The organism is Alloalcanivorax dieselolei B5, assembly GCF_000300005.1.
GTDB classification, from domain to species: domain Bacteria; phylum Pseudomonadota; class Gammaproteobacteria; order Pseudomonadales; family Alcanivoracaceae; genus Alloalcanivorax; species Alloalcanivorax dieselolei.
The window spans coordinates 2350457-2465799 of record NC_018691.1 but is presented as its reverse complement, the minus strand read 5'-3'; the positions used below and the strand labels follow the sequence as shown (position 1 = coordinate 2465799).

The 115343-nt window shown below is 61.2% G+C and carries 92 protein-coding genes and 1 tRNA gene (2 of these 93 running past the window's edge); 35 read left to right on the top strand and 58 right to left on the bottom strand.

Annotated elements, in window-relative coordinates; all coding sequences use genetic code 11:
* The 4 genes from B5T_RS11075 to B5T_RS11060 form a co-directional block, all read left to right on the top strand.
* Window positions 1-975 carry the 3' portion of an MATE family efflux transporter gene (locus tag B5T_RS11075; protein WP_014994590.1) on the top strand. It extends 387 nt beyond the left edge of the window, so only the last 975 of its 1362 coding nucleotides appear in the window; the start codon falls outside the window, past its left edge; it ends in the stop codon at window positions 973-975.
* A gap of 10 nt (window positions 976-985) precedes the next feature.
* The gene (locus B5T_RS11070) at window positions 986-1210 is read left to right on the top strand and encodes a DUF2970 domain-containing protein (protein ID WP_014994589.1); all 225 of its coding nucleotides are present in this window, start codon (window positions 986-988) and stop codon (window positions 1208-1210) included.
* Between the two features lie 131 nt (window positions 1211-1341).
* Window positions 1342-2991: a nitrite/sulfite reductase gene (locus tag B5T_RS11065; RefSeq protein ID WP_014994588.1), complete on the top strand. Its 1650-nt coding sequence runs from the start codon at window positions 1342-1344 to the stop codon at window positions 2989-2991.
* Window positions 2984-3487, top strand: a complete 504-nt coding sequence (locus B5T_RS11060) for a DUF934 domain-containing protein (RefSeq protein WP_014994587.1) — start codon at window positions 2984-2986, stop codon at window positions 3485-3487. Before B5T_RS11065 ends, B5T_RS11060 begins: the two co-directional genes overlap by 8 nt.
* A gap of 84 nt (window positions 3488-3571) precedes the next feature.
* Here the strand turns inward: B5T_RS11060 and B5T_RS11055 are convergent, their stop codons facing one another.
* The 9 genes from B5T_RS11055 to B5T_RS11015 form a co-directional block, all read right to left on the bottom strand.
* Window positions 3572-4534: a zinc transporter ZntB gene (locus B5T_RS11055; RefSeq protein ID WP_014994586.1), complete on the bottom strand. Its 963-nt coding sequence runs from the start codon at window positions 4532-4534 to the stop codon at window positions 3572-3574.
* Between the two features lie 39 nt (window positions 4535-4573).
* Window positions 4574-5566, bottom strand: coding sequence for a YhdH/YhfP family quinone oxidoreductase (locus B5T_RS11050; protein WP_014994585.1), 993 nt, complete (start codon window positions 5564-5566; stop codon window positions 4574-4576).
* 72 nt (window positions 5567-5638) lie between these two features.
* On the bottom strand, window positions 5639-6694 hold the full coding sequence (sohB, locus tag B5T_RS11045; protein ID WP_014994584.1) for a protease SohB: 1056 nt from the start codon (window positions 6692-6694) through the stop codon (window positions 5639-5641).
* A gap of 64 nt (window positions 6695-6758) precedes the next feature.
* Window positions 6759-7406, bottom strand: coding sequence for a hypothetical protein (locus B5T_RS11040; protein WP_014994583.1), 648 nt, complete (start codon window positions 7404-7406; stop codon window positions 6759-6761).
* Between the two features lie 36 nt (window positions 7407-7442).
* The gene (gene nudC / locus B5T_RS11035; RefSeq protein WP_014994582.1) at window positions 7443-8267 is read right to left on the bottom strand and encodes an NAD(+) diphosphatase; all 825 of its coding nucleotides are present in this window, start codon (window positions 8265-8267) and stop codon (window positions 7443-7445) included.
* Window positions 8264-9928 (bottom strand): hypothetical protein, encoded by a 1665-nt coding sequence (locus B5T_RS11030; protein WP_014994581.1) that lies wholly within the window; start codon window positions 9926-9928, stop codon window positions 8264-8266. The genes nudC and B5T_RS11030 overlap by 4 nt, the downstream gene beginning before the upstream one ends.
* Before the next feature lie 425 nt (window positions 9929-10353).
* Window positions 10354-10974 (bottom strand): bifunctional phosphoserine phosphatase/homoserine phosphotransferase ThrH, encoded by a 621-nt coding sequence (gene thrH, locus B5T_RS11025; protein WP_014994580.1) that lies wholly within the window; start codon window positions 10972-10974, stop codon window positions 10354-10356.
* 192 nt (window positions 10975-11166) lie between these two features.
* Window positions 11167-12141, bottom strand: coding sequence for an HTH-type transcriptional regulator CysB (cysB, locus tag B5T_RS11020; RefSeq protein ID WP_014994579.1), 975 nt, complete (start codon window positions 12139-12141; stop codon window positions 11167-11169).
* A gap of 119 nt (window positions 12142-12260) precedes the next feature.
* Entirely contained in the window at window positions 12261-13175 is a 915-nt protein-coding gene (locus B5T_RS11015) for a 5'-nucleotidase (RefSeq protein WP_014994578.1), read from the bottom strand.
* Between the two features lie 205 nt (window positions 13176-13380).
* Here B5T_RS11015 and B5T_RS11005 point away from each other — a divergent pair, with 205 nt between their 5' ends.
* On the top strand, window positions 13381-14016 hold the full coding sequence (locus tag B5T_RS11005) for a hypothetical protein (protein WP_014994577.1): 636 nt from the start codon (window positions 13381-13383) through the stop codon (window positions 14014-14016).
* A 51-nt stretch (window positions 14017-14067) separates the two neighbouring features.
* Here B5T_RS11005 and B5T_RS11000 read toward each other — a convergent pair whose 3' ends face one another.
* Both B5T_RS11000 and B5T_RS10995 read right to left on the bottom strand, forming a co-directional pair.
* Window positions 14068-14736: a hypothetical protein gene (locus B5T_RS11000; protein WP_014994576.1), complete on the bottom strand. Its 669-nt coding sequence runs from the start codon at window positions 14734-14736 to the stop codon at window positions 14068-14070.
* 116 nt (window positions 14737-14852) lie between these two features.
* On the bottom strand, window positions 14853-15326 hold the full coding sequence (locus B5T_RS10995; RefSeq protein ID WP_014994575.1) for a DUF2489 domain-containing protein: 474 nt from the start codon (window positions 15324-15326) through the stop codon (window positions 14853-14855).
* Between the two features lie 360 nt (window positions 15327-15686).
* Between B5T_RS10995 and B5T_RS10990 the strand changes: the two genes are divergently transcribed.
* From B5T_RS10990 to mtnC, 5 genes are all read left to right on the top strand, one after another.
* Window positions 15687-16112, top strand: coding sequence for a hypothetical protein (locus B5T_RS10990; protein ID WP_014994574.1), 426 nt, complete (start codon window positions 15687-15689; stop codon window positions 16110-16112).
* A gap of 163 nt (window positions 16113-16275) precedes the next feature.
* The gene (mtnA, locus tag B5T_RS10985; protein WP_014994573.1) at window positions 16276-17313 is read left to right on the top strand and encodes an S-methyl-5-thioribose-1-phosphate isomerase; all 1038 of its coding nucleotides are present in this window, start codon (window positions 16276-16278) and stop codon (window positions 17311-17313) included.
* Entirely contained in the window at window positions 17310-17939 is a 630-nt protein-coding gene (locus B5T_RS10980; protein ID WP_014994572.1) for a methylthioribulose 1-phosphate dehydratase, read from the top strand. Before mtnA ends, B5T_RS10980 begins: the two co-directional genes overlap by 4 nt.
* Window positions 17940-17980: 41 nt before the next feature.
* A complete protein-coding gene (locus tag B5T_RS10975; protein WP_014994571.1) occupies window positions 17981-18526 on the top strand; it encodes a 1,2-dihydroxy-3-keto-5-methylthiopentene dioxygenase in 546 nt (181 codons plus the stop codon).
* Window positions 18527-18530: 4 nt separating this feature from the next.
* Window positions 18531-19208 carry an acireductone synthase gene (mtnC, locus tag B5T_RS10970; protein ID WP_014994570.1) on the top strand — a complete coding sequence of 226 codons (678 nt, stop codon included), beginning with the start codon at window positions 18531-18533 and terminating at the stop codon, window positions 19206-19208.
* Here mtnC and B5T_RS10965 read toward each other — a convergent pair.
* On the bottom strand, window positions 19190-20317 hold the full coding sequence (locus tag B5T_RS10965) for a methyltransferase (RefSeq protein WP_041716987.1): 1128 nt from the start codon (window positions 20315-20317) through the stop codon (window positions 19190-19192). The two genes, mtnC and B5T_RS10965, sit on opposite strands and share 19 nt — an antisense overlap.
* 132 nt (window positions 20318-20449) lie before the next feature.
* Between B5T_RS10965 and B5T_RS10960 the strand changes: the two genes are divergently transcribed.
* Window positions 20450-20526: transfer RNA gene (locus B5T_RS10960), tRNA-Pro, on the top strand.
* Window positions 20527-20568: 42 nt separating this feature from the next.
* On the opposite strand, the gene B5T_RS10955 is transcribed toward B5T_RS10960, so the two are convergent.
* Complete coding sequence (locus B5T_RS10955) at window positions 20569-21345, bottom strand: DUF481 domain-containing protein (protein WP_014994568.1); 777 nt, start codon at window positions 21343-21345, stop codon at window positions 20569-20571.
* Window positions 21346-21624: 279 nt separating this feature from the next.
* Here B5T_RS10955 and metH point away from each other — a divergent pair, with 279 nt between their 5' ends.
* Window positions 21625-25326 (top strand): methionine synthase, encoded by a 3702-nt coding sequence (gene metH, locus B5T_RS10950; protein WP_014994567.1) that lies wholly within the window; start codon window positions 21625-21627, stop codon window positions 25324-25326.
* On the opposite strand, the gene B5T_RS10945 is transcribed toward metH, so the two are convergent.
* The 30 genes from B5T_RS10945 to B5T_RS10800 all read right to left on the bottom strand — a co-directional run bounded on the left by B5T_RS10945 (window position 25323) and on the right by B5T_RS10800 (window position 61808).
* Complete coding sequence (locus tag B5T_RS10945) at window positions 25323-27377, bottom strand: PEP-utilizing enzyme (RefSeq protein WP_014994566.1); 2055 nt, start codon at window positions 27375-27377, stop codon at window positions 25323-25325. The genes metH and B5T_RS10945 overlap by 4 nt on opposite strands.
* Entirely contained in the window at window positions 27374-28114 is a 741-nt protein-coding gene (locus B5T_RS10940; protein ID WP_014994565.1) for a lipoprotein intramolecular transacylase Lit, read from the bottom strand. Before B5T_RS10940 ends, B5T_RS10945 begins: the two co-directional genes overlap by 4 nt.
* A gap of 3 nt (window positions 28115-28117) precedes the next feature.
* A complete protein-coding gene (gspM, locus tag B5T_RS10935) occupies window positions 28118-28648 on the bottom strand; it encodes a type II secretion system protein GspM (RefSeq protein ID WP_014994564.1) in 531 nt (176 codons plus the stop codon).
* On the bottom strand, window positions 28645-29847 hold the full coding sequence (gene gspL / locus B5T_RS10930) for a type II secretion system protein GspL (RefSeq protein ID WP_014994563.1): 1203 nt from the start codon (window positions 29845-29847) through the stop codon (window positions 28645-28647). The genes gspM and gspL overlap by 4 nt, the downstream gene beginning before the upstream one ends.
* A gap of 41 nt (window positions 29848-29888) precedes the next feature.
* Window positions 29889-30980, bottom strand: coding sequence for a type II secretion system minor pseudopilin GspK (gene gspK / locus B5T_RS10925; protein WP_014994562.1), 1092 nt, complete (start codon window positions 30978-30980; stop codon window positions 29889-29891).
* Entirely contained in the window at window positions 30971-31594 is a 624-nt protein-coding gene (gene gspJ / locus B5T_RS10920) for a type II secretion system minor pseudopilin GspJ (RefSeq protein ID WP_014994561.1), read from the bottom strand. Before gspJ ends, gspK begins: the two co-directional genes overlap by 10 nt.
* Window positions 31594-32001: a type II secretion system minor pseudopilin GspI gene (gene gspI / locus B5T_RS10915; RefSeq protein ID WP_014994560.1), complete on the bottom strand. Its 408-nt coding sequence runs from the start codon at window positions 31999-32001 to the stop codon at window positions 31594-31596. The genes gspJ and gspI overlap by 1 nt, the downstream gene beginning before the upstream one ends.
* Window positions 31998-32717, bottom strand: a complete 720-nt coding sequence (locus tag B5T_RS10910) for a prepilin-type N-terminal cleavage/methylation domain-containing protein (RefSeq protein WP_051015471.1) — start codon at window positions 32715-32717, stop codon at window positions 31998-32000. The genes gspI and B5T_RS10910 overlap by 4 nt, the downstream gene beginning before the upstream one ends.
* 31 nt (window positions 32718-32748) lie before the next feature.
* Window positions 32749-33180 (bottom strand): type II secretion system major pseudopilin GspG, encoded by a 432-nt coding sequence (gene gspG / locus B5T_RS10905; protein WP_014994558.1) that lies wholly within the window; start codon window positions 33178-33180, stop codon window positions 32749-32751.
* Between the two features lie 44 nt (window positions 33181-33224).
* Window positions 33225-34445: a type II secretion system inner membrane protein GspF gene (gspF, locus tag B5T_RS10900; RefSeq protein WP_014994557.1), complete on the bottom strand. Its 1221-nt coding sequence runs from the start codon at window positions 34443-34445 to the stop codon at window positions 33225-33227.
* A gap of 167 nt (window positions 34446-34612) precedes the next feature.
* The gene (gspE, locus tag B5T_RS10895; protein ID WP_041717507.1) at window positions 34613-36094 is read right to left on the bottom strand and encodes a type II secretion system ATPase GspE; all 1482 of its coding nucleotides are present in this window, start codon (window positions 36092-36094) and stop codon (window positions 34613-34615) included.
* 50 nt (window positions 36095-36144) lie between these two features.
* Window positions 36145-37278, bottom strand: a complete 1134-nt coding sequence (locus B5T_RS10890; protein WP_041716986.1) for a response regulator — start codon at window positions 37276-37278, stop codon at window positions 36145-36147.
* 1 nt (window position 37279) lies between these two features.
* Window positions 37280-37855 carry a chemotaxis protein CheB gene (locus B5T_RS10885; protein WP_014994554.1) on the bottom strand — a complete coding sequence of 192 codons (576 nt, stop codon included), beginning with the start codon at window positions 37853-37855 and terminating at the stop codon, window positions 37280-37282.
* Window positions 37856-37945: 90 nt separating this feature from the next.
* Complete coding sequence (locus B5T_RS10880) at window positions 37946-38437, bottom strand: response regulator (RefSeq protein WP_041716985.1); 492 nt, start codon at window positions 38435-38437, stop codon at window positions 37946-37948.
* Between the two features lie 13 nt (window positions 38438-38450).
* Entirely contained in the window at window positions 38451-39305 is an 855-nt protein-coding gene (locus B5T_RS10875; RefSeq protein ID WP_041717506.1) for a CheR family methyltransferase, read from the bottom strand.
* A gap of 23 nt (window positions 39306-39328) precedes the next feature.
* A complete protein-coding gene (locus tag B5T_RS10870; RefSeq protein WP_014994551.1) occupies window positions 39329-42997 on the bottom strand; it encodes a response regulator in 3669 nt (1222 codons plus the stop codon).
* 277 nt (window positions 42998-43274) lie between these two features.
* Window positions 43275-43976, bottom strand: coding sequence for a hypothetical protein (locus B5T_RS23195; RefSeq protein ID WP_014994550.1), 702 nt, complete (start codon window positions 43974-43976; stop codon window positions 43275-43277).
* 94 nt (window positions 43977-44070) lie between these two features.
* Window positions 44071-45126, bottom strand: coding sequence for a DUF6708 domain-containing protein (locus B5T_RS10865; protein ID WP_148279252.1), 1056 nt, complete (start codon window positions 45124-45126; stop codon window positions 44071-44073).
* A gap of 1 nt (window position 45127) precedes the next feature.
* Entirely contained in the window at window positions 45128-47965 is a 2838-nt protein-coding gene (locus B5T_RS10860) for a T6SS effector BTH_I2691 family protein (protein WP_014994548.1), read from the bottom strand.
* On the bottom strand, window positions 47962-48849 hold the full coding sequence (locus B5T_RS10850; RefSeq protein WP_148279251.1) for a DUF4123 domain-containing protein: 888 nt from the start codon (window positions 48847-48849) through the stop codon (window positions 47962-47964). The genes B5T_RS10860 and B5T_RS10850 overlap by 4 nt, the downstream gene beginning before the upstream one ends.
* An 88-nt stretch (window positions 48850-48937) precedes the next feature.
* Window positions 48938-51904, bottom strand: coding sequence for a type VI secretion system Vgr family protein (locus tag B5T_RS10845; protein ID WP_014994546.1), 2967 nt, complete (start codon window positions 51902-51904; stop codon window positions 48938-48940).
* A gap of 67 nt (window positions 51905-51971) precedes the next feature.
* Entirely contained in the window at window positions 51972-52322 is a 351-nt protein-coding gene (locus B5T_RS10840) for a hypothetical protein (RefSeq protein WP_014994545.1), read from the bottom strand.
* Entirely contained in the window at window positions 52319-55021 is a 2703-nt protein-coding gene (tssH, locus tag B5T_RS10835) for a type VI secretion system ATPase TssH (RefSeq protein WP_014994544.1), read from the bottom strand. The genes B5T_RS10840 and tssH overlap by 4 nt, the downstream gene beginning before the upstream one ends.
* A 39-nt stretch (window positions 55022-55060) precedes the next feature.
* Complete coding sequence (gene tssG / locus B5T_RS10830; protein ID WP_014994543.1) at window positions 55061-56155, bottom strand: type VI secretion system baseplate subunit TssG; 1095 nt, start codon at window positions 56153-56155, stop codon at window positions 55061-55063.
* Window positions 56119-57954 carry a type VI secretion system baseplate subunit TssF gene (tssF, locus tag B5T_RS10825; protein ID WP_014994542.1) on the bottom strand — a complete coding sequence of 612 codons (1836 nt, stop codon included), beginning with the start codon at window positions 57952-57954 and terminating at the stop codon, window positions 56119-56121. The genes tssG and tssF overlap by 37 nt, the downstream gene beginning before the upstream one ends.
* Before the next feature lie 2 nt (window positions 57955-57956).
* The gene (gene tssE / locus B5T_RS10820; protein ID WP_014994541.1) at window positions 57957-58466 is read right to left on the bottom strand and encodes a type VI secretion system baseplate subunit TssE; all 510 of its coding nucleotides are present in this window, start codon (window positions 58464-58466) and stop codon (window positions 57957-57959) included.
* Between the two features lie 116 nt (window positions 58467-58582).
* Window positions 58583-59074 carry an Hcp family type VI secretion system effector gene (locus B5T_RS10815; protein ID WP_014994540.1) on the bottom strand — a complete coding sequence of 164 codons (492 nt, stop codon included), beginning with the start codon at window positions 59072-59074 and terminating at the stop codon, window positions 58583-58585.
* Between the two features lie 123 nt (window positions 59075-59197).
* Window positions 59198-60688: a type VI secretion system contractile sheath large subunit gene (gene tssC, locus B5T_RS10810; RefSeq protein ID WP_014994539.1), complete on the bottom strand. Its 1491-nt coding sequence runs from the start codon at window positions 60686-60688 to the stop codon at window positions 59198-59200.
* A 5-nt stretch (window positions 60689-60693) separates the two neighbouring features.
* A complete protein-coding gene (gene tssB / locus B5T_RS10805) occupies window positions 60694-61209 on the bottom strand; it encodes a type VI secretion system contractile sheath small subunit (RefSeq protein ID WP_014994538.1) in 516 nt (171 codons plus the stop codon).
* 35 nt (window positions 61210-61244) lie between these two features.
* Entirely contained in the window at window positions 61245-61808 is a 564-nt protein-coding gene (locus B5T_RS10800; RefSeq protein WP_085942839.1) for a tetratricopeptide repeat protein, read from the bottom strand.
* 594 nt (window positions 61809-62402) lie between these two features.
* On the opposite strand from B5T_RS10800, the gene tssJ reads away from it, so the two are divergent.
* The 4 genes from tssJ to tssA all read left to right on the top strand — a co-directional run bounded on the left by tssJ (window position 62403) and on the right by tssA (window position 66297).
* Entirely contained in the window at window positions 62403-62954 is a 552-nt protein-coding gene (gene tssJ / locus B5T_RS10795; RefSeq protein WP_041717501.1) for a type VI secretion system lipoprotein TssJ, read from the top strand.
* A 151-nt stretch (window positions 62955-63105) separates the two neighbouring features.
* Window positions 63106-64434, top strand: coding sequence for a type VI secretion system baseplate subunit TssK (gene tssK, locus B5T_RS10790; protein ID WP_041716981.1), 1329 nt, complete (start codon window positions 63106-63108; stop codon window positions 64432-64434).
* Complete coding sequence (gene icmH / locus B5T_RS10785; RefSeq protein WP_014994534.1) at window positions 64431-65222, top strand: type IVB secretion system protein IcmH/DotU; 792 nt, start codon at window positions 64431-64433, stop codon at window positions 65220-65222. The genes tssK and icmH overlap by 4 nt, the downstream gene beginning before the upstream one ends.
* A 31-nt stretch (window positions 65223-65253) precedes the next feature.
* The gene (gene tssA, locus B5T_RS10780; RefSeq protein ID WP_014994533.1) at window positions 65254-66297 is read left to right on the top strand and encodes a type VI secretion system protein TssA; all 1044 of its coding nucleotides are present in this window, start codon (window positions 65254-65256) and stop codon (window positions 66295-66297) included.
* 19 nt (window positions 66298-66316) lie between these two features.
* Here tssA and B5T_RS10775 read toward each other — a convergent pair whose 3' ends face one another.
* From B5T_RS10775 to B5T_RS10745, 7 genes are all read right to left on the bottom strand, one after another.
* A complete protein-coding gene (locus B5T_RS10775; RefSeq protein WP_014994532.1) occupies window positions 66317-67102 on the bottom strand; it encodes an OmpA family protein in 786 nt (261 codons plus the stop codon).
* Window positions 67099-68097, bottom strand: a complete 999-nt coding sequence (tagF, locus tag B5T_RS10770) for a type VI secretion system-associated protein TagF (RefSeq protein WP_014994531.1) — start codon at window positions 68095-68097, stop codon at window positions 67099-67101. Before tagF ends, B5T_RS10775 begins: the two co-directional genes overlap by 4 nt.
* Entirely contained in the window at window positions 68090-71842 is a 3753-nt protein-coding gene (tssM, locus tag B5T_RS10765) for a type VI secretion system membrane subunit TssM (protein WP_014994530.1), read from the bottom strand. Before tssM ends, tagF begins: the two co-directional genes overlap by 8 nt.
* An 8-nt stretch (window positions 71843-71850) precedes the next feature.
* Entirely contained in the window at window positions 71851-73239 is a 1389-nt protein-coding gene (locus tag B5T_RS10760) for a hypothetical protein (RefSeq protein WP_148279250.1), read from the bottom strand.
* Between the two features lie 63 nt (window positions 73240-73302).
* Window positions 73303-73782 carry a hypothetical protein gene (locus tag B5T_RS10755; protein WP_014994528.1) on the bottom strand — a complete coding sequence of 160 codons (480 nt, stop codon included), beginning with the start codon at window positions 73780-73782 and terminating at the stop codon, window positions 73303-73305.
* Entirely contained in the window at window positions 73779-75071 is a 1293-nt protein-coding gene (locus tag B5T_RS22290; RefSeq protein WP_014994527.1) for a PAAR domain-containing protein, read from the bottom strand. The genes B5T_RS10755 and B5T_RS22290 overlap by 4 nt, the downstream gene beginning before the upstream one ends.
* Window positions 75072-75251: 180 nt before the next feature.
* Complete coding sequence (locus B5T_RS10745; RefSeq protein WP_014994526.1) at window positions 75252-76043, bottom strand: M15 family metallopeptidase; 792 nt, start codon at window positions 76041-76043, stop codon at window positions 75252-75254.
* A gap of 177 nt (window positions 76044-76220) precedes the next feature.
* Here B5T_RS10745 and B5T_RS10740 point away from each other — a divergent pair, with 177 nt between their 5' ends.
* From B5T_RS10740 to B5T_RS10730, 3 genes are all read left to right on the top strand, one after another.
* The gene (locus tag B5T_RS10740) at window positions 76221-77063 is read left to right on the top strand and encodes a hypothetical protein (protein ID WP_041716979.1); all 843 of its coding nucleotides are present in this window, start codon (window positions 76221-76223) and stop codon (window positions 77061-77063) included.
* Between the two features lie 69 nt (window positions 77064-77132).
* Window positions 77133-78080: a pirin family protein gene (locus B5T_RS10735; protein ID WP_014994524.1), complete on the top strand. Its 948-nt coding sequence runs from the start codon at window positions 77133-77135 to the stop codon at window positions 78078-78080.
* A gap of 177 nt (window positions 78081-78257) precedes the next feature.
* On the top strand, window positions 78258-79517 hold the full coding sequence (locus B5T_RS10730) for an MFS transporter (RefSeq protein ID WP_014994523.1): 1260 nt from the start codon (window positions 78258-78260) through the stop codon (window positions 79515-79517).
* A gap of 50 nt (window positions 79518-79567) precedes the next feature.
* Here B5T_RS10730 and B5T_RS10725 read toward each other — a convergent pair whose 3' ends face one another.
* From B5T_RS10725 to B5T_RS10715, 3 genes are all read right to left on the bottom strand, one after another.
* Window positions 79568-80968 carry an amidase gene (locus tag B5T_RS10725; protein ID WP_014994522.1) on the bottom strand — a complete coding sequence of 467 codons (1401 nt, stop codon included), beginning with the start codon at window positions 80966-80968 and terminating at the stop codon, window positions 79568-79570.
* Between the two features lie 103 nt (window positions 80969-81071).
* Entirely contained in the window at window positions 81072-82019 is a 948-nt protein-coding gene (locus tag B5T_RS10720) for an AraC family transcriptional regulator (RefSeq protein WP_014994521.1), read from the bottom strand.
* Between the two features lie 68 nt (window positions 82020-82087).
* The gene (locus B5T_RS10715; protein WP_014994520.1) at window positions 82088-82378 is read right to left on the bottom strand and encodes a DUF1330 domain-containing protein; all 291 of its coding nucleotides are present in this window, start codon (window positions 82376-82378) and stop codon (window positions 82088-82090) included.
* A gap of 206 nt (window positions 82379-82584) precedes the next feature.
* Here B5T_RS10715 and B5T_RS10710 point away from each other — a divergent pair, with 206 nt between their 5' ends.
* Window positions 82585-84141, top strand: a complete 1557-nt coding sequence (locus B5T_RS10710; RefSeq protein ID WP_014994519.1) for a long-chain-fatty-acid--CoA ligase — start codon at window positions 82585-82587, stop codon at window positions 84139-84141.
* A 37-nt stretch (window positions 84142-84178) separates the two neighbouring features.
* On the opposite strand, the gene B5T_RS10705 is transcribed toward B5T_RS10710, so the two are convergent.
* The 3 genes from B5T_RS10705 to B5T_RS10695 form a co-directional block, all read right to left on the bottom strand.
* A complete protein-coding gene (locus tag B5T_RS10705) occupies window positions 84179-84823 on the bottom strand; it encodes a TetR/AcrR family transcriptional regulator (RefSeq protein WP_014994518.1) in 645 nt (214 codons plus the stop codon).
* Window positions 84823-86547 (bottom strand): class I adenylate-forming enzyme family protein, encoded by a 1725-nt coding sequence (locus B5T_RS10700; protein ID WP_014994517.1) that lies wholly within the window; start codon window positions 86545-86547, stop codon window positions 84823-84825. Before B5T_RS10700 ends, B5T_RS10705 begins: the two co-directional genes overlap by 1 nt.
* A 73-nt stretch (window positions 86548-86620) precedes the next feature.
* Window positions 86621-89869, bottom strand: a complete 3249-nt coding sequence (locus B5T_RS10695) for a carboxyl transferase domain-containing protein (RefSeq protein WP_014994516.1) — start codon at window positions 89867-89869, stop codon at window positions 86621-86623.
* 246 nt (window positions 89870-90115) lie between these two features.
* Here B5T_RS10695 and B5T_RS10690 point away from each other — a divergent pair, with 246 nt between their 5' ends.
* From B5T_RS10690 to B5T_RS10620, 15 genes are all read left to right on the top strand, one after another.
* Window positions 90116-91111, top strand: a complete 996-nt coding sequence (locus B5T_RS10690; protein ID WP_014994515.1) for an NADPH:quinone oxidoreductase family protein — start codon at window positions 90116-90118, stop codon at window positions 91109-91111.
* Between the two features lie 230 nt (window positions 91112-91341).
* The gene (locus B5T_RS10685) at window positions 91342-92937 is read left to right on the top strand and encodes a benzoate-CoA ligase family protein (RefSeq protein ID WP_014994514.1); all 1596 of its coding nucleotides are present in this window, start codon (window positions 91342-91344) and stop codon (window positions 92935-92937) included.
* Window positions 92934-93176, top strand: coding sequence for a hypothetical protein (locus B5T_RS23510; RefSeq protein ID WP_014994513.1), 243 nt, complete (start codon window positions 92934-92936; stop codon window positions 93174-93176). Before B5T_RS10685 ends, B5T_RS23510 begins: the two co-directional genes overlap by 4 nt.
* A gap of 147 nt (window positions 93177-93323) precedes the next feature.
* Window positions 93324-94967: a 2,3-epoxybenzoyl-CoA dihydrolase gene (gene boxC, locus B5T_RS10675; RefSeq protein ID WP_014994512.1), complete on the top strand. Its 1644-nt coding sequence runs from the start codon at window positions 93324-93326 to the stop codon at window positions 94965-94967.
* Between the two features lie 3 nt (window positions 94968-94970).
* Window positions 94971-96422 (top strand): benzoyl-CoA 2,3-epoxidase subunit BoxB, encoded by a 1452-nt coding sequence (gene boxB, locus B5T_RS10670; protein ID WP_014994511.1) that lies wholly within the window; start codon window positions 94971-94973, stop codon window positions 96420-96422.
* A 55-nt stretch (window positions 96423-96477) separates the two neighbouring features.
* Window positions 96478-97653 carry a benzoyl-CoA 2,3-epoxidase subunit BoxA gene (gene boxA / locus B5T_RS10665; RefSeq protein WP_014994510.1) on the top strand — a complete coding sequence of 392 codons (1176 nt, stop codon included), beginning with the start codon at window positions 96478-96480 and terminating at the stop codon, window positions 97651-97653.
* 76 nt (window positions 97654-97729) lie between these two features.
* Window positions 97730-98932 carry an ABC transporter substrate-binding protein gene (locus B5T_RS10660; RefSeq protein WP_014994509.1) on the top strand — a complete coding sequence of 401 codons (1203 nt, stop codon included), beginning with the start codon at window positions 97730-97732 and terminating at the stop codon, window positions 98930-98932.
* Between the two features lie 66 nt (window positions 98933-98998).
* The gene (locus B5T_RS10655; RefSeq protein ID WP_014994508.1) at window positions 98999-99859 is read left to right on the top strand and encodes a branched-chain amino acid ABC transporter permease; all 861 of its coding nucleotides are present in this window, start codon (window positions 98999-99001) and stop codon (window positions 99857-99859) included.
* A gap of 10 nt (window positions 99860-99869) precedes the next feature.
* The gene (locus tag B5T_RS10650; protein WP_014994507.1) at window positions 99870-100946 is read left to right on the top strand and encodes a branched-chain amino acid ABC transporter permease; all 1077 of its coding nucleotides are present in this window, start codon (window positions 99870-99872) and stop codon (window positions 100944-100946) included.
* A 4-nt stretch (window positions 100947-100950) separates the two neighbouring features.
* Window positions 100951-101715, top strand: coding sequence for an ABC transporter ATP-binding protein (locus B5T_RS10645; protein ID WP_014994506.1), 765 nt, complete (start codon window positions 100951-100953; stop codon window positions 101713-101715).
* On the top strand, window positions 101712-102464 hold the full coding sequence (locus B5T_RS10640) for an ABC transporter ATP-binding protein (protein ID WP_014994505.1): 753 nt from the start codon (window positions 101712-101714) through the stop codon (window positions 102462-102464). The genes B5T_RS10645 and B5T_RS10640 overlap by 4 nt, the downstream gene beginning before the upstream one ends.
* A 54-nt stretch (window positions 102465-102518) precedes the next feature.
* Window positions 102519-103421 carry a helix-turn-helix transcriptional regulator gene (locus B5T_RS10635; protein ID WP_051015470.1) on the top strand — a complete coding sequence of 301 codons (903 nt, stop codon included), beginning with the start codon at window positions 102519-102521 and terminating at the stop codon, window positions 103419-103421.
* 93 nt (window positions 103422-103514) lie between these two features.
* Window positions 103515-104474: an IclR family transcriptional regulator domain-containing protein gene (locus B5T_RS10630; protein ID WP_014994503.1), complete on the top strand. Its 960-nt coding sequence runs from the start codon at window positions 103515-103517 to the stop codon at window positions 104472-104474.
* Window positions 104475-104771: 297 nt separating this feature from the next.
* Complete coding sequence (locus B5T_RS10625; protein ID WP_014994502.1) at window positions 104772-105209, top strand: hypothetical protein; 438 nt, start codon at window positions 104772-104774, stop codon at window positions 105207-105209.
* 77 nt (window positions 105210-105286) lie between these two features.
* The gene (locus B5T_RS10620; protein ID WP_014994501.1) at window positions 105287-106201 is read left to right on the top strand and encodes an SH3 domain-containing protein; all 915 of its coding nucleotides are present in this window, start codon (window positions 105287-105289) and stop codon (window positions 106199-106201) included.
* 112 nt (window positions 106202-106313) lie between these two features.
* Here B5T_RS10620 and B5T_RS10615 read toward each other — a convergent pair whose 3' ends face one another.
* Together B5T_RS10615 and B5T_RS23395 are read right to left on the bottom strand one after the other, a co-directional pair.
* Window positions 106314-107126: an OmpA family protein gene (locus tag B5T_RS10615; RefSeq protein ID WP_014994500.1), complete on the bottom strand. Its 813-nt coding sequence runs from the start codon at window positions 107124-107126 to the stop codon at window positions 106314-106316.
* 17 nt (window positions 107127-107143) lie between these two features.
* Window positions 107144-115343: the 3' portion of a YadA-like family protein gene (locus tag B5T_RS23395; protein ID WP_014994499.1), read on the bottom strand. 3866 nt of this gene lie beyond the right edge of the window; 8200 of the gene's 12066 nt are visible here — the last part of the coding sequence; its start codon lies beyond the right edge, outside the window; its stop codon occupies window positions 107144-107146.

The following is a 115343-nucleotide window of genomic DNA, read 5'->3' as shown; positions in this document are numbered from 1 at the left end:
CCCAATGCGCCGGTGGCCGGACTGGCGGAAGGCTACTTTGACATGCGCCTGCTGGGCATCTGGGCGGTGGCGATGAATTTTTGCTATCGCGGCTATTGGAATGGTATCAGCCGCCCCGCAGTGTACATGCGCACCCTGATCACCACCCATGTGGCCAATGTGGTACTCAGCTACGGGCTGATCTTCGGCCGTCTCGGCCTGCCGGAAATGGGCGCCGCCGGCGCCGGCCTGGGCACCACCCTGTCCCTGTATCTCGGCAGCCTGCTTTACTTGCTGCAAACCTGGAAGCTGGGGCGCGAGCACGGCTTCATGGCCGCCTGGCCCTCCGCCACCACCCTGCGCAGCATCGCCAGGGTCAGTATTCCCAACTCGGTGCAGCAGTTCTTCTTCTCCGCCGGCCTCACCGTGCTGTTCTGGATCATCGGCATGGTCGGCGCCGACGAAGTGGCGGTGGCCCACGTACTGATCACCTTGATTCTGCTGCTGATTCTGCCGGCCATCGGGCTCGGACTGGCCGCCGCGTCGCTGGTGGGGCAGGCGCTGGGACGCCGGGATGCCGCCGACGCTTACCGCTGGGGTTGGGACGTCACCTGGCTGGCGGTGCTGATGCTGTTCGTCACCGCGCTGCCGATGTGGCTGGTGCCGGAGTGGATTCTGGGTTTGTTCCTGCACCAGCCAGATCTGGTGGCACTCGGACGGGTGCCGCTGATGATCACCGGGCTGGCGATTTGCCTGGACGGCGCGGCCATCATTTTCACCCAGGCTTTGCTGGGGGCCGGCGCATCCCGGTCGGTAATGATGGTCACGCTTGTTGTACAATGGTGCCTGTTCCTGCCGTTGGCCTATATCATTGGCCCCTGGCTGGGATTCGGCTTGCTTGGCATCTGGCTGGCCCAGGCTCTGCAACGGCTGGTGACCTCCTCCCTGCTGGGAGGGCTGTGGGTGCGCCGAAGTTGGGCTCACATTCAATTATGACGAGGTCTTCATGAGTGATCAGAACAATTCCGGCTCGGACCGCCCCAACTTCCTGCAAGTGTTGAAAAGCATCCTTGCCGGACTGTTTGGCGTGCAGAGCCACGCCAACCGCGAACGGGATTTTAACAAGGGCAATCCCGGCGATTATATCGGCGTTTATGTGATCCTGGTGCTGGGCCTGGTGATCGGTGTTTTTGTGGTAGTGAAAATGGTTCTCAGTGCCGCGGGATCATAGCGGAACACACTAGGGATATAGCGATATATTTCTTTTAAGTATAAAAACCCTTTGCTAAAGTTCGCGCCACTCGGAGTTGCAAGCCGCCAAACGGTTTGCAAATCAACGAATTAACACGGCGCGACACAGCAATGTACGTATATCAGGACTATGACCAACGTCTTCTGGAAGAGCGGGTGGCGCAGTACCGCGACCAGACCCGGCGTTACCTGGCGGGCCAACTGAGCGAGGACGAATTCCTCGTCCTGCGGCTGCAGAACGGGCTCTACATCCAGCGCTATGCGCCGATGATGCGTATCTCCGTACCTTACGGCATGCTCAATAGCACTCAGGTACGCAAGCTGGCGTCCATTACCCGCGATTACGACAAGGGCTTCTGCCACGTCAGTACCCGTCAGAATATTCAGTTGAACTGGCCGGAACTGGCCGACACTCCCGACATTCTCGCCGAACTGGCCAGTGTGCAGATGCACGCCATTCAAACCAGCGGCAACTGCATTCGCAACATCACCACCGACGAATACGCCGGCGTTAATCCGCGTGAAATCGAGGACCCGCGCCCCTGGTGTGAAGTGATCCGCCAGTGGGCCACCTTCAACCCGGAATTCGCCTATCTGCCGCGCAAATTCAAGATCGCCGTGAACGCGGTGCCGGACGCGGATCCGGCCTTGATCGGCGTGCACGATATCGGCGTGCAGATCGTTCACGACCACAACGGCGAAACCGGCTTCCAGGTTTGGGCCGGCGGTGGTCTCGGCCGTACCCCGATGACCGGCGAAGTCATCGGCGAGTTTGTCGCCTGGCCGGATCTGCTTGCCTATCTGGAAGCGATTCTGCGGGTGTACAACAAGTACGGTAATCGTGACAACAAGTACAAAGCCCGTATCAAGATTCTGGTGAAAGCCCTGGGCGCGGATAAATTCCGTGAGCTGGCGGAAGCGGAATTCGCCGAGCTGAAAGGCGGTGCGATGACACTGACCCGGGAAGAAGTGGCTCGCATCAAGGCCTGCTTCGTGGATCCGGATTACCGCACCGATGTGGATACCACCGCACTGCACAATGCGCTGGATCAGCACCGCGCTTTCAACCGCTGGTACCACACCAATACCCGTGCCCATAAAAAGGACGGCTACCGGTCGGTGACTCTGACGTTGAAGAAGACCGGCCGCATCCCCGGTGACATTACCGACGAGCAGCTGGAAGATGTGGCCGATCTGGCGGACCGTTACGCGTTCTCCGAAGTACGCACCACGCACCAGCAAAACATGGTGTTGGCCGATGTCGCCGAGGACGAGCTGTATGATCTCTGGCAGCAGTTGGACGCGCTTGGCTTCGCCACGCCGAACCTGGGTTTGATCACGGACATCGTGGCCTGCCCCGGCGGCGACCTCTGTGCCCTGGCCAATGCCAAGTCGGTACCGATCGCCGAGGGCATCCAGCGCCAGTTCGACGACCTGGACTTCGTTCACGATCTGGGCCCCCTGGACGTGAATATCTCCGGCTGTATGAACGCCTGCGGTCATCACCATATCGGCCACATCGGTATTCTCGGCGTGGACAAGAAAGGCAAGGAGTTCTACCAGATCACCCTGGGTGGTCGCGGTGACCGCCAATCCCGCATTGGCGAAAAAATGGGGCCGTCCTTCGAGTCCCACGAAGTCACCGGCGTGATCGGCAAGATCATTAGCGTGTACCTGGACAATCGTCTGGAAAACGAGCCTTTCATCAGCACGTACGAGCGCATCGGCATGGACCCGTTCAAGGAGGTGGTATATGGCTAAGGTGATCGTCAACGGCGAAATCGTCGAGAACACCTGGCAACGGCTGACCTCCGAGGAACTCGATCAGCAAGACGTTCCGGCGGAAGGAGCGGTGATCGTGCCGCTGGCCTACTGGCTGGCTCATCGTGATGCCCTGCTGGAGCGCGCCGCGCCGGTGGGGGTGTGTCTGGAACCCGGCGAGGAACCGACGGACCTGGCCGCGGATCTGGCCGCCCTGCCCCTGGTGGCGGTGAACTTCCCGGCTTTCAAGGATGGCCGCGGCTATTCCTACGCCCGTGAGTTGCGCACCCGCTATGGCTTTGAAGGTGAGGTCCGGGCGGTGGGCGATGTGCTGCAGGATCAGCTGTTCTACATGCACCGCGTCGGCTTCAATGCCTTCGAGGTCCGTGCCGACCGCGATATCGAGGAAGCCCTGAACGGGCTGCGTCCGTTCTCGGTGACCTACCAGGGCGATGTTCATGACGAGCGCCCGATCTATCGCCGTCAATCAGCCTGATCTCTGTGCTGTAAGAGCTTGCCCCGTGCGATTTCTGATATTCGCTTGCAGGGCAAGCTCCTACAGTAGCCGTCTTATCCCGATTCACACCCAGCGTCGCCGGATCATCCACAACAGAATGCCGGTGCCGGTGATAACGAGCATGCCGGTAAACCACCAAAAGCCTTTGGGATCTTCCAGCCAGGGCAGCCCGCCCACATTGATACCGAACAGACCGGTCAAAAAACCCAGCGGCAGAAAGGTGGCGCTGATGATGGCCAGCAGGTACATGCGGTCGTTGATGGTCTCGTTCTGGGCGGAAAAGACCTCTTCCTGCAGCAGGGTGGCGTGCTCGCGGGCCGCGTCGAGATCTTCCAGCAGGCGTTGCAGGCGATCGGTGGCTTCACGAATAATTTCCGCGTCCCCGCTGCGAATGCGGCTGTCGCCATGGAGCCTGGTCAGCGCATCCCGTTGCGGGGCCATGTAGCGCCGCAGGGTGATCGCCCGGCGGCGCAAGGCGCCGATACGGCGGGTCTGATCGCGGTTGCCTGATTCGCCTTCCAGTCGTTCGGAAAAGTCCGCCACCTGATCCTCGATGTGCTCGATCACCTCTTCCATGCGCCAGACAAGCCCGTCCACCAGGCCGGCCAGCAGTTCCGACGGGGTCGCCGGCCCTTCTCCGGCATGCAGGGCGTCCACCAGCTCGGTAAGCGACTTCAGGGTGCGCTTCTGCGTGCTGATCACCAGGCCATCCCGGACCCACAGCCGCACCGCGATCATATCCTCGGGCCGGGCATCCGGGGACAGATTGACGCCCCTGAGGTAGACCAGCAGTCCTCCGCCCACGTCGCTGACTCGCGGGCGGGTCTCCGGGGTCAACAGCGCCTCGCTGACCACCATCGGGATGTCCGCCCGCGCTTCCAGCCAGTCCCGGCTTTCCGGGCAGGTGTAATCCAGATGAATCCAGCGGGTGGTGTGGTCGCCGGCGGACAGCTGCGGCTCGAAGGGCGCCGCGCCGCCCTTGCCGTCCAGCCGCAGTGCGAATTTCAGCCATCCCGTGCCAGTCATGGCGCCTCCCTTATCAGCGATCTTCCGGAGAGCCGGCGATCAGCCGCCCACCTTGACCACCACACGGCCGCGCACGCCGCCGGCGAGGATCCGTTCGAACCATTCCGGCAGTTGTTCCCGGGTGATTTCCGCCGCTTCCAGCGCGGCCAGATCCGGAGTCCAGTCCGAGGCCAGCAGTTGCCAGATCTGCTGTTTCACTTCACGTGGCAGTTCCACGCTGTCCACGCCGAGCAGATTGACGCCACGCAGGATGAACGGAAGCACCGTGGCATTATTGAGTTGCGGAGAGCCCACCAGACCGCAGCAGGCGGCACTGGCGCCGTATTGCAGGGTTTTCAGCGCGTTCACCAGCATGTCGCCGCCGACACAGTCCACCACCCCGGCCCAGCGCGGCTTCAACATCGGCTTATTGGCATCCGCCAGGGCGTCCTCGCGGGAAATAATGTCCGCCGCTCCCAGATTTTTCAGCCAGTCATGGGCATCGCTTTTACCGGTTACGGCCACCACCCGGAATCCCAACCGGGACAGGATCGAGACCGCCACGCAGCCGACACCGCCGGTGGCGCCGGTAACCAGAACATCGCCCTGGTCCTCTTGCAGGCCGGTATCCAACAACGCCTCCACGCACAGGGCGGCGGTGAGCCCGGCGGTGCCCAGCACCATGGCGGAGCGCGGGTCCATGCCGTCCGGCAAAGGCACCAGCCAGTCCGCCGGCACGCGAATGTAGTCGCCATAGCCGCCGGCGGTGTTCATGCCCAGGTCATAGCCGGTGCAGATTACCGCGTCACCGGGGCTGAAAGGGCCCTGCTCCGCTTCTTCCACCACACCAACGGCATCGATGCCCGGCGTGTGCGGATACTGTCGGGTGACGCCCTTGTTACCGCTGGCGCTGAGCGCATCCTTGTAGTTCAGAGAGGACCAGGCCACCTTCACCAGGACCTCGCCTTCCGGCAGGTCACTCAGCTCGCGCTCCCCTACCCGGCTTTGGTAACCGTTGTCGGTGTTTTCGGTGATCAGGGCCTTGAATGTCATGGCGAGCTCCGTTTGCTGTTGTCCGTTGGGTATTGCCATTTTTTATTGGAATGAGCTTTATTGGAATGAGCGCTATTGGAATGGCCGCTGCGAACCGCGCTGCCAGAAGCGGTCCGCCACACGCTGGACGGCGGCGGTCAGGGACAGGCTCAGCCGGTCGGCGAGCTTGCGCTTCTCTTCCCAGGTGATCTGGTAGATATCCACCTGGCCCTTGCGCCCCTGCAAGTATTCATCACTGGTCATGATGTCGTCCACCAGCCCCAGTTCCTTGGCCCGGCTGCCGAACCAGTGTTCACCGGTGGCCACGGCATCGATATCCAGGCCGCGGCGATGCTCGCGGACAAAACTCTTGAACAGCTGGTGGGTTTCCTCCAGCTCCTCCTGGAACTTGGCGCGGGCCTTGTCGGTGTTTTCACCAAGCATGGTCAGGGTGCGTTTGTATTCGCCGGCGGTCATCAATTCCACATCCACATCGTGTTTTTTCAGCAGACGATGAACATTGGGAATTTGCGCCACCACCCCAATGGAACCGATCACCGCGAAAGGGGCGCTGAGAATGCGGTCGCCAATACAGGCCATCATATAGCCGCCGCTGGCGGCCACCTGATCCACCGCCACGGTGAGTTTCAAACCGCGCCCGCGCAGGCGTTTCAGTTGCGAGGCGGCCAACCCGTAGCTGTGCACCAGCCCGCCCGGGCTTTCCAGCCGCAGCAGGACTTCGTCATCCGCCTCCGCCACCTCCAGGATGGCGCTGATTTCACGGCGCAGGGTTTCCACATCGCTGGCTTGAAGGTCGCCATCGAAATCCAGCACGAACAGGCGCGGTGGTGATTTGTCCTCGCCGCCCGCTTTTTTGCGCTGTTTGGCCCGCGCCTTTTCTTCCTTGCGCTTCTTCTTGGCCTCGGCCTTGCGGCGCTGCTCCGGCCATACTTCATCAATAATGCTCTCGCGCAGATCGTCGAATTCCTCATTGAGGTATTTGACGCGCAGTTCGCCATCATGGCCGCTGCGCTGGCGATTACGTGCCGCCGCCGTGGCGATCCCGCCAATCACAAACAAAATCGCCACCACGAGGGTGGCGACTTTGGCGAGAAACATGCCGTACTCTGAAATTAAATCGATGATCACCGTGTCTTGCTCACCTGTATGTATGGGTTGAATCGCCCGCCCCGCTCACTGCGCAGAATCCCGCTTATTGCCAGCCGGAAACCGCTTGCTGCGCGCTGCCGTTGAGAGGCCGCCCCACCAGGCCAGTGGGGGAAACCGTCACTTCAAAAATCGCCCCGTCGGCCATCGGCAGATAGGCGGCGCTACCATAGCGCGCATCGACGAGAAAACTCCAGCCCTCCCGGGCCTGGCGCCAGACATCCAGCACCGGCGGCTCATCATGGAGACTATACACGGTGCGTTCCCGTGAACGCTCATCTTCCAGAGCGAAGTAGCGCCCCTGGATGCGATCCAATTGATAGGCCGGCTTCAGTCCCAACAAGGCGAAGGGCGTCTTCCATTTGATGATTCTGGCGTCCAGTTGCCATTGGTCACCGGCCAGCCGGAAATCCCGGGTGCGGCCATCGCGGCCGGTGACCGTGGCGATGTAGGCCTGGTCATCGGTGGCACGGAAGCTGATGGTGGCCACCGGTGATTCGGCGCTCAGTTCGTGGTAGCTGTACAGGCTGACCGCCACCAGCACCAGATAGAGAGCACCAGCCACCAACAGCAATCCGACCGTGCCCTTGAGCCATTGCCACAGCCACTTCTGACGTAACAGGATCCAGGCTCCGATCAGCACCAGAACCAAGCCAATGACCATAATCAAAAGCGGGGCGAACGAAAAGCTCATCGGGACTCCATCATCATGGAAGGCTGTGTCAGGGCGCTACTGGTAAGGCGCGCGCCATTGCTCGATCAGGGTGTGGGCGATGCTGCCCGGTGGTGGTGTACGCGGCAATTGGTCATGGCGGTACCAGCCGGCATCAACGATTTCATCGTCATCGATGACGATGTCGCCACCGGCATAATCGCCATGAAAACCGAGCATCAGGGAGTGCGGGAAGGGCCAGGACTGGCTGCGCGCGTAGCGCAGATCGCCGACCTGGATGCCGGTTTCCTCCATGACTTCGCGGCGTACCGCCTGCTCGGCGGTCTCTCCGGCCTCCATGAACCCGGCCAGGCAGGAATAGAATCCCGCCGGAAAGCGCGCGGAACGGCCCAGCAAAGCGTATTCGCCATCACTGATCAGGGCGATCACGCAGGGCGTGATACGGGGATACTGGCGATAGTCGCAGGCCGGGCAGGTCATTGCCAGCTCACGTTCATGGGGAGAGGTGGGAGAGCCACAGCGGCTGCAGAAACGGTGGTTGTGTCTCCAGCTCATTACCTGCAGGGCCCGCGCCACCATGGTGAACGTATCGTCATCCAACTGGCCGATGATTTGCCGCAACGGGGTCGGGTGCAGACGCTGGTCGGCCAGTTCATGCTCACCTTCATCGCACACGTAACAGGGCTGGCCGTGCAGCACGCCAATGTAGCGGTAATTCGGGTGCTGGCGCAGCAGGAAGGCCGGCAGCCTGGGAATGCCCAGATCGCCGGGCTGCTGGGCGAAATCGATGTACAGGTTTTGTTCTTGGACCACGAAACACCAGGCTTCGTCCGCGTCTCTCGGCTCCGCCGAAGACAGGTCCAGGGAAAAGAAATGATTCACGATGTCGCTCCGCCTGTGGGATAGCCAAGGGCACCCACCGCCTGCTCCGCCACATCCAGAACGCCTTCTCCGATCGGTTTCTGTTCTTCCATGCTCTCAAGATAGTAATCGATGGCGGTCAGGGCATCCGCCAGGGTCTCCATGGCGGTGACCGTGGGTGCCTCGCTGCCACCGATCAACTCCTTCTCGATATAACACCGACAGGCGTTGGTTACGGCGCAGGCCCGCTCCAGATCGAGGAAGGTCAGCCCTCCCACCACCGAAGCGAAAGTGCCCGGAAGATTACTGAGATGCATGGTATCCCACTGTTGCTCCATATAGGAGGCCAACGACCGTTTTGCCAGCGCCAGGCCGGCCCGGCACTCGCCCACCACCGTCATGCGCGCTTCATCCAGTTGATAGCGGGAGATGCGATCGTTGTTGACCTCACGGCGAACATCGTCCGCCGGCGCCAGACTGCGCTCCAGGGTGGCGATGGTGTTCTCCGCGGCGAGCAGATCGTCCACCAGAGCGTGGAACGCATCGCTGTCCACCTCGCCGCCGGGGCGCCAGCCGGCGACATCCTCGGCACGTCGGCGCAGCTCCTGGGCGCCTTCGTTCTCGCCAATCATGTCCAGGGTGCTGGCGATGCGTCCGAGCCCTTCGGCGACGGCGCCGTAATCGGTATCGGCCACGCCCTGGGCGGCCATGTCCAAGGTGTCCTTGATCTGGTTGATTTCCTCTTTCAAAGCGCCGGCCACGGAGCGGATCACGGATCCCTTGGAGCCGGTCATCAGTGCCATTTCACGCTGCAGATCGGCGTCGGCGGGGCGTTCCCGCAGCCCGAATACGGAACGCACCTCGGTGGCGGCGTCCCCTTTTCCACTGCCCAAGGCGGTGAGATACAGGCATTCGCGCAGCAACTCCGCCGGCGGCGCCTGCTCAAGGGCACCGGCCCCCTTGTACACCAGAGCTTTCAATTGCCGGTCATAGCGCGCCAACAAGGCGCGCCGGGCCGCGGTCAGCGCCATGTCGTCGTGCAGCAGGGACTCCAGCGCCGCCCGTGCCAGCCACCACCGTTTGCCGCCGGCAAGCCGGTCAATCCGTTCCATGGCCCGCAACATAAGACGCAGATGGGTCTGCCGGTCCTGCCCCTGCAGCAGGCCCAGCAGCCCCACTTGGTACATGTGGCGCAGGCGGCGACTTTGCCGTGCCAGACCGTCGACATCCGCCGGCGGCCCCGGCGGCGTGCGCGGCAGGCTCTCGTCCACCTGGAAAAAGCGGCTTTCCGGCAGTGGCGCGCGACCGCCGGCCTGGCGCAATTCATTGATGCCGGCCACCAGGACTTCCGGTAGCGGACTGCCGCTGAGCTGAACGTATTCCAGGTAGTGGCCGAGTAACACGATGGCGTTGCCCAGAGCCTGGATCAGGGGCGTCTCAGGGCGCCGCTGAACCTCCCTTGCAGTGAGCACCATGTCCTCCGCCATCACCGTGGCGGCCTCCAGTTCCAGCATCTGGCAGATGCCGCGTAATTGCTGGAAGGCATCGATGCACCGCTCCAGAGCCGCCCCCTCGGCCTGGTTCTCGGCGAAGGCTTCCAGACTGGATTCCGATTCGCCAAGGGTGGTGTCGATGGCTTCCTTGAGAAACGTCAAGGAGGTGGTGTTGGTAATCGCGACCATGGGTAGCCCACCCGCATTTTCTGTTTTGGTTTGAATCCGTGGTCACCCCGGGCAGCCCGCCCCCCATTCCCGGCGACACGGCAAGAGCGAAAGAATTTGCACTCTCTCATGAGCTTAAACAGTGCGTCAACTTTCATTCCTAAACAACTGATTTCTCTGTAAATTGTTAACCAAGACACAGCCATGGAGGCGAGGTGCGGCGAGCCTTTTCCCGGTTCAGTGCGGGTTGGCGGGAGAGGGAGGGCGTTTCGAGGGGAGGTATCCGCCCAGCGGGGGGAGTGACGGAGGGTCTTGACGTATTCACGGCGGGCCATGGGCACCTCGGGGGGTGCCCGTAAGACCCGGCTACAAAGCACAAGAGTCTTCATTCGAGAAGAAAGGTTTCCCGCTAATCCGCGAGAACCCATTCATCACTGACTCGCCGCTCAAGACAGCGGAATATCCCGCTCACTGGCCTTGACGATTTCCTTCTTCAGGTCCTCGTAGCTGTGCACCGCCGGGAACTGAGGGAATTCCGCGATCACATTATCCGGAGCGTGAAACAGAATGCCCTGCTCCGCTTCCGACAACATGGTGGTGTCGTTATAGGAATCACCGGCGGCGATCACCCGGTAATTAAGGCTGTGCAGTGCCTTCACCGAGGCCCGCTTGGGGTCCTGCTGGCGCAGTACGTAATCGGTGATGCGGCCGTTGTCGTCCACTTCCAGGCGATGGCAGAACAAGGTCGGATTACCCAGCTTGCGCATCAGCGGCAAGGCGAACTCGTAGAAGGTGTCGGAAAGGATGATCAGTTGGAAATGCTCCCGCGCCCAATCGACGAAGGCGCGGGCGCCATCCAGCGGTTCCAGGGTGTCGATCACCGCCTGGATATCCGGCAGACCGTAGCCATGCTGGTCTAGCAGCCCCAGCCGCATTCGCATCAATTCGTCGTAATCGGGGATGTCCCGGGTGGTGGCCCGCAGTTCCTCGATTCCGGTGCGCTCGGCGAAGTTGATCCAGATCTCGGGGATCAGCACCCCTTCCAGATCAAGACATAACAATTCCACGTTGATCCCCCTTGGGGTTGAATGAAGATGGACGGTGTCGTTGGCCGCGAACGGCGGTCCCGGCGGCTCCGGGCCGGCACCACCCGGCGGCTCCGGGCCGGCACCACCCGGCGTCTCCGGGCCGGCACAATGTAGCCGCGCCCTGGTCGCTTTGCAACGCGCTCACCGGGATAGGCGCCCCTGAGCCGGCGCTCACAGCATCGGCAGTTCGATGTTCTGAAACAGCGCCTCGCGCTCCTCGCGGGTGCTGGCCCGGACCGCCGCGTCAATGACATCACGGGTCAGGTGCGGTGCGAACAGCTGGATGAATTCGTACATGAAACCGCGCAGGAAGGTGCCTTTGCGGAAGCCGATCCGGGTGGTGCTGGGCTCGAACAGATGGCCGGCTTCCAGATTGACCAGCCCTTTGTCCTGAACCGGGTCCACCGCCATGTGGGCGACGATCCCCACCCCCATGCCAAGGCGCACATAGGTTTTGATCACGTCCGCGTCGGCGGCGGTGAACACCACTTTCGGTTCCAGGCCCTGCCGGGCGAAGGCATCGTCCAGCTTGCTGCGGCCGGTAAAACCGAACACATAGGTGACGATGGGGTACTCGGCCAGGGCGTCCAGAGTCAGTGGCTTGATCTTGGTGAGTGGGTGCCCTTCCGGCACCACCACGGTCCGGTTCCAGCGGTAGCACGGCATCATCACCAGGTCGGAAAACAGATCCAGGGCTTCGGTGGCGATGGCGAAGTCGACACTGCCATCCGCCGCCATCTCCGAAATCTGCATGGGCGTGCCTTGATTCATATGCAGGGAGACATCCGGGAAGCGCTGGGTGAACTTCTGAATTACCGGGGGCAGCGCGTAACGGGCCTGGGTATGCGTGGTGGCGATGCTCAGGTCGCCCTTGGTCTCGTCGCGGAACTCCTGGGCCACCCTCTTGATCGCTTCGGTCTGCTGGAGGATGTCCCCGGCGATACGCAGGATCGCCTCCCCCGCGGGGGTCACATGGGTCAGGTGCTTGCCACTGCGGGCGAACACCTCCACCCCCAATTCGTCCTCCAGCATGCGGATCTGCTTACTGATGCCGGGCTGCGAGGTATACAGGGCCTGGGCCGTGGCGGACACATTCAGATCGTGGCGGGCCACTTCCCAGATATAACGAAGCTGCTGGAGTTTCATGGGCGCTCCCGGCCTATGCTGAACAGGTTATAAAAATATAAAGAACTATTCAGAGAAAGCATAGGGGCGGCGTTTTTTCCACCCCTTGCCTGAACCGGCGCCAAGACCATGAACGGGCGTCACGGGTCCGCCGGCGGCGCATTGGCGATACCATGCGGCACATGGCCGGCGGCCACATGCTCACGGGCGGATTCGCAGTGGCCCTGTTGATCATCGAAAAACACATCGGCGCCGAAGGCGCGCAAAAACGGCCCCTTCGGCAGTCCTCCCAGGAACAGGCTTTCGTCCAGGCGAATCCCCCAGGCCCGCAGAGTACGCACGACCCTTTCATGGGCCGGCGCCGAGCGCGCGGTGACCAGAGCGGTGCGAATCGGGCATTGCTCCACCGGGAAGGTCTTCTGGATCTGGTGCAGCGCCTCCAGAAAAGGCTTGAACGGCCCGTCATTGAGTGGTTGCCAGGCGGCAGCCTTTTCGCTCTCGGCAAACGCCTCCAGGCCGGCGCTCTGGAAGACCCGCTCGGATTCGTCGGAAAACAACACCGCGTCACCATCGAAGGCGATGCGAAGGAGATCGTCCTGCTGTTCCAGCGGTCCGCCGGAGAGGATATTGGCGGCCGCGAACCCGGCGTCCAGCACCTGACGCACGTCATCCGGGCTGGTCGACAGGAACAAGTGGGCGCCGAATGCCGAGACATAACGGTGCGGGCTTTGTCCGCCGGCAAAAGCCGCCCGGGTGATCGGGAGACCGTAATGCTCTATGGAATTGAATACGCGCAAGCCGGTATCGGAGCTGTTGCGAGACAGCAAAATCACTTCCACCCGGTCGCGGCCCTGCTCCAGCTGGTTTATCGCCAGCAACTTGGTCACCAGCGGAAAGGCGTCGCCAGGCTTGAGGATGTCGTCCTCATGGGCAGTCTGATACTCCTGAAACGCATCCAGCCCTTCTTCTTCATACACGTTGTGACTGTCACTGAGATCGAACAACGCCCGCGAACTGATCGCCACCACCAGCTTGCCGTCAAAGGAAATCGCCATATCCGTTTATCCCGTTACGCTGCGGGCAGTATCTCCGCTGGCCCGGCAAAGCTCAATGGCATTGCCGGAATGACGTGAATCGGCGGCGCTGCGCTGTTGTCCAGCCTCAGGATGTGACATAAAGTTTCAATGGCACCGCGGAGGATTCCAACCCGGTGCTGATCAAGGCCCTCACACACATCCATCCGGGGAAAGGGAGTCATCCATGGCCGCGAATACAGTACGAAGCCGCCTTGACGATCTGCAGGCACAGATCCGCAAGTTGGCGGAACGTTTCGATAACGAAAGGGATAAACAGATCGCGCAACTGGAAAAACAGCTGGAAAAGGCTCGCCAGCGGCTTAATCAGGAGGTTGAGCGGCGCCGTGACACGCTCAATCGGTTGGAGAAGCTGCAGGCGGAATACCGGAAGAAAGCAAATGCCACGGTCAAGCGGCAGCTGGATCGCGCCCGCAAGGCGGTGGACGAGGCGCGCTCCCGGGTGGACGAATCGGAAGCCCGCAAGCGTTTCCTGGAAACCGAGGTGAAGGTGCTCAAGGCCACCGCCAAGCAGGCCAACAGCCTGGCCAAAGTGATCGGTCAGTACCAGAAGGATCTGGAAAAGCGCGCCAAGGATATTGAAAAGCGGGTTGGCGGCGATGCACCGAAAGCGGCACCGAAACGCAAAACGGCCGCGGTGAAGAAGCAAACCGCCGCGCCTCGGAAAAAGGCGGCCGCCAAGAAAAAAGCCGCGGTGAAAAAGACGCCGGCAAAGAAAAAGGCAGCCACTCGTAAGAAAACCGCCACCCGGGCCAAGAGCGCTGCAGCTCCATCCACCCCGACCCAGGGCGACGCCTCCTGAGCCGCGCCGCGCCGGCGGTAGTGCCGTCGGCGCGGTCTTACATATCCGTGGTTAGCCGAATCGGTGCAACAGGCTCTGATAGTACGCCACCACCGGTTTACGGTGACTGCGCTCCATGGCCGGCAATCCCTTGTCCACGGCGGATGTGGAAGCCTTGTTGATGGTGGCGCGAGCGGTGGACACCAGTCCACGGTTGATGGCGCCGAGTTTCAGACTGCCCAGGGTCTTATCCAGATAGTTTTCGATGGCCCCGTCGGTGATACCGTGCATCACTTCCACCAGATGCGCCATCTCCCCTTCCCCATTGGCGAATGACTCGAAAACCCGATTGGCACGCTCCGCCAGATCCGCTGGCAATGGATAGCCGACGAAGACGCCGCCGTCCTTTTCCAGTCGCAGTGAACTGAAATGTTGAGCCAGGGCCTGTTGCTCCTCGACGCTGGCTTTGCGCATCAGGCGTCCGGCCAGTCCGTGGGCGGCCTTACGGATCACCTTCATGGCACCCATGATCATATTCACCGCGGTGCCGCGCGCATTGACCGCTTCGATCGGGCCGGTGAAGTAAGTATGCAGGACCTCGTCGATGAAAGGATCGGTGATGCCATCCAGATCCGCGGCATGGTTGCCAGACGGGTTTTCCCGCATCTTGGCAAGAAAGGCATCGATACGCTGGCACAGTGTTTCGCTGGCGGGAAAGGCCACGTACAAGGTGTCACTCATAATCTGAACTCGGCTTCCAATAACTGGTAAAGGTAATTGCAAACAATGGAAAGCGCCGATCATACCCAATGGTATACAGGGCGCCCGCAGCCGTGACGCCTGAGTCGAGTGTCTTTTCAGTCAGTCCGCCGGCGCGGACAAAGTTGTTGCCGCCATTGCACCAGCACGCCCGCAAGCCGTTCGGTGGCCTGCATGAACGCCTCCGCTTGCTCGTCTTCCAGACGCAGGCGGTCAAGATCCTCCCGGTTGCGTTGAGCCGGAGGCAGCGCTTTGCGGGCATCGCCCCGATGAAAGTTCTCGCAGTCGCTGGCCAGTTGATGAATCGCCGACAGATCCACTTTTGGCGCGATCCGCGCCGGCAAACAGTCCAGCAGCACCGCCATTCGCAGGCTCGCCTCGCCGGCATCCACCTGCCCTTGCATATAAGCACGACTGAGCACTTCCAGGCTCTCCAGCACCTGGGCATGGCGATGCCGCTCAAGGGCGGCTTCACGGCGCCGTGACATCCAGCGCCAGATCAGTAACCCCAGCAGTACACCGATCAGCAGACCGATCCCGATTGCCAGAGCCAATTGCGCCGCCATCCCCATAAAGGTTCTCCTGCTTCACCATGTCTTCGTTGATTGGTCTCGACTCACCAGACGGTCGCCGTGGCACGGTTGGCCGCTCCGACGGTCCCATGTTATACGGCGGTACATGGGCTGTACGACGATGCATTGAAAATCATCATCGCTGGTCTCATATTTGCGCGGGAGGGTCGCCGGTCTTGTCCCATGGCCGGCGACTCACGCGTCATGCGCCGGCCATTGCGACGGCACGGCACCAACCATGCGAAGCGGAACATACCGGTTTAACTGGCCAGACGTCCAACCCGCTCCGTTTGTTGGTGCGCAGGCAACGAGGCCAGACGCCAAAGGCTGTGTAAGGAAAATTGTGAGGAGAGCCGAGCAGTGACGCTGAGCCTGCCCCCCTGGCTGCACCAACTGGGACAAACCCTGGAACCGTGGTTTCCCACTCTCACCTTGATTGGGCTGCTGATGGCGGTGATTTCCACCCTGGCCATTCCCTGGCTGGTGATTCGCATGCCGGCGGATTATTTCACCGCCGAGCGGCGCCCCACTCACTACCGACACCCGGGCCATTGGCTGTTGTTGGCGTTGCGCAATGCCCTTGCCGTGGTGTTATTGGTGGCCGGTCTGTTGATGTTGATTCTGCCCGGGCAAGGCCTGCTGACCATGCTGATCGCCGTCATGGTCAGCACCTTTCCAGGCAAGTACCGGCTGGAGCGGGCCATCATTCGTCAACACAGTGTGTTCCGGGCGGTGAACTGGATTCGCCGCCGGCGGCGACGGGAACCGCTGCTCTATCCTCCCTAAAAGATACCTCCCTAAAAGATACCTCCCTAAAAGATACCTCCCTAAAAGATGCCTCCGCAAAAGAGGATTCCCGAAGAGATGCCTTCGTGGTGGATGGCTGTTGTAGAATAACCGCCCCGGCCCGGTGCCGGGTGACGCTTTCGCTACTTTCACGGAGACATTGATGGCCCTGGCGAGTCTCGCGATCCGCTGGCACGACACCGCGCTTGATCTGCTCGATCAGCGCGCCCTGCCCGCCGACACTACCTGGCTGCGCATCACCAACGCGCGCGACGCCGCCCACGCCATTCGCGAGATGGTGGTGCGCGGCGCGCCCGCTATCGGCATCACCGCCGGCTATGGCCTGGCACTGGAAGCCCAACGGCTTGGCGACCAGGCGTCCCTGGCGGCGCTGGCGCCGGCCTTCGAGGTGCTTGCCGCGAGCCGCCCCACCGCGGTGAATTTGTTCTGGGCGCTGGACCGGCTGCGCCAGGCCGCCGGCGATCTCAGTGGCGCTGCCCTCGCCCGGCACCTGAGTGAGCAGGCCGAGCGCCTGCATCGGGACGATCTGGCCGCCAATCGGCGTCTCGGCGAGGCGGGTCTGGCCCTTCTGCCTGAAGGGGCCCGCGTTTATACCCACTGCAACACCGGCGCTCTGGCCACCGGCGGCCACGGCACCGCCCTCGGCATCATCCGTTCCGCCTGGGAGGCAGGCCGCTTGCGGTCAGTGTATGCCGGGGAGACGCGGCCCTGGCAGCAGGGGGCTCGCCTGACCAGTTGGGAGCTGATGCAGGACGGCATTCCCGTCACCCTGGTGGTGGACAGTTGCGCCGCCATGCTGATGGCCCAGGGCGAGGTGGATGTGGTGATCGTTGGTGCCGACCGCATCGCCGCCAACGGCGATACCGCCAACAAGATCGGCACCTATTCCCTGGCCGTGCTGGCTCGCCATCATGGCATTCCGTTCATTGTCGCGGCACCGGATTCGACCCTGGACGCGGCGATGCAGGACGGTTCCGGCATCGTCATCGAGCAACGTCCGGCGGAGGAAGTCCGGCAGGTGGCGGGCCAGCCCTGCGCCCCGGCGGACTGCCCGGTCCATAATCCCGCCTTCGATGTGACGCCGGCCGCCTTGATCAGCGCCATTGTTACTGAAAACGGGGTTATCCCGTCCCCCGACCCGACCGCCATGGCGGCGTATTTCGCCCGGAGTGCCTCATGAGCCAGCGCCCCTATTCCATCGCCGCCTTCCGTGAAGCCGCCCGCACCCTGGCGGCCACCGGCCATCGTCTGTATCAGCAGGGCTGGTCCCCCGCCACCAGCAGTAATTACTCAATACGCTTGAACGCCGGGCACGCCGCCATTACCTGCTCCGGCAAGGACAAGGGGCTGCTGGAAGAAACCGATATCATGGTGGTGGATTTGCAGGGCCAGCCGGTGGGGGATGGCAAGCCCTCGGCGGAAACCCTGTTGCACACCCAGCTCTACCGGCGTTTTGACAAGGTCGGCGCGGTGCTGCATACCCACAGCCATGCCTCCACCGTGTTGACCATGCACTGGCCGGCGGATCACCTTACCCTGGAAGGGTATGAGCTGCTGAAAGCGCTGGAGGGCATTACCACCCACGACACCCGGGTCACCCTGCCCGTATTCGACAATACTCAGGACATCGCCGAGTTGTCGGCACGGGTGGATCAGGCCATGGACCAGGGCCTGGCCAACCACGCTTACCTGATCCGTGGCCATGGTCTGTACACCTGGGCCGCGGATATGGCCACCTGTTACCGCCAGTTGGAGGCGTTGGAGACGCTGCTGGCCATTGAACTGGATCGTCGCCGGCTGGGTTGACCCCACCCCGCAGGCGTAGAGATCGTAACGAGGATCATCCCATGAGCAATCTGAAAATTTTCCACGACGGTGAACCGGAGAATCCGCAACTGGTGGTGGAAAGCAAAGCCGCCATGGCGGTGGAACTGGCCAAGGCCGGGATCCGCTATGAACAATGGCAGGCGACCAAGCCGTTGACGGCCAGTCCATCCCAGGAAGAAGTGCTGGAAGCCTACGCCCAGGACATCGACCGCCTGAAGCGCGAGGAAGGCTACCAGACCGTGGACGTGGTCAGCATGCAACCGGATCATCCGGACAAAGCGGTGTTCCGGGAAAAGTTTCTGGACGAGCACCGCCACTCGGAAGACGAGGTTCGTTTCTTCGTCGAGGGTCAGGGACTGTTTACGTTGCACATCGAGGGCCAGGTTTATGAAGTGTTGTGCACCAAGGGCGACCTGATCTCGGTGCCGGCTAATACCGCGCACTGGTTCGATATGGGCCCGAACCCGCACTTCGTGGCCATCCGTTTGTTCAATAATCCGGAAGGCTGGGTGGCCAACTTCACCGGCAGTGATATCGCCGGCCGGTTCAGCCGCCTGGAGAACTGATTCGATGACGATCGAGGCCATTCTCACCGACATCGAAGGCACCACCAGCAGTATTTCCTTCGTCAAGGAAGTGCTGTTCCCCTATGCCGACCGGGAAATGGAAGCTTTCCTGCGCACGCACTGGGAACGGCCCGCCGTGGCGGAATGCGTGGCCCAGGCCCGTGCCGAGAGCGGCCAGCCGCTGGCGTCACCGGAGCAGGCCGCGGCCTTGTTCCGCGGCTGGATCGCCGAGGACCGCAAGATCACGCCTCTGAAAACGCTGCAGGGCATGATCTGGCAAGCGGGTTATGAGAGTGGCGACTACCAGGCTCACATGTATTCCGACGCGGTGGAACAGCTGCGGGAATGGCAGGCTCGGGGGCTGAAGCTGTACGTGTATTCGTCCGGCTCCATCGCCGCCCAGAAGCTGTTCTTCGGCTACAGTGAGGCCGGTGACCTGACGCCGTTGTTCAGCGGCTATTACGACACCACCAGCGGCGGCAAGAAAGAAGCCGACAGCTACCGGCGTATCACCGCCGACATCGGCGTGGCTCCCGAGCGGGTGTTGTTTCTCTCCGACGTGGAAGCGGAATTGGACGCGGCGCGGGAGGCCGGCCTGCGCACCACCCTGCTGGACCGCGAAAAGGTTTTGCTGAACACATCACATGCCCGCGCTGAAACCTTTTACGACGTCGCTCTCTGACTGCACCGATAAATGACGAACTTGGTGTTGGCCGCCACCACGTCCACCTGAGCGAACGCCCGCCGCAACGGCGGGCGATAGGGTAAATGCCGATTCGCCACCACCCACAACGCGCCTTCTTCCGCCAAATGCCGTCGGGCATGACGAAACAGCGTCAACGCGACCCGGTCGTCGACGGCATGGCCCCGGTGGAACGGCGGGTTCAGCACGATCAGGTCGAACCGCTGCTCCAGGCCATCCAGACCATTGCCCAGATGGAACCGGCAGCGCTCGGGTTCGGGAATATAAAGGCCCGCGTTACGGCGTGCGCTTTCCACCGCCAGAAAGGACTCATCGCAGAACGTCACCCGCGCCCGGGGATTGTCCGTCGCCAGCGTCAGGCCCAGCACGCCATTGCCGCACCCCAGGTCTGCGATCTCCCCTTCCACCTGCCGGGGCAGATGCTCCAGCAGGAAGCGCGCGCCGATATCCAGATGCTGGCGCCCGAAGACGCCGGCGCCGGTATGCAGTTCCCAACCACGCTCCGGCACGCTGACCAGAGCCTCTTCCGGCACCGGCCCAAGGGTCTTGCCAGGGGCAAGGGCCGAGAACCGTCGCGCCTTTTTCCAACCCAATCCGGCCTGGCCATTGCCCAGATAAGCCTCCATCAAAGGCACCAGGTTCGGCGGCAGGTGCTTGTCCATCCCGGCCAGCCAGATCGGTGTGCCTTCCGGAACAATGCGCGCCAGCCAGTCCAGTTGCGCCTCCAGCAGCGACAACTCCTTGGGAACCCGCATCAGTACCTGGTCAGGGCGGATCGAAGGTGCTTGCCAAGGCCACGACCAGCCGGCTTGCGGTAATGTCATGGCATTGTCGGCGGCGTTGGCCGCCGCCGCGCGCCAGGCCAGCCAGGAGTCGCCGTGGCTGCATGCCGGGCCACGCCGCAGCGCCGTCAGCCACAGGGCCCCGCATTGGTCGTTTAGCACCAGAGTGGCCGACCCCGCCCCCTGCTCTTGCAATGTCTTGAGCAAATACCGGTCCGCCGCATCCCAGGCTTGCAGGCGCTCATCGCGCCGACGGGGCCAGCGCCGCAGACGCAGATCGTCCAGTTGTTCAGGTAATTCGGGCATCAAACCGGCTATCAGGCAGGCCAAAGAAGGCGCATTGTACGGGTAATTGAGCAGAATATGGACAACCGGATAAATTCCCGTTGCAAAACAGTAGCATTCTGAAAATTCGCTGCTAGAATACGCCACCACATTCGGAGTATAGCTCAGCCTGGTAGAGCACTACGTTCGGGACGTAGGGGTCGCAGGTTCGAATCCTGCTACTCCGACCAATTAAAAAAAGCCGGCCCTCGGGCCGGCTTTTTTTATGTCGGTCAGAAAGTGTAGACCACGGAGACCCGGGTTTCCTGGTCGCTGCGGTGGCTGCCGTCATCCGGCACCTTGGAGTTGCGCTTCAGCAGATGGCTGAGCCGCAGTGAGAAATGATCGTTGATCTTGGACGTCAGCGAGGTTTCCGCCCGTACCACGGTGTTCTCATCACCCACTTCGGTGGTGAAATCTTCCTTGAAGGTAGCGGTTTCGGAAATCTTCCACTCGTATTTGGCGGCGAAGCGGCCGATCAGACTTTCCTCGGTATCCTGACAGCTGGTGTAGGAATCAGAGGGATCCAGGCAGTCCACGCGGTAACCGGGGCCGGCTTCCAGGTCCAGAGTGTGGGTTTCCGTATCCAGGAAACGACGGCCAAGACCAATGGCATAACTGGCCTGATAGTGATAGCCAGAGAAGTTGTCTTTGTCGTAGGTGACGATATTGAAAATGTAGTTCCGGCCGAGATCGCCGAACTTGCGATCCAGCTTGTAAGAGCCGTAATAGCGTTCGGCGGTGCGCTCGTCCTCGCGGGTGTCATCGTTGCGGGACATCTCATTGACCGCTTCCAGTTTACCAGTATGACGCCATAGCCGGCCATCGTGGGTCAGATTGGCCGCGGCGGCCGCGTTCTGGGAGCGGGTGTTGCCGGACTTCAGAAGGTAAGAGCCTTCCAGTTCGATGTCCCAGCCACGCGGTTCAGCCGCTTTTTCCGCTTCCTGGGCGTAACTCAGGGCTGGCCCCGCTGCCAGGGCGCATGCCAGGACCAAGCATTGTTTGCGCATCATGCCTCCTACGCTATGTTGATGATTCAAGGCCCGTTCCGGGACCATTAACAGTAAAAGGGCGCATTATGCGCAAACGCGCGCGCCTGCCCCACCGTATACAGTGCATTGGCGGTTTTTTTTACAATACGACTATCAACCGGTCACAATCCGGCCCTCGATGAGGGCGCCATGAGCATGATCCCGGCAAAGGCGCTCAGTATAGCGGGCACTCGGGTGCGTTGGGCAACACCGTCCCAGCCGCTATAATGCGCCCCCGGTCACCCAACGGAGCAGTTCATGTCGAACCAACGCCGCGCGCAGCTCACCTCTCTCATGCAGGATCGCATCGTCATCCTGGACGGGGGCATGGGCACCATGATTCAGCGCCTCAAGCTCAACGAAGACGACTACCGGGGCGCTCGGTACGCGGACTGGCACTGCGATCTGAAGGGCAACAATGACCTTCTGTCCATTACTCAGCCGGAAAAAATCGAAGCGTTGCATCGCGCCTACCTGGAAGCGGGCGCCGATATCATCGAGACCAACTCTTTCAACAGTACCGCCATCGCCATGGCGGACTACGACATGCAGGCGCTGGCCCATGAATTGAACAAGGCCTCCGCCGAGGTGGCCCGTCGCGCCGCCGACGCGCTGGCCACGCCGGAGCGGCCGCGTTTTGTCGCCGGGGTTCTGGGCCCCACCAACCGCACCGCCAGTATCAGTCCGGATGTGAACGATCCCAGCTACCGCAACGTCAACTTCGACGCTTTGGTGGAAGCGTATCTGGAAGCCGTGGACGGTCTGGTCCAGGGTGGTTCGGATCTGATTCTGATCGAAACCATCTTTGACACCTTGAACGCCAAGGCGGCGGTATTCGCGGTGGATCAGTATTGTTACGAGCGTGGGCTCGATCTACCGGTAATGATTTCCGGCACCATTACCGATGCCTCCGGCCGGACTCTTACCGGGCAGACCACCGAGGCTTTTTATAATTCGCTGCGCCATGCCAGACCCATTTCCATGGGCCTGAACTGTGCTCTGGGCCCGATGGAACTGCGCCCTTATATCGAAGAGCTGTCGCGCATCTCCGAATTCCACGTCTCCGCCCACCCCAATGCCGGACTGCCCAACGAAATGGGCGAGTACGACCTGGATCCGGACACCATGGCGAAGGAAATCCGTGGTTGGGCGCAAAAAGGCTTTCTCAACATCATTGGCGGCTGCTGTGGTACCACCCCGGAACACATCGCCGCCATGGCGGAGGCGGTGCGGGACTGTGCACCACGTGCTCTGCCCGCGATCCCGGTGCAATGCCGCCTGTCCGGCCTTGAACCCTGCAGCATCGCGCCCGACTCCCTGTTCGTGAACGTGGGCGAGCGCACCAATGTCACCGGTTCCAAGCGCTTTTTACGTCTGATCAAGGAAGGCGATTACGACACCGCGCTGGATGTGGCCCGGGACCAGGTGGAAAACGGCGCCCAGATCATCGATATCAATATGGACGAGGGCATGCTGGACTCCCTCGAGTGCATGGTCCGGTTCCTCAATCTGGTGGCTTCGGAACCGGAAATTTCCAAAGTGCCGATCATGATCGACTCTTCCAAGTGGGAAGTGATCGAAGCTGGCCTGAAATGCATTCAGGGCAAGGGCGTGGTGAACTCCATCTCCCTCAAGGAAGGGGAAGAGGCGTTCCTGAATCAGGCGCGCCTGATCCGCCGCTACGGTGCCGCCACCGTGGTGATGGCGTTCGATGAGAACGGCCAGGCGGAAACCCGTGAGCAGAAAGTGGCGATCTGCAGCCGCGCCTACAAGCTGCTGACCGAAGAGGTGGGCTTCCCGCCGGAAGACATTATCTTTGACCCGAACATCTTCGCCATCGCCACCGGTATCGAGGAGCACAACAATTACGCGGTGGACTTCATCGAAGCCGTGGCGGAGATCAAACGCACCCTGCCCCACGCGTTGATTTCCGGCGGTGTCTCCAACGTGAGCTTCTCATTCCGGGGCAACAACCCGGTGCGCGAGGCGATTCACGCGGTGTTTTTATACCACGCCATCCAGAGTGGTATGGACATGGGTATCGTCAACCCATCGCAGCTGGCGATCTACGCGGACATTCCGGCGGAACTGCGCGACGCGGTGGAAGACGTGGTAATGAATCGCCGCGAGGATGGCACCGAACGTCTACTCGATCTGGCCGAAAAGTACCGCGACAGCGGCGACAAGGAAGTCAAGAAGGAAGACCAGGAGTGGCGCTCCTGGCCGGTGGAGAAGCGGCTCGAGCACGCCCTGGTCAAAGGTATTGCCGATCATGTGGAAAGCGACACCGAGGAAGCCCGGCTGCGGGCGGAGCGCCCTCTGCACGTGATCGAAGGCCCGTTGATGGATGGCATGAACGTGGTCGGCGATCTGTTCGGCGCCGGCAAGATGTTCCTGCCCCAGGTGGTGAAATCCGCCCGGGTAATGAAAAAGGCGGTGGCCTATCTGCTGCCGTTCATGGAAAAGGAAAAAGAGGAAATGGGCACCCAGGATGAGTCCAACGGGCGCATCCTGATGGCCACGGTGAAAGGGGATGTTCACGATATCGGCAAGAACATCGTCGGCGTGGTGCTGCAGTGTAACGGCTATGAGGTCATCGACCTTGGCGTCATGGTGCCCTGCGATAAAATCCTTGAAACCGCCCGTGCGGAAAAGGTGGATATCATCGGTCTGTCCGGCCTGATCACCCCTTCCCTGGACGAAATGGTCCATGTGGCCAGCGAGATGGAACGGCTGGAGATGGATCTGCCGCTGATGATTGGCGGCGCCACCACCAGCCGCATCCACACCGCGGTGAAGATCGATCCGAACTACCACCATGCCGTGATCCATGTGGCGGACGCCTCCCGCGCCGTCGGCGTGGTTTCCCGGCTACTGTCCGATACCCAGAAAGACGGCTATGTGGAGGAGACCAAGGCCACCTACCAGAGCCTGCGCGAACGGCGCAAACAACAGCAGGTGGACCGCTCCCTGGTCAGTATCGAGAAGGCCCGGAAACACCGGTTCCAGCCGGACTGGAGCAGCTACACGCCGCCGGAGCCGAAGGTCAAGGGCCTCAAGGTGTTTGACGACTATCCTTTGGAAGAGCTGGTGGAGCGCATTGACTGGACCCCGTTTTTCCGCTCCTGGGAACTGGCCGGCCGCTTCCCCCGTATTCTCGAGGACGACGTGGTGGGCGAGGAAGCCACCCGGCTTTACCAGGACGCGCGCGACATGCTGGATCGTCTGCTCAAGGAGAAATGGCTCACCGCGCGGGGTGTGATCGGCTTCTGGCCGGCGCAATCGGACATGGATGACATTCAGTTGTTCCGGCAGCCCGGCGACACCGAACCGTTCATGACACTGCATCATCTGCGCCAGCAATTGGACCGGACAAAGAACGATAAACCGGATTATTGCCTGAGTGATTTCATCGCGCCGAAAGACAGCGGCAAACAGGACTGGCTGGGCGGCTTCGCGGTCACCACCGGCATCGGTATCGACGAGCACGTGGCGCGCTTCGAGGCGGACCATGACGATTATTCCGCGATCATGCTAAAGGCTTTGGCGGACCGGCTTGCCGAGGCCTTCGCCGAACGTCTGCATGAGCGGGTGCGCAAGGAGTTCTGGGGATACGCCGCGGATGAGACCCTGGATAATAACGCTCTGATTTCCGAGCAGTACCGGGGCATTCGCCCCGCTCCGGGTTATCCGGCCTGCCCGGATCACACCGAAAAAGCCCTGCTGTGGGAGCTGCTGGAGCCGGAAACAAACGCCGGCATGACGCTCACCGAACACTACGCCATGTTCCCGGCGGCGGCGGTATCCGGTTGGTACTTCTCTCACCCGGAAGCCAAGTATTTCGGTACCGGAAAGCTCGGCAAGGATCAAATGGACGACTACGCCGCCCGTAAGGGAATGACCCGCAAAGAGATCGAAAAGATGGTCCCTCACCTGCTCGGCTATATCGACGAGGACTAGCCGCCCGGCGCCGGCGACGTGTTCCTGGCCACGGTGCCCGCCGCGCCGTCCAGCACCACCCATTCCTCGTCGCGCACACCGTGCAGGGCATCGGCCAGCCCCCATACCGCCGGGATGCCGCAGGCCCGGGCCAGGCTGGCGGCGGGATTGGCCGGGTCCCGGCGGCTCAGGATCAAGGCGCCGGCGCGCGCCAGCCAGGGAGTCCAGGCGGCGTCCACTTCATCCACCACCAGCACATCGCCGGGCCGGATATTGTTCAGTGCCCAGGCACTGCAGAGCCGGCGGACCGGCCCTTCCACTCGCCCCGCCACCAGAGGCAGTCCGAGCAATAAGGGCTCGGAGGTGTTGCCGCCGAAACCGTAGCCGATGCGGTCCATTTTCCAATCCGGCGCGCCGACCAAAGCGTCTTCCAGATAGCGGACCTTACGCTGGGCGATGATGCGCCCGGCGGCGGATTTGGGAATGCGGCGCTGCATCCACAAGGTCCACAGCTCATCGAAATACAGAAAATGGATATCGTCCGGATGAGCCAGCAACTCTTGCGATACCAACTCACCGGCGGCACGGACCAACCATTCCCGCAGTTGTTGTGCCAACGCCTGCCGCAACGCCCGCGCCCGCTTTGCCAACGACAACCAGGCGGCCACCTCCGTATCCAATCGGTCGCTGGGATCATGACGCCGGCGCCGTTCGCCGGCGGCCTCCAATACCGCCGTCAAGGAAGGGCTGTCCCGCACCGGCGCATGCACCGGATCATCACCCGGGCGCAGCGTCGCCAACTCCGCCCCCTGCCCCGCGTCCCCCACATCCCTCTTTCCCACATCCCTCTTTTTCAAATCAAGGGCCTGATCCAGCGCTCGCAGTTCAGAGGCCGTCAGCAGCGATGTGAGCGGAAAGGGCTGGTCATGGAAATCCGCCAATTCCGGCAGCCACAGATAACACAACCGGCCTTCCAGACGGGCCAGTCGTTCGCCGATGCGATCCAGCGCGATCAGTTGGTGCCAGAGGGCATCCCGGTCATTGTTTCCAGCCCATTCTTGTTTCCGGTGGCACTGTTTCAAGCGACGCTCGAGTACCGCCAGTGTCCACAGCCAGCGTCGGCGTGGCGGTGGCAACCGCCGACGGGAGGTCGGATCGTCCAGGGACTCCGGCGGCTGCCAGGCCGGCGGCACCTGTGACCAGGCCGCCGGCCAGGTTTCCGCCAGGCGGCGAAAGTAAAGCGCATTACTGTACAGATGGCTGTGTTGGCGCCGGTAGGGCTCGACGTTCTCCAGTTCCTTCCAGCCGTGACGGCGAGCCAGTGGCCACCAAAAGGCGGTTTTCAGCCAGCGCCCTTCCAGCGTATACCACAGCGGGGTCAGGGCCTGATTGAACAGGGCACCGCCGGCCCGCCGGTTCCAGGCTTCCTCGGGCACTGGCAGTGAACCCACCGGCAGGCTCTGCAGCAGCCAGATCCGCTCACCGTCATATACCCACTCCCCGGCCTGCGGATGGTCAAACTGATTGCGCAGCAAATGCCCCAGAGTCACCAGGGCCCCGGTGGGAACGATCCGGTCCAGGGCCGGAGAGCCGTCACCATGATGTACCAGCCGCCCATCGGTATCGAACACCAGCCGCTGTCGCTCCCCAGCCCCGGCGGGAACGCCCTCCACCACCATATGGGGCAGGTCCTGACGCAGCGGATGGCGAGTGAACAGCACTCCGGCGGCCTGCAAATCCGGCAATGCCTGGATGATCGCGTGGTCCGGTCCGGGGCGGTGTTCGAACAACTGATGGAGGGCGTGGGCCAGGGCCTGATCACTGTCCAGCTTCAGCAGGCTTTCCCGTCGGGAACGGGGATTCATCACGCCATGATGCAGTACCCAGCGGCGTTGCCGGCCGAACATACGCGGTAAAGCACGTAAACGACGGGCGAGATCGTCCACCTGCAGTGCCAGCACCGCCTCCCGGCTGACCTGCCAGCTCGGCGGTATCGGCAACCCGGATGCCGCCCAGCGCTGAACGTTCTCGGCCCCGCTGGCGTCCGGACCCAGTACTTCGATACCACTCATGCGCTGGCAGGACTCCCCCGCCCCGCCAGCCGCAGACCGGTGAAATAAATCAGGGGCGTCAGTATGGCAACCCCGGCGGACAGCACCAGCGCGATACCGCCGAACAGCACCGGCGCTTTCATCAATGTGCTCATGAGTGAGTCCTGCCAGTAGAAAAACCATTCATGTTCGGGCGGAAAGAGCCAGATATGAAACTGGTAAAACACCGCCTCCGGACCGGCCACCAGCAGCCAACCCGCCAGTCCCAGCAACGGCACCGCCAGAGCGATAAGACGAGTGCCGGCGGCCGGCCGGCGCTGATGCCGTACCCATAAGGCCAATGGCCACCAGAGACAGGTGGCAATCAGCGTGATCACCGTTCCCAGGCGGATCAGATGGGCCACATCCCTGAGGTGCAGGATTTCCGCCTCCCGCAGCAGCGGGACCGGTTGCTCCAGGCGATTGGGATAGTGAATGTTTTCCAACCCTTCGCCGTTGTTGTGGACGGCCTCGCGGATTTCGTGAAACAGCGCTTGATACTGCTCCGCTTCGAGCCGCTCGAAGTCCCTACGGTACCGGTTCTGAGGGCCGTATTCCCGGATGTGCTCCTCAATATCAAGGGTTGGATACCAGAACGAGTAGCCATAATCGCACAGGCTGTAGAGCCCCCAGCTAACGCCGAGCGCCAGGACCATGGCGTTGAGGGTATACAGCCACCAGGCCGCCAGGGCGGCGGCGCCACCAGCGTGCCCCGTCATCGCCTAGCGGCTCAGGGACGCACGTAGCGTGGCGGTGCCGGACTCGTTACCCGGCCCCAGCTCCAGGGTGCCCAGGTTGAGGCCCTGCTCTTCGAGGAAATGCAGCCAGATCAGCACGGCATTGGCGGGCTGGTCTTCCAGTTGAATCCTCACCGAACGATCACCGTCGGGGGTGAACCCCTGCAGGGTAAGGCCGTGGTTCTGTGCCGAGCGGCTGATCTCGCTGACCCAGTTGTCACCGAAGGCGCTGGCCTTGTTGCGAGTGTCGCTTTGGCCACGGGCTTCGCGCACCGCCGGCGCGTTCAGCTCGATCCACTGCCGTGTTTGTTCGTTGGCGACGTAACGCTGACGGGCGGATTCCCGCGCGTTCCAGACTGGCTGCCAGATCAATGCGTAAATCAGGAACAGCACCAGGACAGCGGCGAGCAACTGCAGAATGATTTGCTCCCGGGGCTCCCTGGAGGCATACCATTCAAAGGCGGGTTGCAGCCGCTTGTTCAATTGGCTTCGGGCTTGCTCTATTTGTTGTTTCATCCGGCCTGCTCCACCCGAATACGCGCGGTGACCCCATTGGGGCCGTTGCGATAGTTGGCGATGGACGCATTGACGCCCTTTTCCCGTAACGCGGTTTGCAGTTTCTCCAGGTCGGCGTATTCCTTGGCGCCCAGATCCAGCAACAGATTGCCCTGGCGCTCATCGAACTGCAGCCGTTTGGGCTCCACTTCGCTGGCGGAAAGCACCGCCGCCACCGAAGGCAGCACCTGGAACAACCTGGCACTGCCGGTGGCGCCACCGCCACTGGAAAGGCGGGCCAGGCGGGCCTCGAATTGCCGCCGCAAACCGGCGGTGGCCCGATCCCCCGGGAACAGACTTTGGTAGAGTTTGCCGGCGTCGGCGAGAGCCTGGTCCGCGGCCCGTTCGTAGCGCCAGGTCTGGACACCCAACGCCACCAGGGACAGCACGAACACCGCCGCGGCCAAGCCCAGCACCGGTTTCCACGGCGTCCATGGAGAGGGACCGCCCCGACGGTTCTGGCGCGGGGCCAGAGCCCCCTGCAGGATCTCCACGGTGCCGGCGTCATTGATGCCGTCGCGGAGCTGTTGAAACAGAGCGGTCGGGGAGTCCACGCGAGCCAGCGGCTGTTCCGGATCGTTCGACACGGGCTCCCCGGCGACCGCGAATTCCTCTTCATCCGGGGCCATGCACAGGGCCATCAGCGAGCTGAGCTGGGCTTCATCGGCATAGCTCAAGGCCCGCTCGCGATCCAGTACCAGTGTCTGGCAACCCGGCACGGCCACGGCCACCGGCGCACTGCGGGCCAGTACATCCCCCAAAGATTTGATGCTGGTGATGTGCACATGCACGTCCCTGGCCAAGGCCAGCAGGGCATCCACGGCTTCCCGGTCCACCACGGTGACCGGGTAGCGGCCGTGATCGCCTTTACCGGCGGCGAACCAAAGCCGCTCGGGGGCGTCCAGCAGCTGCTCCTCGAGCAGAAAGGGCAACACCCTTTGCAGATGACGCGCTTGCTTCCGTGACAGGTTGACGTGGGTGCACAGGGCATCCGCGCCGCCGATGACGATCCGCGCACTGCCCCCATGCAGCGCCTCCAGCGCCTGCGACAGACTGCCCTCGCTCACCGGGTCCGCCGGCGATTCCTGGTACAGCGCCGGGCTTGCGGCGAGTCCATTACGGAATGCCCCCGGGGCCAGATAAATCAGTGCTGTGGCCACAAATATCGTCCTTTTCCGTTTATTTAACCGCCGCTACGGGCCTAGCCGTTCGGGTTCAGTTCCACGGTATTATTGCTTTCGTTTTCCGCATTGTAGAAGGGATTGCAGGCCGGTTCGAGGGGGCTCAGCAGCGGCGTCACCTGACGACTGAACACCCGGGTGCCGTCCGGCCCGCCCTGGGAAGAGCGGCGCAACCGGCTGACCAGACGGCTGACCTGCCCGTCCACTTCCACATCCACCATAATCTGAAAATATTCGCTACCCACCGACAGCATGCCTGACAGGTTCTGTTTTTGCTCGTCATCGAGGGACGTAAACGGAGCCAGTGCCATGACGTCGTCGACGGCGGCGATCGGCCCCTCTTCCCTCAGGGCCATCACCGCCTTGGCGGCATCGTTGCCCGCCATGGTCCCCAGCACCGCGTCCAGCACCGGCTGCGGCGCCGTGTTGACGTTCAGTTTGCTGCCCGATGGCAGCGCGGTGAACAGCCCCCACATCATCATGTCCGGAAACAGATCCTCGACGGTGAAGCTGCGCAGCGCGCGCAATTCGGTTTCGTGAGCCACCGCCATGTTCGGCGTACGGCGGGAGCGATATTCGCTGTCCTCCGCCCCTTCCACGTTGTCGACGATGTTGTTGGTATCAATCCAGTCCGCCATCTCATTGGACAACAGGGAAGCCTTGTTGGGCTCCGGCAGCACTTGCTCCAGCAGTCTCCGCAGGCGCTCCCGGTTTTCCTCATTGCGTTCAAATCCGGGGCCACTGGCGGTGCCCAGCCAGTTGAGGTTGAAGCGGCCCTGCAGATCCTGCACTGAGGCACTGAGGATGGCGTCTTCATAAGGCGTGGCGGGCAATTCCACCGCCCATTGCTCTTCCACGCAATCGTCCACCATGGCGTTATTGCCCTTGTCGTCTTCCAGATCGTCGATCAGCCCCTGCGTGGCCACCACTTCCACCGCCATGGCGTACTGATAGCGCTTGTCCCATTGCAGCAGATTGTCGGCGCGGGTGCGGAAACGGTCCTGGCGGAACATCACCTCCGTGGCCACCGCCGCAAGGATGGCGAACAGCATCAAAACGATAATCAGGGCCATGCCGCGCTGGCGGCGCGGGCTCATCGCGGTCACGCCCATGGGTTCACCACCGTGCGGAAGAAGCGGTGCAGCACATCGCCGCTTTCCAGTTCAACGCTGATCTCGACGCTGCGCGGCAACCGCTGCAGCCACACCGGCTGGGTCGCCACATTCGGCTCGGGCCAGAATTCCAGCCACTGCCACTCACCCTGATCGTTCTGGTCCAGGTAGCGCACGGTGAAGCGTTTGACGTTGTCGATCAGAACGTCTTCCTGATATTCCGTGGCCACGGTGGTATCGAGCACCGGCCAGTAGCGCCGGTACAAAGTGCCGTTCTCGAAAACGTAGATGACCCTCTGCATCTCGCTGCGGCGGCGCAGTTGAAAGGGATTGGACCAGCCCAGGCGAGTGAACTCCACGTATTGCTCGGTGCCGATCATGGCCGGCTGGTAGTCGCCATAGCCATCCCGCACGGGACGGGAAATAAGCTGCTCGAAATCGAGGGTGAGATAGGTCACCGCGCGCTGGCTGTTTTCCATCTCGGTGGCGCCTTCGGCCAGCTGCTCCCGGCTATCCAGCGCGTTGCTGAGAAACTCCACCGCCACTATGTACATCATGGCGAAGATGCCGATCACCACCAGCATTTCCAGCAAGGTAAAGCCACGCTGGCGCATTATCCCCCCGGGTTATTCTGATTGTTCATGGCGGCGGCGGGTTTGCCGATCAGACTGGCGAGGCTGTATGCCAGCCCCCTTTCCTCATCGTCGATCAGAGGCCCCACATCGATATCCACACGGCGGGTATCCGGGTACGGGCCATCGCTGATTTTGGTTTGCACCCACCATTCGCGCTCGCCATATTTGACGCGGTCATCCTGTTCCCCGTTTTCCGGCCACAGCTGGAAGGTCTGCATCTCCACCAGCTTGTCCGCCGCCACCATATAGGCCAGCCGGGTGTCGTCGATGTTGCGGTAGGCCACGGCGCTGGCGCCCAGAGTCTGTCCAAGCGCGATCATCGCCAGGGACAGAACGGCCAGGGCCAGCAGCACTTCCACCAGGGTGAACCCGCTCTGCGTTTTCATTGCTCGTCCCGTTTCAGGTTGAACAGACTACCGGGGTCTTCGCTGGTCCGGGTGCGCATCTCACGGATGGTCTGGCTGCGCTCTTCTTCTTCGCGAATGGCCTCCGCATCATCCGGGTCGCGAATCTGGCCAAGCGCGGTGAGGCGACGGCGGATTTCCAGGTCCGGTTCGTTGATGGCACGGAGCGTGAGCAACACCGGCGTGGTTTCACCACTGGGAAAGAAAAACACCTGGGGCAACGGCTCGGAGCGGGCTTGTTCGTCTTTCTCCGACTGCTCCTTGTCCAGCAGCCCGATGCCACCGGAAAACTTGCTGTCGTCCACCAGCCGTTTGGCCACATCACCGAGATTCACCGGCGTCACCCGGTCATCCTCATCGCGCTCCAGTTCCTCCACTTCCCACAGCAACTCGATGCCTTCCGGCAAGGATTCGGCGCTGAGGCCGTTGCCCTCCGCTGGACGGAACACCCGCGCTCCCACATCGTATTCCACCGGGGTCCAGCCGCGCTCGGTGAAACGCATCGCCATCAGCCGGCCGGAAAACAGGCTTTGCTCATTGAGCAACACCAGTTGGTCCGTGAGCTTGGCGATACTGGTGTCCAACTGACGGCCATCATCGGTCCACACCGGCACCACCAGCACGGCCAACGACAGCATCGCCATCAGCCCGATAACCACCAGAATTTCCAGCAGGGTGAAGCCGCGCTGCATCCGCATGGCAGATCCTTCCGGTCGTCAGTCGCCAGCCTCAGTTGCTGCTGTCGCGCCAGCTGATGTCGGCGTCCACACCGGTGCCGCCTTCAGCACCGTCCGCTCCCAGGGAGTAAAGGTCGAAAGGACCGTCCACGCCCGGGCTCAGATAGACGTAATCATTACCCCAGGGATCCTGGGGGATCTGCGGCAAATAGCCACCCTCGGGCCATTTTTTCGCCGACGCCGGACGCTCCACCAGAGCCCGGATACCTTCCTCGGTGCTCGGATAGCGGCCATTGTTGAACTTGTACATATCCAGTTGCTGGACAATGCGGGACATGTTGGTCTTGGCGATATCGACCTTCGCCTGTTCGCCCTGACCGATCACGTTGGGCACGATCATCGCCGCCAGCAGGCCGAGAATCGCCACTACCACCATGATTTCCAGGAGGGTAAAACCGCGCTGGTTCCGTCGCTTGGTTTTCATCTGTTCACCTTCTTTACGTTATCGAGCACCTGAGAAAAAGGGGATTATCCCGCCATGAAATTGTTCATCTGCATGATCGGCAGCATCACCGCCAGGACAATCATAATCACGAATCCCGCCATCACCAGCAGCATGATCGGCCCCAGCAGTCCCACAAGAGTACTGACCGTACTATTGAGCTCCCGTTCCTGGTAATCCGCCGCCCGGGTGAGCATATGATCCAGCTCGCCGGAGGTCTCGCCGCTGGCGATCATCTGCACCAGCATGGGCGGGAAGAAACCACTCTTGTCCAGCGCACGGCTGAGGTTGCCGCCCTCGCGAACCCGCGCCGCCGCATTCTTGACCGCCTCGCGGATGGCCAGATTGCCGACCACTTGGGCGGCAATGAACAGAGCGTCCACCAACGGTACGCCGGAGCGGCCGAGAATGCCCAGGGTGCTGGCCAGGCGGGCGGCGTCCGAAGCGCGCAGCATGGTACCCACCAAAGGAATATTGACCAAACGCCGATGCACGCGCAGGCGAAACCCGGGTTCGCGCAGGGCCCGGGCAAACAACGTGATGGCGCCGATTACAACCAGTACCACCAGCCAGCCCCAGTCGCGGGAAAAATCACTGAGCCAGATCACCACCTCGGTAATGGCGGGCAGTTTCTGATCGCGGTTTTCAAACACCGCCACCATTTTGGGCACCACGAAAGTCATCAAAAAGCCGATCAACACCATGGAGAAGACCATGATGAAAGCCGGGTAAATCATCGCCTGCGACACCGAACGGCCAGTGTCATGGCGGGTCTCCAGGTAATCGGCCAGTTGCTCGAGCACTTGCTCCAGGTGGCCGCTCTGCTCGCCGGCCGCCACCGTGGCCCGATACATTTCCGGGAAGGCACGCGGGAACTCCGCCAGGGCGCGGGCCAGACTGAAGCCTTCCAGAACCTTGGCGCGAACCGCCATCATGATCCGTTCGACACGCGGGTTGGCGGCCTGCTTGGCCACCGCGGACAGCGCCTGCTCCACCGGCAGGCCGGATTTGAGCAGCGTCGCCAGTTGGCGCGTCACCAGTGCCTGCTCAGCACCCTTGAGTTTGTTGGAACCGCCGGACAGACGCAGTCCGCCCTGCCCGCCCCGGTCGCGGGTTTCCACCACTTCCAGCGGCACCCAGCCTTTGTCCCGCAGCTGTTGGCGGACCTGGCGGGCGCTGTCGGCCTCGGCGGTGCCTTTTTTGACTTTGCCCCGGTGATCCAGGGAACGGTATTCAAACGCGGGCATGATGGCGGCCTGTTACTGCGTGCCCAGAGGCGCAAAGTGGGGGCACTGTCGCCGCAAACCATGACCATGGCATGACAGGCGCTTGCGGGGCGTCTCCGATTGCTCGAATTCCATACTTCACGACATTTCTCCATGCGCCTTTCCGGCGTCTTATTGAAGGTGGCGAATCAGTCTTCCCGAGTGACCCGCAACACTTCCTCGATGGTGGTTTCTCCTGCCAGCACCTTGCGCCAGCCGTCATCACGGATACTCGGCGTCAGGGTGCGGGCATGGCGGGCCAGTTTCAGTTCACCGGCGCGGTCATGAATCAACTGACGCATGGGCTCATCGATGATCACCAGCTCATAGATGCCGGTACGCCCGCGATAACCTTGATGATTGCATTTTTCACAGCCCACCGGACGATACAGGATGGCGTCCTGGTCCGGTGCCAGCCCCATTAACTCGCGCTCGCTTTCGGTCGGCTCATGGCCTTCCTTGCAGTCGTCGCACAACACTCTCACCAGCCGTTGGGCCAGGGCTCCGAGCAGGGAGCTGGAGAGCAGGAAGGGTTCGATACCCATGTCCTGCAGACGGGTCACCGCGCCCACCGCGGTATTGGTGTGCAGGGTGGAAAGCACCAGGTGCCCGGTCAGTGATGCCTGCACCGCAATTTCGGCGGTTTCCAGGTCGCGAATCTCCCCCACCATCACTACGTCCGGATCCTGGCGGAGAATCGCCCGCAAACCACGGGCGAAGGTCATGTCCACCTTGGAATTGACCTGGGTCTGGCCGATCCCTTCGAGCTGATATTCGATCGGGTCTTCCACGGTAAGAATATTACGGGTGGATTCGTTCAGTTCGGTCAGGGACGCGTACAGCGTGGTGGTTTTACCGGAACCGGTGGGCCCGGTAACCAGAATGATGCCGTGGGGTTTGTGGATCAGTTCGCGCATGCGCGAATCACACTCTTTGCCCATGCCCAAATGGGAGACTTGCAGCCGCCCGGCCTGTTTGTCCAGCAGACGCAGCACTACCCGTTCGCCATTGCTGGAGGGCATGGTCGATACCCGCACATCCACATCGCGGCCGCCGAGCCGCAGGGAAATACGACCGTCCTGGGGAACCCGTTTTTCGGCGATGTCCATGCGCGCCATAACCTTGATCCGGGATACCAGCAGCGGTGCCAGTTCCCGTTTCGGCGTCAGCACTTCGCGCAGCACGCCGTCCACGCGCATGCGCACCACCAGGCGGCGTTCAAAGGTTTCGATATGGATATCGGAGGCGTTCTCGCGGATCGCTTCCTGAAACAGGGCATTGATCAGGCGAATGATCGGCGCGTCGTCTTCCTGTTCCAGCAGATCGGAGGTTTCCGGCAGAGAATCCGCCAGGCTGGCCAGGTCCAGGCCTTCCAGGTTGTCGGCGGCTTCCGCCGCGGCGCCGCGCTGTTGTTCATAGGTCAGCGCCATGGCGGTATTGAAAGCGCCGTCATCCAACGTCACCACCGGGGGCAAGGCGCCCAGCCAGCGTTGCACTTCGGACAGCGCGGACAGATTCGCGCCACGGCGGCAGCATAACTCCTGGCGCCCTTCTTTTTCCCTCAGCAGCACACCGAAGCGGCGCGCGAAACCGTAGGGCAACAGCAAGGGGCCATCCTGCATTTCTTCCATATCGGCCAGTTGCCGTTCTTCGGTGCCTTCCAGGACTGCTTCGCTCATGGTCAATACCTGTTCATTAACGTCTCCACAATCTCCCGATTCGCCTCCGAGAGATCCAGGAACTGGAACCCCCCGTGATATTCCGAAGGACCGGTTCCCTGCTCACTCCACACCACCCGGGCATCGAAGCTCATGGTGTTCACGTCTCCGATTCGATCCGGAAGCACCATGCCCAGTTCCCAGTGCTCGCCGGGCGCCGCATCACGGCGCATGGCCAGCCGGAACCCGCCCAGGCTCAGATTGGTCAGCCTGCCCACATTACCACCGGTGCCCCGATCAAACACCACCAATTCCCGAAACATCTGTTTACGGGGATGCTTGCGGCGCTCCGGCCCGCGCATCGGTTCCTCGCCATGGCGTGGCCGCAGCACGAAGACCGTCCCGGTGAACGGATCGTCCTGACGACACACCGGATTGGCGTGAACCCGCAGGTATTGAGGCGCATCCTCGCTGTCGCTTTCCAGGGTCAAATCGCCTTCCCAGGCTTCCCCTTGCGAGCAGCGGGCGAATATGGGGCTATCCTGCCAGCTTGCGCTGCTGTCGTCACCTGCGACGATAGGCAGTACTTGCGTGATCGGCCGGCTCAGCAGCGAATCCCGTTCGCGGTCCAGCAAGGCACAGGCGGAAGCGTTACAGAAACTGACCACGCCGTCCGCGTCGGTGCCGATGACCGCGTCTCCCAGCGCCTGCAGCAAACGCTCGTTCTCGTCCTTGAGCCGTTTCATCTGCACCACGGCTTGCCGCAAGCGCCAGCGCTGACGATCCAGCTCCAGGAAGACATTGACCTTGGCTTCCAGGATTTGTTCATCCACCGGCTTGAACAGGTAGTCCACCGCGCCGTGCTGATAACCCTTGAAGACGTAGCTCTGATCCTTGGAAATGGCGGTGACGAAAATGATGGGAATGTGCCGGGTACGGCGGTTCTGTCGCAACAGCGTGGCGACCTCAAAGCCATCCATGTCCGGCATTTGCACGTCGAGCAGAATCAGCGCGAGATCATATTTGAGCGCCCGCGCCAGGGCCTCATCACCGGATTTCGCCATGATCAGGTTACGATCCTCCCCTTCCAGCACCGCCTCCATGGCGACCAGATTCTCCTGACGGTCGTCCACGACCAGAATATTCTGTTTTTTCATGTCACAGCCCAACCAAATAGTCCGCCAGGTACGGCCCGATCCGTTCCAGATCGAGCACCTCCCGCGCCGCGCCTTTTATTATCGCCGCCTCGGGCATCACCGGCGCCTCGCTGCTTTGCGGTGACTGCACCAGAGTGTGGCCGCCGCGCCGACGGATATAATCGAGACCGTCGGAGCCGTCGTCGTTGGCGCCAGTCAACAATACGCCAACCAGCGCCGCGCCATAGGCATGACCCGCGGAGAAGAACAGCTCATCAATGGACGGCCGGGAAAAATGCACCGGCCGATAGGTGGAAAGTGCCACGGTGTCGTCCTCGTTGACCAGCATGTGGTACCCCGGCGGCGCCACATAAACGTGACCAGGCAGAATCTCTTCCTTATCCTCCGGAGCCCGTACCGGCAAGGTGCTGTAGCGGGACAACAACCACGCCAGCCGGTTGTCGGCGCTGGCGTGTTGATGCTGGACCAGCAGCACGGCGGCCGGAAACCGCGCCGGCAAACCGGCCAGAATCGTGGAGAAGGCGTTCAATCCCCCCCAGGACGCCCCCATTACCACCGCTTTCACCGCCCGGCGCATGGCGCCCGGCCGGCACCACGCCCACTGGCTTGCCGGTGTCGTATCATTGCCATCCGCTCCCTTTCGCTCCTGCTCCCCGCCTTATCGTCTTCAGGACGTACCGGAGCCGCCTCCACGTTCCCGTTGCATGCGGGCCTTCTCCGCCTCATAGGCAGCGCGGTGGGCCTGGGCTTCCTTCAGCTTGGCAAGCAGGTCCCGGCGTTGCCGGTCCAGTTCCAGGAAGAAGTTGACTTTACTTTTCAGAATCAGCGGATCCAGCGGCTTGAACAAGTAATCCACGGCGCCGGCCTGATAGCCCTTGAACACGTACTTTTTCTCTTTGGAGATAGCCGTCACGAAAATAATCGGAATGGTCTGGGTATCCTTGCGCTGACGCATCAGCTCCGCCACTTCGAAACCGTCCATGCCCGGCATCTGCACATCCAGCAGCACCAGCGAAATGTCCTCCCTGAGCATGATCCTCAAGGCGGCCTGACCGGACTCGGCCTTGAGCAACACGCGTCCTTCCTCCTCCAGAATGGCTTCCAGGGATACCAGATTGGCGGGTTGGTCATCGACCAAAAGCAGCTTCTGCTCGATCATCATTCTTCTCGGTTTAGGCGTTATGTGGGATCTGTCGCTTACGGAAGATGCGCAGCGACTTGTTGATCACGTCGAAGGCGTCCTCGTTCCCACTGAAACGCAGGCTTTCCTTGGTCCCCAGGCAAAGGAAACCGCCCAGATCCAGGCTGTCGTCGAACAGGCGGATTACCCGTTCCTGTAACGGCCGGTCAAAGTAGATCAGTACATTGCGGCACAAGATCACATGCATCTCGCCGAACACCTGGTCCGTCGCCAGATCATGATCGGCAAAAACGATGTTGCGCTTTAACCGTTGCTCCATGATCACACTGTCGTAACGCGCCGTGGCGTACTCGGACAGCGACTTGCGGCCGCCGGCCCGGCGGTAGTTCTCGGTGTACTGCTTGAAGGCATCGATGGGATAGATCCCTTTCTTTGCCGCCATCAGCACGTTCTTGTCGATGTCGGTGGCGTACAACATGGCCCGGTCGTACAGCCCCTCCTCCTCCAGCAGAATGGCCATGGAATAAATTTCCTCGCCGGTGGAGCAGCCAGCGTGCCAGATCTTGATGAAGGGAAACGTCTTCAATACCGGAACCACCTCCTCGCGGAAGGCGCGATAAAATTCCGGGTCCCGGTACATTTCCGTCACGTTGACGGTCAGGTCATTGAGCAGAGTGACGAAAAACTGGCGATCCCGCAGCACCCGTTCCGTCATTTGCGTCACCGAGGGAAAGCCGGACATGGTCAGCCGATGCATCACCCGGCGCCGCATGGAAGCCCGGCTGTAGGCGCGAAAGTCATAGCCGTAGAGCTGGTAGATCGCCTCCAGCAACAAGCGGATCTCGATATCCTCGATTTGAATCTGATCGTCGTCGATCACGTCCATGGACTGCTGCACGGGATGCCCTCCTAGCGGTGCAGCCAGACCCGCATCAGCGAGGTCAGCTTGCTCATGTCGATGGGTTTGGAGCAGTAGTCATTGGCTCCCGCCTCCAGGCACTTGGCCCGGTCATCCTTCATCGCCTTGGCGGTGAGGGCCAGGATCGGCAGTGCAGCGAACTCGGGTTGCTTCCGGATATGCCCCATCGCCTGATAACCGTCCATCTCCGGCATCATGATGTCCATCAGTACGATATCCGTTTGCGGTGACGCCTCCAGGGCTTCAATGGCTTCACGGCCGTTATTGGCAATCTCGATATCAAAGCCCAGTTCTTCCAGTTGAGCGGACAGTGCATAGATGTTGCGCATATCGTCGTCCACCAACAGCAGCCGCTTGCCCTCGAAGATGTCATCGCGGTGCTCGATCAGCTCCGGATTGCCGCGCCGATGGCTCGGCAAAGTGGATTCCAGCCAGTGCAGGAACAGCGAGGCCTCGTTAAGCAATCGCTCGTGGGAACGCTCCGTCTTGAGAATGATGCGGTCCGCGTACTTGCGCAGCCTGGCCTCTTCTTCCCGGGTCAGATCCTTGCCGGTGTAGATCACCACCGGCAGGGCCTCGTTCTCGTCACCTTCGTGCAGGCGCTCCAGCAGTTCGAAGCCGGTCATATCCGGCAGGGTCAGGTCCAGAATCATGCAGTCGTAGACCCGTTCGCCCAATGCCGCCAATGCGTCCTCGCCGCTGGTTACCGCGGTAATTTCAACGCCCTTCTGATCGAACAGCTCACGGATGCTGGCGTGCTGTGCCTCGCTGTCCTCCACCACCAACAGGCGGCGGACATTCTTTTCGATGGCCTGCTCGATGGTGCCGAACGCGGACAGCATCTGCTCCTGGCTGACCGGCTTGGTCAGGAAGTCGATGGCGCCCAGATCCAGCGCTTTCTTGCGCTCATCCTTGCCGGACAGGAAGTGCACCGGAATGTCCTGGGTACGTGGGTCCGCCTTGAGACGTTCCATTACCTCCCAGCCGTCGATACCCGGCAGGCCGATGTCCAGAATAATGGCGCTGGGACGGTAACGGCTGGCGTATTCCAAGCCGCTTTCGCCGTCAACACAGATATGGCTCTCCAGCCCATAGTCCGCCGCCAGATCCACCAGCACATTGGCGAACTCACGGTCGTCCTCCACCACCAGCACGGTCTTCTCCCGGACCACATATTCTTCCGCTGACGGCTCCACGGCGAGGGGCGCGGTGGGGGCGGTGTGCGCTTCGGCGTTGGCGCCCACGTCCATGCTCTCCTCCAGCGCGGCCTCGGCTCCCAGCGCCTCCCCTTCCGGCAAGTACAGAGTGAAGGTCGCGCCCTGCCCCAGCCCATCACTGCGCAGGCCAATTTCCCCGCCCAGCAGACGGGCCAGTTCCCTGGAAATGGTCAACCCCAGTCCGGTGCCGCCATATTTGCGGCTGGTGGTGCCATCGGCCTGCTGGAAGGCCTCGAAGATCAGTTTCTGCTTATCCTCGGCGATGCCCACACCAGTATCGGTGACGGCAAAACACACGGTGCTGTCGCGTTCCAGGGTCCGCCCGGGAATGCGTTCATCCTCGGCCGGCCGGGCGATGGTCAGCGTTACGCTGCCTTCATCAGTGAATTTGAGAGCATTGGAGAGCAGGTTCTTGACGATCTGTTCCAGCCGCTGCTTGTCGGTATAAAAATGCAGCGGCACCTCCTCCTCAATCACCACATTGAAGCCCACGCCCTTGTTTTCAGCCACATGGGTGAAATGACGCTGGAAGTAATCAGAGACGTCCTGAGGCGTGATCTCATCAATGACCACGTCCATTTTGCCTTCCTCGATCTTGGAGATATCGAGGATGTCGTTGATCAGCGACAGCAGGTCGGAACCGGCGGAATGAATCACCTGAGCATGCTCCACCTGCTTCTCTTCCAGGTTGCCTTTCTTGTTCTGCCCCAGGGCGTTGGACAGAATCAGGATCGAGTTCAGCGGAGTACGCAGCTCGTGGGACATGGTGGAGAGGAACTCGGATTTGTACTTGGACGACAGCTCCAGTTCCTTGACCTTGTCCTCCAGCTCCTCATGGAGCGTCTCCAACTCGGTATTCTTGCGCGACATCTCCCCTTTTTGCTCACTGAGCATGCGCGCCTGGGCCTCCAGCTCCTCATTGGTCACCCGCAGCTCTTCCTGCTGCGCCTGCAATGACTCCTCCGAAGCCCGTAATGCCTGGGTTTGCGACTCCAGCTCCTCGTTGATGGCCTTGAGCTCTTCCTGTTGCTGCTGCAGGCGCGATTCGGACGCCGCCAACTCGGAAGCCTGGCGTTCCAGATCCTGGTTGGCCCGGGTCATCTCCTCCTTCTGCAGACTCAATTCCTTGGCCTGCTCCTGGGTGCGGGTCAGCATTTCCCCCAAACGCAACCGGTTCTGCGCGCTATGCAGCGCCACCCCGATCAGTTCCACCCCTTGCTCGAGGAACGTCAGATCATCCTCTTCGAAGCGCCGGAACGAGCCGATCTCCAGCACCCCCTTGAGTTCCTCCTCATGGAAGATGGGAATGACCATCAGATTACGGGGCACCGCGTTGCCCGTGCCGGACGACACCAGGATGTAATCCTCCGGGACTTCTTCGAGAATAATGGGTTTTCCCTCGAGCCCACACTGACCGACCAGGGACTCACCCAGAGCGAAATCATTGGCCAGGTGCTTGCGGCGCTGCATGGCATAGGCCGCGCGCATATACAGGCGCTCGCGCTCCACATCGAAGGTATAAAAGGCACCAATCTGAGCGTTCAAGGTGGGAATCACGTAGCCCAGCAGATTGCTGCCGAGCTTGTCGATGGCCATGTCGCCACGCATCAGATCCCCCAGTTGGGAGAGGCGGGTCTTGATCTGTTCCTGACGTTTTTCGTCCTCGATGCGATGTTTGATGGTGTCCCGCATCTTGCGGATGGCACGGATCAAATGGCCGGTCTCGTCCCGGCTTTCGCTCTGGATCGCGGTATCCCAATTGCCATTGGCGATACTGTCCGCGGCCCCCACCGCATCCTCCAATGGCCTGGTGATGGAGCGCGTCACCCGCAAGGCAATCCAACCCAGCAGGGTAAAGGCCATCACACCCAGTGCCAGACCGATCATCTGCGTGCTGCGGTTATCTTCACGGCTGCGCAGCAGAGTGTCCCGGAAAGCCTCATAGCGCTCGGCCTGGAACTCATCCTGCACCTGCTTGAGCTGACGCTCCAGCAACTCCACCCGATCCAGCCAGGCGTAGCTGTTCACCAGGGTCATGGGGTCTTCGATCAGCGCCTCGGCCAGGCCGGTTGCCTCGTTCAGATAATTGATGAAGGACATGCGGATTTTGTCCACATCATCCGTCAACGCCGGATCCAGCCGATCGATATCGCCAAGCCGCTCCAGGAACTGATCGGAACGGACCCTGGCCTCATCCAGCGGCCGTTCATCGATCTGGGCGATGGCCGTACTGTAAGCGTCAGCGATCCCCACGAACTCCAGATTATTGGCGTTCACCAACTCCAGCACCGGAAAATCATGGTTCTCGATGCGACTCAAGTGGTCGATATTGGTCGCGGCGATATAGTAGCTGTACAAAAAGTAAGCGAGAAAAAGCACAATCCCCAAAACCGCCACGGCGAGAATCTTCAGCCGGACGGACAGATTCTGAAACCACCTCATTAACGCGTCCCCATGCGTGCCTACAGGCGCTTTTGTTGTATTCCCCCCCAAAACGGGAATAAGACTAAATTCGTAGGCTAACAGAAAGGACGAAAGGGCCAAACCCCAAGCGGGGCCCGGCCCGTGTGAGGGGCAAAAAACGAGACATGCCGCACACTTTTAGCCCAGAAACGGAGGTGTCAGAAAGGGAGTAGCGGGAGCGTGCGCTGGAGGCCTGGCAAGGTGGCTTTCAGGGACTTGTAGACAGGGCAAGGTTATCCATGGCGGCAAGCCTTCGCTAAGGCTGTTCGGGCCCGATATATTTTTCTTCTTTACTCCCATGACTCTCTGGCTTGGGGAAAAGGGTTGCCGGCTTGCCATTATCCGGCACCAAATACATAGGTTTGCGGTCTTTCAGTGGCTTAGCCAATGCCAGCCCCCGAAGCTCTGGAGAGTTTTGATAGTGCATGCCACTACTGAATGCGTACACATCACGCCTGACAATATCCGCCATTAATTCCGCGATACATGGCATTCCACTGGCAGGATTACCAGCATTACAACAATAGAGCCAAACATTCGCACTTTTACGCAGATTGCCTGGAGTAAGGCCGAACACATTTGACAGATCGACATTCGTCCCGGCCCAAGCGTTCTCCCCGACAAAAATAGCCTGGCTACTTGCGTGACCAAAGAAGTAAACACCACTTACGGCACGAGCCAAAAGAGGCGGTGTTCCCGGGGCAGCCCCTTCGATTGCCGCTTTGAACTCCTCAAAATTCGTCACCGGAGTGACCCGGGTTTCGGCGTTTTCTTGCTCTTCAAGCTCCCTGGCCTTGGTTTCCGCTGCCCATTGAAAGACTTTCCCAGCATTTTTCCGGATACCGGGCTCACCATACATCAATACATAAAAAGGCCTGACACCAACTTTAACCACCGCCCTTTGGGTATTGGTCGTGGCAGAAGTCCGTGATTGTCCTACTTGCACATAGTTTGCCATCGTTTGGTCCCTGTGCTGTTGCTCATCCTTCAAGTCTGCAGCCAGGCTATCTCTACAGTTAGCAGTCCGGAAAATAGCCTCTACAGAAAACGCCCTAACCGGAAAACAGAAGCGACAGCGGCGAGTATTTAACAAGCACCCACGCAAGCACCGCGAGGCCGGTCAAAACACAGATCACCAGCCAGGGCCCCTCCAGGAATCCGAATTTTGGGTTGTTGCTCGCATCCTTCCGGTACGGATCATCCGCTTCAATCTTGCATTCCTCTTCGATCTCCTCCGGCCAGACCGGCACCTTGCAGGTCAGCATGGTCAACCAGCGGCCCAGGAAGAATAGCGAAAAAACCATCGAAAACAGTAGCTGAAGCCAGGGATACCGCGACGACGGCGCGAAAGCGCGGATCAAGCTCCAGTGAATGCCTTCCCTGCGGCCCTCCACCGGGTTGAACAACATGCTGTACTCCGCATTCTTCTTCACCCCATCCGGTTCTTCCATATACCGGCGGACATATTCCCCCACACGCATCAAACGCGGCAAATCATTCTTGCCGGTAAGGAAACCCGGATACGCCAGAGTAAAGGTGTCTTTTACCGTGACACCATCCTCATCAAGCACATGGGCACGGATATCGTAGGTGGTGCCCACCGTCGGCACCGTCCCTTCCCCGATATGAAGAAACAGGTCGTCCCAGGGCGCCCGAATCACGGTACCATCAGTGCGAAAGGCGTACACCATCCGGTTCTTTCTGTTCAGACGTATGGGGTAATGGGTGTAGGCAAAGATTTCCATTCTCATGCCTTTCCAGATGGCCCAGGCCAGACCCCAACCTAGAAGAAACGTAAAGAGAAGAAAAGCCCAAGCATCCCACCCCCTTTCAGCCCTTTGCAGCTCCATCATTAGGAAATAAACCGGAGAAATTGCAAACATTAAAAAGGAAACCAGCGTAAAAACCTGGATCTGCCCTTTTTGCCAATACCATCGGTCCACTATCTCCAAGTAAGTGCTGTTAATTTTGATCAGTAATGCTTCATCGTTGGGAGGTTCATCCGTCCAGCGCCGGTCTTTTGACAACCGACTCGCTTTCTCGTCAGGGGTAAGGGGACGATTTACTTTATAGGCATTCCTACCTAGACCGGTATAGTCAGACAGCATGCTAGGCCTCGACCTCAAGCAAGGAATTCAATGCAGCCATTTCTTCTTCCAAGGTGTTCATGCGGGCATCGTCCTCAGGTTCTCCGCCTTGCCCCAAGCCTCCGAAGTAACATCGCTCCAGCCAGTCCTGGAGATCATCATTCTGAAACATCAAAATCAGAACCGCAGCCACCAAGACCACGCCAACCAGAATTATCCCTACAACTGTGGAGCTCAACCCCAGGATCGTTGCACCGAAAACACCACCAAAGGCCATAAACGAACCTATTGTTGCTCCCGCGGAAACATAGTAGAGAACAGACATTCCATAATTCTGCTTAGCACGTTCTTCTTCCCCTCTTATAATATCCCAGACACCAGAAATAAGTGCCGCAGCCACCCCCAATGCTTTAGTCCCCCAAAAGAGCACCTTTTCCACAGCACTTCCCACCAATCTGGCCGTCCAGGCACCCACTATTTCAGCACGAGTCAGCATCCTATGAACCGTTCCGGCCACAGCCTCCGTCACCCCCGCCACCGCCGCGCCGAATCGCCATGTGGATTCCACCTGTTGATCCTCATAGACCGCTTTATCCATGGCTTCACCTTGCTGTTTCATGGACCAGAACCCAAGCAGGACACCGACGATCCCGGTTCGCACGTCCCCGCTGGTCATGGTTTGCCATCGGGACATGGGGCTTTTGTTCCAATCGTCGATATCCACAACCGCATCGGCGGCCGCGTTGGCCCGAAGACGTTCAGACAGGCCCCCTTCCACCGACGACAATTGTAGACGGTCCGCCGCGATCTGGACCCGCTGTTCAAGCACTCGCCCACCGGGCGCGCGGTCGTGTGTGATGCGTCTGCTTCCTCTGGATTTCACCTCAATCCGGTCTTTCAGTAGCTGTTGATCCATATCGGCAAAGGCCGGGTTCAGCTGGCGAAGTTGTCGGACGAAGTCATCCAACGCTTCCGCCAGGGTGCCCGAGACGCGGCTGTAAACCACCGGGGTTTTGCCGACCAGCCCCAAGGAAATCAAGAGCGGCCCCACGCCCTTATCCATGACGATGTCCAGGACTTTCATCACCGGCCCCATCAGCGCGGCCACTACCCGTGCCGCAGCGCTCTGTCCGGCATCGGAAAGTTCCTCCATAGCCTTTTCATAGGCCGTGATCAATTTATCCCAGGGCAGTTTCTTCAGATCGGACACAGACAAGCCCCGGCTTGCCTCCTGGTTTACCTGCTCCAGAATGGCCGTCTGGTTGAACACCATGGCCCTGAGCAGAAGATTCTCTCGCTCTATGGATTCCGCTGACAGCCAACGCTCGTAGAGCGCCTGACAGGCATCGTATTGCTGCGTGTCCTGCAAGCACAGTAACAGGGTGTCCGCAAAAGCCTGGCCATCCTCCATACGCTCAGCGTCGTAGCGGTCGTCGAAGTAGCCCAATAACTTGCTGCTCTCCATCCAGGTCGCGTGGGCCTGGGCCAGGGGCGCCAGCTGGTTTTGGTCAAACGCCTCAAGAGCGGGTTTATAAGTCTGTTCCAGCCATTCATCGGGCTGCCCTTCTTTAAGCATTTCCCCATACTTGCCCCAGGCGTTCCGTCTGGCCTGGTCAAGATCAGCGGCAGTGAGCTCGGCAATGGCCTCCGACTCCGCTACTCGAACTTTCTCTTGCCATTCAATGCGATAGGCTCGATCCTGCGCCAGCTTGCGCTCGTGCCATTTGCGCATGACTTCTTCCTGGTTGGATTGCTCTATAACGGCTTCTGTATTGTTTGTCGCCATAATGGGCAAGTCATACCAGGGCGAGATGCTTTCGACCGCAACCGCTTTTGCTCCCTGGATCCGGTTAAGCTCAGCCTGATTCTCCAATGCTTCCTGTAATCCGCTTAGCGTCGACGCTATGGTAATCGGTCGCTTAATGTCCTCTCTCTCTAGAAACGTTTTGAACTTGGCCCGCAATAGCCCGGCCAGATCGGTGGTGATGCCAACCGGGTCCTCCAGAGCGACGATGGCCGGGGACATACCTGACGACTCGGCCTGCTCCCGCGCCCATTGCGTTAAGCCCGGTACTTGTTCGCGCAGACCGTGAACCTCTTGTATGGAATGCTCAAGAGCACTACACGGAAAAACGCGCATGGTATCCATCGTCGCGATTCTTTCACCGGAAGCCGATTTGGCGACTGGCTTAGGTGAACTGGGCGGCTGCCAGGGATAATGTGACTCGGCAGTTTGGCTTACAAGTCCCTCCAGGATTTCCTGCATATGGGGTTGGCTGCCGCCCTGCCAGCCGGCCAAGGAAATTCGCCGCATACGGCTGCGCCGCCCGTCCACATCATTGGCATAGGCATGCCAGGTTCGCTTGGTCCAGGCAACGTCGGAGAAGACCATATAGATTGCGTCTGCCTCATCGGCGTTGGGGATCATTATGCAACGAGCCAGATGGGCATGGCTGGGCTCCCGAGTACAGGAAAACTCTTTTTCTTCGGTTGGCGGAACCAAGTGCACATCAATGCTTTCCGGGGACTCCGGGCTCATGCTTTGGAGAGAAGCATGGTCCAGTTCAGTGACGTAAGGGTATAAATAGCCATTCTCCGTAACCTGATATCCGTTCCAACTTTTCCCTACTTCATTAAAAACGTAAAGGTAACCTGGTCTGAGCAAGCGCAAGGTGTAATGCTGTCCTTCAGGGAGAGGAACGTCCTGCACATCAGCGCCAAAGGGACCTGAAACCTCCGGAACGGTTGGATCATAAGGGCCACTTTCGTGATCATCGCGAGCCACCGCGTAACGCAAGGGCAATATAGGCAGCCCTTGTTTCTTGCAAAACGGGCACTGTCCATTCTGTGCCGATGTCATAGAACCTCCCTTTTCCCTTCAACCGCGTAATGAGCCAGCATCTCGTCGCTAAGATCAGAGCAGGCCTCAACATAAGAGATAGTGCTTGATGTCGCCTTGATACAGCGCGCTTCCATGTCGGGATGCTTATGAATGTCCGGACCGAATTGGAACGCCTGAGTCACATACAACCGACAGTCCCGGTCATCCACGATCCCCTTTTCTTTCGCCTCTGACAGCAGTTGATCGACGGTTCGAAAGAAGGTTGCATCCTGATCGAAATCAGGTGCGGAAGCAGACAGCCCCTCTGATACTTGATTTATCAAAGGGAGTCGTGACAGTGTCACTTTCTGTTTTTGGCTAAAATTCAGTCGAGCGACGCTTGGCCTGGATAAAGCGAACATGCCGTCATTCTTATGATATTGCCAGCCCCCGCTCCCATCCGGCCAGGCCCATACATTGATCGGCCCCATTACGGACATCATCTGGCGGCGATCCAGTATCCAGGGGAGGTGCGAGAAAACTCTTGGGTCATAAAATCGCCGCAAAGCAACAGTCCCATCGTCAGAGGCAGGCGCAAAAAACAGATCTTGGAGATGACGTGTAACGGCATCAACACTGGCCGTTGTAGCCACTAATGCGCAAAGCAACGTCACCCCTTTGCGCCTCCAATACTCAATGCGCTTAGGCAACGCCTCGCGCAGCGGGTCTGGAATATCATCAAACCATACCAGTTGCGGCAGCCGCTGCGCCTGCAAAGACAATGACTGAGGAGCCAGGGGCACGGGTTTTAGTCCCTTCAAGGCTTCAGCGGGAACCTGAATAGGATTAACAATTGCGCCGGTGAGATCGTCGAATCGCATGTCATCCATCTGGCGTCGAATCACAACCTGATTGCCATTCATAGTGTAAACTGTTGCGGCCTTCCCATCACCGATCCCGGCAAGGCTAGAGCCCAAGATTGATCCATACCCTGACCCGTTATTAAATTATTCAAGCCTCGAGATCTTCAATTTCGATGGTCAGTTGTTCCGGCACGTCTGTATTTACGACATGGGTCATTCCCTGTTCATTGGTCGTCCCCTCTTCAGCCGTGCCATCTGCCCTGACGATACGGTAATGCACCTTCACCAGAGGTTCGCCTGTTTGCTGGTCAGTTAACTGAAACGCCTCATCATAGGCGCCCACATTTTGCTCTTCCCCTGCCCCCATTGCCCCTAGAGCAACAGTCCAGCTTCCCGCCTTATCCGCCTCGTCAAGATTGACATCACAAACATCGAGATCACCCCCCGTCAACATCTGCGCCTGCGCGCTCCCCGAACCGGGCCCGACAAACTGTTTCATCGCCGCCTGCAAATGCACGCCGCCCGGAGCACCTAGCTCGATGTTGCCGCCATCGAGTTTGAGGTAGGCGCCGCCAGAGGCGAGCAGGAGCGGTTGGTTGGGGGCGGCCAGGGTGGCCTGGCTGTTGGTGCTGGCCAGGGAGACATCCTGTGCTGCGGCGAGCGTCAAGGGTTGTTTTGGGGCGCGGGCGCTGACTTTACCTTGGGCGGCGTGCAGTTGAATCCCGCTTTCCTGGTTGGGTTTGCCGCTGGCCGGCGAGGCGCCGTTGTTGTAGAGGCTCAGTCCGCCGCTCACGGTCATGACGGTGCGGTTCTTGCTCATCCAGTTGATGTCCGCGCCGCTGACCAGCGTGGTGGTGGTACCCGCCATCCAAGTTTGTGCCTGCTGAGTGACGCTGGCCAGCCCATCCGGGCTGGTGGCGACGATCAGCGGACGGGACCAGCCGGGCGGTGAGCCGTCACCGCCCTGCTCTCCTCCGGAGCCGGACCGGGTGTCTTTGAGCGTGGTTAATACGCTGCTTAATGATCTCTGGGAAGGCAATTCGTCGGCTTCGCCTGCCTGCCCGGCGTTCTGGTTGCGCGCGGCGTCGTTGAGCGTCTTCAACAGCTCCGCATTGCCCTGCAGCCGCGCCTGCGCGCCATCGGTGCTCATTTGCCATTGCCCCGCCTCCGTGCTGAGCAGGACACCTTGTCCGGCCCGAAGGGCTCCGGTGGATGTGGTGTTCAGGTCGGCGCCAAAGCCTCTTTCTCCTTGCCGCAGGTTGTCATTCCCGCCTTTCAGGTGGCCCAGGCTCAAACGGCTCTGATGTTGGGTGCTGCCGGCTTCGGTACGGGCCTGACCTTCGGTGCTGTCCATCAGTAGCCATTGGTGGCCGCTGTTACCTTGCTGACTGGCGGAGAGTGCCTGGCTCTTCAGACCGGTGTAGACCGCTTTGTGATCGTTTCCGCTGAACCAGGGGGCGGCGTTACCCGTGGCACCGGCGAGACCGCCTCCAACCTGATTATGTTGAGCCTCGTCATTGCCCTGGCCGTTGTAAACAGTACCGATGGCGACGGGTCTTTCCGGCTGGCCTTCCAGAAACAGGGTGAGACTTTCCTGTCCGGTTCGGGGCACGGCGACACCGCCCCAATCCTCGCCGGCCCATGGAGTCAGTGTGCGTACCCAGGTCCAGGCGCCACCGCTGGCCGGAGCGTTGTCGATGCCGTTTTCAGGGTGGGATTCCCCACTACTGGCGCCTTCGCCTCGTTGCCAGGGGTATTGCATCTTGATGCGATGATCACGGTCGGTGTGCACCGGCGTACTGTCCGCGGTCACCACCGCGCTGTGCAGGCCCCGGCCACGGATCCGGGACTGGCCGTGACGTGACCTGGTATCCAAGGGGCGAAAAGGCGTATCCACCTGCAGAGCGACGAAATCATTACGGTAAAAATCAGACTCCGGTGCGCTGCCCGGAGATGGCAAGGCACTGCCACCGAGACGCTCAGGCGCATCAGGAAAGTCAGGCCGTGGCGTCTCGAATCGCTGATCGGCTTGCGCCATCAGATCCGAGCTTAAATTGTTGCGAGCATCGTGTGTTACCGCCAGACAGAGGAAGGTGGCATCCTCTGCGTATCCGGGGTGCTGATGAAGCTGGAATTGCCCGCCGGGACGCAGACGCCGCCAGGTTCCATTCCCTTCCACCCGTTTTCCGGCGGCTTCCAGGACTTCAATGTGGCGGCGGCTACGCCATTCGGTTTCCGCCTGATTGTGCCAGGCATAGGCCGTGGGGCTGTCGTCATCCTCCGCCCGTGACCACGCCATATCCGCGCTGTTTTGTTGCGAGGACAATGTTTTCAGCGACCGGTAATCCCAGCTGGCCCGGCGGATGGCGGCGGCGTGGGCGCGGCGTCCCGGCCGCCATTGCTGGATGGCGTCTTCCTGCTCGGTGACATCGCTGCGATGATAGCGGATCCCGCCAAGGTCCGAGAACGCGCTGTTATAATCAGCGATCACCAGCGTATGGCTGTCGACCTGGTGCTCGAACCAGAAAAACAGCCCCTGCTCCGACAGGATTCGGGTCATGAAGTCCAGACCGTCTTCCTCCAGTTGCGCGGCGAGACTGTGCCGGAGGTAAAGCGCGTTGTCCGCCAATTCCCAGCGCCAGCGGGGCGCAACCACGCCACCACGGGCCGCCAATCGCCCGAACAGGGTGTCGAGGGCTTCCATGGCCGTCATGTCCTGATAGACATGACTGTCCACCCACTGCTGCAGAAACACGGTCCACGGCTCGATCACCAGCGCATAACGGGCCAGGCCACCGTTGCTCTCCAGATACTCGAAATGGGTTACATGACCATGGAAGGGGCGGCGATCCGTCCGTGAGTCCGCGGTGAGCAATGTCAGCAGAACCGGCTGCCCGAGCAGGTCGTCCGCCTGCAGACGGGCGTCCACCGACAGTGCCGTGATGTCAAAGCGAAAGCCGGCGCCGGCGGAGACACCAGCGCCGGAAACCGCCTCAATGCCGTGGCAGCTTTCCGGCACCAGAACATCCGGCCCCAACGGGGTTTGGAGCTGCAATAAACGAGCGCCCTGCCCCGGCGCGGACAACGCACTCATCAGACTGGCAATCACATCCATGTCAGCGGTCCCTTATCGATTTTCCCGTTGCCTCACTCCGCGTAAGGCAGCGCCATCCGGCTCCCGGTTACGCCGAGATCCGCTCCAATTGAAGCGAAGGGGATTCGGAACAATGCAACTGGTGATTTCGGCCGGCGATCGTCAGCACGATCAATCTTACGTTGCTGACCAGCCGCCCGGCCCGATCCTGTGCCTGAGCCGGCGCCTGAATCCGCCAGGGCATGTGTTCCATCATGCCGAGCAGTTGACGTGCCTGATGACGCTGTTCGATGGGCGATTCCACCAGCAACTCGACCACATGCCCCGGGGCCACGCGATGCCAGCGGCGCACTTCATCCAACGGCCTGTTCCGGCCGATACTGGGGCCCGCGTCGCAGTTGGCGGTGGTTTTTTCCTGATCCACTCCATAGACGGTCATGATTCACTCCTGTGATGAAAGGACAAGATTTGTGGAGACTCGGCTCCGGTTGACGGCACGCCTTCCGGCGTTACCGTGTATTGAAAATCACCGTTGTCATCCGCGGTCACCCGGATACTGGCTATTTTAGCGCCCTCGGCCATGGCGGCGAGGACGGACTCGGCAATTTCCGGCAAAAGCGTGCCGTTGAGAATGTGGTCCACATTGCGAGCGCCGCTGTCCACCTCGGTGCAACGGGCCAGCACCGATTCCGCCAAGGCGTCGTCCCATTCGAACAGGGCGCCATGATTCTCCGCCACCCGGCGCGCGATGCGGTCCAGTTTCATCTCGATGATGCGGACCAGGACGTCATCGCTGATCGGGTAGTACGGCACCACTTTGAGCCGTCCCAGGAAGGCGGGTTTGAAGGCCTTGTAAAGCGCCGGCCGCAACAGTTCATGGAGTGCCTCCGGGTCGGGCAGTTGTTGTGCTTCCTGGTTCAGACAGGATTGCATGATCTGCGAGGAGCCGACGTTGGACGTAAGAATGATCAGAGTGTTGCGGAAATCGATTTCGCGCCCTTCGGCATCGTCCATCACGCCCTTGTCGAAGACCTGGAAAAACATTTCCAGTACGTCCGGATGCGCCTTCTCCACTTCGTCCAGCAACACCACGCTATAGGGATTGCGGCGTACCGCTTCGGTCAGCACCCCACCCTCGCCGTAACCCACATACCCGGGTGGCGAGCCTTTCAGGCCGGAAACCGTATGCGCTTCCTGATACTCGCTCATATTGATGGTGATCAGCTTGCGCTCGCCACCGTAGAGAATGTCGGCCAGTGCCAGCGCGGTTTCGGTTTTACCCACGCCGGAGGGCCCGACGAACAGAAACACGCCTCTGGGCTTGTTGGGATCTTCCAGCCTGGCGGTGGCGGTGCGCACCCGTTGCGCAATGGCATCCAGTGCATGCTGTTGTCCGGTAACCCGCTCCGCCAACAGAGCGGACAGATTGGAAATGGTCGCGATCTCATCCTTGACCATGCGGCCCAGGGGAATCCCGGTCCAATTGGAGACGATCTCCGCCACCACCGAGCCGTCGGCTTGCAAAGGCACCATGGGCGTCTCGCCTTGCACCTCCCGCAACCGGGATAACAGCTCGGGGATACTGTGATCGGGACCGGCCTGGCCAGCGGCCGCCGCCTCCTCCCGGCCATCCCGTCGCTGCTGGATGCTCTGTACCAATGCCACTTCCCGGTCGAGACGTTCCCGCAGAGTAACGATGCGGTCCTGGGTCTCCGCCCGCTCGCTTTCCAAATCCGCCAGGCGTTCTCCGTGGGAGGCCCCGGCCTGCTCGTCCCGGGACAGCGCGGCGATTTCCTGGTCCAGGCGTTGAAGATATTTGTCGGCGTCCTCGATAGCGGCGGGCGTGGCGCCCTGCCCCAGCGCGACTTTGGCGCAGGCGGTATCCAATACCGATACCGCCTTGTCCGGCAGTTGCCGGCCGCTGATGTAACGGTGCGACAATCTCACCGCCTCGGTAACGGCTTCGTCGAGGATGCGCACACCAAAATGCTGCTCCATCAATGGAACCATGGCACGCAGCATGGCAGCGGCCAGGTCTTCACTGGGTTCATCCACCTTCACTACCTGGAAGCGCCGGGCCAGCGCCGCGTCTTTTTCGAAGTAGCGCTTATACTCACTCCAGGTGGTGGCGGCGATGGTGCGCAGCTCGCCGCGGGCCAGTGCCGGCTTCAACAGATTGGCGGCATCGTTCTGGCCGGCCTGGCCGCCGGCACCGATCAGGGTATGGGCTTCGTCGATGAAAAGGATGATCGGATGGGCGCTTTTCTTGACCTCGTCAATCACCGTCTTGAGCCGGTTCTCGAACTCACCTTTGACACTGGCACCGGCTTGCAACAAGCCCATATCAAGGACGTGCAACGCCACGCCCTTGAGCGGTTCCGGCACATCGTCGGCCGCGATCCGCAACGCCAGCCCTTCCACCACCGCCGTTTTGCCCACCCCGGCTTCACCGGTGAGGATCGGGTTGTTCTGACGCCGGCGCATGAGGATGTCCACCAACTGACGGATCTCACCATCACGGCCGATGACTGGGTCAATGGCGCCTTCCCGGGCCCGGTCAGTGAGATTCTGGGTGAACTGATCCAGAGCCGGCGTCTTGCCGAGCGCTTTGCCCTCGCCTTCCTCGCTGGGCGCGTCTTCCGTCAGAGGTGCATCACGATGCCCTTCCTCCGACCCTTCCGTCATTTTGTCGAAGTCGTGCTTGAGTTGCTCCAGATCAAACCGGGTAAATAGCGCGGAACTGCGTTGCGCCAGGCGAGAGAGGTCCGGTTCCGTCAACAACGCCAGCAACAGATGCCCGCTGCGGATACGGGTGGTGCCGGAATCCAGCGAGGCCAGCAGCCAGGCATGTTCGAACAGTGTCGGCAGATGCGGAGAGAACACCGGGGTACGCTGATTACCGGTTTTCAGTCTTTCCATCTCAACGCGAAGGTCTCGTTCCAGTGCATCCGGCGCTATGCCGCTACGGCGTGCTACCAGAACCAGATCGCTTTGTGGCTGCTCCAGCAACGCCACGAACAAATGCTCCAGATCGACTTCGTAATGTCCCGCGGCCATGCACAGGCTGGCGGCCCTCTCCGCCGCCTGCCGGCAGCGGTCGTTGAGTTTGCTGATCAGTGTTTTCAGGTTAATGCTCATGGCGCGGCTTACGCTCCTTGCCGGTCATCGTTGCGTCCTTCATTGAAGTGTATGGATACCGTAAGTCGTATCCGTGCGGATGCCGGCATCCTGGCGCGTGGACAGGAACCCGTCCCAGCCGAGACGCCCGCCCCGCTCCGGATCACCCAGCAGGCATCCGTTAATTTCTTCCGCTTTCAGCACCAGGCGAACTTCATACTCAAGGCTGGCGCCGGTCAGCATGGTCAACCACTTTTCCAGCGCCTGGGCGGCTTCACCACCGGGCAGGAAGGCGTCAAAGCTGTCCTTCGCCAAAGGTCCCACCACCAAACGCATCCTCAGGTCCCGTTGCCAAACCCGTTCGCCCGCCACGGCGCCGACACCAAGCCGGGCATTACTCGCCCCCAGACGGGTGCGCTGTTGCTCGGGAATCTCATACCAGGCGCCGATGAACTGCTCTACTTTGATTGGCACCTGAAAGTAATCGGCCAACAAACGTTGCATCTGCACCGCCGCCACCGGCCGCTGCCCCACCGTGGCGGCATGGAAGGCCACCGCCTGATCCGGAATCGCGCCCGGAGCCTCATTCAACCGGTCTCGCAGCCCGGGTACGCCGACGCCGGCCAGCGACAACAGTAAGGGCAGGAAGCGTTCTCGTTGATCCAACTCATATTGGATCGCCAGCCGGTACTTCTTCCAGGCCCCGTAATGCAGCGCCACCGCCCGGTTGGTGAAAATATCAAGAAAGGCGCGGGCGGCCCGGTCTCGCTGAAAAATCTCCCGCTCATGCAGCCATTCGCCGTAATGCCAGGGCAAGGCGCCCTTGACGCCAAGCAGGCCCATGAAACTCGGCGTCAACTGGACTTTGCCCAGTTTTTCCATGGTCAGGGTGTAATCCACCGCCCCGGGCCGGTCCAGTCGCTCCCCTTCTTCCGACCAGGCCTCCAGTTTCTCCAGTTCACTGGCGGGAAAACCCAAAGACAGGCTGCTGCCAAAGCGCATGTGCCGGGCCACCGCGTCGTCATCCGCGCTGCGCGTTTGGCGCCTGAACAACTGCTCGATGATCCGCACCGACTGGAAAAACCCAAAGCGGTGAGGCTCACTGAGCAACTGCTGGGCTATACCAGCGTCGATTCGCCGCTTCGGGGAGGGCATTGAATCAGTACCTCATTGCTTTGACGGGAAAGGATGTTCAACTGGGTGAAGCTGTTGGCATGGACATAAAGACCAAAGAAGCGGTCCAGGGCGGCCACGAAAGCCGACAGCCCGGTGCCGACGAAGCTGCTTTCATCAATGGTGAGATTGATTTCCACTCCCCTTGCCACCGCCGCGAAAGGCCGGCCCGGTAACCAGCTGGTGACCGGACGGTGCTGCACCTCGATCAGCCCTTCAATCTGCCGTCGTGCCACCGCCGCCGAGGACAGATCGTAAAGTGACAGCATCTCTTTCAACGCTGGCAGGCCGCTGCCAGCAATCGAAAGATGATTGAGGGACAAATGGGAGATCAACCGCCAGTGTGCATTTCTGCCGCCGATGAATCGGCGCGGGCGCGAAGGTTTGCGCAGCATGGTGATGCTTTTCACCGAAGTGTCGGTTTCCATGGTCAGATCGCCGCCACCGACACCGTAGGCCAGGTGGCTGGGCAGATCCCGGTTGGTGCAGGTCAGGTCCAGACCCACCACATCCGTCTTGGGTACGGTCGGATTGAAACGCAGATCGACGAAGGTGATCTCGGTTTCGTAACCAGGGCTCTGTTCGGCCAGCTCCTCATCCCGTCTGGCCATCCAGTAAAGCCCCTCACCGCCGGCATCCTCACCGTGGTGCAGGGAATAGAACGGGCGGAAGGTCTGGATATCCTCTCCCAACGGCGTTTGCCGCACCCGTTTCACCGTGTCGATGGAGTAAATCTCGTGAGCAAAGGCATTGCGGGCGTCGGCCACCACCGGATAGCTGGCCTGGCGTTCATGCACGTGGATCGGCTCGCCCCGCTGGCGGAACAGATTCACCACCGGTGAACATCCCAGCAGCACATTGTCCCTGCCGAGCCCCTCAAGCAACTGCTGTTGCTCTCCGTCGGTGTGCGGCGCATCCAGCGCGAAATGGACGGTAAAACTGCCGGATGCCATGGACGACAGCGATTTTATATCGAGATCGAAGAAACCGAATTTTTCCGGAAAGGCAAACAGTTCGGTCAGCAGACGATAAGCCGGATGGGAGCGACTCGGATAATCGATCAAGGATTCCTCGTCATCGAACCCGACCTGCCGTATCGGTGTCTGGTCCACCGCGAACCATCGTCCGCTGTCGTCCGCTTCCACATAGGTGGCGCCGATGCCATAGGCAAGCGCGTCGCGAAGCGCGGCACAGAAGGAAGGCTCGCCGTCGGTGAACAGTCTTATGGTGTCCACGCCAAGCGTGTCGAACGACAACTGTGTGGAGGCCAGCTCGAATCGTAGAGAAAGCTGGCCCTGCCCCGCGCCAACGCCGCCCATCGCCATTGGAGCCCGCATTACCGGGCGGTAGACGGCCTCGGTCAACACAATCGGCACCAGCGTGACATCATAGGCCGTGCGGAAGCGGCAATTTACCCCTCGTACCGGCCGCGAACGCAGCGCCGTGCCCCGCGGAATGCGTAGTGGCTCGCTGAGTGTCGACAGGGCGTTTCCGACATCGAAGCGGGCAATCGAACATGACGGGAACGGGCGCAAGTAGTGCGGGTACAGCACGTCAAGCAGCGCATCGGTGAATTCCGGAAAATCATCATCGAGCTTTTTCGAAATACGCGCGCTCAATAATGCGAACGACTCAATCAGCCGTTCCACATGGGGATCTTCACTGACGTCAGCCGACAGCAGCAGACGGCTGGCAATTTTGGGGTAACGCTCGGCAAATTCCTTGCCATACCGGCGTAGAAAGCCGAGTTCCCGTTCGTAATACGGAAGCAGATCACGCATGTTCAGGATACCCTGGCGTTACGGCGGAATCCGCTCACCGAGTACTGCAGCGTCGAGGGCTGCAGCATCGCATCGAAACTGACAGGCTCCCGCGCCGGACGGATATCCAACAAGGCGTGAATGGTAAAATGCAGTCCGCCACCCGGTGCATTACCTTCATCCAGGGTGACGGTGACATCGTGTAATCGGGGCTCGTGACGGGAAATCGCATCCTCCAGGGAACGACAGATCAGCGCCCGGTCATAGGCGTTGACCAGACTCATGGCGGAAAAGTCTCTCAGCCCATAAACCATCAGGGATTTCCGGCATTGCGGAAAGGCATCGAACAGGGTTTCAGACAACGCCATACGGCTATTGAGCAAACCTTCCAGGTCCCTCGCCACGGTTTCCTTGTATTGCCCTAATGAAGACGCTTTAAAGATATTCTGATCGCCCGGCTGCTTCGGCGCGTCATCAAACAACTTGTCGAGCAGACTGGGTTCCAATCCCTTATCCCATCGTTTCACGCTCATCCCCTTTTTCGCCCTGACTTCTGACATTATCGGGATTGCGCCAGTCTCACCGCCCATTCCCTGGTTTGGTGCGGCCAAAAGTGCGATGGCGCCCGGTCGGGCGCCATCGCCGCACATCAGAACTGAGGTGCGTTTTTGTTGAGGTTCCACTGACCGACGGTCTTGCCGCCCGTGCCACCTTCCGGCTTCTGTTGGTTGTAGGTCCAACGGATAGCGGCAAAGCTGAGAAGCACCACTTCCTGAGGCATGCCATCTTCACCGATGGTGGTGGTCACACGGTGTACAAGAACGTTTTTCAGTTCGATCTTGTAATAGTTGATGGCGTTGCCGTCTTTGTCGGCCCGCATGAAATCAATCTCGGCCTTGGCGAAAGTGGTCCCGTTGGAACAGGCCTGGCTCAGAACGGTACTGGACAGGTCGATGGATTTGACCACTTCGATGGGGCCGAAGCTCACCCGTTCCGCGGTCTGACCACCCGAGCTGGACGCGGTGGGAGCTCGCGGCTGCAGGATGTCCTGCGAGAACGAGTGGACTTCGATCCATCCTGGATGTTTATCGTCACCGGATTCGCCCTTAATGGAATCGATGGTTAAAAATGCATGTTGCATGTCAAGTTCCTTCCTTCATGCGATCTAGGTGGCTATGGCCGCCCATTTTCGTTGCCCCTTCTTACGGCAACTCGTTAATCGGTCCGGTAACGGCACCCCGCCATACCGGACCCCGTGAAATCGCTATGACTTTTTGGCGGAAGCCGGGAGCTCCGCCACCAGCCGCAGCGATACAGACAGTTCATCAAGCTGGAAATGCGGCCTGATGAACGCGACTGCTCTGTAGGAGCCCGGCTTGCCGGGCACTTCCGAGACCTGGATGGAGGCTTCACGCAGTGGGTACTGAGCTTTGGCTTCCTGAGTGGCGTTATCGTCAAGGAGCACGTACTGGGAAATCCAGCGGTTAAGAAATTCTTCCACGTTGCCGGCCGAGGCGAAGCTGCCGATCTTCTCTCTCATCATCGCCTTGAGATAGTGGGCGATGCGGGAGACCGCGAACATGTATTGCAGCTGCGCGGAGAGAATGGCGTTGGCGTTGGCCGCGTCGGTGTTGTACTTCTTCGGCTTTTGCGCCGACTGAGCACCGAAGAACGCGGCATAGTCCGTGTTCTTGCAATGCACCAGAGGGATAAAACCAAGGTCGCTCAGTTCCTTCTCGCGGCGGTCCGTGATCGCCACTTCGGTGGGACATTTTAGGGCCACCTCACCATCGTCGGTACGGAAGGTATGAGTTGGCAAATCCTCCACCAGCCCGCCACCTTCGACGCCACGAATGGCGGCACACCAGCCGAAGTCCTCGAATGCCGCGGTAAGCCGGGTGGCCATGGCATAGGCGGTGTTACACCACAGGTATTTGCTGTGATCCGCGCCATCCACTTCTTCCACGAAGTTGAATCCTTCGACGGTGGTGCCATCTTTCGGGTTGTAGGGCAAACGGCCGAGGAAGCGCGGTAGCGTCAGCCCCACATAGCGGCTGTCTTCCCCGTCGCGGAAGGAGCGCCATTTGGCGTATTCCACGCTATCGAACACCTTGGCGAGATCCCGGGGCTTACCCAGGTCCGTGAAACTTTCCAGTCCCAGCATGTCTTCCGAAGCCGCGGTAATGAACGGCGCATGGGCCGCCGCGGCCACATGGGACATCTGCTCCACGAAGTACATGTCCTGAGGTTGCCGGCCAATGGCGTAGTCACCGATCAGGGTTCCGAACGGGGCGCCACCAAAGGTACCAAATTCCTCTTCATAGACTTTCTTGAACAGAGCGCTCTGATCAAAGTCGATGGCGGAGTTGAAGTCACGAATCAGATCCTGCTTCTTGGCGTTGAACGCCTTGATCTTCATCATTGAGCCCGTGGAGGTATGCTCGCAAAGGTAATGCAGCCCGCGCCAGGTGCTCTCGAGATCCTGAAATTCCGGTGCGTGCATTACCGCGCTCAATTGCTCGGAGATCAGACGATCCAGCTCGGCGATACGGGCGTCCAGCGTCATGTTGAGGTTATCGGACACCACCACGGTGCCCTCCATGACCTCTTTCGCCAGCTCGGAGATGATATCCTTGGCCCGGCGATGCTCCTCATCGGATTTCGCCACCCGGCTCTCTTCGACGATCTGGTCGAGAAGGCCTTCGGTTTCGGTTACCGTTCCCGCCTCATTAGTGCTTGCCACCTCTTTTCCCATGGTCATCACTCCTGATCGTCGTCGGCGCCGCTGTCTTCTCGCAGCGCTTTCAGTTGCTCGGTGTTTTTCAGCACGTCGGAAAGCAGGTCTTCCAGCTTCTCGTTGCCGATCAGTTTGTTGCGCAGGTCCGCCAATTTGGTGCGGGACTCCAGCAAACGGCGCAGCGGTTCCACCTGTTCAACCACCGCTTCGGGGCGGAAGTCTTCCATGGACTTGAACTTCAGCTCGACCCCGAACTCACCGCCCTCTTCGGTCAGTTTGTTCGGTACCCGGTAGACCGCCCGTGGCGCCATGCCTTCCATCACTTCGTCGAAGTTATCCATGTCCACATTGACGAACTTGCGGTCCTTGACCTTCGGCTGCGGCTCTTCCGGATTGCCGCTGAAATCGCCCAGAACACCGACGACAAAGGGCAGTTCCTTCTGTTCTATGGCATCGCCCTTCTCCACGTCATAGGTGAGCTGTACTCGCGGCGGACGTACCTTCTGAAGACGTTTTTGAGTGCTATCCTTCTTGGACATGGAGTTATCTCCTGGCTGAATCGACGGGGCGGGACTCAGTCGCCGCCAATACCACTGAACGGATCGTTGGCGCTGCGTTTGCTGACCGTTGTCTTGGGTTTGGGCGGCGCGCTGACACGGGGTTTCGGACGCGGCGCCGGACGGCTGGCCCTGGCGCTGCGGTCATCCTCCTCGTCGTCAACCACCGGCTCCTCGCCAATGGCGGTTTTCAATGTTTCCGCCAGAGCCCTGGCTTCGCGGCGCGCGGTTTCGGAACCCAGTGCATCGCGTTCACCGAGACGCTGCAGGGACTGGCTGGCGATACGCAAACCACTCAAGGTGAGGATGCCTTCCGCGATAAGATCACGGCCATCGCGCTGCAGCGCTTCTTCAGCGGCGACGATGGCGTGGGCGTAGTTATTGCGATCGAACTGGATCTGGGCCATACGAACCCAGGGTTCCTTGCGAGTGGGATCGGCTTTGGCGGCGTTGGCGAACGACACCAGAGCGGCGTCCACCTTGTCATTGCTCAGCGCGCCTTCGGCACGCCCCATCTGTTCGCCATATTCGGCGGACTTGCGACCGGACATCATGCTGCAAGCACTCAGCGTGGCAAGCATGATCGCTACCGTGACAAGACGTATTAGGCGTTCCCTGTTCAATACCATCTTCTGTGTCTTCTAAGGTTATGTTTTCCGTCCATGCCCGCCTTGCCGGCATACGGACGAACCATAATCAAAGAGCAACAGGAGAACGGCGAGTCAGCGCTAAGGCGCTTGAGTGATGTGAATTCAGGGGAAAAGAAAAATGAGGTATTAATCCAGTCCCTGGACATCGTACTCTGTGTCGTCCCTGCTCTCATTAAAAGGCCTTCCGATCTCCACAAACGTGATAAGCATCCCCGCTCGATCGGTGGTTACCGCCGTTCGTAGCCACTCACCTGCATATTCATGCTAGCGCGCATGAATGTCAGCTTTGTGACGAAAAACAACGGCATGGCCAATTGGGCCGAGTATAGTGGGCGTGTCCGACCTGTCAAGCGAGCCCACATCGCACCATTGTTTTGCACCGCATCACGGCTATCGATCCACTGGGCCGGACGGAACTAAGCTGCTAAAGTGCATGCCTTGGAAACACCGCTTCTTTCAGGATAAAACCAGGACTTTCTACGTATGGATACGATGTATCTCCCGGTTCCACGTTGTTCTGTTTTTTTGAACCAGTTCACAAAAAATATTCTCCTGGCCGCTTTGCTGATATGGCTGCAAGGCTGCGCCCTGCTTGGTTCTGATACCCCCGAGGAAACCGTCATTCCGGTTCGCCTCTATGGCGGCGACAATCTGAACGCCGGCACCGGTTATCAGGCCTACTCCCTGGTAGTACGAATTTATCACTTGCGCGACACCGAACGTTTTTACCAGGCGTCGTTGCAGGATTTTCTCGATGACGACGCCGAGGCTCGCGCCTTGCGCAATGACTTGATCAGTGTCAGTGAAGTGGTCTTGACGCCGGGCGCCCATCACCTGATCGAAGCCCGTGTTCCGGAACAGGCGAAAGCAATCGGTGTGGTGGGATTGTTTCGTTCTCCGGCGAGAGAGCGTTGGCGCTTCGCGTTTGACGTTACCGAGAAACCCGTTATCAAGTCCGGGCTTACTCTGGGCTTCCACGCCTGCGCGGTGACCAGCAACGGCACCGGCCTGATCCGGACGCCCACTGGTGACCCCGCCAGTCTGGTGGCCGTGAGATGCCCCGCGTTGCCGCGCTGAAACCACTGCCAACGCGGATTCCATTATCCATTGCATCCCCCGAAAGGGGCCGGTAGTCTTGCGCGGACAGTCAATTAAGGATGAAGCCCGACGCTAACCGCGCGGAGCCGGATTGATATCAAGGGACGATACTGTGTCGCATGTCAGCCGCATGTCGAAGGTACTTTGGGGGGAAGGTCTGTTCCTCCGCCCACAGCATTTTCAACGTCAGGACACTTACCACGAAGCGCGTCTTCATCATGTCGCGCAAAGCCTGCACCCCTACCCCTGGGGCATTCGCCAAATCCGCCTGGACCAGCGCGCCCTTGAAAGTGGAGCCGTTCGTATTCTGGAACTGTCACTGGTATTCCCGGACGGCGAAATTTACCAGGCACCCGATGCCGACGCTCTGCCCGATCCTTTACGTCTGGAAGAACTCCCCGCCGGAGTGTCCAGCACGGTGATTCATCTGGCTCTGCCTCTGCTCAAGGAGCATGGCGGCAACTGCAATGACGATGGCGGCAACGCCCGCTTCACGCAGACGCTAATGGGGACCACCGATCTGTACACCGATTCCGCCCAGGCGGAGCTGACCTATCTGAAAAAGTCCGTGCGGCTGCTTACCGATGACACCCCGCGCGACCGCTATCTGACCGTGCCTTTGTTGCGGGTCAAGCGCACCTCCACGGGCGGGTTCGAGTTGGACGACAGTTTCATGCCGCCGTGCCTCCACCTGGACGCCTCGGATTATCTGTCTCGTCAGTTGCGTGGACTGCTGGATGCCCTGCAGGCCAAATCCGAGGCCCTTGGCAATCAGCAACGCCAAGCCTCTCAGGGATTGATCGAATTTCGCTCTTCGGACGTGGCGTCATTCTGGCTGTTGCATACCGCCAATACCGCCTACGCCACGCTGTCGCATTTCTTCGCCCAGCCCAAATTCCACCCGGAACGGCTCTACCAGGAGTTACTGCGACTGGCCGGGAATCTGCTGACCTACTCGACACAGCACAGCCTGGCGGATCTTCCCCAGTACCGTCACGACGCCCCGGATGAGGCCTTCGCGGCGCTATTCCATCTGGTGCGGGATCTGCTCGACACAGTTATTTCCACTCGTCACTTCGCCATCCCGCTGGCCGAAATCAAACCGTCTTATCATCGCGGCATGCTGGACTCTCAGCGGATTGACGCTCAGACCGCGCTTTATCTTGGCGTCGCCGCGGATATGCCCGGCCAGGAGCTGGTGGAAACGGTGCCGGTCCGGTTCAAAGTGGGCGCGCCGGACGATGTGGAGAAATGCGTTCTGGCCGCCATGCCCGGGGTCAAGTTGATCCATGCCAGTCAGATTCCCGCCGCCATCCCGGTCCGTCCCGGCAGCTACTATTTTTCCCTGGAGCCCCGTGGCCCGCTGTACGAACGGATGCTCAAGGGACAATCGGTGATGGTCTATGTCCCCACCGGCGTACAGGACCTGAAACTTGAATTGATCGCGGTGACGTCATGACCGAAGGCCCTTCTCTCTCCGCACGTCCTTCCCTGACCGGCGCCGCGCCAGCGGATGCCGGTACCGCGCCACGGGATACCGTCGCTGGCGGACGCCTGCTGGACCTCATGTTTGACGGCTTCTATTTGCTGGTGCTGCTGAAACGGGGCCAATTACCGAGTCAGGCCGACACCTTTGCCAGTGAGATTCAGAGCTTTCTGGAAGGGGTGGAACGCAGCGCGATGAAAAACAGCATCGCTTCCGAAGACATCTATGCCGCCAAATACGCTTTCTGCGCGGCGGTGGACGAAGTCATCCTTTCGCAACCCACCCGCCTCCGCGATGAATGGGAACGCCATCCGTTGCAACTGCGTCTGTTTGGCGATCATCTGGCGGGTCAGCATTTTTTTGATTATCTGGAAGATTTACGAGCCCAGGGCGCGCCCAGGCTGGCCTCACTGGAGGTTTATCACTATTGCCTGCTGCTGGGGTTCGAAGGCAAGTACCGGCTTGATGGCACCGAAAAGCTGGGTTACCTGATTGCCCGTCTTGGCGATGAGATTGCCTACCTGAAAGGACAACGCAGCGGCTTCGCCCCGCACTGGGCACCACCGGACAATGTCCGCCATACCCTCCGCCGGGTGGTACCGCTTTGGTTACCGTTGATGTTCCTGGCCGGCTTCGCGGTACTGGCGTTTTTCGGTTTGCGTCTGACCTTGAATCAACAGACCGAAACCAGCCTGGCGGCTTACCAGAACATCGTGCAAATGCCGGAGCGCACCGCGCACATCACCATCACGCTGCCTTGAAGCGGCGAACGCCACGGAGTCGTGCCCCGTTATGGATCATTGGCAAGACCTGATCAGCCCAATTCGAGATGACGCCCCCGCCGGTGACGACCTGTCCTTTTCGATGGAATTCGATGCCATTCAGGAAGCCAGGCGCGCCGACGATCCGACTCTGGATCAGGGGGAATGGGTCACCGATATCAAATACGCGGACTGGCCGGGCGCCGCCAAACTGTGTCGCGAGTTACTACAGAATCGCACCAAGGATTTACGGGTGGCGTCCTGGCTCACCGAAGCCAATACCCAGTTGCATGGATTCGCCGGGCTGGCCGGCGGCTATCGCCTGATCGCCTATTTCTGTGATCATTATTGGGACACTGTGTACCCGATGATGGACCAGGGCGACACCGAAGAAAGGGTGGGCAATCTGGTCTGGCTGCTGACTCAGTCGCAGCAGTGGCTGCGCACCCTGCCCCTGGTGAATTCGCCTCAGGGGCGCTTCGGGCTTAATGATTTCGAGACGGTGTTTTCCCGGGCGGAAAATGCCGAGCAGGATCCCGGCGCCCATCCGGACCAGGATCAGTTGCAGGCGGCCCGGCGGGACACTTCAGCGGATTACTATCGGCGCCTGCTTGAGGAAATCCCCGACTGCGGCGCCGCGCTACGCGAGTTGCGGGATGCGGTGGACCGGCATCTGGGCGTGGATGGCCCCAGCTTCAGCGCCGCCGAGGATCTGCTGACCCTGTTGAATCAAACCGCCCGTCGCTTTGCCCGGGATGCCAATGTGGACGTTCCCGGCGACGACACCGAGGTCGGTATTGGCGATCCCAATCCTCCGATCGTTTCCGCCACACCGGCGGCCAGCCCTGGCGGCCCGATCCAATCACGACAACAGGCACTGGAACAGCTGCGGGACGTGGCGGCGTTCTTTCGCCGCACCGAACCGCACAGCCCAGTGGCCTACCTGGCCGAACGCGCCGCCCGTTGGGGCGAGATGCCTCTGCATCAATGGCTGAAAACGGTGATCAAGGACGACGGCATACTGTCGCAGGTGGAAGAATTGCTGGATGTGGAGCGGGATCAGGACATGAACTGATCCCGCTTTCCGAGCGCCGTCAGAGAATGCGGAATTCGATGCGCCGGTTGCGCGCCCGCCCTTCGGGCGTGGCATTGTCCGCCACCGGCTCATCCGGCCCCTTGCCGACCACCCCCAGACCATCTTCCCGCACGCCCTGCTCGATCAGGTAACGGCGCACCGCGTCGGCCCTGGCATAGCTCAACGCCACATTGTTCTGACGGCGGCCGACATTATCCGTATGACCAATAATCTGGACATGGGCGTCTCCCATATCGCGCATCACCTCGGCCATCTCATCGAGGATGCGCCGCCCGTCAACCGTCAGCTGGTCACTGCCGCTCTGAAACCGGATCAAGCGATCCGCCAGAGTATCGTCCAGGCGTTGCTGGCGGGACTCACCGAGCCGCAAACTGTTGGTCACCGTGTAATCCCGGCTGCTCGCCATACTCAAGGCACTGGCCACGCGCTGGCGCTGAGCTTCGTTATCCACTTCACCGGTGATGCGGACGCTCTGGCCTTCGATATTGATCTCGCCGCCGCGAATTGATTTAAGTTCCGGCGACAACATATTGGCCACGTACTGGCCCCAATTCGGCGGGGCGGGCACCGCTTCCACCTGGATGCGATCCACCACCCTTTCGGCGCCGTAAATCTCGTGCAGACGTTCCAACACCGCCGCCCGGGTAGCCTGATCCGGGACCACGCCCTTGGCCACCACTGGTGGCAACGCAGGCTTCTCCGGAACCTCCTCCGCCTCCTGCGCGAACGACACTTGCATCAAGGCGCCGCACAGCAACATCAATACCCCTTTGCGCCAGCTCATATTTCACCCCCGAGAAAGGTTTCCATGAAAAAACGCCGGGCACTGCCCAGCGACAGGTCACCACGGTCGATGTAGCTGGCGAGCCGGTTCAAGCTGACGTTCATGGCCATATAGTCCTCAACCCAGTCGGCGTCCTGCACGGCGATCAGATGGGATTCCGCCACATTCGGATCCCATACCGAACGCAGTATCTGATGATCGGCGCCATTGAAGCCGATGATCATCGCCGGCACCTCGCCACCGCGAATCAGCACCGCCAACTCGAAATCCCCACGGCGAACAAAACCGGTGAGCATATCCAGCCACCAGGTGGCGGTCAGCGCCTGCGCTTGCGCCTCCGCGGGCAGGGGCAGAATCAGACCCTTGTCAATACTCACCTGTTGCTGGCTCATCAACGGCTGCAGCAATAGACCCAGTGCAGGCAGGCTCCGTTTAAGCGCCACCATCGGATGTCCGGCCCGATGCATGCTCTTCTCCAGCCCGGCCAGTGTTTCCTGCTCCAACAATTGTTGAAAACGGCCTTCGTAGGTCTGCGGCTGGATCTCCACCGTGAAATTCCGCTGTCCCAATTCGGCCAGTTCGGAGGCCGGGTCCGTGCTATGCACTGCCCGGCTCGATTCCGTTGCCAACTCCCGCCAGACGGGGAACAGCGCCAGCGGGCTGCGGGCAATGAAGCCGGCGGTATCCGCCACCTGCAAACGCAGCGCGGAGAGAAAGGGATAGCGGCGCTGGGAAGCGTCGCTGCTGGGCAGCATATGGCCGGCAATCGCCAGTTGGCTACGTGATCCGAGAAAGGCGAAGTGGAGCCATGGCGCTTGGTCGTACAGCGTTTTCCAGTCCGGATTGTGGCTGAACTGGTCCAGGCTGCTGGCTGCCCAACGGTCCAACAGTGACATCAGGCGATGTTGATCGCTGCTGCGCACAAAGTCCCCACGGGAAGGCAATTTGCCGAAGTATCCCGCCTGTACGGTTTGCGTTTCCACCGTATCACTCATCCTCGCCTCCCTGGCGGACAAGCCGCTCATCCGCGCCTTCTCCGGCAACGATTCGAGGCAGCTTCAATCCGCGCTGCCAGCTGTCACTGTCGCTGCCGGAACCCGCCCGACGCACGGTGCGCATTTCCATGGAAATGGACACCGTACCCTTGCTCCAGGTCACCGTGCTGCTGTCCGAGCGGCTCTCCAGGTTGGCCGCGTCCATCAGTTGAGCAAAGCCGTTTTCTCCGGGGAAGTCGGCCAGTTGTACCCGCCGCCCATCGCTGGTGGTGGCCACCAAGGTGGCGCCCGGGGTGGCGCCGCGATTGGGCCATTGCATGGTTTCCCATTGCGGCGGCGTATTGCGGTAACGCAGCGACTGGCCATCGATTTCAAGCACGTACTCCACCGCGCCGATGGCCGGCGCCGGCAGGATCTGGAAGATGGTGACATCGGCTTCACCGGCACCACCGCTCTGACCACTCACCCAATCGCCATAGCCGCTGACCAGCTCGGGTGACAGACGGATTCCCATTCCAGCCCAGCGACGGGGTGTCAAAACGTTGCCCCGTTGAATTACCAGGCTTCCCAGCGCGTCCTTGTTGAAGGTGGCGATGGCACCGGAGGGACCGAAGATCGCCGCCACCTCGGTCTTTGGCGCATCGTCATCGGCACTCAGATCAAATGGGAATTGCTGGCCGATGCCCTGATCAAACGGTTGGTATACCTGAGCTTGCCAGGTCCGATTGATCTCATTCTCGGCCGCCGGAACCAGCGCCGCAAAGGTCTGCGTCAGCGGTTGCAACAACAGCGGTCTGAGCGCCTGCTTCTCTTCCGTGCCAAGTCCGGTGAGCAACTGCTCGTCCACCAGCCGCAAGGCGGAGCTCAGCTCCGAGCCCTGATTGCTCAGCGTTTCCTGCATCAGCGTACGGGCGCCGGGGCCCGGCACCTCCGCCATTTTGATGTCATTCAGACGGGACCGTGTTGCCGCCAGAGCCTGGAAATACGCATCAATGACCGGGGCCTGCCCGCTCCGTTTTTCCATCAGCTGAGCAAACCCTTCGAAGGCTTTGCCCACCGGCCCCAGCGGCGGCAGCATAGCTTCGCCGGTTTTTTTATCGATTTCGAAGGACATTCCGGACATGCCCGCCGGAGCACGACGCAGGATCACGCGTTTGAACCAGTTGATGATACCGCTGCTCTGCTCCGACCGCTCACTGACCCGGGCGTACAGTGCTCTCGGATTATCCCAGACGGTCTGTTCATGCACGGCCTGCAGCAGGGCCTTCAGCGGGGAGTTTTCGTTGTTGCCAAGCCGGTTCATGGCGCTGGCGGCGTCGTCAAAACCGGATGAGAAACCCGCCACGCTGACGCCACGCAGGAAGCGCTGCCATTGCGCCGCATATTCCTGCTTATAGAGCGCGGTGAGCTGGCGGGCGATGTGTTCCGGGCTGCCGGCCAGAGAGAGGTCACTCTGCTCGGTGGTGTCGAGCACCCAGTCCGTGGTGTTGAGCTGGGTATTGGCGGCCTCGTGGATGGCGTCCTTGATGTAGTCCTGCCAGGCTTCCCGGGAAAAGGCCCCGGAAATGGCATAGCTGCCGTTCAGCAGATTCTCCCCGTTGCCGCCGGCCAGCAGGGAATTCACCGTGATGGTGGAGAAACGCGCGGCGGCGCGGGCCTTGATCTGGGCGAACACCCGCTCCATCGCCGGCTGCCCTTGCATCACGCCACGCAATGCCTGGCGCGTATCGTTGACCAGAGAAACCCGGGTGTCGATTTCCGGCCACCCCGGCTTGCCGGCGCTGGCGACATAAAACGTCATCAGCTTTTCCGCCGCCCGCGCCACATCCTCATGGCTCATCTGGCCCCTGTTCGCGTCGAGCCAACCCCGCCAGTAACGGGTCAGTTGGTTGGCCAGATGGGTTTGTTCCACCCGCCCGTGATCGCCGAGCATCAGATAGGCTTTGAGCGCGTTATAGGCCTCGGCCGGATCCTTTGGCGAGGGCGGCACGTACAAGGCCGTGCGCGGTTCCTCTCTGCTTTCTTCCATGGACAGCTGGTCCGCGTTCGCCACCACCTTGCCCAGGTATTCCTCCAACCGGGCCCGGGTCGGCCGTACCATCACCTGATCCATGCCGGCGAAGTATTCCCGCCACAAAGCGGCTTCGATGTTGTCGCCCTGATAAAGCCCCATGGCTGTGGTGATACCGCCGTCACGGCGGTACTGGCGCAACTGCTCCAAACGGTCCTGTAACAACAGCAAGGCATCAATGCGAGATTGCAGATCAAGCCGCCCCTCCTGGATCTGAACCGCCTGCTGCAAGTCACGGGAGGCGTTCGCCACCAATTGCCGGTTGGTGGTGTAGGACCACGCCCAGGTACCCAGCAGAGCCGCCACCACCAAAGCCCCCGCCAGAAAAGCGCCATAGCGCGTGCGGGTCCGGTAAGGGCTGGAATACTGGCGCACCAGTTCCTTGTCGGCGAAGATCACTTTGCGGAACAGGTCCTTGAGAAAATGAGCCTGATCCGGCTTGCCGTTTACCGGTTCGTCCTTGTCCTGTCGCGGTGCCAGGGAAAACTCGTCGGCGATCCGCTCGGAGGCATGCAGTACCGTTTCCCCTTCGTGCAGGGCGCTGGTGAAGTAGAAACCACGGAACACCGGTTTGAACTGGTACGGATTGTCCTCGAACAGACTGGCGATAAAGGTACGCAATACCGGCTTAAGGCTGACGAATTCCAACGGCAAGGTCAGCAAACCCGGCGCCACTTCCCTGCCCCGCTGCATCGCCATGTGAGAGAGCCCCATCTCCTTGAGCCCCTCCGCCAGCTCATCGAAATGCTGGTCGAAGATCGACAGTTCGTCCACCTGCGCCTGGGGATCATAGGGCAAGGTGGCGCCCCACACTTTCTCCCGCTCGGACGGGTCCAGACCGCTGAAGAACGACATGAAACCAGCGATCAGATCGGCCTTGGTAAAGACCACGTACACCGGCGCGAACACTTCCAGCCGCTCGGTCACCTCCTGCACCCGCTGGCGCAGATTGCGGGCCAGCTCGATGGCGAACTCCGGACGGTTACCGGACAATTCGGCGATACTGGCGGCGATGATGATGCCGTTGATCGGGGCGCGCGGACGGTGTTTCTTCAGTAAGTCGAGAAAAGACAGCCACTCACCACGATCCTCACCGCCCACCGAGTAACGCCCGGCGGTGTCCAGCACGATGCCCTCGGCGGTGAAGTACCAGTCGCAATTGCGAGTGCCGCCAATCCCCTGCACCACGCTGTTGCGATTATCCTCAAAGGGAAACTTGAGCCCGGAATTAAGAATGGCGGAGCTTTTCCCCGCCGCCGGATTGCCGATGATCACATGCCACGGCAGCTCATAAAGCGCCGCCTTTCCTTTGAGAACGCCCAGACGTGATGATTTGATCGCCTTGACCGCTTCCTGCATGCGGCCGCGCACCTCCTCGATATCACCGCGATCCTCGGCCTTTGCATTGCGTGACGCCCGCTCGGCCTGCTCGTTCATCAAACCGTCGATATCCCGGGTGGCCCGCCGTTCGCGCCAGCGCCGTATGCCCCATCGGATCAGGGTGAACAGCCCGAGTACCAGCGCCACAATCAGCAACACAAAGCCGATCTGGCTGCCCGGGTCCCCGCCTCGCCATAACAGGAAGACCCCGATCACCAGTGCCAAGACCGCCCACAATCGGTAATTGATTAACCAGGCGCCCAGGCTGGCAAGCCCCTTTCTCATCCCCGACATAAGTGTCCCTACTCCGATTCAGCGGCAGCCGCCGGAGACGGCTGGGTTTGATTCTGTTGCAAAGGCGCGACGATGAATTCAGCCACCTGCCGGCCTCGTTGTTCATCCACGAACAATATTGCGACGGTTTCATGACCGTCGCGTAACGCCTGCCACACCAAAGCCAACATGGCCATCGGCATGGCGTTATCCAGCGCTCCGGCGCGCCCCAATGCCAGCAATTGGCGACTGGCGTCCAACTCCGGATTCAAACTCAAAGCCAGCAGCGCGGCCTCCTCGAAAGAACCGGAACGATAATCCGCGTTGCTGATCAACAGATCCGGGAGCGGCTGATGCGGCGCTTGCTCGGGGCGCAATGCTTTCGTCATTTTCCGTACCTGGGCCTGCGGGCTGTCCACGTCCCCGGTAGCCACTTCATAGGGGCCCCGACAAGACACCACTCCGGCGTCTGTTCCGGCCGGTCCCAGCAGCACACCAGCGGCGCCTTCCCCCGGGACTATTCCTTCCGGAGTACGGCTGCTCATCAAGACATCCTGCCTCTGCAGTCTCTGTATGCATGCCGGGTCAATCAGCGAGTCCGCCGCCAGCCACAACTGCCACTGTTCTCCCTCAACCGGTCGGGCCAGACGCGCCCAAAAGGCGGCTCCGTCATTGGCGCCGTCAAACTGAAAGCGCCAACCCAGGCCGGCCGCCAAACCCAGGTCCTCCACCCGCCCACGCATCATCTTCTCGCACAGCGGGAACAGCGAGGGAGAGACCGATGCGGGTAACATTACCCGCACCAGCACCGGTGCCGGGCGCGTTGGCGACGAGCGGTGCCGCAGGCCGGCAATGACCCGTTCATCCGCGTGCCCCTCCTCGGGAAGGGCGGCGGCCAGTTCCATCAGTAATTCATCAAATACGGGCAGCAGTAAGGCCAGACTGCGACGGGTGGACTCCTCCACCGGCATGGTCATGCCCGCCTGCCGATTCAGTTCCAATGTCACCGCATCCAGCGCCTCCGCACTCAACAGCGGCACCGGAGCGGCGAATAACGGCAGCCCCTGGGCATCGCGCAAGGTGCCGTGAAGCTTGGGGACCTGAGGTTTCATCAAACCTTGCAGTGCCTCCGCCGGAGTCTCACCCGCTGGCAAGCGCAGCGCCGCGGCGAGCAAATTAAGCCGTGCCGGCCCGGCATCCGATATTTCCGGGGCCTGCGCCGGCGTATCCGGTTTGTCATTGGTTGCGGCCCGACGGTTACGCCGCCATCGCCTCAGGCTCCATACCGACACCAGCACCACGAGGGGGGCAAGCAGAAGCCAACCCACCGACTCGCCGACGCCGGGATCGGTGTTTCTGATACGCCAAAAGAGAATTGTCCCGGCCCAGAACAGGGCGAAGACAATCGCGATCAGCAAGATTCCCTTCAGCGCTTTACCCAAAGTCACCATCGCTTCCCGAAACGTTTTCGCTGTTCATATTTACTGTGCAACGGGGCAAGCATCTTTTTTCAGTCCCAGATCCTGGACCTCCCAGCCGCCTGTTGGAGACTCCGTTAAGCAAAAATAGCCGGAGTACCCCCGACCGTCCCTGTCATCGCCAACAGGGGATGTCATCATTGAGATGCCGTAGACTTGGCCGGTTTTAAGTCTTTCACCTTGCGGCATGGGCACTCGCACTTCACTGTTGTCAAAGGTTTGCCCCCAGGCGACGCAGTCTTTTTTGTTAATGACCGGATAAGGGGCGTCTATACCCACTTCCCAAACCACCTCAGGAGGCTGTGCTTCTTCGATTACCTGAATAAATCCAACTCGCCAATCCCTCCAACCAGGGTCCGCGAGGGCAAAACAGGGAACGCCATTCTTCCCAATCGTATGCGTCGTGCCCACAGAGGGGTGCCCCAAAATGCTGTAGCAACCGGCAACGGCCAGCGCCATAACAAAGACAATGCCCGCTTTCATTCATCATCTCCTTGATCAGGAAAGGCCTCAGCCCTCTCCAAACCACGCTCTTCTCGCCTGTCGTCCCGTCCGGGTTTTCCACCACCGGGCAAGTGGCGAACATCAGCGGGCTGCTTCAAAAAATCCACCAAGATGCTTTCCAGATCCGGCAAATGGTCCAGGCGCCGATACTCTTCCTGCACGACGACATGGCGGTTCCTAAGAATTTTCAGCGAAAAGTAATCGCGAATGATGTCACCCTGCTCTTCCATGTTGTAGTCAGAAAAGCGTTTGGCTGGGTCCACCTTGTATTTGTACGACATAATCCAGCCGAGCGGATTTCCGCGTTTCCACTTAACCGGATAGCCCAGTTGGTACTGCCAAACATGGGTCATTTCATGCATGAACCAGGCCTGATCTCTATGGTAAGAATTAGCCGGAGGAGAAAAGTCCTCCCGAAATCGGTCAGGATTGAAATACATCTCTCCATTAGGGGTCATTGCCGTATCGTTGGGCTGCAGCCCAAACCACAAATATTCACCGTTATGGACGCGGACCCGGCCGTAGTCGATGGAATCACCAAATATCCGCCGGGCCATGGCGATTTCCCCGGAGGTCAGCCCTCGTGACTCACCTTCCGGCGTGGCCACGGTGGCCACCGAGCTTCCCACCTGCTGATCGCTGGTGGTTACGTTGCCCACGTCGACCTCCAGACTGGATGCCTCATGCCCGTGCCGTTGATCACCGCAGCACTCCGGCTGTGAGGAGGAAAGCGTCGCCTTGACCACCTTGCTCGGCTGGTCGGTTTCAATACGACGGCTGCGTCCGTCGTCATCGGTTTCCCCTTCGACCACGCTGCCATCGTCCATTTCCAGGCGATAGTTCACCCCGGCCAGGGGGGCACCCTTGGCGTTGACGAAGCGTATCTGCTCATCGTATCGAGAGGCCCGGGCACCGATGACCGCGGCGGAAACGCCCACGACCGTGGCGAGGCCGGCGGCCACCGCGCCGAGGTCGATGCCTTTTTTGCCGCCGCCGGCGTCCACCACGGACGCCGCCTGGCTGGAAATCAGGGTCGCGCCGCAGGCGGTTTTATCGCCATGACGGGCCACGGGCTGGCCATCGACCAGATTGGTGGGGTCGCCAGTGGCAATGGTGGTGATGATGGGGGAAGGGCCGTGCTTGGGGCAGATGACCTTGTCGCCGACCCGGGCCACGCCCTTGCCGTCGATATCGGTGGTGGTGGAGGCGCCAATGACGGTGCCATCATGGTCGGTTTTGTCACCCAGTACTATGATCGGCCGTGACATATCGCCAATCCTCACATCCTGTGAACGGAATCTTTCCTTGCGCCGACACCACGTGGGTGCCGGCCAGTAAGCCGTCGGAGTATATCAGGGTTCCACCACGGGGAACCAATCGCATCGGCATTGTTGTGACATGGTTGAGAAGTACGCCGGGAATTGAGCCGATATTGAGCGATGCAGGCGCTAGGAATCACCTTGCGCGTCAAGTCGTGCCTGACGCGCCCGCCGGGCCGCCAGACAGCGGTCGCGCAATTCCACGTGAACGTAATCCTTGAGATTGGTCCAGTCACCGCCCCAGGTTAAACCCGCCTCCTTGGCCAGTTCGCCATAAAGGAAATACGCGCGCCGGGTCCACGGATCCTCCATATCCCATTGCAGCATACCGTCCTTGAGCGGAGCGCTGTCCACCGCCAGTCCGTACTGGTGACAACTGCGCCAGGCCCCGGCCAGGCTGGCGCCCTTGCCCATCAGCTTTTTCTGCCGCTCGGCGTCACGAAACCCCTCCACCAGTACCATTTCGACACCGTACTGCTGCTTCATCACCCGGTAGATCGCCAATACCCGCTGGCGCAGGGCACCATCGACCTTGTCCCAACGGCGGTCGGCACTGATCACCTCCGGATGGAATCGCCGCATTTCGGCGTTGGTGAATACCTCCGGCGGCGGTGGTGGTGGCGGCACCAGCCTTTCGCCCCGCAACAACTCGGCGATCATCGAGTGGGATTCCGCCAGATCAGTACTGCGAAAAGGCTTCAACTCCACGTTTTGACGCAGTGACACCACCAGCAGCGGCGGCACCACCAGTACCAGCGCCACCACCACCGCCAGCACACCGTGGCGACGCACGCAGCGCGGCAGACGCCATCGCCGCCTTGGCGCGGAAACGGTCCCCCGTCTCCGCTCGGGCAACATCCACCAGCCCAGCCCCAGGCACAGCAGCAAAAACAGTGTGATCAACGCAACAATCAGAAACACGGCATGCCTTCCATGTCGATACCGTCGTTGACGGCACTCACCCAGTAGTTAGAATGCGGGAGGGTAATTTAACGGCAAGGACAGCTTTTGAATACCGGTCACTCAGCGGCGCCGAGTCTTGTGACTTCCGGCAAGGACGCGCCCGACACTGCCCAAGAAGGCAGAATTCTCGCGGACATGGAAGAACGCCCGGCCAGAAGGGGCGTTCCCGATGCGCTGTCGCGCCTGCGCCGTGTTTTCTCCCCGGTCACGCTGATCGCCGCCGCCTTGTTGCTGGCGCTGCCCTGGTTATTTGCCCAGTGGTGGTCCACACCGATTCCTCCGGCTCAACCACCCGCCTCTCTGGCGCCCTCCTCCCTGACGAATGTGACACCACCTCCGCCAACCACCACGCCTGACCCCGTAACCGACACCTCGCACCCGGACCCGCTGGCGCGGATCGGCGGCGCGGTCATCATTGATGACCGTCCGGATGAGGTTGGCGGAGAGGCCGGTGGCGGCACCTCCGGCATTACGAGCGATGACGCGCCGCCCCCCCAAGTGGCATCGACATCCCCGCCAGCCTCCGCCGGGCAATCACAAACGTCGGCGCCCCGCCGCACCGCCACCCATCTGGCGGCCTCACCCACAGCGTCACGCACGATCTCACGGGTGAACCGCCTGGATCCGGTGGAGGTGAACAACGATGGCACACTGGGTCCGGTATTGCGTGATCTGGTACGAGACGGCCATCTCAGCGAACAGCATCGTGATGTGGAAAGCGGCCGCAATGAGGCCATTGATGCCCTCATGCTGCGCATTTATGGCGAGACCCAGCAGACACTGGCGTCCCTGTCGGAGCCACCGGCACCGCCGGTGGCTAAAACTCCGCAACTGCCCACCTCACTGGAGGTGCAGCAGCAGCTGCGTGCCTGCCCGCCAGGCAACACCCTCAACGGCATTCGCTGCCGCAACGAGGTCTGCAGCCGTTACGCCGGCCAGGACGCCGCCTGCCCCACCCCGCGTGCCAGAGCGCGCTGAGCCGCTTTACCGGATCTTCTCCGACACCGATACTGGGGTTCCCATACCGTCCCCATTCGGGAGCCAGCCATGAGCAACGTCACCACCGGCGGAGAGCTGATCGACTGTCCGGAGAACTGCGAACGTCCCACTGTTCGCGCCCTGCCCTCGCAAAGCAAGATTCTCGGAAGCGGCCTGCCGATTGTCCGCCACCTGCCGGTACGTGAACAACGCCGCATCGGCCCCTGGTGCTTTCTCGACCACATCGGCCCCACCAACCTGGAGGCGGATAACGGCGTCGATGTCGGTACCCATCCGCATATCGGACTGCAGACCGTCACCTGGCTGTTCGAGGGTGCGCTTTTGCATAAAGACAGCCTCGGCTATGAACAGGTTATCCGCCCCGGCCAGCTCAATCTGATGACCGCCGGTCGGGGCATCTGCCACTCCGAGGAAAGTCCGCCCGGCTTCTCCGGCCCGATCCACGGTCTGCAGTTCTGGATCGCCCTGCCGGAATCGGATGAAGACACCGACCCGGCCTTCGCCCACCACACCGATCTGCCGCAATGGCACCTCGGTGACGCCACCGTCACCCTGGTGGTGGGCGAGCTGGATGGGCATCGTTCTCCGGCACAGGTGTTTTCTCCTCTGGTTGGTGCCCATATCCGCGCCGCCGGGGACACCACCTTGAGTCTGCCGGTGCCGGCCTCCTTCGAGCTGGGAATCTGTGTCAATCAGGGACATGCCCGCCTGGAAGGCACCGCCATGGATACCGGCAGCCTCTATTATCTCGGCCAGGGCCGTGACGAGGTGACGCTGGAACTGGACGACGGCGCGGACATCATGCTGCTCGGTGGCGAACCACTGGGGCAGCCGGTGTTGCTGTGGTGGAATTTTGTCGGCCGTGACCAGGCGCGTATCGAGGCGGCGATCAGCGATTGGCAGTCCTACCCCAACGACCGCTTCGGCGCGGTGGACGCCTACGACGGCCCACCGCTGAAGGCCCCGCCCCTGGATCCGAATATCAAACTGAAGTGAACCGTCCTCGCCGTGGGCGGCATTGACCGCCCTTTCCCGCCGTCCTGTGCCGCGCGATAAAAATGACCTACCGCGCGGAATGTAATGCTTGCACTTTGGTTCCTTAAGATGTAAATCATAGCCCGCCCGATCACCGGAGCCGGCCCGGCGCCGACTTCGAAAGAAGGAATCCATGCCATGACTCGTCAGCAGACCGGCCCGCTCTATTTTGGCTGGTACATTGTCGCCGCCGCGACCACCATTACTCTGCTCACCGTGGGCATGCGCATGGGGATCGGTCCGTTCTTCAAGCCCATCGCCGAGGATCTGGGGCTGAGCCGGACAACGCTCTCCACCATCGTCGCCCTCGGTATGCTTGCCTACGGCATCGGCATGCCGGTAGCCGGTTTCATGGCGCAAAAATACGGCAGCCGGGCGGTCTTGCTGCTGGGCACCGTCATTGTCGTGCTCTCCAGTATCTGGTCGGTCAACGCCACCGACCCGTTCAGCTTCTTTCTGGCCTTCGGCATCCTGTTGTCGCTGGGGTTCTCCTTCACCAGTCCGGTGGCGCTGACGCCGGTGATCAGCCGGTGGTTCACACGCCAACGCGGCAAGGCACTGTTCTATCTCTCCACCGGCTCCATGGCGGGCATCGCCGTGATGACGCCGTTACTGACCTTTACCATTGAGCGCTACGGCTGGCAGCACACGCTGATCGGCTTCACCGTGCTGTTCGTGCTGCTGGTGATCCCCGCCGCACTGATGATCATCCGTGACGAAGCCCCCGAGCATACAGACTTGCTGCCCGGCGACAGCGCTGACGGCAGATCCGCGCCACCACTGGCACCACTGGCGCAGCTCACCAGCCTGGCGGCGATGCGCACCCTGCCCTTCTGCAAAATCGCGCTGGGCCTGTTTGCCTGTGGTTTCAGCATGAACCTGCTCGGCAGCCATGGCGTACCCATGCTCACCGACCACGGCTTCGATCCCATCACCGCCGCCCTGGGCATCGGCCTGATCGGCCTGGTGGCGATTCCCAGCACCCTGGTGCTCGGCCATCTCGCCGACCAGGTACCGCGCCGCAATCTGCTGGCGGCCATCTATCTGATTCGCGGTCTCGGTTTCATCGGTCTGATGATGGTGCCTTCGGTGTGGTATCTGTACGCCGTGGCAGCGGTGGGGGGCATCGTCTGGGCCGGCAGTATCGCACTGTCCTCGGCGATCCTGGCCGACGTCTACGGCATCCGCTCGGTGGGCGTGCTGTACGGCTGGGCCTACCTGGGACATCAGGTTGGCGCGATGATCAGTTCCTGGCTGGGTGGCTGGGGTTACGAGACCTTTGGCACACACTGGGTGGCCTTTGGCAGCGCCGCGGCCATTCTGGTGGTGGCCGGGGTGGTCTCCTTGCGCCTGCCCGACGCCCGCTTTTTCCAGCAGCCCGAGCCAAGCCGCGCCTGATTTGGCGGGGCCCCGGCCCCGCCTTCCTTTTCGACGATCAGATCCGACAGTCAGACCTGTGGATGACGGCGGTGCCAGTCGGTCATGCGCTGAAAAGCCCAGCCCCCGCGAACCAGCAGATCCTCCCGGAAATGAGGCGCGACCAGTTGCCATGCCACCGGCGCGCCCTCCATGGTGACCCCGCCAGGCAGTGTCAGGGTCGGGTGACCGCTAAGGTCGAAGGGGCAGGTGTAACGCATCATCCCTCCCAGCAGTGCCTCATCGTCGGCGAAAGAAGCCATGGTCTCCACCGTCACACCGGCGTAGGCAACGGCGGGAATCAGCAATAAGTCCACTTGGTCGAACAACGCATCCACCCGCCCACGGAAGTCCGCCCGTCGCAATTGCAGCTTTTGGTATTCCATGGCGTCCAGCGAACGTCCCACTTCGATCAGTGCCGACAGCACAGGCCCATACTCGGAGCGACGAGCCGGATAGGTCTCTTCATGGGCCACCGCCGTTTCCAGGCCGCACAGCGGGCTCCAGTCCGCCACGGCCTGGTCGGTGTCGGGAAAACGCACTTCACGGGGTTCCGCCCCGGCACTCTCCAGCACCTTGAGAGCGTCGCGTACCACCGCCTGGGTGGCCGGGTCCGCAGGCTTCATTCCCCAGTCGGGATCAAAGCCGAGACGCAAACCGGCCACGCCACGCGTCATCAGTGCCAGATAATCCGGCACCGGCTGCCGCGCGGCGGTGGGATCCAGGGGATCGGCACCGGCGATGGCCCCCAGGATGGCGGCGGCGTCCACGGTATTACGGGCGATCGGACCGATGTGATCCAGCGATGCCGCCAGTTCGAACGCGCCGTAACGGCTGACTCTGCCCCAGGTGGGCTTGAGCCCGGTGACCCCGTTGGCGGCGGAAGGGAAGCGAATCGAGCCGCCAGTGTCGGTGCCCAGGGAACCGAAGCACAACCCCGCGGCGGTGGCCACGCCGGAGCCGCTGGAAGAGACACCGGACCACAAGGTTTCTCCCCAGGGATTGACCGGCGCGGTGACGTCCGGGTGGTGGTCGGCGAAAGCGCCTTCGGTTTGCTGCAATTTACCCAGCAGCACGGCTCCGGCGTCCCGCAACCGCCGTACCGTGGTGGCGTCCTCCTGGGGTACATGATCACGCAGCATCGGCATGCCATTGGAAGTGGCGGTGCCGGCGGTCCACAACAGATCCTTCACCGCCAGCGGCACGCCATGCAGCGGGCCCCGGGCCTGCCCCGCGGCGATCTCCTTGTCGGCGGCGCGGGCGTCCCGTAATGCCTGATCCGCCATCACGGTGACGTAACTGTGCAAGCGTGTATCCACCGCATGGAGTCGCTCCAGCAGATGGCGGGTGACCTCCTCGGAGGACCGCTGCCGACTCTGGATCTGCCGGCCCACTTCCATCAAATCCACATAGTGCAGTTCGTTGTTTGTCATTCTCATTGCTCCTCGAGCCCGGATTACCAGCAGCAACGCTAGCAAGACCGCCAACCCGGCGCTGGACTGAGAAGGACAAGGCGTTGTGCCCGGAAGGACAGAATCAGTGGCGCTCTTGCGGGCCGGGCCGCAACAGAGTGTGCGGTGCCCTGCCAAACGCCCGGCGGAAGGCGCGGCTGAAATGGGAGACGTCGGTAAAACCGTGGTGGAACGCCGCCTCGGTAACGCTGGCCACACGCCCCTCCTCCAGCGCCCGCCGGCTCGCTTGCAGACGCACGTGCCAGACCATGCCCATGGCCGTCTGATCATGGCGGGCGAAAGCGCGGGTCACGGTGCGAGGCGACACATGGTGGGCATGGGCCAGTGCCACCAGTGATAACGACGGGTCTTCGAAATGCGCCTCGATGAAGCGGCAGAGACGTGCATGGAGATCGTTTTCAACGGCGCCGTCAAGAAACTCGCCCTGCCATTCCAGCGCCACCGCCGCCAGGTCCAGCAACGCCCGGCCAAACTGTTCCGCGGCGCCGGTCCGGTCATCGCTCACCTCCAGGGCCGCGGCTTGCTGGATCATGGTGCGCAGCGGCGCCACCCCTGGCCGGTGTGGCGCCAACGCCTGTCCGATGCCTCGTTCAGCCTGGGGGAAGCGTCTTAACAAGGCTCGGCGCGGAAGCCGGACCAGATAAACCCGGTCGGCTTCCAGGGTGCATTGAAACGGCCGGGCGGCGTCATAAAGCACCAGAGTGCCATCGGCCAGCGGCGTCTGATGACCGTTCTGTTCCAGCACGCCGTGGCCGGATTCGGCGAAGCCAATCCATAAATCCTCATCCGGATGGCTGCGCAGATGACTGGCCTCCTGGCTCCAGCGGTGTAACGGCGCCACCATGGTGCTGATGGCGATGGAGCCGAGATCCCGCACCGACAGACGGCCATTGAACGGGATGGGACTCAACAAACGACTGTCGGCGGGAATACAGTGCCGGCACACCACATCATGCCAGTACTCGAAGCGGCGGGGACGCTCCAGATGATCGGTGGCGTATTCCACATGCATGGACGGACTCCAGGCGGCTCAGGGTTCGGCCTCTTAAGCTGCGCCGCGTCGCCGCCGATGGCAAGCCCTCAGGCCACCCCTTTGACGATGAACGCGCGCCAATCCGCGCCCTTGACCCGATGCTGCATGGCTTCCTGGTAGGCGGGGCTGTAATACCAGGCGCGTGCCGCCTCCACATCCGGGAACTGGAGAATCACCGCACCCTCCATTGCCGGTCCTTCCAGCACTTCCAGATCACCGTAAAACGCCAGCGGGGTGATCGGATGGTCGCCCCGCGCGGCCTTGGCGCCTTGGGCATAAATCTCCAGTTCAGCCGGGTCATGGGTGGTTTCCTTCATCAATACGATGTAAGCGGTCATAGCATTCTCCTGATTAAAATTCAGTTCTGGCCGGCGGGTATGGTACCGCTAAGCCAGGTGCCTGATCGGCCTGCCCGGGCAAATCGTCGCTTCCGACGATGGCTCGGCCCATGCCGCTCTTCTAGTTTCAGAAACGCTGGCCGGGCCGCCATCGAATCTCGCAACCCGGACCGCGGGACCCGCTAACAATAACGCCAGGAGGCCCCATGTATCTCACTCAGCCGTTGCACAAAGCCCTTTTGGAAGTGCCGGAACGCACCGCCACGGTCCACGGTGACCGGCGGCGCAGCTATCGTGATCTGGTCTCGCGAGTCTCGCGGCTGGCGGGCGGGCTGCGGACACTGGGGCTCGACGCCGGTGATCGCGTCGCCATTCTGAGCCTCAATTCCGACCGTTACATGGAAGCCATCTACGCCACCTTCTGGGCCGGTGGTGTGATCAATCCGGTCAACATTCGCTGGAGTCCAAAGGAAATCATTTACTCCCTGGACGACTGCGACAGCACCATTCTGATCGTGGACGATACCTTTTTGCCTTTGCTTGAGGAACTGCGGCAAGGGTCCCGCTCGTTGAAAACCGTCATTTATGCCGGCGATAAAGCCGCCCCCGCCGGCACCCATGATTTTGAAACGCTGATTGCCGACAGCGGGCCGGTGGCGGACGCCCATCGTCACGGCAATGATCTGGCGGCGGTGATGTACACCGGCGGCACCACCGGCAAACCCAAGGGCGTCATGCTCAGCCACACCAATCTGTACATCGACGGGCTTGGCTCCCAGGCGGTGTCCGGCATGCCTTACCGCTCGGTGACCCTGCACGCGGCCCCGACCTTCCATGTAGCCGGTACGGGCCTGATCCTGCAGGCCACCGCGCGCCTGAACACCAGTGTCATCATCCCCATGTTCGAGCCGCTGGCGGTACTGCGGGCGATCCAGCAGGAGCGGATTCTGGAGGCTTTTCTGGTGCCGACCATGATACGCATGGTGTTGAGCCATCCGGACTTCGCGCAATACGACCTGAGCAGCCTCCAACATCTGCTTTATGGCGCATCGCCGATTGACAGCACGCTGTTGAACCGTGCCCGCGAAGCCCTGCCCCAGGCCCGTTTCCTGCAAGCCTACGGCATGACGGAGTTGTCCCCCACGGTGTCCATCCTCACTCCGGACTGGCACACCGAGGAAGGCTTTCGCAGTGGCAAGATGATGTCCGCCGGCCGTCCTCTGCCAATGGTGGAAATGCGCATCGTCGACGACAATGACAACCCGGTGCCCGCCCATACTCACGGTGAAATCGTGGTGCGTGGTCCGGTGGTGATGCAGGGGTACTGGAATAAACCGGAACAAACTGACGACGCTCTGCGCGGCGGCTGGATGCACACCGGCGATGCCGGCTATATGGATGAAGACGGCTTTGTTTACGTGGTCGACCGCATCAAGGACATGATCGTCACCGGCGGCGAGAACGTCTATTCCGCCGAAGTGGAAGAAGCCGTACTGCAACTGCCGCAGGTGGCCCAGTGCGCGGTGATCGGCATTCCCGACGACGACTGGGGCGAACGCGTCCACGCCGCGGTGGTATTGCAGGACGGCAGCGCGCTGGAACTGGATGAACTGATGGCGCACTGCAAAACACTGATCGCCAACTACAAGATCCCACGCAGTCTGGAAGTACGCTCCGAGTTGCCCTTGTCCCCCGCCGGCAAGTTGTTGAAGTACAAGCTGCGTGAAGAGCATTGGGGTGGACGCGAACGGCAAGTCAGTTGAGGCGTGTTTGCCAGGGCCTCCCGAATTTAACCGGTGTTTATCCACGCACTCCGATCAGCCTCAGATAAATCGCGGTGAACTCCTCGACCTTCTGTTCGAAGGCGGCGGCATCATCGGGCAGCTCTCGTGCGAAGCGGGTGAAAGTGGCGTTCATCACCCCCGCCAGCAACTCCGGGTCGGCCACCGGGTCGGCCCGACCTTCCGCCACCAGACGTTCGACATAATGGGCCATGCGCCGGGCCGGGCGACGCCGCATCTCGTCACGCATGGCGCGCACTTCCTCATCCCCTTCCGCTTCATGTTCCACCACCGTGAGCAGCGCCGCGTTGGCGGCATGGGCGGCAAGAAAAGCGCGGGTGGCGGCCCGCCCCAGTTCATAGGGATCATCAATTCCGGGGAATTCATGGGCGGCAAGAAATTCATCCCGTAACGCCGCGACAACTTCGAGGAAGGCCTCCCGCTTCGAAGCAAAGTAGGCATAGAACGCCGGCCGGGAGACCTCGGCCTCGGCGGCGATCGCGCCGATGGAAGTACCGCCGTACCCGGATCGGGCAAAGGCCCGTGCCGCCGCCTCCACCAGCACCGTGCGCATGCGATGCTCCTCGCCGGCCCGTCGCTGACGCGCCGCGGCCCAGGCCGGCTGTTTTTTGCCTGAAGCCGATTCCGCGGCCTGATCCGACATTATTGTGGCTCCCGTCCCAGTTCCTTGAGGATCCGCGCGCGCAATTTGTACTTCTCGATTTTATTGGTGGGGGTACGCGGGATCTCATCGATCAACCGAATGTGACGCGGCCGCATGTATTTGGGCATGGTCTCCGCGGCGAAGTCGTGCAATGCCTGCTCGCTCAGCCGCGCACCCTCCTCCACCGTCACATAAGCCACCACATCGTCCTCATCGCCCTCGCTGCTGGCGATGGCGAACACCGCGGCCAGAGCCACGGAGGCATGTTGATTGAGCAAATCCTCCACCTGGAATGACGACAGGTTTTCGCCGCGCACCCGGATCCGGTCACCGAGCCGATCCAGGAAGGCGAACATGCCGTCTTCCAGTTGCATCGCCGCGTCGCCGGTGTGAAACCACAGGTTGCGCCAGGCCACGACGGTAGCCTCCGGCTTGCCCAGATACTCGCTCATGATCAACCCCGGCAGCTTCGGACGCACCGCCAGTTGGCCCGGTTCGCCGGGGCCGCACCGCTGGTCCTGCTCATCCAGTACCGCCACGTCCATAAACGGCGCCGGGTGTCCCATCAACCGCCTGGGCCGGTCCTCGCCGCCGGGCAGGACCGCCATGCCCGCCGCCACCGCCCGCTGTTTGACCTCCTCGTGGGAACGGCCCCGGTACAACTCCGCGGGCGTGCCCTCGCCTTCCGCGGTCTCCTCGAAAAGCAAGCCGAGGGGCGAGCCCGATTCGGTTTGCCCGAACCCGGCGGTGACGAAATCGAGCCCGAACCGGCGCGCCACCAGAGCGTGATGCTCGGGTAACGGCTGCATATGCACTTTGTTCAAGGTATTACGCCTGTCATCCGGCCGTTCCGGCGCCTTGGTCAGCCACGGGATCATCACATCCAGCAGGATCGCCGTGGTCGCTCCCCGGGAGGCGACGCGTTTCCAGAAATCACCGGGGCTGAAACGGTTCCATACCGCCACCTCACAGCCCACCCAGGCGGCACGCGCCACATTGGCGATGGCGCCACCGACGTGATACATGGGCAGATCGTTGTAGATCACATCGTCCGCAGTCAGCGGTTGCCGCAGTTTGAAGGTGTACTGCGCCATCCAGCGATACGGCTGCAGCACGCCCTTGGCCGGTCCGGTGGTGCCGGAGGTATAGACCACGTTGGCCGGATCATCAAAGGACACGGTAATGTCCGGCCGCCCGGCCGGCGCGATGAGTGAGGCCCAGGGCGACTCGGCGAAACGGCTATCGACCTCGTCACGGTTATTCACATGATCGTGAGCACCGGCCGGCGGATCGTAGACGATCACCGAGGGCGGCGCCGCCAGATCACCGGCGACCTGGTTGACCGCGCTCAGCAGGGCCGGATCAGTCAGCAACAGTTTCGGCGCGGTGTCATTGAGCTGGTACGAAAGCAAGCGCCCGGTGTAGCTGAAGTTCACCGGACAGTACACGGCACCGGCCTTCCAGATACTGAACATCATCAGCGCGCTCACCATGGGATTCAGGGTGAAGACACTGACCCGGTCTCCCTTGCCAATGCCGAGCGCGGCAAGGTTACCGGCAATGTGGTCGGTACGTTCGCCGAAGTCGGCGTATGTGAGGGTGACGTCGTCCTCGCCGTAATGGAAGAACGGTCTTTCCCCGGCCACCTTCGCCCAGTGATCGAGCCGTTCGGTAATGATTTCGCCGTCTTCCCGCAGCAAGGCGGTCAGTTCCGTCTCGTTCATCGTTGTTTCTCTCCCGAATCAAAGTCTGAGTTATTGTTATCGCGCCGTTTTTATTGTGCCCTTGTTTTTGTAATCAGGGCCGCGTACCAAACGCCGGCGGCCCAACCTGCTCGGGCAGCAATCGATAAGCATCGCGTACCCAATCACACAGCAAGGCGCGGCTGTCACGAGGGTCGATGAGGTCCTGGGCGCCAAAGTGCTCGGCGGTTCGGAACGGAGACGAAATCGCCTTCAGCTCCGCGGCGATTTCGGCAATGGTGGCGGCCGGATCATCGCTGGCTTCGATCTGAGCGCGGAACGCCGCCTCGATGCCACCCTGAACCGGGAGCGATCCCCAATCGCCTGACGGCCATGACCAACTGCGGCTGGCGCGGTGACGATTGATGATGCCGGCGCCGCCGACGCCGTAGACGCGGCGCAGAATGATCTCGGCCTGCGGTACCCGCGCCTGATAGACGGCGGCGATCGCCCGCGCTCCCGCACGGATAGTGGCGCGACGCTCCGCCACCGAACCGATGGTCATGCCGGCCTGATCGGTGAGACTGACGATTGGCAAATGGAAAGTCTCGCACAGGTCCACCAGGCGGCCCACCGCCTGTGCGCCTTCCACCGACATGGTCGCGCCCCGCATCGGATCCGACGCGATCACACCGACCGGGTGCCCGTCCAGCCGCGCCAGAGCGGTGACGATACCGTCCCCGTACTCGGCATAGGTGAACACGGAGCCGGCATCGAAGATAGCTTCCAGAATCGGCCCGATGGCGTACGGGTGTCTCGGGTTGCGCGGGATCGCACTCAGCAGCGACGTCTCCCGACGATCCACCGGATCCGCCGACGCCACCACCGGGGGAGTCTCGAAGGCGCTGGCGGGCAAATATCCCAGGAACGTCCGGATTACCGCGAAGGCAGCGGCCTCATCGGGCACGATCCGTTCCACCGAGCCGGTACCGCGATGTATATCGGCGCCACCAAGCTCCTCCTTGGTAAGGTCCTCGCCCGTGCCACCACGCACCACCGGCGGGCCCGCGGTGAACAGCTGCCCTAGCCCTTCGACCATCACCGCCAGATGCGACATCACCAGACGCGCCGCTCCCAGCCCCACCGTCGGCCCCAGGCACGCCGCCGCCACCGGCACCAGGGAGAGGTTGTCCACTACCGCGTCCCAGGCCGGGTTGACCGGAATGTAAGTGAAGCCGTTCTCGCGCGCCGTCTTGACACTGCCGCCGCCACTGGCGCCATCGAGCAGACGCACCACCGGCAGACGCATCTCGCGTGCGTAGCGCTCGGCATAGATCTGCTTGTCGTGGATCGCGGCATCGCCGGAACCACCGCGCACGGTGAAGTCGTCCACGCCGAGCACCACCTTGCGGCCGGCCACCGCCGCTGTCCCGGCGACGAAGTTGGCCGGCAGGATACGTTCGGCGTGCCCATCCACATAGTCCACGAAACCGGTCAAGGCACCGATCTCACGGAAACTGTCCGGATCGGCCAGCGCGGTGATGCGCTCCCGTGCCGTCAACTTGCCCGCCGCCCGTTGCCGTTCGACTTTCGCCGTGCCGCCCATGGCCTCGGCGAGTTGGCGACGGCGTTCGATCTCCGCCACCTCCGCCGACCAGTCTTCCGCCGCCGTTTCGGCGACCGGCGCATCGGTATGATCCACTGGACTGCCATAAGCAAGCAGATCGCCTTCGTCGACGAAGTCTCCGACCGTGGCGACGACCGCGTCGATGCGCATGGATTCGGTCGCACGGACCACATGTTCCATCTTCATCGCCTCGACCACCAGAAGCGGCGCCCCCGCCGCGACCACATCGCCGGCGGCCACCTCGACACTCAGCAGCACGCCGCCCAGGGGTGAGCGGGCGGCGCTGGCGCCTTCCAGTGCCCTGGGCCGGGCTTTGACGCTCTCCTCCGCCTTCACCGCCGTCGGCAGGTGGTGTCCGGGTCGCCGATGCTCAAGCAGTGCCGGCAGATGCGAATCCAGATACCCGGTATCGAACCGTCCCCGTGCGAAATCCGGCTCGGTGAGAATGCCATGCAGCAAATCCAGGTTGGTGGGAACGCCGGTGATCCCGAACTCCGCCAGTGCCGCGGCGGTTCGCCGGACGGCACCGCCGAAATCCTCGGCATCACCGATGACCTTGGCGATCAGGGAGTCGTAGCGGGGACTGACGCGGTAGCCCGTATAGCCATAGGTATCCACACGCAAGCCCGGACCGGAGGGCAAGGTAAAGGTGTCGATCACACCGCTGCCCGGTCGCGGCGCGCCCTCGGCGTCCAGCGTTTCCAGATTGACCCGGGCCTGGATCGCGAACCCTCGCGGCACCGGCGGTTCCGCCAGGCCGATATCCGTCAACTGCGCGCCGCTGGCGATGCGCAGTTGGGCCACCACCAGGTCAACCCCGGTAACTTGCTCGGTGACGGTATGTTCCACCTGCAGCCGCGGATTGGCTTCCATGAAGAACACTTCATCGCCGTCGACAAGGAATTCGAAGGTTCCCAGACCGCGATACTTCAAGGCCCTGGCGAGTTGGAGCGCCGCGTCGATGATGCGGTCACGCTGGCCGGCTTCGAGCGCGGGACTCGGAGCGATTTCGATGAGTTTCTGATGGCGGCGCTGGATACTGCAGTCGCGCTCACCCAGATGCTGGACGCTGACACCGTCCCCCACCACCTGGATCTCGATATGACGGGGGTTACGGGCCAGACGCTCGACGTACAGGGCATCATTGCCGAAAGCCTGTCCGGCCTCGGACCGGCACCGCTCGAACGCGGCGGGCACTTCACCGCGGTCGGTGACCGCGCGCATGCCGCGCCCGCCGCCGCCGGCCAGCGCTTTGATCATCACCGCTCCATGCTCATCGGCAAACGCCTCCGCCTCGGCCAGCGTGGTGGCGCCGGTGGTGCCGGGCATGACGGCAACGCCCTGCTCCACCGCGAAAGCCCTCGCCCGTGCCTTGTCACCAAGCATGGTCAGGGTGTCGGCACTCGGGCCGACGAAGACCACTCCGGCCTCGGCACAACGGTGGGCGAAATCCGCGTTCTCACTGAGAAACCCGTAGCCCGGATGAATCGCGCCACAACCGAATGAGACAGCGGCTTCGATCAGGGCAGCGGCATCCAGATAGGCAGCCACCCCGGTTCCCGGCAGCGCTACCGCTTGGTCGGCACGATGAACATGCAACGCATCTTTGTCGTCCTCCGGGAAGACCGCGACGGCCCGCCCACCCATCTCATGAATCGCCCGGATGATACGTACGGCGATCTCGCCACGATTGGCCACCAGTACGCTGGTCACGCCATGGTCTGTGGTCCCGGCCATGAACACCTCTTTATTGTTGACATTAGTGTCAAAGGACTATGCGGGGCGCCCGTTTAATGCGTCAAGTCCTTTTACGTTCTTCAGGGTTACTCTTCCCGGTTGGCCAAAACGTGCTGCTTTTCCCGGGCATCGGAGCGGTTCCGCCGTGTACAACGACCTCTTCGGGCGTTACATCTTTACCTTCCAGACTCTCACCCCGGACTCTCACCGCGGCCGCAGAGCCGCCGGACAACAGGAACTCCGACCATGCAAAAAGTGATCGCCGAATCGCTGGCATCCATCACCGACTATCAACTGATCGAAACCGAGCGGCCTACCCCCGGCGAAGGGGAGATTCTGGTACGCATCGCCACCTGCGGGCTCGGTTACGTGGATTCCCTGGTCGCCCTGGGTCGCTACCAGGTGAAACCCGTGCTTCCGCACACACCTGGCCGCGAAGTGGCGGGCCGGATCGTCGCGGTGGGCGACGGCATCGAACCATCACCAGTGGGAGAGCGGGTGATGGCCACCGTCAACGGCGGACTGGCCGAGTACGCCCTGGCCCCGCAAGCGGAAGTGCGGCGGATCCCCGATGCCATGACGTTCGCCGAAGCCGCCGGGTTCCGCGTCAACTACCTGACCGCGCTGCACGGACTGGTCGACCGCGCCGCGTTGCAGCCGGGGGAAACCGTGGTGGTGTTCGGCGCCGCCGGCGGTCTGGGCACGGCGGGCGTCCAGGTGGCGAAGCTACTCGGCGCCCGTGTGGTGGCGGTGGCTTCCTCCGAGGAAAAACGGGCGTTCTGCCAGGGACTGGGCGCGGACGAAGTACTGGATACCGAACCGGACGGCTGGCGGGACCGGCTGCGGGCCGCCTGCGGTGGCGTGGCACCGGACGTGGTGTTCGATCCGGTATGCGGTCCGTTGTTCGAGCCGGCTTTCCGCTCGCTGCACTGGCGTGGCCGCCATCTGGTGCTGGGATTTACCGGCGGGCCGATTCCCTCGTTGCGAGTCAATCTGCCGCTGATGAAAGGCGCCGGACTGATCGGCGTGGATGTCAGGCAGTTTCTGCAGTTGGAAGAACAGCGGGGTCAGGCGCATCTGGCGCAACTGCTGAGCTGGGTGGATGAGGGCCGGCTGCAACCGCCAGTGGGGCGCGCCTTTCCTCTGGAGGCGTTTGCCGAGGCTCTGGAGTTCGCGCTGAGCGGCACCGGATTGGGTAAAACCGTGGTCGAAATCGCCGACTTGGAAAGCGCCGATCTGTAAGGCCGTTGGCCGCCGGATGGGACGACGATACGGCGGCCATTCCCTCCCTTGGGTGCCTTATCTCAAAAAGCGCACTATATTTCAAAATACATATCATAAATCAATAACCCTACCCTTCCTGCCTCTTGCCCTTGCCGCATCATGCATTATAGTACATGTCAGTGTACTGGCTGTACCTAGCACCGAATCGATAACCACAACAATCTCGACAGCAAGGGAGAGAAGCCGACATGACACAAGCCAAGGCTATGCACGAGCCCGCCTGTGAGCCCCTGCCCCGCCATTTTAACGCCGCCGACCATTTCATCGACCGCCACCTGAAAGAAGGCCGCGCCGGACATCTGGCGATCATCGACCGCGACGGCGAAATGAACTACGCGCGCCTTGCCGAACGGGTGGCCCAAGCCGCCTCCATGTACCGTGCCCTGGGACTGCGCCAGGAAGACCGGGTGGCACTCGCCATGTCCGACAGCGCCGACTACCTCGCCTGTTTCTGGGGCGCGTTGAAAGCCGGTGTTGTGCCGGTCTGCCTGAACACCCTGCTGACCCCGAACCAATACCATTACATCCTCGGCGATTGCCGCGCCCAGGTGTTGATCGTGGAGCAGTCCCTTTATGCCCAATTCGCCGAGTTGATCCCGGCGCTGCCCAATCTCGAAAAAGTGATCGTGGTGAATGGCCGGGAGGCCAACCACGATACTCTGGCGGAGCGGCTCGACAGCGCCTCTCTGGAAAGCCGCAGCGTCGCGACGACCTGCGACGACATTGCCTTCTGGCTCTATTCTTCCGGCTCCACCGGCAACCCCAAGGGCGTTCCCCATCGTCACGCCAGCCTGTACTGGACCGCCGAGCTGTACGGCAAGGGCGTATTGGGTATTCAGCCCCATGACCGTATTTTTTCCATCGCCAAACTGTTCTTCGCCTACGGTTTGGGTAACGGCATGACATTTCCGTTGTCGGTGGGCGCCACCGCCATCCTCTACGACGGCCGCCCGACACCCGCGGCGGCGCTGGACATCATGGAGCGGCACCAGCCGACTATCTTCTGCGGCGTACCAACGCTGTACGCGGCCCTGCTGGCCGATCCTGAATTGGCGCAACACCCTGGATCAAAGGCATTACGCCGCAGTATTTCCGCCGGCGAGGCGCTGCCCAAAGAGACCGGCGAACGCTGGGAAAAGCGCTTCGGCTCTCCCATTCTCGACGGCGTCGGCTCCACCGAGATGTTGCACATCTATCTCACCAATCAACCCGGTGACGTTCAGTACGGTTGCTCCGGCCGCCCGGTACCCGGCTACCAGGTGAAACTGGTGGATGAAAACGGCGACGACATCGAAGCGGCCAATGAGATCGGCGAAATGCTGGTGAAAGGCCCCAGCGCCGCCGGCGGCTACTGGAATCAACGGGACAAAAGTCTGCGTACCTTTGTTGGCGAATGGACCTGCACCGGCGACAAATATTATCGCGACGAACAGGGCCGCTATCACTACTGCGGGCGCAGTGACGACATGTTCAAGTCCGGCGGCAACTGGGTCTCTCCGTTCGAGGTGGAGTCCACACTGATGCAACACGAGGGGGTCATGGAAGCGGCGGTGGTGGCACGCAGCGACGACACCGAAAACCTCAAGCCGGCGGCCTATGTGGTATTGAAAGCCACCGTCGCCGATGAGGAAGCGTTCAGTCGAGAGCTGCAGGACTTCGTACGTTCACGCATTGAGCTGTGGAAATACCCGCGCTGGGTGTATTTCGTCGATGAGCTGCCAAAAACCGCCACCGGTAAAATCCAGCGCTTCAAACTGCGGGCCCGGGAACAGGTGCCGGCATGACGCTGACAGCGTTGACCGTCTTGGGTGTGCGGTTGGAAGCCGCCTGGTTTGGCCCTCCTCCGGATCAGGCCGCCACCCTGGTGCTGCTCCATGAAGGGCTGGGCTGCGTGGCGTTGTGGAAAGCGTTTCCACAGCGACGGCGCGTCCATCGCCCTGATCAATGCGGCGGCCGTGGCCGATCCAAGGGTACGCGGCCTGGTCCTGAAGGGCGCCCCTCCATCCTGAATCAGGAACTATAAATCATACTCCTTGCCATGAATGGCACTTTAATTCATTATTGCTCCACAAGATGCATTATAATTCTTATTTGGGTCTGATAATGATCCTCCCGAATACATCGGACTCTCTGGAACCGCGCCACCCACAACAACCGAAGAGGCAGCGAAATGATCGACTTCCGGACCTCCCCCGACCAGTACCGGCACTGGCGACTGACCACCGACGGCCCCGTCGCCCATGTGACCATGGCGGTGAATGAAAACGCCGGCCTGTTCGACGGCTATCAATTGAAGATGAACTCCTATGACCTGGGCGTGGACATTGAACTCAACGACATTGTCCAGCGCCTGCGTTTCGAGCACCCGGAAGTAAAAGCCGTGGTGCTGGCATCCGCCAACGAAAAAATCTTCTGCGCCGGCGCCAACATCCGCATGCTCGGCGGCGCCAGCCACGGTCACAAGGTGAACTTCTGCAAGTTCACCAACGAAACCCGCAATGCCATCGAGGAAGCCAGCGCCGAATCCGGCCAGATCTGGATGTGCGCGGTGAACGGCACCGCCGCTGGCGGCGGTTATGAGCTGGCCCTCGCCACCGACCATATTTTGCTGATCGACGACGGCACCACCACGGTGTCACTGCCGGAAGTCTCTCTGCTCGCGGTGTTGCCGGGTACCGGCGGTCTGACCCGTGTCACCGACAAGCGCAAGGTGCGCCGGGACCGGGCCGACATATTTTGCAGCATGGAAGACGGTGTTCGCGGCCAGCGCGCTCTCGACTGGCGGCTGGTGGACGAGTTGGCGCCGGCCTCGCAATTCGATCAGGCGGTAACAGCCCGTGCCCGGGAACTGGCGCGGCGGTCCGACCGTCCGGACAACGCCAATGGCGTGCTCTTTTCACCGCTGGACCGGGAAATCGGCGAGCACAGCATCCATTACCGCCATCTCAGCGTGGAGTTGGACAGCAGCCGGCGCACCGCGACCCTGATTGTGCACGGCCCGCAACAGGACGCCCCCGCTTCTGTCGCGGATGCCCAGGCTCAAGGCGACAGTTTCTGGCCGTTGGCGCTGGCCCGCGACCTGGACGACGCCATTCTGCATTTGCGCCTCAATCAGCCGGAGATGGGTACCTGGCTGATAAAAAGCCAGGGCGACGGCACCCGCATCGCCGGCTATGAAAGCCTGCTGGAGCAGGAACACTGGCTGATGCGTGAAATCCGCCTGTTCTGGAAACGCACTCTCAAGCGTCTCGATGTCACTTCCAGAACCCTGTTCGCTCTGATCGAACCCGGCAGCTGCTTTTCCGGTCTGCTCGCCGAGCTGGTGTTCTGCGCCGATCGCAGTTTCATGCTCGACGGCCAGTGGGAGCAGGACGACACCCCAGCCGCGGAATTGCAGCTGAGTGCGATGAATTTCGGCGCCCTCCCCATGAGCAACGGCCTTACCCGGCTGGAAACCCGGTTCTACGGCGAGCCGCAAAGCGTAGAGCAGGCCCGTGAGCAACAAGGGCAATCACTTGATGCCATGGCGGCCTTGCGCAGCGGCTTGATCACCGAAGCCTACGATGACATCGACTGGGACGAGGAACTGCGACTGCTGATCGAAGAACGATCCAGTTTCTCCCCCGACGCCCTGATCGGCATGGAAGCGAACCTGCGCTTTACCGGCCCGGAAACCATGGAAACCCGTATCTTCGGGCGACTTACCGCCTGGCAAAACTGGATCTTCCAGCGCCCCAACGCCGTCGGCCGGCAAGGCGCCCTGCAGCTGTACGGCAGCGGCTCTCGTCCCACCTACAACTTCGAGAGGATTTAACCCATGACCGCCTTGAAACAGGAAGTGAACTACGACGATCTGATTCCCAACAACGTCAATCTGTCCGAGGACCGCCGCCTGCGCAAAGCGCTGGAAGCCTGGCACCCCGGTTTTATCGACTGGTGGAAAGACATGGGCCCGGACGGTTTTCAGGACACGCCGGTGTATCTGCGCACCGCCGTCGGCGTGGATCCCAAGGGCTGGGCGGAATTCGGCTACGTGAACATGCCGGAGTACCGCTGGGGCATTTTGCTGGCGCCCGCCGAGGAAGGCCGCACCATTCCCTTCGGCAAACACAAGGGTGAGCCGGTGTGGCAGGAAGTGCCCGGCGAATACCGCGCCATGCTGCGCCGCCTGGTTGTCATCCAGGGCGACACCGAACCGGCCTCGGTGGAACAGCAGCGCCATCTCGGCAAGACCGCGCCTTCTCTGTACGACCTTCGCAACCTGTTCCAGGTCAACGTGGAAGAAGGCCGCCATCTCTGGGCCATGGTTTATCTGCTGCACAAATACTTCGGCAAGGACGGTCGCGAAGAGGCTGAAAATCTGCTCAAGCGCACTTCCGGCGACAAGGACAAGCCGCGCATGCTCGGTGCCTTCAATGAAGAGACTCCGGATTGGTTGTCGTTCTTCATGTTCACGTTCTTCACCGACCGCGACGGCAAGATGCAACTGGAATCCCTGGCCCAGTCCGGCTTCGACCCGCTGTCACGCACCTGCCGCTTCATGCTCACCGAGGAAGCCCATCACATGTTCGTGGGGGAATCCGGCATTTCCCGCATCATCCAACGCACCTGCGAAGCCATGAACGAGGTCGGAATTACCGATCCCACCGACGTGGAGGCGGTACGCAAGCTGGGCGTCATGGACCTGCCGATGATCCAGCGCAAGATGAATTTCCATCTTGCCGTGACGCTGGACCTGTTCGGCAATGAGGTTTCCACCAACGCCGCCTCCGCCTATGAGGCCGGCATCAAGGGCCGCTACCAGGAAACCCGGATCGACGATGACCATCAACTGCACAACGACACCTACGCGGTGCTCAAGGTGGTCGATGGTGAACTGAAAATGGTGGAGGAAACCGCCCTCAACGCCATCAACGCCAGGTTGCGTGATGACTACGTCAAGGACGCCGACGGCGGCGTGAAGCGCTGGAATAAGCTGATCAAGAAAGCCGGTGTTGATTATGAACTGTCGTTGCCGCACATCGCCTTCAATCGCCAGATCGGCGAGTTCAGCGGCCTGTTCGTTTCCCCGGATGGTGAGGTGATCGACCCGGCTACCTTTGAAGCCAACCGCGATAACTGGTTGCCCACCGCTTCCGACCTGGCGTACCTGGACTCACTGATGGTGGCGGTCACCGAACCCGGCGAATACGCCAGCTGGATCGCGCCCCCCAAAGTCGGCATTGACAACAAACCCGGGGACTTCGAGTACGTGCGTCTGGCCGGCTGATTTTTGCCGGTGCGCGGGCGTCGCGGCGTCCGCGGCAAGAGCGAGAGGACACATCATGAGTTTGTTGCGACAACACCTTATCGATCCGGAAATCTGTATCCGTTGCAACACCTGCGAGGAAACCTGCCCGATCGATGCGGTCACTCACAACGAAGACAACTATGTGGTGGATGCGGACAAGTGCAACTACTGCATGGACTGTATCGCCCCCTGCCCCACCGGCGCCATTGACAACTGGAGGCTGGTCAACGAACCCTTTACCACCGAGCAGCAGTTCGAGTGGAATGAGCTGCCGGAAGAAAACACCGAAGCGCTGAGTGACAGCGACACACCTGCCGATGACGACGAAGTCCGCGAGCTGCTGGCCCAGGCCCACGCCGGCGTGCGCGCCCGCGCGCCGGACTCCGCCGGCAAGCCGTTGCTGAACATGTTCACCCGTTCCGCTCCCGCCCGCGCCAGGGTGGTGGGTAACTATCGCATCACCGCCGCTGACACCGAATCCGACATCCGTCATATCGTGCTGGATTTCGGCGCCACCGCCTTTCCGGTACTGGAAGGGCAAAGCGTGGGCATCCTGCCGCCGGGCCAGACCAGCACCGGTAAACCGCACAAAATGCGCTTGTATTCCGTCGCCAGCCCCCGTGACGGGGAACGCCCCAACCACAACAACCTGTCGCTGACGGTAAAGCGTGTGGACGGCGGCATTGCCTCCAATTTCATCTGCGATCTGAGCAAAGGCGACGAGGTGGACGTGGTAGGACCGTTCGGTGACAGCTTCCTGATGCCCGAGCACCCGGACGCCAACATCATCATGATTTGTACCGGCACCGGATCGGCGCCCTTTCGCGCCATGACCGAGCGTCGGCGACGCAAGCAGCCGGACGCCAACGGCCGGCTGGTGCTGTTCTTCGGCGCCCGTACGCCCAACGAACTGCCCTATTTCGGCCCCCTCAGCAAACTGCCGGACAGCCTGATCCACAAGGAACTGGTGTTCTCGCGGCTGCCGGATGCGGGCAAGGAATACGTCCAGCATCGGATGAAGGCACGTGGCAACCTGCTTGGCAAGCTGCTCGGCAACAACCATACCCATATTTACATCTGCGGTTTGAAAGGCATGGAGCAAGGCGTCGAGGAATCGCTCCATATGATCGCGGAAAAGCACGGACTCGACTGGCCCATGCTACGCGACGACATGGTCCGCCTTGGGCGCTATCACGTGGAGACCTACTAGAGTCTGCTCAAGATCCCATTAAACCAACGCATTACAACAAAAAACGAGCAGGATTGGCCTGCCAGGAGAGAAAAAAATGAAACGCGCACGCATACGCAAACACACCCGACACCTGCTGACCGGCCTGGGGCTTTTCTTCCTGGCTTCGTTCCAACCCCTGTTGGCGCAACAAAACGAGGCAGGACAGGCCACGCCGGTAAAACTCGGGCTGATGCTGCCCTACTCAGGCACCTACGCTCCCCTTGGTGAATCCATCACCAACGGTCTGAAACTGGCGATCAAACAAAACGGTGATCAACTGGGTGGGCGTCCGGTGGAATACGTTGTTCTCGACAGCGAGGCCGACGCCTCCAAGGCCCCGCAGAACATGAGCCGCCTGGTCAAGGGCGACAAGGTTGATGTGGTCATCGGCCCGGTGCATTCCGGCGTGGCCATGGGCATGTTGAAAGTGGCGAAGCAGACCGGTGCCATCATGATCATCCCCAATGCCGGCCTGGGCGCGGCCACCGGGCAACTGTGCATGCCCAACGTGTTCCGCACTTCTTTTTCCATGTGGCAGGACAGCTACCCCATGGGCAAGGTGGCCTATGATCGTGGTCACCGCAAAGTCGTGACCATCACCTGGAACTACGCCGGCGGCAAGGAAGATATCGCCGGCTTCGAGGAATCCTTCAGCAAAGCCGGCGGTGAGGTCGTCAAACAAATACTCGTGCCGTTCCCGGAAACGCAGTTTCAGCCCTACCTGACGGATATCGCCAGCATCAAGCCGGATGCGGTCTACACCTTCTTCGCCGGTGCCGGCGCGGTCCGCTTCGTCCGCGACTATGCCAAGGTGGGTTTGAAGGACAGCGTGCCACTGCTGGGTTCCGGGTTCCTCACCGACGGCAATCTGGATGCCCAGGGCGAAGCCGCCGAGGGCATCCTCACCACCCTGCACTACGCCGACGGTCTCGATTCGGATGTGGATCGCGCCTTTCGCGGAGCTTATGGCAAAGCCTACGAGCGCAAGCTCGATACCTATGCGGTGCAGGGTTACGACGCTGGCATGATGCTGGTCCAGGCGCTGGATCAGACCGGCGGTAACAGCACCGACAGGGATGCGCTGATCCCGGCGCTGGCCAGCGTCAAGCTGAACAGCCCGCGCGGGCCGGTCACTTTCTCCAAGGCCCACCATCCAATCCAGAACATTTATCTCCGCCAGGTCAAGGACGGTCGCAACCAGGTCATCGATGTCGCCAGCCGGGCACTGGAAGACCCCGCCCGTGGCTGCCGTATGTAGACCGATCAGGCGACCCGCGAAGGAGGGGCACGCCCCTCCCGGGCAACCGACCCGAGGAGAACGTTCATGGATCCCGTATTCATTGCCATACAGCTGCTCAACGGGCTGCAGTACGGCCTGCTGCTGTTTCTGATCGCCAGCGGGCTGACGCTGATTTTCGGCATCATGGGCATCATCAATCTCGCCCACGGCGCCATGTACATGATCGGCGCCTATCTGGCCTATGACCTGACCCTGCGCACCGGCAGCTTCTGGCTCGCCTTGCTGCTGGCCGTGCCCATCGCCGTGGTGTTGGGACTGGTCATCGAACGGCTGTTTCTCGGCACCCTGTACCGGCGCGATCACCTTTATCAGGTGCTGCTGACCTTCGGGCTGATCCTGGTGCTCAACGAAGCGCAGCGCATCATCTGGGGCAGCGATGTGCAGAGCGTGCCGGTGCCGGCTTCCCTCAGTGGCAACATCGCCTTGACCGGGAATCTGCAATATCCGGTCTACCGGCTGTTCGTGGCCGCCATCTGCCTGCTGGTGGCAGGGGGCATATACTGGATTATCCGCCATACCCGCCTGGGTATCGTCATCCGCGCCGGCGCGGTCAACCGCGACATGGTGGAAGGGCTCGGTATCGACGTTCGCACCCTGTTCACGCTGATTTTCAGCGTCGGCGTGGGGTTGGCCGCGTTTGCCGGCATGCTCTCCGCGCCGATGACGTCCCTGTACCCGGGTATGGGTGACAACATCCTGATCACCTGTTTCGTCATTGTCGTGATCGGAGGCATCGGCTCCATCAAGGGCGCCTTCCTCGGCTCCCTGCTGATTGGACAGGCCGCCACCTTCGGCCCGGTGCTGCTCCCCGCTCTCGCCAGCGTCATCATTTATCTGATCATGGCGGCCGTGCTCATTATCAAACCGCGTGGGCTGTTCGCCTGAGGAGGATACAATGCTTCACCGCTACCCCAAGCGCGTACCGATAATCATGCTCGCGCTGACCGTTCTGCTGGTGTTCTATCCTCTCTGGGGTCCCATTCTGATCGGTGACGGCAGCGATTTTTTCCTGGAGAAGCTGACCTTGATGCTGATTCTCGGCCTGTTCGCCATGAGCCTGGATCTGCTGGTCGGGGTGGTCGGCCTGGTCAGCCTGGGACATGCCCTGTTCTTCGGCCTCGCCGGTTACACCCTGGCGCTGGCCAGCCCTTCCTACAGCGCCGCTTCGCTGTGGTGGATGATGCCACTGGTGATGCTGGTGAGCGCTTTGTCCGCCCTGGTGATCGGCGCTCTGGTGCTGCGCACCAGGGGTATTTTTTTCATCATGACCACTCTGGCTTTCGGCCAGATGCTCTACTATCTGGTCAGCGACGCCAGCTTCACCGGCGGCAGCGACGGCGTCTTCATCATGTTCAAACCCACCCTGGCCATCGGCGATCTGACGCTGATCGATCTCGAGAACCCGTTGCAGTTCTTTTATTTTGTCATGGGGATGACTCTGCTCGCCTATCTGTTTCTTCACTGGTTGATACGTTCCTACTTTGGCCAGGTGCTCGACGGTATCCATGATAATGAACATCGCATGCAGGCACTGGGTTATGCCACCTACGGCTACAAGCTGGCGGCTTTCGTCATCTCCGGAGTGCTGGCCGGCGTCGCCGGCATGTTGGCGGCCATGCAGTATGGTTTCGCCAACCCGGCGCAACTGGGATGGCACCTGTCCGGTGAAGTGCTGATGATGGTCATCCTGGGCGGCATGGGCACGCTGTTCGGTCCGTTGCTCGGCGCCTTCGCTTACGAGCTGCTGCACTACGCCTTCGAACATCTGACCCTCTATTGGCAACTGCTGATGGGGCTGACGATTATCCTGATCGTATTGGTGTTACCGAAGGGGTTGGCCGGTCTCATCCTCAACCCGCCCCGTCTCAGGCTCCCCGGGATTGACGTTGGCGGATTATTCCGGCCCCGTCCCGCCGCTTCGACCAAAGCGCGTCTGGGCCTTGCCGGACCGCAAAAGCACGAGGAGGGCTGATGTCATGAGTAATACGCCCTTGTTGTCCACCCGGGGATTGACCTGCCGGTTCGGCGGTCTGACCGCGGTTGACCGAGTCGACTTTGATGTCGGCCCCGGCCAGATCCACGCCATCCTCGGCCCCAATGGCGCGGGCAAGAGCACCTTGATCAATCTGCTCTCCGGTGAACTGCGCCCCTGTGAAGGGGAAATCCACTATCGGCAGCGTCCGATTCACGGCCTGCCGGCCCATCGTGTGGCCCGCCTGGGTATCGGCCGCAGTCATCAGAAAACCAATATTTTCCCCCGCCTGAGCTGCCTCGAAAATTGTCGCCTCGCCGCCCGCATCCACCTCGGCGGCGTCATCGCCAGCTGGCGCTCACGCACCACCGCGCGACAAGTCGATGAGCGCGCGGAACAGGCTCTGGCAACCTGCCTGCTCACGCATCGCGCGTCGACACCGGCAAGCGCCATGAGCTATGGCGAGCAACGTCAATTGCAAATCGCCATGGTACTGGCCACCGCACCGACTCTGATGCTACTCGACGAACCCCTGGCCGGCATGGGTCGTGAAGAAACCAGCCGGGTCACCGGGTTGCTGCGCGCCTTGCGCGGCGACTACACCCTGGTGCTGATCGAACACGACATGGATTCCGTTTTCGCGTTGGCGGAGCGGATCACCGTCATGGTCGATGGCCGTGTCCTTGAGACCGGAACCACGGCGGCCATTCGCGGCAGCGAAAAAGTGCGTGACGTCTACCTGGGCCGACATCAACAGGAGCAGGCATGAACACCTTCAACGCGTCCCTTTCTCCCCCGCCAACGGCGCAACCACTGATCGATGCCCGGGATCTGCATGCCTTTTATGGTCAGAGCCATGTCCTCCATGGCGTTGATCTTCATCTGATGCCCGGTGAAACCCTGAGCCTGATGGGGCGCAACGGCATGGGCAAAACCACCACCCTGAAAGCGCTGCTGGGCTTCGTTACTCCCCGTCAGGGAAGCATCCGGATCCTGGGGCAGCCGACCCGCAAGTGCCGGCCCTGGCAGGTGGTACGCCGGGGTATTGGCTATGTGCCGGAAGGACGGGGCATTTTCCCGGGCATCAATGTGCATGAGCACCTGATCATGGCGGCACGCCCCAATACCGAGGGCCTGTCACCCTGGAATCTTGAGCGTGTTCTGGACACCTTCCCACGCCTGGCTCAGCGTCTGCAACACGATGGCGCCCTGCTATCCGGCGGCGAGCAGCAGATGCTCGCCATCGGCCGCGCGCTGATGACCAACCCCCGCATCATGATTCTCGACGAAGCCACCGAGGGTCTCGCTCCGCTGATCCGTGATGAGATCTGGAGGATCCTCGGCGAGGTCAAACGCTCCGGTATAGCCAGCATCATCGTCGATAAGAACATCGATAACCTGCTGACCATCGCCGACCGACATCTGGTACTGGTAAAAGGCAAGGTGGTTTTTGACGGTGACGGTCTGGAAATCAGCCAGAATGCCGGCCTACTCGACACCCACCTCGGCATGGGATAATGCCTTCCATTAGCGCCGGCCGAGGCCATCGCCGGTACGCTCAGGGAAACGGAGATGAGCATGCACCCTGCCAACGATCAAAATGAAAGCAACGGGCCAGACTATATGGCCACCATCGGAGACCGGGTACGCGCCATTCGCGCCCGGCGAGGCATGGCGCGTAAGGAACTGTCGTCCCAGTCGGATATCTCCGAGCGCTACCTGGCGCAAATCGAAGGCGGCAAGGCCAATATTTCGATCATGCTGCTTCAGCGACTCGCCGCCGCCATGGGCGTGCCGGTGCAGGACATCCTCCCGCAACAGGAACAGCAGGTCCTTCCACCGCCGCTGCGGGATCTTCTCGAGCGCCTTTCCCCTGCTCAACTGGACGAAGCGTACCCGTTGCTGGTCCGGCATTTTGATATGAACAAGGGGCAACACTGTGGCGTGGCGCTGATCGGCCTGCGCGGTGGCGGCAAGAGCCGGCTAGGCCAGATGCTTGGAGAACGGCTGAATGTGCCTTATATTCGCCTCAATGGCCTGATCGAACAGCTCGCCGGCATGGATATCGGCGAGATCATGGCGCTCGGCGGTCAGCCCGCTTATCGGCGTTTCGAACGGGAAGCGCTGGAATACGTGATCGAGCGGCATCCCCTTTCGGTGGTGGAAGCCGGTGGCAGCCTGGTGTCCGAATCGGAAACCTTCCAGCGCCTGCTGAACCGCTTCCACACCGTTTGGATCAAAGCCTCGCCGGAAGAGCACATGCAGCGTGTTATTGACCAGGGTGACACGCGGCCAATGCAAGGCCATACCCATGCCATGGACGACCTCAAACGCATATTGGTCGAACGCGACGCCGACTACCGTCGCGCCGACGCCGTGCTCGACACCTCCCACAGGAGCGTCGAGGACAGCTTCGCCGAGCTGCTGAGCCTGACCCGCCCGTATTTGACCAGCCCCACGGCGGTCAATCAGTAACCAGGCAGCGCCGGGCCACGGCGTTGCCTGTGCTACCATTGCACTCGATAATTATCGATTTTTCCCAATGACAAAAGCGGGCGGACAAAAAGAATGGCGGCCTCCTATCAGCTGCAAACACTGACTCGTGCCCTGGATGTCCTGGAGCTGCTGGAGCGGACATCGGAGCCGCTGTCCCTGACCGAAGTGGTGGCCGCCATGGGCGAAGCCACGACCATCGTTTATCGCATTCTGCAAACCCTGGAGGCACGCGGTTACGTCTACCGCCGCCCCGAGGACAAGCGATACAGCTATACCGGCCGTTCCAGCGGAGCCGGCTCGATATCACGGGCCGTGGATGTATTGCGGGCGGCGGCGGATAACCTGCCGGGAAGCGCGTCCACCGAACAACTGTCCCGGCAAGCCGGGCTGGATCCGCATATCGCTCTCGAGATTCTGGCGCCGCTGGCCGATAAGGGATTGATGGAGCAGAACGTCGACAGCGAACAATGGCGCCTCTCCCCTTCCGTCATGCAATTGGCCCGACACTTCCTCAACAATGATGATGTGCTGGTACGCATCCGCCCCCTGATGGAACGGCTTCACGCCGAAACCAGGGAGACCGTTTCCCTGTTTCATCGCGCCGGCGACAAACAGATCGTCACCTCGGTGCTGCCCAGCCCCCACCCGGTACGCTACGCTCTGGAAACAGGGAGCGCTTTTCCTCTCTATCTGGGTGCCGCGGGAAAGGCCGCCCTGGCGTTTTTGCCCGAAGCCGAGGCGGAAGCTCTGCTCCGCGCTCATACACTGACGGCCTTGACCCCCTATCAGCCCAAGGTGAGCGCTCTGCGCAAGGAGCTGAAAACCATTCGCCAGCAGGGCTTCGCCATCTCCAATGGCGAACGCGTGGAGGGCGCCAGCGCCGTGGCCGTTCCCATCCGTGGCGGAAGCGGATACCCCGACGCCGTTCTCGGGCTTACGATGCCCAGTTTCCGCACCTCCGACGATCAGTTGCGCCAGCTCGGTGCCCGATTACAACAGGAGCTGCGTTCGTTACCGTTCGACTGCGAATAATGCTGTTGGTTTGCGAGGCAATTAAAACTCACATTCAAAACCATGTTTTTAACCTTTCCACAACCAAACACAGCCTTTCACCAATACTTTTCCAAGTGTCGTACCCCTAACTCCGCCAATCGCGCCCAAAAAATACCGTTAGATTAAATTCGGCGAGATGACTAGCCAATACTATTCTCTGACGATAAGCTGAACGTGTATAAACTGAAGCGTTTCCCCTCATAGCCTGAAGAGGGTCCTGGGGAAAATAAAATTTCTGATTTTATACGCGTGAGGCTATTAAGGATGAAGACCATAATGAAACGCTCCGCTTTTTTTATTGGTGCACCTCTTCTGCTTGCTGGTTGCCTTTCTGATTATCCGCAGTTTCAAAATGTCGATCAGAGTCAGCTGTGTGTCGCCAGTACCGACCAACAGGCCATGGAGTGCCCGGAGGGTGAACTGTTCCTGGCCCGTCTGACCCAGCCAAACCAGAATCTTCGGGCCTATAGCGCCCTGAATACGGCCGCGCTCTATTGCGATACCAATTACCCTATTTTCGAGAATGCCGCGGGGATCATGTGCGTTATGACGCATCAGCGTCTCGAGATGCTCACCGGCGGAGAAGCTTCTCAGGGTATGGAAACCCAACAACAAGGCCAACAACAGACGCCTCAGCAACAGCCGGCCCCTCAGTCACCTCAGCAGGCGGCACCCCAGCAGGCACCCCAAGGTAGCTCGGGAGCCAACCAGTGAGAATGGTTGTGACTTCGGTCTGATGTGATGACCGACCGACATTTTTATCACCATTTTCACTACCAAGAGGACTCAGCATGAAATGGAAACTGGTTCTGGCCGGCGTCGCCAGCCTCCATGCTTCCATGGTATTCGCGGATTTCGATCAAGGCCTCTTCGAATACAAAAAGGGGAACTTTGCCTCGGCTCTCTATGAATGGCGTCAATCCGCCGAGAAAGGCGATATCGAGTCCCAGTATCGCCTGGGTATGATGTACGAGAAGGGCCAAGGGGTTCCCAGCAATCTCAAGAAAGCCAGCAAATGGTATCGGCTATCCGCCGATGCCGGACATCCTCCCGCTCAGATCAAGGTCGCCGATATGTATCTTTCCGGGCGAGGAGAAAAAGCGGACCCCGCTGCCGCCGCCTTGTGGTATCAACGAGCGGCGCGGCAAGGCGCCGCCCAGGCCCAATTCCGGTTGGGCCTGCTCCACCTGGAAGGCCGCGGTGTCGAAAAAAACGATGCAGAGGCCGCGAAATGGTTCAAAGCCGCCGCGGAGCAAAATGTCACCTCCGCGCAGAATAATCTCGGCAGTCTTTATGAGAACGGCCGTGGCGTCGAACAGGATGATGCCAAGGCTTTCCAGTGGTACAGCAAGGCCGCCAAGGAAGGCGATGCCTACGCCCAAAACAACCTGGGAGCCATGTATGCTCGCGGCAAAGGCGTGAAACGGAACCATGCGTGGGCGGTATTCTGGTTCGCCACGGCGGCTCAAAATGGCAACCGGGTCGCCGCCGACAATGCTGCCGCCAGCTTACGGCACCTGCGAACAAAGCGCATACGTGTAGCCACCGCGAACATTCGCGCGGGCAACTCCACCAGCCACGATATCGTCGCCAAGGTCAAACAAGGAGACGTCTTGCATATTCTGGGTAGTACCAATGGTTGGAGTCAGGTCTATCTTCAGCAGCAACAACGCCTCGGCTGGATTTCGTCCTCTCTGTTGGAATAAACCAAGCGTAGAGTAAACCGAACAAACATCCTCTTCCCGTCGGACAAACGGATGGAGCCGGCAAATCACCGGGCTCCATCGCCACCATTTAAACGCTCGCTTCCCATGCCTCTCAACGTTTCTCGCCGCTCACTTCGATGCTGACACGACGATTGGGCCGCAGGCATTCTTTCAGTTCAGGCGTGGCGCGAGCCCCCTCACATTGAGTGACGGGATAACGCTCTCCGGCCCCCGAGCTGTTGATCGTCTCGTTCGGAATACCCTGATTGGCCAGCGCCGTGCGCACCGTTTCGGCACGTTGCTCGGATAAGGTCTGGTTGTACGCATCACTGCCGAGCCGATCGGTATGGCCGACAACCAGGACCGCCGGTGCGACAAACTCGCCACGAATACGCCGCCCCAGGTCGGCGACCACTTTCTGCCCCTTCGGTGACAGCTCGGCGCTGTCGAAGTCGAAGAGTGTATCGGCCTCCAACGTCATTCGCGTCGGCTCGTCGGGCCTCGGGTTGAGCAGATCGGCGCACTGGGGTTCCCGCCAATGCATGCTCTCGGACAGCATGTCGTCGTCAAAGCGGACCTGATACTGGCAGGTTATGTAGCCGCCCTCCTCGGTGGGCAGATGGAAAATATAATTCCACTGGCGCACACCGAAGAGACCTTCCTTGAAGTGGGGGCGCCCCAGCAGGTCATAGATCTGATTCTTGGAAACGCCCACCTGCATCTTCCGCAGGTTTTCCATATTGACGTAGGCTCCCTCCTCCACCCAGGCTCGGTCGAGTTCCGGGAAGGCGACGCCTTCCCCGGCCGCTGATTCGGCGGCCCCGTCCTGCTGCCCGGCGGTCGAGGCGCATCCCTGGAGGCCCAGCGCCGCCAGCCCGGCGATGCCCAGAGCCCGTGCAATCCCTCTGTAGATGCTGTGATCCATGGTGATGTCCTCTTCGATTACCAGTGGAAGCCCGCGCCAATGCCAGCTCCGAAGTTGCCTTGGGAGTCCCCGGTGGCGTTGAGCTTGAGCACCCAGCGTCCATTATCGGACAGACGTGACAGGCCAACCGCCGCGGCTGATTCACCGTTATAGGTCCCTGCCCCGGCGGAGATCATGCCTTTGCCGGCGAGGTAGGCCTGGGGGATCGACGCGGCGGCCAAGGCAGCGGCCGTGCCAGCGTTGGCATCGTCCTCGACATCATCGATGCGGTTATGAATGCCGCTGATCTCCCGATTGAAGTTCTGATTCAACTGCTGCAGCTGGCCAACGTTCGCGGCATCGGTGGGAGCCTCGCCCGCCGCCACGTTATGGATCTGCGTCGGCGTGCCTTCCTGGCCCAGCGTCACCGAGCTGTAATCCACGCTGCCGTCATCACGGCGATCGTAGTTCACCGATGCGGCTTCCACCGCGCCCAACTGGCGCACATTCACCGCATCCGTCGCTTCGGTACCGCCGGCCACGTTGGTGATCTGGCGTTCACCGCCTTCGCTGCCCACCGAGACCGCGCCTTGCGTCGACGCCACTTGCTCGTTGGAGAAGGCTTCCTGCTGACCGTTCATCCCTTCACGTGAGGCCACGGAGCCCGCACCCAGAGCCACGCCACCTTCACTCTCGGCCCGGGCGCCGTTCCCTGCCGCCACACTGTTGTCACCAGAGGCCACGCTCTCCGGCCCCATGGCCACGCTTTCCGCGCCCTCCGCACGAGCATCGGCGGCATCGGAGTTAGCCTTGAAGTACTTCGTCTCGCTCACCTCGATATTGTTGATCTGGTTTTGCACCTCCCACAGCTGACTGCCATTGACCGCATCGGTGCTGTTCTCGGAGACGTCGCCATCGGCCAGGTTGGTAATGGTCGTGCCCTCGTCACCCTCCAGAGTGATGGAGTCATAATTGACGCTGCCATCGTCGTTGGTGTCGTACTTCACCGCCTGGTCGCCCAGCTGTGCCAGGTCGTTACTGATGTTGCTCACATCACCTTCGACATTGGTCACCCGGTCACCAAGGTCGCTGACGTCGCCTTCAACATTGGTGACGCGATCATCGACCGCTTCCACCGCCTGGTTGGTGGCATGCAACTGGCTGCCGTTGATGGCATCCGTGCTGTCGGCGGAAATCCGGCCCGCCGCCACGTTGGTGATGGTGCGCTCGGCACCCGCCGCACCGACACTGAGCGTACCCACCGGTGCGGCACCGGCAAAGGCATAGGTTTGGCCGCCGATGGTGATGTCGGCGGTGGCGACCGCCTGTTCGGTAACCGCCCCGGCACCCAGCGCCACACTGTTGGCGTCGTCCGCCGTGGCACCCTCGCCCATGGCGATGGCGCCTTCGCCGGTCGCGGTGGCGTCCACCCCGGCGGCGATGGCGTTCACACCCGTGGCACCGTCGTTGGCGTAGTTACCACCTTGCGTGCCACCGTCGTTAACGCTGTAGTAATGCGTCAGACCGGCTTCGACCTCATCGCTGAGGTTCTCGATGACCTCATGGGTGGCATACAGCTGGCTGCCATTGATGGCATCCGTGCTGTTCGCGTCGACTCTGCCCGCCGCCACATTGGTAATGGTGCGCTCGGCACCCGCGGCGCCCACCGAGACGGTCCCTACCGGAGTACCGGCGACAGCGAAGGTCTCGCCACCGATCACCATTTCAGTAGTCGCCACCATTGGCGCGGTGATGCTGTTCGAGCCCAACGCCACGCTATCGGCATCGTCCGCCGTGGCCCCGTCACCCATGGCAATGGCGCCGTCACCCGCCGCGCTGGCATCCACCCCGGCGGCGATGGCGTTCACGCCGGTGGCGCCGTCGTTGTCATAGTTGCCGCCCTGCACACCGTTGTCGTTGACGCTGTAATAGTGCGCGCGGTTCTGGTCGAAGTAATCGAGATTGACCGCGTCGCCGCCATTCACCGGATCGCCGAGGTTGGTGATGGTGTCACCGCCCATGTCGATACCGTTGTCATTGAGGACCGGACCGTTATTGATGGTCAGGCTGTTGCCAATGGTCACGTCGTCCGACAGGTTGAAGGTTACCGCTTCCTCGGTCCCATCGACGGCGTTCTTGGCGATCACCAGGTTACCGTCAGTGTTGGACAGATCCACCGTGTCACCCGGTGCCACATTGGTGGTATCGGCACCCTGGGCGCTCAGGTCCCAGCCGCGGCTGGCCACATCGCTGACGTCCTCAAGCTGGCCGACGTTCACTGCATCGGTATCGTCGACCCCAGCGGTCACCCCAGTGATCCGGCCGCTGTCGCCTTCATTAATGGTGACATTGCCGAATTGGGGGGCATCCGCCATCTGCAGCAGAATGGCGCCGCTGGCCGGGTCGGTCACCGTCTTCAGGTTAATCCCGCTGAAGGTACCGGCGGCACTGGCCTCACCGGTGATCCCCAGGGTCTGCCCCAGATCACGATGAACATCGGCCCCTTCGTTGCCGGCGAAGTTCATGCCCAGCGTGGTCACAGCGTCGCCCGCCTGATCAACGTACTGCTTGTTGACGACGTGCGTATCCTCGGTGACCGGACCATCGTAGTGCGCCTCATTGTTGACCACCGAGAAGTTATCGCCCAGATAGGTATCCCCTTCGACGACAGTGTCGCCCTGGACGGTCAGGTTATTACCGATGGTGATGTCATCGGCGAGGTTAAAGGTCACGTCTTCCTGAGCACCGTCGACGGCATTCTTGGCGATCACCAGATTGCCGTCGGTGTTGGACAGATCCACCGTGTCACCCGGCGCCACGTTGGTGCCATCGGCACCTTGCGCGGTCAGATCCCAACCGGTGTTGGCCACGTCACTGACCTGAGCCAGTTGATCCTCGGTGGCCGCCTGCCCGGAAGTAAAGGCATTGGGGTCGAAGGTCAGATTGGACAGGCCATTGATGGTGTCTCCCGCCGCCATGTTGATGGTGACGTTGCCGAACTGCGGGGAATCCGCCATTTGCAGCAGGATCGCCCCGGTAGTCGGGTCGGTCACCGTTTGCAGGTTGGCGCCGCTATAAGTGCCGGCGGTGGTCGCCTCACCGGTGATCGCCAAGGTCTCGCCCAGGTCGCGATGCACGTCACCCGCCGTATTGTCATTGCCGGTGAAGTTCAGGCCCTGACTGGTCAGATCCTGATTGACCAGATCGAGCTGTTCCTCGGTGGCTGCCCGGCCCACGGTGGCGAAACTCGGATCCGTCAGCGTGGTATTGGACAGCCCGGTGATGTCGTTGCTGGTGGCATCGGTCACCACCGTGCCCACCGTCAGGCTGTTGCCGATGGTTACGTCGTCGGCCAGGTCGAAGGTCACGTCATTGCTGTCGATGGCCTTGCTGACGACGATATTGCCGTCGGCGTTGTTCAGATCCATGGTGTTGCCGGTGACGCTGTCAACGCCGACGTTGGAGGCGTTGCCGCCTTCCGCACTGATGGTCCAGCCTGCACCGATGCCTTCCACCGCCTGGTTGGTGGCGAACAGCTGCGAGCCGTTGATGGCGTCGGTGCTGGCGGCGTTGATACGTCCCGCCGCCACGTTGGTGATGGTGCGCTCGTTACCCAGGTCGCCCACGCTCACCGTGCTTTCCGGTGCGATGCCGGCAAAATTATAGGTGTTGCCGGCGATGGTGGTGCTGGCGGTCCCCACCGCTTCAGCAGTGGCCGAGTTGCTACCCAGCGCCACGCTCTGGTCGTGGCTGACCGTCGCGCCCGCGCCGATCGCCACGCCTTGCTCGGCTTCGGCCAGTGAGGACGAGCCCAGTGCCACACCGTCGGCCAGCATGACGTGCGCGCTGTTCCCGATGGCGGTGCCGCCGGGTGCGGTCATCTCCACGATCGCGCCGTTGCCCATACCGATGCCGTCATCGCCGTTGACCACCGTGTTCGGCCCCACCGCGATGCTGTCCTGGCCCGCCGCGATGGAATCCGGCTCGACCGAGTTGGCATGGAAGTACATGGTTCCGGTGGTGATTACCGAGCCGATCGCGCCCTGCAACTGGCGCACCGTCACCGCATCCTGGGACTCGACACCGTCCGCCACGTTGGTGATTTGACGATAGGAATCGTCATCACCCACGGAGACCGCACCGAGCAGTTCCTTGTCAGTGGTGTTGTAGGTGATGGTGGCGCTACCCGCCGGAATGTTGCCCGAAGCCGGCGCGATGGCGCGATCGGAAACCGAGCCACTGCCCAGTGCCACGCTATCGAGAATGCTGGCATCAGCACCGAAGCCCATGGCCACGGCACCATCCGCTGTTGAGACGGCATTCACCCCGGCGGCGATGGCGTTCAGCCCGGTGGCGCCGTCATTGTCGTAGTTACCTTGGAGGGTTCCGCCGTCATTGACGCTGTAGTAGTGGGCTTTGTTTTCCTCGAAGTAATCGAGATTGACCGCATCGCCACCGCCCACCGGATCACCGAGGTTGGTGATGGTGTCACCGCCCATGTCGATGCCGTTGTCGTTGAGGATCGGGCCGTTGTTGATGGTCAGGCTGTTGCCGATGGTGATGTCATCGGCCAGGTCGAAGGTCACGTCTTCCTGAGCACCGTCGACGGCGTTCTTGGCGATTACCAGATTGCCGTCGGTGTTGGACAGATCCACCGTGTCGCCCGGCGCCACGTTGGTGCCATCAGCACCTTGCGCGGTCAGATCCCAACCGGTGTTGGCCACGTCACTGACCTGAGCCAGTTGATCCTCGGTAGCCGCCTGCCCGGAAGTAAAGGCATTGGGATCGAAGGTCAGATTGGACAGACCATTGATGGTGTCACCCGCCGCCGTGTTGATGGTGACGTTGCCGAACTGCGGGGAATCCGCCATTTGCAGCAGGATCGCCCCGGTGGTCGGGTCGGTCACCGTTTGCAGGTTGGCGCCGCTATAAGTGCCGGCGGTGGTCGCCTCACCGGTGATCCCCAGGGTCTCGCCCAGGTCGCGGTGCACGTCACCCGCGCTGTTGTCATTGCCGGTGAAGTTCATACCCAGCGTGGTCACATCATCACCCATCAGGGTGAGCTGTTCCTCGGTGGCCGCCCTACCCATCGTGGCGAAGCTCGGATCCGTCAACGTGGTGTTGGACAATCCGGTGATATCGTTGCTGGTGGCGTCGGTCACCACCGTGCCCACCGTCAGGCTGTTGCCGATGGTTACGTCGTCGGCCAGGTCGAAGGTCACGTCTTCCTGAGCACCGTCGACGGCGTTCTTGGCGATCACCAGGTTGCCGTCGGTGTTGGACAGATCCACCGTGTCGCCCGGTGCCACGTTGGTGCCGTCGGCGCCCTGCGCGGTCAGATCCCAACCGGTATTGGCCACGTCACTAACCTGCTTCAACTGGTCTTCGGTGGCCGCCTGCCCGGAGGTAAAGGCGTTCGGATCGAAGGTCAGGTTGGACAAGCCATTGATGGTATCGCCGCCCCCAGTGTTCACCGTCACGTTGCCGAAGGTCGGCTGGTCGGTCATCACGATTTCAAGGGTATCGGTGCCGTTGGCCACGGTGCTGATGTTGGTGTTGCCACTGCCGTCAGCGCCGCCGACGATGTTCAGCGTCTCACCCAGCACCCGCTGCACGTCCGTGCCGCTGTCGCCGGCGAAGCCCAGCGGGCTGTCCATCACGCCCTGCAGTTGCTCCTCGGTGGCGGCCCGGCCCAGGGTAGCGAAGCTCGGATCCGTCAGCGTGGTGTTGGACAGACCGGTGATGTCGTTGGTCGCCGCACTGGTCACCACGGAACCCACCGTGACGCTGCTGTTCACCACCACGTCATCGGCCAGGTCGAAGGTCACGTCTTCCTGTGCCCCGTCCACGGCGTTCTTGGCGATCACCAGGTTGCCGTCGGTGTTGGACAGATCCACCGTGTCACCCGGTGCCACATTGGTGGTATCGGCGCCCTGGGCGCTCAGGTCCCAACCGGTTGAAGCAACCGATTCCACCGCCGCCAATTGGGACACATTGACCGCATCCGTATCTTCGGCGCCGGCGGCCACATTGGTGATGCGCCGCTCATTGCCGGCACTGCCCACCGAGACCTCACTGCTCGCCGTCGGCGCGGCCACCGGAATCGGATTGCCACCCGCATCCAACGGTTGATAAGCGGGGCTGCCCAGCGTGCTGCCATCGGCGATCGAGCCCGCGCCCAGAGCCACACTATCGACAGCACTGGCATTGGCACCTAAGCCCAGAGCCGTGGCGCCATCGGCACCCGCCAGAGCATCCACGCCCCCGGCCAGAGCATTGATACCGGTCGCGCCGTCGTTATTGTAGTTGCCACCGACCACACCGTTGTCATTAACGCTGTAGTAGTGAGTCTGACCCGCCTGCAACTGGGCGACGTTGACCGCGTCGGTATCGTTGGTGCCCGCCGCCACATTGGTGATCTGACGGGTCTCGCCGTTACCACCCACGCTGACCGCGCCCCGGGTGCTCAGCCAGGTGCTGCTGGTATCCGTTGAGGGCGCTCCGGTGACCGGATCATAGCCCGCCACGCCAGCGGCTATATTGGCCACCGAGTTGTTACCCAGGGCCACGCCATGGTCAACCGTGCTTGATGAAAGCGTGCCCAGCGCCACCGAGTTAGCACCGCTAGCGGTGGTCAGATACCCCATCGCCACGGCGTTGGTGCCGGAGGCGTTTGTCCGGCCACCCACGGCCACGCCGGAAGCGCCGGTGACGCTGGCCTCCGCGCCCAACGCCACACCCGCCACTGAACTACCCGTGACGAAGCTGTCGTTACCGATGGCGACCGTACCCCAATCACTGGAACCACTACCCAGTGATTGAGCGTTCTCGCCGATGGCCACGCTCAGGTTGCCCGGTACGCTGGCCCCGGTGCCCATGGCGATGGCACTGGTGCCACCGGCGGTGGCACCGCCCACCGCGATCGAGCCGTCGCCGGCGGCACTGGCGTCCACCCCGGCGGCCAGGGCATTGATACCCGTGGCGCCATCGTTGGCGTAGTTACCACCGATCACGCCGTTGTCGTTAACGCTGTAGTAATGCGTCTCGCTGGCCTTGAGTTGGGCAACGTTGACGGCATCACTATCTTCGGTACCGGCGGCCACGCCGGTGATCTGACGGAACACGCCAGTGCCGGCATCGCCCACGGCCACCGCGCCGGTGCTGCTCAGGGTCGCGGCAATGCCCGCATCCAGGCCATCGGCGGCGCCGGTGGTCGGGTTATAGCCCTGGACGCCCGCGCCGGTGTCGGCGATGGCGCCGTTGCCCAGCGCTACCCCTTCGGCCACGGTAACGTCGGCGCCATTACCGATAACAAAGGCATCGGCCACATCCACGTCGTTACCGTTACCGATGATGCGGCTGCCGGTGGCGGTGGCTGCCAGGATATTGTCGTTGCCGAACACCCCGGCCTCGTCGGCGTCGATGGTGTTGTTGTTACCCACGGAATAAGAGCCCGCTCCCGTGATGGTAGTGGGGTCGCCGATGGCGCCGGAGTTGTCGCCATCGACCACGTTCCCGGTGCCAATACTGATGCTGTTCAGGCCGTTGGCCTGGGCGCCGGTACCAATAGCAACGGCGTCATCGGCCGAGGCCAGGGCCTCCGTACCAATAGACACCGTACGATCAGCCTCAACCCTGAGTGCAGGGTCGACATGAACCAGGGTGCCCGCGTAATGCCCGATGGCCACGTTATCGCTGCCGGTGACCCGGTTGCCCGCGAAGTGACCTAAAGCGGCGTTACTGCTGCCGGTCACGATCCGGCCTGCTCTCTCGCCAACGCCAACATTGAAATCACCTTGGGTGGACGCGCCAGCAAGTGCCCCAACGCCAACGTTATTGAAACCAGTGACCGCCGAGCCAGCACTAATCCCCAGGCCGACGTTCTGACTGCCAACCACGGTCCGGCCTGTCTCATGACCGATCGCGAGGTTGTTGATGCCTTCCACGCCCTCGCCCGCATTCTGGCCGATGCCGACGTTGTCCGAGCCGATCACGTTACGCCCGGCGGAGGAGCCGAAAGCGAGGTTCTCGGAACCTTCCACGTTCTGGCCGGACAAACGGCCGTAGGCGACATTGGCGTTACCGGTAACATCCTGCCCGGCCATGAAACCAGTGGCGACATTGAAGCTGCCATTGTCGCCACGCCCCTGACCCGCCAGGCCGCCAATGGCGATATTGTCCCGTCCGCCAACGCCGGCATTGGCGCCGGCGCCATCACCGATCATAACGTCACGGATC

Bases quoted from the DNA above. Each gene is read 5' to 3' on its own strand.
- B5T_RS10710 (WP_014994519.1), top strand. From the start codon at position 82,585: ATGTATCTCACTCAGCCGTTGCACAAAGCCCTTTTGGAAGTGCCGGAA.
- B5T_RS10725 (WP_014994522.1), bottom strand. From the start codon at position 80,968: ATGACAAACAACGAACTGCACTATGTGGATTTGATGGAAGTGGGCCGG.
- B5T_RS10690 (WP_014994515.1), top strand. From the start codon at position 90,116: ATGCAAAAAGTGATCGCCGAATCGCTGGCATCCATCACCGACTATCAA.
- tssG (WP_014994543.1), bottom strand. From the start codon at position 56,155: ATGCCCTCCCCGAAGCGGCGAATCGACGCTGGTATAGCCCAGCAGTTG.
- B5T_RS10840 (WP_014994545.1), bottom strand. From the start codon at position 52,322: ATGACCGTCTATGGAGTGGATCAGGAAAAAACCACCGCCAACTGCGAC.
- B5T_RS10800 (WP_085942839.1), bottom strand. From the start codon at position 61,808: ATGCTTGCCACGCTGAGTGCTTGCAGCATGATGTCCGGTCGCAAGTCC.
- B5T_RS10625 (WP_014994502.1), top strand. From the start codon at position 104,772: ATGAAACGCTCCGCTTTTTTTATTGGTGCACCTCTTCTGCTTGCTGGT.
- B5T_RS10865 (WP_148279252.1), bottom strand. From the start codon at position 45,126: ATGCTGTCTGACTATACCGGTCTAGGTAGGAATGCCTATAAAGTAAAT.
- B5T_RS10875 (WP_041717506.1), bottom strand. From the start codon at position 39,305: ATGGACGTGATCGACGACGATCAGATTCAAATCGAGGATATCGAGATC.
- B5T_RS10965 (WP_041716987.1), bottom strand. From the start codon at position 20,317: ATGCCCGAATTACCTGAACAACTGGACGATCTGCGTCTGCGGCGCTGG.
- B5T_RS23195 (WP_014994550.1), bottom strand. From the start codon at position 43,976: ATGGCAAACTATGTGCAAGTAGGACAATCACGGACTTCTGCCACGACC.
- B5T_RS10630 (WP_014994503.1), top strand. From the start codon at position 103,515: ATGGCGGCCTCCTATCAGCTGCAAACACTGACTCGTGCCCTGGATGTC.
- mtnA (WP_014994573.1), top strand. From the start codon at position 16,276: ATGGCCCTGGCGAGTCTCGCGATCCGCTGGCACGACACCGCGCTTGAT.
- B5T_RS10995 (WP_014994575.1), bottom strand. From the start codon at position 15,326: ATGGGGATGGCGGCGCAATTGGCTCTGGCAATCGGGATCGGTCTGCTG.
- B5T_RS10655 (WP_014994508.1), top strand. From the start codon at position 98,999: ATGGATCCCGTATTCATTGCCATACAGCTGCTCAACGGGCTGCAGTAC.
- B5T_RS10640 (WP_014994505.1), top strand. From the start codon at position 101,712: ATGAACACCTTCAACGCGTCCCTTTCTCCCCCGCCAACGGCGCAACCA.
- B5T_RS10650 (WP_014994507.1), top strand. From the start codon at position 99,870: ATGCTTCACCGCTACCCCAAGCGCGTACCGATAATCATGCTCGCGCTG.
- B5T_RS10615 (WP_014994500.1), bottom strand. From the start codon at position 107,126: ATGGATCACAGCATCTACAGAGGGATTGCACGGGCTCTGGGCATCGCC.
- B5T_RS10980 (WP_014994572.1), top strand. From the start codon at position 17,310: ATGAGCCAGCGCCCCTATTCCATCGCCGCCTTCCGTGAAGCCGCCCGC.
- B5T_RS10735 (WP_014994524.1), top strand. From the start codon at position 77,133: ATGAGCAACGTCACCACCGGCGGAGAGCTGATCGACTGTCCGGAGAAC.
- gspK (WP_014994562.1), bottom strand. From the start codon at position 30,980: ATGGGCGTGACCGCGATGAGCCCGCGCCGCCAGCGCGGCATGGCCCTG.
- tssB (WP_014994538.1), bottom strand. From the start codon at position 61,209: ATGTCCAAGAAGGATAGCACTCAAAAACGTCTTCAGAAGGTACGTCCG.
- tssE (WP_014994541.1), bottom strand. From the start codon at position 58,466: ATGAGCGTGAAACGATGGGATAAGGGATTGGAACCCAGTCTGCTCGAC.
- B5T_RS10635 (WP_051015470.1), top strand. From the start codon at position 102,519: ATGAGCATGCACCCTGCCAACGATCAAAATGAAAGCAACGGGCCAGAC.
- B5T_RS10910 (WP_051015471.1), bottom strand. From the start codon at position 32,717: ATGCGGATGCAGCGCGGCTTCACCCTGCTGGAAATTCTGGTGGTTATC.
- boxC (WP_014994512.1), top strand. From the start codon at position 93,324: ATGATCGACTTCCGGACCTCCCCCGACCAGTACCGGCACTGGCGACTG.
- B5T_RS10850 (WP_148279251.1), bottom strand. From the start codon at position 48,849: ATGAATGGCAATCAGGTTGTGATTCGACGCCAGATGGATGACATGCGA.
- B5T_RS11005 (WP_014994577.1), top strand. From the start codon at position 13,381: ATGGCCGCGAATACAGTACGAAGCCGCCTTGACGATCTGCAGGCACAG.
- mtnC (WP_014994570.1), top strand. From the start codon at position 18,531: ATGACGATCGAGGCCATTCTCACCGACATCGAAGGCACCACCAGCAGT.
- B5T_RS10975 (WP_014994571.1), top strand. From the start codon at position 17,981: ATGAGCAATCTGAAAATTTTCCACGACGGTGAACCGGAGAATCCGCAA.
- B5T_RS22290 (WP_014994527.1), bottom strand. From the start codon at position 75,071: ATGTCACGGCCGATCATAGTACTGGGTGACAAAACCGACCATGATGGC.
- B5T_RS11030 (WP_014994581.1), bottom strand. From the start codon at position 9,928: ATGGTCGCGATTACCAACACCACCTCCTTGACGTTTCTCAAGGAAGCC.
- gspE (WP_041717507.1), bottom strand. From the start codon at position 36,094: ATGGAAGAAATGCAGGATGGCCCCTTGCTGTTGCCCTACGGTTTCGCG.
- B5T_RS23510 (WP_014994513.1), top strand. From the start codon at position 92,934: ATGACGCTGACAGCGTTGACCGTCTTGGGTGTGCGGTTGGAAGCCGCC.
- B5T_RS10685 (WP_014994514.1), top strand. From the start codon at position 91,342: ATGACACAAGCCAAGGCTATGCACGAGCCCGCCTGTGAGCCCCTGCCC.
- B5T_RS10645 (WP_014994506.1), top strand. From the start codon at position 100,951: ATGAGTAATACGCCCTTGTTGTCCACCCGGGGATTGACCTGCCGGTTC.
- B5T_RS10945 (WP_014994566.1), bottom strand. From the start codon at position 27,377: ATGAGTGGTATCGAAGTACTGGGTCCGGACGCCAGCGGGGCCGAGAAC.
- B5T_RS10940 (WP_014994565.1), bottom strand. From the start codon at position 28,114: ATGACGGGGCACGCTGGTGGCGCCGCCGCCCTGGCGGCCTGGTGGCTG.
- boxA (WP_014994510.1), top strand. From the start codon at position 96,478: ATGAGTTTGTTGCGACAACACCTTATCGATCCGGAAATCTGTATCCGT.
- B5T_RS10705 (WP_014994518.1), bottom strand. From the start codon at position 84,823: ATGTCGGATCAGGCCGCGGAATCGGCTTCAGGCAAAAAACAGCCGGCC.
- B5T_RS10755 (WP_014994528.1), bottom strand. From the start codon at position 73,782: ATGAAAGCGGGCATTGTCTTTGTTATGGCGCTGGCCGTTGCCGGTTGC.
- gspI (WP_014994560.1), bottom strand. From the start codon at position 32,001: ATGAAAACGCAGAGCGGGTTCACCCTGGTGGAAGTGCTGCTGGCCCTG.
- B5T_RS11070 (WP_014994589.1), top strand. From the start codon at position 986: ATGAGTGATCAGAACAATTCCGGCTCGGACCGCCCCAACTTCCTGCAA.
- gspJ (WP_014994561.1), bottom strand. From the start codon at position 31,594: ATGCGCCAGCGTGGCTTTACCTTGCTGGAAATGCTGGTGGTGATCGGC.
- tssH (WP_014994544.1), bottom strand. From the start codon at position 55,021: ATGAGCATTAACCTGAAAACACTGATCAGCAAACTCAACGACCGCTGC.
- B5T_RS10955 (WP_014994568.1), bottom strand. From the start codon at position 21,345: ATGCGCAAACAATGCTTGGTCCTGGCATGCGCCCTGGCAGCGGGGCCA.
- B5T_RS10860 (WP_014994548.1), bottom strand. From the start codon at position 47,965: ATGACATCGGCACAGAATGGACAGTGCCCGTTTTGCAAGAAACAAGGG.
- B5T_RS10845 (WP_014994546.1), bottom strand. From the start codon at position 51,904: ATGGATGTGATTGCCAGTCTGATGAGTGCGTTGTCCGCGCCGGGGCAG.
- gspG (WP_014994558.1), bottom strand. From the start codon at position 33,180: ATGAAAACCAAGCGACGGAACCAGCGCGGTTTTACCCTCCTGGAAATC.
- B5T_RS11055 (WP_014994586.1), bottom strand. From the start codon at position 4,534: ATGACTGGCACGGGATGGCTGAAATTCGCACTGCGGCTGGACGGCAAG.
- metH (WP_014994567.1), top strand. From the start codon at position 21,625: ATGTCGAACCAACGCCGCGCGCAGCTCACCTCTCTCATGCAGGATCGC.
- B5T_RS10660 (WP_014994509.1), top strand. From the start codon at position 97,730: ATGAAACGCGCACGCATACGCAAACACACCCGACACCTGCTGACCGGC.
- B5T_RS11040 (WP_014994583.1), bottom strand. From the start codon at position 7,406: ATGAGCTTTTCGTTCGCCCCGCTTTTGATTATGGTCATTGGCTTGGTT.
- tssF (WP_014994542.1), bottom strand. From the start codon at position 57,954: ATGCGTGATCTGCTTCCGTATTACGAACGGGAACTCGGCTTTCTACGC.
- B5T_RS11050 (WP_014994585.1), bottom strand. From the start codon at position 5,566: ATGACATTCAAGGCCCTGATCACCGAAAACACCGACAACGGTTACCAA.
- B5T_RS10815 (WP_014994540.1), bottom strand. From the start codon at position 59,074: ATGCAACATGCATTTTTAACCATCGATTCCATTAAGGGCGAATCCGGT.
- B5T_RS10740 (WP_041716979.1), top strand. From the start codon at position 76,221: ATGGAAGAACGCCCGGCCAGAAGGGGCGTTCCCGATGCGCTGTCGCGC.
- B5T_RS11065 (WP_014994588.1), top strand. From the start codon at position 1,342: ATGTACGTATATCAGGACTATGACCAACGTCTTCTGGAAGAGCGGGTG.
- tssK (WP_041716981.1), top strand. From the start codon at position 63,106: ATGTCGAAGGTACTTTGGGGGGAAGGTCTGTTCCTCCGCCCACAGCAT.
- B5T_RS10620 (WP_014994501.1), top strand. From the start codon at position 105,287: ATGAAATGGAAACTGGTTCTGGCCGGCGTCGCCAGCCTCCATGCTTCC.
- B5T_RS10880 (WP_041716985.1), bottom strand. From the start codon at position 38,437: ATGATCGAGCAGAAGCTGCTTTTGGTCGATGACCAACCCGCCAATCTG.
- B5T_RS11060 (WP_014994587.1), top strand. From the start codon at position 2,984: ATGGCTAAGGTGATCGTCAACGGCGAAATCGTCGAGAACACCTGGCAA.
- B5T_RS10890 (WP_041716986.1), bottom strand. From the start codon at position 37,278: ATGAAAAAACAGAATATTCTGGTCGTGGACGACCGTCAGGAGAATCTG.
- tssM (WP_014994530.1), bottom strand. From the start codon at position 71,842: ATGTCGGGGATGAGAAAGGGGCTTGCCAGCCTGGGCGCCTGGTTAATC.
- icmH (WP_014994534.1), top strand. From the start codon at position 64,431: ATGACCGAAGGCCCTTCTCTCTCCGCACGTCCTTCCCTGACCGGCGCC.
- gspM (WP_014994564.1), bottom strand. From the start codon at position 28,648: ATGAAACAACAAATAGAGCAAGCCCGAAGCCAATTGAACAAGCGGCTG.
- B5T_RS11000 (WP_014994576.1), bottom strand. From the start codon at position 14,736: ATGAGTGACACCTTGTACGTGGCCTTTCCCGCCAGCGAAACACTGTGC.
- B5T_RS10695 (WP_014994516.1), bottom strand. From the start codon at position 89,869: ATGGCCGGGACCACAGACCATGGCGTGACCAGCGTACTGGTGGCCAAT.
- B5T_RS11015 (WP_014994578.1), bottom strand. From the start codon at position 13,175: ATGGCGATTTCCTTTGACGGCAAGCTGGTGGTGGCGATCAGTTCGCGG.
- B5T_RS10730 (WP_014994523.1), top strand. From the start codon at position 78,258: ATGACTCGTCAGCAGACCGGCCCGCTCTATTTTGGCTGGTACATTGTC.
- B5T_RS10885 (WP_014994554.1), bottom strand. From the start codon at position 37,855: ATGCGCCGGGCGGTGAAAGCGGTGGTAATGGGGGCGTCCTGGGGGGGA.
- B5T_RS10775 (WP_014994532.1), bottom strand. From the start codon at position 67,102: ATGAGCTGGCGCAAAGGGGTATTGATGTTGCTGTGCGGCGCCTTGATG.
- cysB (WP_014994579.1), bottom strand. From the start codon at position 12,141: ATGAAACTCCAGCAGCTTCGTTATATCTGGGAAGTGGCCCGCCACGAT.
- tssA (WP_014994533.1), top strand. From the start codon at position 65,254: ATGGATCATTGGCAAGACCTGATCAGCCCAATTCGAGATGACGCCCCC.
- B5T_RS10720 (WP_014994521.1), bottom strand. From the start codon at position 82,019: ATGCATGTGGAATACGCCACCGATCATCTGGAGCGTCCCCGCCGCTTC.
- B5T_RS10715 (WP_014994520.1), bottom strand. From the start codon at position 82,378: ATGACCGCTTACATCGTATTGATGAAGGAAACCACCCATGACCCGGCT.
- tssC (WP_014994539.1), bottom strand. From the start codon at position 60,688: ATGGGAAAAGAGGTGGCAAGCACTAATGAGGCGGGAACGGTAACCGAA.
- boxB (WP_014994511.1), top strand. From the start codon at position 94,971: ATGACCGCCTTGAAACAGGAAGTGAACTACGACGATCTGATTCCCAAC.
- gspF (WP_014994557.1), bottom strand. From the start codon at position 34,445: ATGCCCGCGTTTGAATACCGTTCCCTGGATCACCGGGGCAAAGTCAAA.
- B5T_RS10870 (WP_014994551.1), bottom strand. From the start codon at position 42,997: ATGAGGTGGTTTCAGAATCTGTCCGTCCGGCTGAAGATTCTCGCCGTG.
- tagF (WP_014994531.1), bottom strand. From the start codon at position 68,097: ATGAGTGATACGGTGGAAACGCAAACCGTACAGGCGGGATACTTCGGC.
- B5T_RS10700 (WP_014994517.1), bottom strand. From the start codon at position 86,547: ATGAACGAGACGGAACTGACCGCCTTGCTGCGGGAAGACGGCGAAATC.